Origin of the sequence: Nocardia sp. NPDC050710, from assembly GCF_040654375.1 — a bacterium.
In the GTDB taxonomy this organism is placed as follows: domain Bacteria; phylum Actinomycetota; class Actinomycetes; order Mycobacteriales; family Mycobacteriaceae; genus Nocardia.
In genome coordinates, this window is sequence record NZ_JBFAHV010000003.1 from 344,470 (window position 1) to 459,812 (window position 115,343).

Below are 115,343 nucleotides of genomic sequence, written 5' to 3' on the forward strand. Positions count from 1 at the left end.
CGAACCGTCCGGTCTCGGTGGGCGCGCTCGCGCACGCCGTATGGGAGGAGAATCCGCCGCCGGATGTGCGAGTCAGCTTGCACACCATTGTGTCCAATCTCCGAAAACCCTTGCGGGAGGCCGGTATCGACGCCCGCTCGGTACTCGCTCAGGTCGGCACGGGGTACCGGATGGCGATCGCCGAGGGCGCATGCGATGTGCACCGGTTCCGGGCCGATAAGGAGTCCGGCCTGCGGGCGCTGGCCGCGGGCCGTTTCCGCACGGCAGGCGAACTGTTATCCAGCGCGCTCGGCCAGTGGCGCGGGCCGGTCCTGGCCGACCTGCGTGGTCTCGCCTTCGCCGACGCCTACGCGGCGGTGCTCGACGATGACAGGATGAGCGTGGTCGAAGCGCGCGCGGAGGCCGATATCGCGCAGGGGCGGGCCGCTGCCGTGGTCTCGGAGCTATCGCATCTGATCAGCGAACACCCTTTGCGCGAACCGCTCTGGCAGCAGCTCATCACCGCCCTGTACGTGGACGGCAGGCAGTCCGACGCGCTCGACGCGGTCCGACGCCTGCGCACGACGCTGGCCGACGAACTCGGCATCGATCCCGCACTGCCGTTGCGGGAGTTGGAGGCGCGCATCCTGCGTCAGGAGCCCCTGACCGCGACTTCGGCGGGCACGGCATCGGCCACCCGGGCGACCACGATTATCGACGTGAACGGCGGCGACCAGCTCGCGGTGCTGCGCGACCACACCGGCCACTGCTTTCCGGTGCACGGCCGTTTCACCAGAATCGGACGCTTGCGCGACAACGACATCATGCTCGACGACGGACGGGTCAGCCGCCATCACGCGGTCGTGGTGGACACCGGACTGGCCTATGTGATCAAGGATCTGCTGTCCTCCAACGGGGTCTACGTCGACGGCATCCGCATCATCGAGAGTATGGCGCTCAGCGACGGCGCGGTCGTGCGCATCGGCAACAACGAGTTCGTCTTCGAATTGGTCGCGCGCGATCCGTCACTGTCGACGAATAATTAGCCGAAGTTCTTCTGGAACCAGGTGAGCAGTTCCCCTTCGGTTTTCGGTCCGTCCTCCGGATTATCTTTGCTCAGCGTGCAGACCTCCACGCCCACCAGCAGGTCGTGCACGCCGATCAGGCAGGTCGACGGGCCGAGCGGGGCGGACGAATCCACCGCGCAGAACATCCGGCCGACCGGCCCGGTCGCCGTGCGCCACACGTCATCCGAACCCGCGCCGCCGCCGCACGCGTGGCCGGACAATTGGGTCAGGCTGCCCTGATAGGTCAAGTCCGCCGACCGGCGGTCCGGAAATCCATAGAACCGCACCGACGGCGACCCGATCGGCGTGGCACAGGCTACCGCCGCGTTCATCAGACTGGCGGGCAACTCCACGTGTCTGCAGTTGCCAGGGCCGAAGGATTCTCCCGTCCGGCTGAGCAACTGGCGATCCGCCGGTGTGAACGAATCCGGATCCGCCGCCTGATCGCCGGTACGGAATTGGAGCAGGTTCGCCTTGGCGGCGTAGTCGCGCAGGGGCGTCTCGGTGGCGTCCGCCCAGAAGTAGTAGGCAATCGACAGCGCCGCCTCATTGGTCAGCACCAGCCCCGGTTTGGGCTCCGCCGGGTTATCGATGACATTGGTAATGCAGGTTTTCCGGCCCACCTCTTTGTTGTCGACCAGGGACGGTGCGTCGCGCCCCGGCGGATCGCCGGGGCAGCTGGTGGCCTTGAATCCATCCAGGACCACCGTGCGGTAGTACTCCTGCAATTTGCCGAGATCGCGGAAGCGGAGGAACCGCGCGTCCGGAGTCGAGGCGGCCGGGTTGGCGTCGCAGAACACAATCGCGGTGGTGGTGGAATCGGGGTCGCGGTGCACGCAGGTGGAGCGACGGTAACCGGCTCCGGGGAGGGCGGCCAGTAGTTCGACGTCGGCGCCGCGCAGCGCGGTGGCATCCGCGACCGCCGTACCCGCGGACGGTCTGCCGACCGCCAGCCAGGTACCGAGAACCACCGCGGCGGTGAGGACTCCGGCGAGAATCAAGGACAGTACCGGCAGCGCACGGCGGAACCGCCCACGCGGCGGGGCCTCCCGCGGCGGCGTCGGCCGGGGCTCGCTGGAATCGTCGGCGGGCGGCCCGGGCCCGCCGGGCTCTCCGCCCGTCGGCGGCTGCGTCGGACCTGCGCCGCCGGGCGGCCCCGGCGGACCGGTCGTCGCACCGGCAGCCGGTCCTATGAGGCCCGCGGGTACCGATGTCCGAGGCCCGGTCGACGCTCCGACCCGCGACGGTCGCGATCCACCCGTACCGGCGGGCACCGGCCCACGGGGCCCCGACGGCCCATCGGCCCCCGGGGGTCGCGGTACACCCGGATGCGCGGTCGCCTGCGGCGGGAATCCACTTCCGCCGCCTTGCTCCGGCTGCCCGTGCGAGCCGGACCCGGAGGTCGGCCGGGCGCTCTCCGCAACCGTCCGGTCGGGTGCGTTCTTCGGCTTCGACGGCATTGTCGGCGCGTTGTCCACCTCGGCCGCGGCCACAGTGGACAACGCCGCCTCCGCCGCGGCGGCCAACTCTCCCGCGGTCGCGAACCGCTCAGCGTGATTCTTCGCCATACCGCGCTCGATCACCTCGTCGAACCCGATCGGCACCTCCCGCCGGATCAGGCTCGGCCGCGGCACCGGCTCGGCCAGGTGCGCGCGCATGATCGCGCCGTCGGTGCCGGCCGGGAACGGCCGCGCCCCGGTGAGACATTCGTACAGCACGCAGGTCAGCGCGTAGATATCGGCGGCGCCGGTGATCACCCGCGAGGTGAACCGTTCCGGCGCCATGTAGTGGAACGAGCCGACCGCCGAGCCGTCGGAGGTCAGGCCGCTTTCGGCGCTGGAGTACGCGATGCCGAAATCGACGAGGTAGGCGAAACCGCCCGGCGTGGTCAGGATGTTGTCGGGTTTGACGTCGCGGTGCACCAAATCGTCGGCATGGGCGGCATCCAGCGCTGCGGCCACCTGCCGGATCAGGTCGACGGCCCGGCCGGGCGCCAGCGGAGCCTCGTCCCGCAGCACCGCGCGCAGATTCGAACCTTCGACCAACCGCATATCGATGAAGAGGTGTCCTTCGATCTCGCCGTAGTCGTGGATCGGGATGACGTGCGGTTCCTTGAGCCGGGCCGCGCAGTGCGATTCGCGGCGGAAGCGCTCACGGTAGACCTCGTCCTCGGCGAGATGCCCGGGGAGCACCTTGATCGCCACGACCCGGTCCCGTTTGGTGTCGTAGGCCTGGTAGACCTCGCCCATGCCACCACGCCCGATCAGGCGATCCAATCGGTACGGACCGAACTGGGACCCGGCCGCGAGCGGCGGGTGCTGGGCCGTCATCGTCTCCTCCGCGTGAAGGCGCTCCCCGTGCTCCTGTCGCTCAACTGTAGAGCCGCGACAGTCGGTTGCGCAGACGTACCGGAGGTCCGGATAGTGGACCCCCGGTCAGCGCGGGGAAGGTGGTCGATGGATGACCGCGCCGCCCGATCCGGCGAGATGCCGCGACCGTTTAATGCGGCTCAGCCGCCGAGGACCAGGCAGCTGTAGCCGAGGTGGACGCCGGAGCCGACGCGGATATCGACGCTGGCGGTGGGGTGGCCGTCGGGGGCTTGGCCGGCGCTGATGGTGTGCTTGCCCGGTGTGGCGGGCACCCAGGTCGCAAGCGCGACCCCGCCCGAGGGGGCGACGGTGGCCAGCGGAATGCCGTTGTCGTAGAAGTGCACCGAGCCGACGGCGTCGCTCAGGAATGCCTCGACGGTGTAGCTGCAGCCAGTGCCGTAATTGGTGTGCACGCCGAAGTTGATATCCGGTAGAACCGCGATTCTGGTGACCGTGGCCGCGGCGGTCGGTGGGTCCAGCAGGACGGCGCAGGCCGCCGTGATAGTGGCGACCGCGCCCGCCCGCCGGGCGATCGGCGAGCGGGCGATCCCTGTCCGGTTGGTGCGATACCCCATGATTCGGTCCTCGTCCCGCGGCGGCCCGTGCCCGCGCCGACGCATATCTGGTCCGCGCACTCCCGGTATCCGATCGCACGCGAATCGTCCCGGAAGCCCTGTCTGGACAAAGCGTCCGGATCTGATCGTATCGGCTACGGGCGCGCGCGAACCACGGTTCGCGTGGGCAAGTCCGACCTCCGGAACTCAGGCCACCAGCACCGACAGCGGCTCGGCCACGCAGGCGGGCTTGCTGCCGCCCTCGATTTCGATGATCACCCTGGCAATGACCTGGGTGCCCGCGGCGATCGGCTCGAGGGCGACCAACTCCACGCCCGCCCGCACCCGGCTACCGACCGGCACCGCTGCCGGGAACCGAACCTTGTTGCAGCCGTAGTTGATGCCCATCTTCAGTCCGTCCACCCGATACACATGAGCGACCAGCATCGGCAGCAACGACAGTGTCAGGTAGCCGTGTGCGATGGTGGTGCCGAACGGCCCGTGCGCGGCCCGCTCGGGATCGACGTGGATCCACTGGTGGTCGCCGGTAGCGTCGGCGAAAGTATTCACCTGCTCCTGGGTGATGGTGTGCCATTCGCTGTACCCGAGGTGAGTGCCGACCGCCTGCTCGAGCTCGGCAAGACCGTTGAATACTCGCATATCCGTATCCCCGCTCTCAGTCGGTCGGCCCGCCCGCGACGTAGACGACCTGACCGGAGATGAATCCGGCGCCCTCGCTCACCAGGAACGACACGGTATTCGCGATATCCGACGGCTGGCCGATCCGCCCGACCGGGATCTGCTTGGCCGCGCCCTCCCGGAACTGCTCGAAGCTCACGCCCATTCGTTCCGCCGTCGCGTGTGTCATATCGGTTTCGATGAAACCGGGTGCGATGGCGTTGACGGTCACCCCGAATTTGCCCAACTCGATCGCGAGGGTCTTGGTGAAGCCCTGTAGGCCCGCCTTGGCGGCCGAGTAGTTGGCCTGGCCGCGGTTGCCCAGCGCCGAGGTGCTCGACAGGTTGACGATGCGGCCCCATTTCGCTTCCGTCATGAACTTCTGCGCCGCCCGGCTCATCAGAAACGAACCGCGCAGGTGCACGCCCATGACCGAATCCCAGTCCGCGACGGTCATTTTGAACAGCAGGTTGTCGCGGGTGATGCCTGCGTTGTTGACCAGCACCGTGGGTGCGCCCAGTTCGTCCGCGACGCGCCGCACGGCGGCCTCGACGGACTGCTCGTCGGAGACGTCGACGCCGACCGCCAGCGCTCTGCCACCCGCCGCTTCGATTTCGGCGACCACCGGCTTACCGGCCGCTTCGTCCAGATCGAGCACCGCGACGGCGAATCCGTCCGCGGCGAGTTTGCGCGCAGTGGCGGCACCGATGCCGCGCGCGGCTCCGGTGACGATGGCGGTACGGGTGTCACTCATGGGGACTCCTGACGGTGTAGGTGGTCGAGCCGACACCCATAAAATACATCGAAGCCGATGCGTCTCTAACGAAAAGTCGCGCGAACGACCGAATCCCGAGGTCGGCGTTCGAGCACTCGCGCATACGCGACATCGGACAGACCGTGCGGGCATCGTTCGATACATGGACTCGGAGCTGTACTATTCCCGCGGTGAGCACCCCCCAGCGGCGTACGTCCACCCGCTCCCCCGGACGGCCGGCCTCCGCGACGAGGGAGCAGGTCCTCGACCTCACCCGTCGCGCGTTCCTCGCGGGTGAACGCGTCGACGTGCAGGCGATCGCGGCCGAACTCGGGCTCAGCCGCGCCTCCATCTACCGATGGTTCGGTTCCCGTGACGGCCTGCTCGGCGCCATGCTGGTACAGGAGTACGAACGCATGGTCGAACGCGCCGACGCCAAGCGACGCTCCAGCGGCGCGGAACGGATTCTCGAGGTCTTCGACCGCGTCGCCCGGTGGGAATCCGATAACGTACCGTTCCGTCGCTACTTCGAGCACGAGCCCATCTCCGGGCTGCGCATCCTCACCGCGAGCGATGGCCCGATCCAGCCGAAAGCCATTGCCGCGGTAGAAGAGCTCATCGCCCGCGCCGAACACGAGGACGGCTACCAGCCGCCCCTGGAACGCTCGCTGCTCGCCTACGCCCTGGTCCGCCTCGGTGAGGCGTTCATCTTCAACGATCGCGCGGCGGGCATCCGCGGCGATGTCGACCGGCTGCGCCAGGTGGTGGCGTTGCTACTCGGCATCGCACCGCACGCCGACTGACCGGCATCGCCGCACCGCGGGGGACCATAGCCCCGAGAAAACAGGCGAAAGTCCTGTATGCGTAGGGGCCGCACGGGACAAGAATCGAAGATATGACCGACAGCAACCTATTCCCCGATAATCCGACGGTGCTGGCGGCCATGCGTCTCGCGAGCCGGGCACCGTCGGTCCACAACACCCAGCCGTGGCGGTGGAGATGCGATGACACCCAGCTCCGGCTGTTCCGCGATACCGACCGGCTGCTGGCGGCGACGGATCCGCTCGGCCGACAGCAGGTGATCAGCTGCGGCACCATGCTGCACCATGTGCGCACCGCCTTCGCCGCACAGGGCTGGCACACCGACACGGTGCGGCTACCCGAACCCGAGCGGCCCGACCTGCTCGCGACCCTCACCTTCCGACCGTGGCCCGATCCGCCGCAGGGCGTGCGAGATCGGGCCGGCGCCATCGAGCGGCGGCGCACCGACCGGCTGCCGATGCTCGCCCCCGAGGGCTGGTCGGAGCTGGTGCACGCCGCGCGCATGCTGGTGCATCCACACGATCTCGAACTCGATTCGCTCGATGATTCGGCCGGGAGCCGACTCGCCGCCGCATCCGAGCAGGCCACCGCGATACGTCGCTACGATATGGAATACCAGACCGAATTGCACTGGTGGGCAGGACATTCCGGAGTTCCGGAGGGGGTTCCGTCGAATGCGCTGATCTCCGATGCCGAGGTCGCCAGGGTCCCGGTCGGGCGAACCTTCCCGTCCGCGCCGCATTCGGCGCGTCGCGACGATCTCGACGACCATGCGCGCCTGCTGGTGCTCAGCACTCCCAGCGATTCGATGTTGCAGTGGCTGCATACCGGCGAGGCGCTCTCTGCGCTGCTGCTCGAATGCACCGTGGCCGGACTGGCAACCTGCGCGATGACCCACATCACGGAGTTGCCCGCGAGCCGTAAGGTCATCCAAGAGATGCTCGAACGCCCGGGCGTGCCGCAGGTCGTCGTCCGTGTCGGCACGGCCCCCGCGGACGCGGACGACCTTCCGCCGACGCCGCGCCGCCCGCTCACCGATATCCTCGCCGACGAACGGGGCTGATGCCGAACCGGGGCGGCCGCATCGCCACCGCCCCGGTGGGATTCAGTGCCCGGGCGCTTGCGTCAGGTCACGACCAACGATGTTGCCTACCCGTCCTTCTCGACGAGTCTGATGCCGCTGACGATGGTGGGTTCGATCGCGATGACGGTATCCATGACCTTGTCGACCCAGGGCCGCAGCAGTTCTTCGTATTTCGCGACGCGCTTCGGGTCGGTCACCGGACGCGCGACCCCGGTGACCACCACCGACCATCCGATCCGGCGCACCGGGTCGATCTCGTCGGCCTCGTAGGCCACCACCACGCTCGAATTGCCGCGCACGGCGGTGGTGAGCCGGTCGGTGAGCCGCGTGCGCACGATAATGAGGCCGTCCGGCTCCACCAGGTGATTGACCGGTCTGATGGCCGGTAATGCATTGCGGGTGAACACCACTCGGCCCACGGGCGTAGCGGCAAGTAATCGCAACGCTTCGGTTCGGTTCAATTCGAAGACCGCGCGGCGGGGGTCGTCGATCGATAGGTCCTCGATCACGGGGCACCACCTCCGGTTCCGGCAGGCAGGACCAGCGTCAGATCGCCGTCGTAGCGTCGATACAGCAATCGGCCCCGCCGGTCGCCCGGGTCGGTGAAGAACAGGAACGGCAGTCCGTACCGGCACAACCGGTCGGCCGCCTCGGTCTCGGTGAGCAGCGGCGCGGGACGGGGATTCATGGTGAGCAGCACAGCGTTCGAGGTCCGCGGCGGGTCGATGCGACGCTGACGCGCCAACCGCACTCCGCGCGGGCCCGCCCAATAGACGGCGACGTCCTCGCCGGTCTGGGCATCGGTGTACAGATGCGCGTCGTAGTCCATCGCATCCATCACCCGCACCGCGACCGTCGTGCTGTTCCGATGCAGCCCACAATGTTTGCGGCGCACAATCGGTCGCCGGTCGGTGACCGAGGCCAGCGGCGGTCGCGCCGGGTCCGGCCAGATCCGCGCGGCGTCACCGGTGGATATTCGAGCGATCTGGCGGTCCAGGCGTTCGGCCACGAATGCCGCAACGAATCCGCTCGGCCCCTCGACCTGCACTCTGATCGGCGACTCCCCGAATCGGGTATTCACCTGTGCCACCATCGAACCGCTGGAATCCCGCGCTGCGGTCAGCCGCACCCGGGCCGTCGCGTCGATGTGGTGATAGCGCAGCACCCGGCCGACCGAGCGCAGCGTGCGCTCGACCTCCAGGTCCCGCACCGCGCCTCGAGTGATGAGTTCACAGTGCGCATTCGTTGCGGTAGGCCGCACTTCGGCGATTTCCATCTCGGACAACCCGCTTCTCCAGATCTGCCGATTCGACCGCGACATGCGTGGTCGACCGCTGCTCCACGTCTGCTGTATTCGTTGGTGTTTTCACCTTCGCAAAGCAGCGGCGCGCGCGAACGGGTCGCGGGACACCGATCGAAGGGACCTAAGTCCCCATACCGGCGCGGCGGGCGGAACCGGCTCAGCGACAGCGGACCACGATCATCGGGCACTCCACCGAATGCAGCAGCGCATTGCTGGTGGAACCGAGCACCATACCCGCGAACCCGCCGCGGCCGTGGCTGCCGACAACGAGCAGCTGGGCGTTCGCCGACTCGTCGTAGAGTGCGCGAACGGGCCGGTCCGACACCACGATCCGGCGCGCCGGAACATCCGGGTAGCGCTCGCTCCAGCCCGCCAGGCTCTCGGCGAGTACGGCCTGCTCCGATTCCCGCACCCCGTCCCAGCCCGCCACCGGCAATTCGATGGTGCTGGTGTCGCTCCACGCGTGCAAGGCGACCAGGCCGACCTTGCGCCGGGATGCCTCCTCGAACGCGACCTCGGTGGCGGGCACGCTGTTGTCGCTGCCGTCGATGCCGACCAATACCGGCTTACTCGCCGACACGGCGTCGATGGCCGACAGCGAGTGGATGACCGCGACCGGGCAGTGCGCGTGCCGAGGGACCGCGGTGCTGACCGAGCCGAGCAGTCCGCGCTGGAACGCGCCGAGCCCCCGGCTGCCGACCGCCACCAGCCGCGCCTGCTCGGACCGGGCCAGCAGCGTCGGGATGATGAAGTCGAAGGTGACTTCGGTGCTGATCTCCAGGTCGTCATCGGGCGCGGCCTGCCGGGCCACCCGAGTCGCCTCGGTCACCACGCGCTCACCGTCGGTGCGCAACCATTCGATCTCCGCGTCGGGCAGCGTGATGCCACGGCCGAAACCGGTCGGGATCGCTACCGAGGTGATCAGGTGCAGTCGGCAGCGGTGCAGAGCGGCGTCGACCGCCGCCCACGCCACCGCATGATACGAGCTCGACGAGCCGTCGACGGCCGCCACGATCGGCGCGTCGAGCGGTGCGGAGGGTGCAGTCGAATCGGCCATGCTCATTCCTTTCGGGTGCGTCCCATTGCTGGGCACGAGGGTAGGTCGAAACACCGCCCCTTCCGAGCATCCCGCGTCGCCGCGCGCACGGGCAGGGACGAAGGTCATCCGGTCCCTGGGTCCAGTGGCCTCCTCTTGTCCTCCGCCGAGAACGCCTCGACCGCGGTCGGTAGCGTCGGGTACAGGTGTCCGGCGCCGATCCTGGAAGTCAGACCGGCGGCGTCCAGATCCGCACGCAGGTCCTGCTTCACCCGCGCCATGGCGAATACGATGCCCCGCGACGTGAGGTCCGCGCGTAATTGTTCGACCGCGTCCAGCGCGGTGAGATCGACCTCCACATTCGCCTCGGCATTGAGTACGAACCAGCGCACCGCGTCCGCACCGCCGCTCCGCTCCACGGCCGCATAGGCACGCTTGCGGAAGTCCTCCGCGTTGGCGAAGCACAGCGGTGCGTCGTACCGGTAGACCACCAGTCCCGGAACCGATTGGGCGGCCGGATAGTCGTCCACGTCGTGCATGCCCGCGAGTCCGGGGACGAAACCCTGAATCGCGTCGTGGGCCCGCGCCACCCGGCGCAGCAGGTCGAAGATCGACAGCGCGACCGCCACGAGTACGCCGTAGAGCACCCCCAGTCCCAGCACCGCCACGACGGTGCCCAGCGCAAGCACCACCTCGCTGCGCCGGAAGCGCGCGATCCGACGGAATTCGGGCACGTCGACCAGCCGCAGCGCCGCGTATATCACCAGCGCACCGAGCGCCGCGGTCGGAAATCCGGCCAGGATCTCGCGCGCACCGAGCAGCACGACGATCACCGCGCCCAGTGCGACAACGGAATACAACTGGGTGCGCGCACCCGTGGCGTCCGCGATAGAGGTGCGGCTGCCGCTACAGCTGACCGGAAATCCGTGCATGACACCGGCCGCGAGGTTGGTGGCGCCGAGCGCCGCGAGTTCGGTATTGGCCGATACCTCGCGCCCGTGCTTGGCCGCGAAGGCGCGGCCGGTGAGCGCGTTATCGGAGAACCCGACCACGGCGATGCCGATCGCGGGCAGGATCAATTGCGCCATATCGGCCGCCGCCACACCGGAGAAACCGGGCACCGGCAGCCCCGTCGGAACGGATCCGACCACCTCGATGCCGTAGCGACCCAGTGAGAACACCGCGACCACGACGGTCGCCAGCAGCACGGCGAGCAGCGGCCCCGGCAGCCGCGGAGCCCGCCAGGCCAGCAGCAGCAATCCGGCCAGCACGCACGCGGCCAGCAGCGCCGTCGGCCAATGCCATTGTTCGATATTCGTCGTGAGCGAGCGCAGTTGCGCCGGAATGGTCTCCCCGCTCACCGAAACACCGGTCACCTTGCCGAGTTGCCCGACGATCATGATTCCGGCGGTACCCGCCAGATAGCCGACGAGCACCGGCTTCGACAGCAGGTCCGCGAGCATCCCGAGCCTGGCGATCGCGCCCACCAGACATAACAGCCCCACCAGCAGAGCCAGAACCGCCGCCAGCGCGGCGTACCGATCCGGATCGCCGACCGCCAACGGCGCGAGTGCGACGGCGGTCATCAACGCGGTCGTCGACTCGGGTCCCACCGACAGCTGCCGCGAAGTACCGAGCAGCGTGTATATCGCCAGCGGCCCCAACACCGCCCACAGGCCGACCACCGGCGGCAGACCCGCGACGGTCGCATAGGCCATCACCTGGGGCACCAGATAGGCGGCCACGGTGATTCCGGCGAGCGAATCCAGCCGCCACCACTCGCGCCGATAGCCCTGGAATTGCCGGAGACCGGGCGGGAACCGTGCAGGCACCACTCCAGCATCGCGCGTCACGCCGTCACGCGACGGCATTCCGGTGTCAAGAGGCTTCGGTCACCGGTCGAGGGTCCTACTCCGGCGCGTCCGGCCCCGCACGTCCGTAGGCTGAGAAATAGCGTCGAAAGGAGTCGCGCCCATGACCACGGTGTTCTTGGTCGACGACCACGCGATCGTCCGGCGTGGTGTCGGTGAACTGATCAATATCGAGTCCGACCTCGAAGTGGTCGGCGAGGCCGGCACCGTGGCACATGCCTTGGCCCGTATTCCGGCTCTACGGCCCGACGTGGTCGTATTGGATGTGCGCCTGCCCGACGGCAACGGAATCGAGCTGTGCCGCGAGTTGCTGTCCCGGCATCCCGCATTGCGCTGCCTGATTCTGACCTCCTTCACCGACGAGCAGGCCATGCTCGACGCCATCCTGGCCGGAGCCAGCGGCTACGTGGTCAAGGACATCGGCACACTCGAACTCGTCGAGGCCATTCGTGCCGTCGGCGCGGGTGAATCGCTGCTCGATAACCGGGCCGCGGCCGCGCTCATGTCGAAGCTGCGCGCGGAGGCCGAGGCCGAGGCCGGACCGACGGCGGGCCTGACCGAACAGGAACGCATCCTGCTCGGCCTGCTCGGCGAGGGCCTGACGAACCGGCAGATCGCGGGCCGCATGTTCCTGGCCGAGAAGACGGTGAAGAACTACGTATCCCGGCTTCTGACCAAACTCGGCGTCGAACGTCGGACCCAGGCCGCCGTACTCGCCACGAAACTCGACGCGCCGACGAGGAAGACCTGAGCCGTGCGCACGATGCCAGAATGACAGCCATGGAAGACCAGTCGCCCGATGCCGGTTCGACCGACCGGCCACAGGTGATCGAGACCCTGGCCCAGTTGCGCCTGCGTGAACTCCTCGGTCAGGTGCAGGACCGGATCTCCGAAATCGTCGGCGTCCGTGACCAGATGGATCGCCTGATCGAGGCGATGCTCGTGGTCACCGCCGGTCTGGATCTGGACAATACGCTGCGCTCCATCGTGCACACCGCCATCGAACTGGTCGACGCGGGCTACGGCGCGCTAGGCGTCCGGGAGACCGACCCGGCCTCCCAGCAACTGTCCGAATTCGTCTACGAGGGCATCGACGACCGGACCCGGGTGCTGATCGGCGACCTGCCGCGCGGCCACGGAGTACTCGGCCTGCTCATCGAACAACCGAAACCCATTCGCCTGGCGGACCTTTCGACACATCCCTCCTCGGTCGGCTTCCCCGCCCACCACCCGCCGATGAGCACCTTCCTCGGCGTTCCGGTGAAGGTCGGCGACGAGGTTTTCGGCAATCTCTATCTGACCGAGAAGGCGGACGGCCTGGAATTCACCGAGGACGACGAGGTGGTCGTGCAGGCACTGGCCGCCGCGGCGGGCATCGCGATCGCGAACGCCCGGCTCTACGAACAGTCCCGGGTCCGCCAGCAGTGGCTGGAGGCGACCCGGGATGTCGCCACCGAACTACTCGCCGGTGGTGAACCCGGCGAGGTCCTCGAACTCGTGGTCGACCGGTCACTGACCCTCACCCGAGCCGCCTGCACATTCCTCGCCCTGCCCGAAGACCCCGACCTCCCCCAGCAGGAGGTGACCGAGCTGATGCTGGTCGCCGCCGCCGGTGTCGAATCGGACATCCTCACCGGACAACGCATTTCGGTCTCCGATTCGGATGCGGGCGAAGCGTTCCGCAGCGGCGAACTGGTGGCCGCCGACAAACTCGCCCACACACCGCTGTTCGACTCCCCCGGCGCATACGGCCCCGCACTGGTGCTGCCGCTGCGGGCGGACCACTCGGTGATCGGCGTCCTCACCATCGTGCGTCCCGCCGAAGCGCCGCCACTGGACACCGCCGGGCAGACGATGATGGCCGCCTTCGCGGATCAGGCGGCACTGGCACTGCAACTGGCGCATACGCAGCGGCAGGCGCGCGAACTCGATGTGCTCTCCGAACGTGACCGGATCGCCCGCGATCTGCACGATCACGTCATCCAGCGGCTCTTCGCGGTCGGACTCTCGTTGCAGGGCACCGTGCAGCGGGCGCACAGCCCGGAGGTACGGGCCCGGCTCAGTGACACCATCGACGACATCCAGTCGGTCGTGCAGGACATCCGGCATTCGATCTTCGATCTGCACAGCAGCACCTCCGCCGATACCCCGCGTCTGCGTAAGCAGCTGCACGAAGTGATCGCGGAGATGACCGCGGACAGCGAACTACGCACCACCGTCCGGCTGGCGGGTCCTGTCTCCGTGTTGAGCCCGGAGCTGTTCGACGATGTCGAGGCGGTATTGCGCGAGGCGGTCAGCAATGTGGTCCGGCACGCGTCGGCGACCCAGGTATCGGTGCTGCTGCTGGTACGCGACGACGTCACCATCGAGGTGACCGATAACGGAGTCGGCCTGCCCGGCAATCCGGCTCGCCGCAGCGGTCTGGCCAATCTGGCCGCGCGCGCCGAGCAGGCGGGCGGCACCTTCGGTATCGAATCCGGCTCCGAGGGCGGTTCGGTATTGCGCTGGTCGGTGCCGTTGACCTGAGCTTACGAGCAAACCGTTGCCGCCCCGACCGCGCCGTGCCCGGCGATCCCGCTACGCACCTCGTCCAGGCCCACCGAACGCCGGTGATCAGCAATGAGCTGAGCGGTAGCCGACTCGCGGTTCGAGAGCTCGGGATGCCGATGGAGGCGGCGTCATAGATTAGCTTCAAAGTAGCTGTACAAGCTCTGTGGCGCGGTTGCGACCGGCGGAAACGATCGCCGCTCCGGGGCCGCGCGGTAGTATCCGACCGATGGGTCTCCTCTGCTCCCGACCCTGCTTCCCATGCCTGAACCACCACGTGATCTACCACCCGAACGACTCACGAGGAGTAACGATGGCAAAGAACGTCGCCGACGGTATGTGGGAAATGCTCGTCTCCGCGGGCGTGCGAAGGTGCTACGGCATCGTCGGCGACGCCCTGAATCCGGTGATCGCCTCCATGCACCGGAACGGGGAGATCGACTTCGTGCATGTCCGCCACGAGGAGTACGGCGTCTTCGCCGCCGTCGCCGAAGCCTGCCTGACCGGGCGGCCGGTCGCCGTCTGCGGTACCGCGGGCCCCGGGGTCGCGCACCTGATCAACGGTCTGCTCGACGCCCGCAAGGAGGGCGCACCGATCATCGCTATCGCGGGCGACAGCGAAACGGCTGTGCTGGACAGCAATACGGTCGAGGAGCTCAACCCGTACAAATTCTTCGATACCGCCGCGCTCTACATCGGCCGCATCGGCAATGCGGCGCAGCTGCATCACGTGGTGAGCAGTGCGATCACCGTCGCGCTCGCCGAGCACGGCCCGACGGTCATCGCGTTGCCGGGTGACGTCGCGATGCAGGACGCGCCGAAAGTCTCCCTGCGCGTACCGATTCCATCCACCATGGTGGGTCCGGCCGCACCGGACGATATCAGCGCGATGGCCGAGCTGATCAATGCGGGCGCCAAGATCGCCATATTCGGCGGTGACGGCTGCGCCGACGCGGGCCCGGAAGTTCGCGCGCTCGCGACGAAACTGCGTGCACCGGTGGGATATTCACTCAAGGGTAAGCAGTGGCTCGAACACGGCAACCCCAATGCGGTCGGAATGACCGGCCTGATCGGGTACGGCGGCTGTTGGGAGGCCGTCAATCACTGCGATGTCCTGCTCATGCTCGGCACCGACTTCCCGTTCGCGAACTTCCTGCCGCACCGCAAGGTCAAGATCATCCAAGTAGATCGCAATGCCCGCCACCTCGGCAGGCGAATTCCGATCGAACTGGGTGTCATCGGCGATGTCGGCGCCACCGTCGAAGCGCTACTGCCATTGGTCGAACCCAAGACCAGCGAACGGTTTCTCGGCAAGTGCGTGCGCGAGACCGAGCGCTCCATCGCACGGATGCGGCACTACGTGACCAAGGGGCCCGAACTCACCCCGATCCGGCCGGAGTACCTGGCCACGATTCTCGACGAGGAGGCCGCCGACGACGCACTGTTCTTCGCCGATACCGGCACCGCCGTGATCTGGGCGGCCCGGCACATCCACTACGGGCCGAAACGTCGTCTGTTCGGGTCGTTTTCGTGGGCGTCCATGGCCAACGCCTCCCCCAATGCGTTCGGTGCACAACTGGCCTTCCCCGGTAGGCAGACCATCGCTCTCTGCGGCGACGGCGGATTCACCATGTTGGGGCTCGGCGACCTGCTGACCGAGGTGCAGCGAGAGGTTCCGGTCGTGCACGTGGTGCTGAACAACAGCATGCTCGACTTCGTCAATATCGAACAGCAGGAGGCCGGGCTGGTCCCCTACGGCACCGAGTTCCAGAATCCGGATTTCAGCCGGGTCGCCGAGGCCATGGGCGCCAAGGGAATTCGCGTAGAGGACCCCGTCGAGTTGCGGACCGCGGTGCGAGAGGCGCTGGCCCACCGGGGCGGACCGGTCGTACTCGACGTACTCGTCGACAAGTACGCGCTGGCGATGCCCGGTCACATCCCCGCCAAGACCGCCACCGGATTCACCCTCAGCCTGGCCAAACAGACCCTGGACGGGCACTTCGACGACGTGCTGGAGACAGCGGCCCACAACGTCCGACTGCTGTGACCGCGGCGCGATCGCGCCCAGCCGATGCCGCGCGGCCACAGCCGGTCCACCGGCACCGGCCGCGCGACGCACCGCACAGCCCGTCCGCGAAGGAGAACCCCGTGACCGCCCGGAACCACATCAACCGTCGCCGGCGCCTCGGCTCGGCACTGCTGATCGCGGCGGCGGCGCTGACCGCTGTTCCGGCGGTCGCCATCGCCGACCACTCCGTACCCGAGGGCCTCGGCTTCTATACCGCGCCCGAGGACCGCATCCCCGGGCCGCACGGTTCGCTGATCTGGACCCGCACGCTTACCGGCGACCCAGGCTTGCCCGGAGCGCGCAATCAATTGGTGCTCTACCGCTCCGTCGACGTCCAGGGGCGACCGATCGCCGTATCCGGCACCGTGGCGGTGCCGGCCACCTCCCCGCCCGAAGACGGTTGGCCGCTCATCTCCTGGGCGCACGGCACCACCGGCGTCGCCGATATGTGCGCACCCTCCCGCGACACCGGTCCCGACTACCCCGCACACGACTACACCGCGCTGGTCCGCGAGGTGCAGGCGCGCTGGATCGCCGCGGGCTACGCCGTCGCCCAGACCGACTACCAGGGTTTGGGTACGCCCGGCCCGCACGGTTATCTGATCGGCGCCGCCGAACAACGCGCCGTCACCGATATCGCCCTCGCGGCCCGCGAACTCGACCCTTCGATCGGCACCCGCTGGGTGGCGGTGGGCCACTCCCAGGGCGGTCAGGCCGCGATCTTCACCGCGGCCCAGGCTCAGCAGTGGGCCCCGCGACTCCAGTTGCTCGGTTCGGTCGCGCTGGCACCCGCCTCGCACACCGCCCTCGTCGTCGAATTGGCCCGGATCAGCACCGCCGCCGGTGTCGCGTCCGCCGCCGCCACCTTTACCGACAACGCAACGGCTTTCCTCCCCTTGCTGATTCGCGGCGCCCAGACGGTCGCCGAGATCGACCCGGCCCGCTTCCTGACCCCGCGGGCGCTCGGCCTGCTGCCGACGGCCGACAACGGCTGTATCGGCCAGCTACGGTCCCCGGACGAATGGGGCGGCCTGCCCGCGGGCACTGTCTTCACCGCCACTGGCGACACCGGCCCGTTCAGCCGTGTTCTCTACGACAACGACCCCGGCCACCTCCGATTCGGCCCGCCGTTGCTGGTCCTGCAGGGCGGCGGCGATACGACCGTCCCGCCGGCCGCGACCGACGCCATGGTCGCCGAGATGCGTCTCACCGCCCAGCCCGTCGACTACCGCACCTATCCGGGCGTCGACCACCGCGCCGTCCTGGATGCCTCCTACCGGGACGTATTCACCTGGACCAACGCACGCTTCGGGCGGTAGGCGGACTCAGTCGACGATCAACACGATGAGCCGGCGCGGGATATGCCGGTCCGGGGCGTCGGCATCGATATCCACGCCCGCCGTCGGCCCGCTGAACCAGGTGATCTGGCGTCGGTGGTCGAGCCGGTCGATGACCTCGAGCAGCGTCGATCCGACCTGTTCGGTGCGGACGACGCAGAGGTGACAATCGGGGGCCAGGGTGGGCGCCCGCCGCCCCTGGCCCGCGCTGCCGTCCAGGACGATGACGCCGGAATCGGCGACCGCGGCGGCACAGGTCGTGATCACGGCATCGGCGCTCGCCAGCTCACCCGGCGGCAGGAACGGACTGTCGTCGATGACGTGGTGCTCTTCCTCGGCCGCCCATGCCCGCAGCCAGTCGCCGGGCAATCCCTGTGGCGCCACCACCGAACTCGCGCCGTACAGGTCCAAGACGGTGCGCACGGTCTCCGGAATATCCGGCTCGATCAGGTGATACACCTGCGCACCATAGTGTTTCAGGCGTTCGGCGAACAGGTCGACCAGGGCGGTCCGGTCGCCGGAGGAGGGGTCCGACGGGTGTCGCCGGTGTGCTCGTGACATCGGGACCAGACGTTCGTCATCGGGCAGCTCGATCAACGCGTCCCGGATCCGGCGCAGCAATTCCTCGCGTGAATTCATCGCCGCCCGCCGTTCCCGACAGTGCGAACGGCGCCGATGCTCTCGACCAATGCACAACTCCCCCAGCGGTTTCCGCTGCACCCACCAGTTGCTCCACGATAGATTCGCGATCGTAGCGCACATCGGCGATTCCGGCTGAAGGGACGCACGGCCGGATCACACCGAGGCTTCGGCGGACCGTGCGCCGTCGTGGTGCACGGCCTCCAGTTCCAACCCGGTCTTGTCGGCGTCGACGCGCACCGTGTCACCGGATGTCAGCGCACCGTCGAGCAATAACCGGGACAACTTGTTGTCCAACTCCTTCTGGACCGTTCGGCGCAGCGGGCGGGCACCGTACTCGGGCTGGTAGCCGTGGTCGGCCAGCCAGTCGACGGCGGGATCGGTGATATCGAGATCGATATCCTGGGCGCGCAGCAGCCGTCGGGTGCTGTCCAGTACCAGATCGACGATGTTGTGGATCTGCTCGTGGTCGAGCCGGTGGAAGATGATGGTGTCGTCGATCCGGTTCAGGAATTCCGGGCGGAAATGCGCGCGCAACCGCTCCATCAACCGATCGGTGATCGCGTCCGGATCGTCCTCAGGCGCGGACAGGATCAGATCGGACCCGATATTGCTGGTGAGAATGACGATGGTGTTCTTGAAATCGACGGTGCGGCCACGGGCGTCGGTGACCCGGCCGTCGTCGAGCAACTGCAACAATACATTGAAGACGTCCGGGTGCGCCTTCTCGATCTCGTCGAACAGGATCACCGAATACGGCTGGCGGCGCACCTTATCGGTCAGCTGCGCGGCATCCTCGTAACCGACATATCCGGGCGGGGCGCCGACCAGTCGCGATACCGTGTGCTTCTCCTGGAATTCGCTCATATCGAACCGGATCAGCCGATCCTCGTCACCGAAGACAGCCTCCGCCAGGGCCTTTGCCAGCTCGGTCTTGCCGACGCCGGTGGGGCCGAGGAACAGGAACGATCCGATGGGCCGCTTCGGGTCCTTCAGCCCGGCCCGCGCCCGGCGCACCGCCTCCGCGACCGCGACGATCGCCTCGTCCTGTCCGACGACCCGCTTATGCAGCGCCTCTTCGAGTTTCAGCAGCCGCTCGCGCTCCTCGACGGTGAGGTCGGCGACCGGAATACCGGTATGCCGCGACACCACCTCGGCGATATCGGTGGCGGTGACCTCCGGGGGCTCCTCGGTCTCGAGCTCGTTGATCGACGCCTCGAGTTCAGCGATCTCGGTCTTGAGCGCCGTCGCTTTCTCGTAGTCCTCGGCCGCGACGGCCGCGTCCTTCTCCCGCCCCAGCCATGAGAGTCGCTCCTCCTTGGAGCGCAGATCCGGATTCGGCGTCTTGGTACGCAGTCGAACCCTGGCGCCCGCCTGATCGATCAGATCGATCGCCTTATCCGGCATGAAGCGGTCGGTGACGTAGCGGTCGGAGAGTTCCGCGGCAGCGATCAGCGCCTCGTCGGTGTAGCGCACCTGGTGGTGCTCCTCGTAGTTGTCGGCGAGTCCACGCAGGATCTCGATGGTGTCGAGCACCGAGGGCTCCCGCACCAGCACCGGCTGGAAGCGCCGCTCCAACGCCGCGTCCTTCTCGACATGTTTGCGGTATTCATCGATGGTTGTCGCCCCCACCGCGTGCAGATCACCGCGGGCCAGTGCCGGTTTGAGCAGGTTGCCCGCGTCCATCGAACCCTCGGAACCGGCGCCCGCTCCGACGATGGTGTGCAATTCGTCGATGAAGATGATCAGGTCGTCCGAGTGCGCCCGCACCTCGTCGAGGATCTTGGTCAGCCGCTCCTCGAACTCGCCGCGATACTTGCTGCCCGCCACCAGTGAACCCACGTCCAGCGCGACCACCCGGCGCTCGGCGAGCGTGCTCGGCACATCACCGTTGACGATGCGCTGCGCCAAACCCTCCACGATCGCGGTCTTGCCGACACCGGGGTCACCGATCAGCACCGGATTGTTCTTACGCCGCCGCGACAGGATCTCGACCGTCTGCTCGATTTCCTCGGCCCGGCCGACCACCGGGTCCACCTTTCCGGCCCGCGCCTCGGCCGTCAGATCGCGGCCGTACTCGTCGAGCGTCGGCGTCTCGTTCTGTGCCCGGCCCGCCCCGACCTGTTTCTTGCCACCGAACAGCAATACCTGGGCGGCCGGGCTGTCGTGGTTCGAGGCCACACCGAGCAGGATGTGCTCCGGCCCGATGTAACTGCTGCCCGCCTCTGCCGCGGCGCGCTGGGCGGCGCGCAGAGCGAGTTTCGCGGCCGGGCTCAACGTGAGCGGCTCGTCGGCGGGCTCCACCGCCAGGCCGGTATCGGAGACGGTCCGCATCTGCTCGGCGATCTTGTCCGGGTCGTGCCCGAGTTCGGCGAGGATGCTACGTCCCGGCTCGGCCTCGGTCGCCGCGTAGAGCAGATGTTCCGGGGTCACCTCGGGGTTGCCCCAGTCCAGGGCCGCCTCGCGCGCGGAACCGATCAGCAGCTTGGCGTTGTCGGTCATCAGCCGGCCGAGGTCGATCCGCTGAACCGGCGGTTTCGCCGCGAGACCCGGACCGAAGAAGCGCTGGAAGATGTCGTCGAAGGAATTCATCGAACTGGGCCAAGCGTGGGTCATGTCCACCTCGCTCCATCGGCGCCGCCGGTCGGCGCGCACGGGATCACGGACGGCGCCGAGCAAATTTTCGACATCTCAGCACCAACGGACTTCTCGGTTGCGTACGCGTTCGCCACCCGGCCGGAGTTCGACTCGGGCCACTCACGCAACGTACCGCCGCGCGATACGGCGTCGCAACCAGTCGGTTCGATCTTGATCCGCCCGCGGTGGACCGTGATCGGTTCGATATCCAGGGGCGCCCGGCCATTGTTTCGATCTCGTCATACGCTGCAACAGTGACAATAAGAAACCGCCGCGCACCCGCGCCGACCGGGAGCTGACCCGCCCGTGTGCCGCACCCTCGCCGAACTGGACGCCGCGGTGTCCGAATGCCGCGCATGCCCGCGGCTGGTGGCATGGCGCGAGCAGGTCGCGCGCGAGAAGCGGGCCGCATTCCGGGACGAAATCTATTGGGGTCGACCGGTTCCCGGCTACGGACCGGATGACGCCCGACTGCTGGTGGTCGGGCTGGCTCCGGCCGCGCACGGCGGGAATCGCACCGGGCGCATGTTCACCGGTGACCGCAGCGGCGACGTGCTCTACGCCGCCATGTACGCGGTGGGATTGACCAATCAGCCGACGGCCGTGCACCGGGACGACGGCCTGCGGCTCCTCGGTGCGCGCGTCACCGCGCCGGTGCACTGCGCGCCGCCCGGCAATAAGCCGACACCCGATGAGCGCGACCGCTGCCGGCACTGGCTGGAAACCGAACTGAGGTTGCTGGCACCCACATTGCGCGCCATCGTCGTCCTCGGCGGCTGGGGTTGGCAGGCGCTGATGCCCGCGCTCGCCGAAGCCGGCTGGATCGTGCCGCGACCACGCCCGAAGTTCGGCCACGGCGCGCACCTACTGCTCACCCCCGCACGCGACGATCGTGAGCCGCTACACGTATTCGGCTCGTACCACGTCAGCCAGCAAAACACCTTCACCGGCAGACTGACGCCCGCCATGCTCGAGGAGGTGCTCGCCGCCGCGGCGACCGCAGCCGGAATCGAGCCGCGTCCGCATCGTTGAGCGCCGGACAGCGCGCACGCGGGTCTGACGCCCACCCCGGTCGGCGTCAGACCCTGCCCGCACCACGCCGGTGCAGCGCGAGCTGGAGCTCGAGCAACAGCCGGTCCGCCGGATCGGTCAGCCCGATGCCGGTGATCTCCTCTACCCGACGGATCCGATAGCGCAAGGTATTCGGATGCACCTGTAGCGTCGCGGCCGCGCTGCGCACATCACCGTGTTCGCGCAGATATATCTCGACGCTCTCGCGCAGATTCGCCGAATGCCCGCGGTCGTAGTCGAACAGGGCCTGGAGACGGGGATCGTGCAGCTCCGGGCGGGCGCGCAACAGGTCGAGAATCTCGCCGAGCAGCACCGCGGTACGCGATTCGGCCAATGTGGTCACCCGCCCCTTCGGGAAGGTCGCGGCGGTGCTGTCCAGCACCCGGTCGACCTCGGTGCGGGCCGCGGCGACGCCGCCCAGATCGGGCACCGGCACCGCGATCGCGGCCCGAAGCTTTACGGACCGTTTGCTTTCCAGCTGGTCGACAAGCTGGCGCGTCCACGCGGTGACCGCGCGCTCGGACCGGTAACCGGGCAGCAGGATATAGATCCGCTCGCCCAGCACCATGGTCACCGAATCGCGGCGAAAGGAGCTGGCGTGCAACCGGATCACGCTGGCGAGGCTCGAATTGTCATTACCCGCGGGCATATCCGTCAGCGCGAAACCGAGCACAGCGGCCGGGCCCGATACCGGAATATTCAATGCGCTGGCGACGGAGGGCACATCGACGCCGTCACCACGGGCGCCGAAGAGCCGCTGGATCAGCAGCGCCTCGGTGGACGGCGCGTCCAGGATCCGGGAGATGATGCGCGCGGCGATCGCGGACGCGCCGCGCAGCACCTGCGCCGCATCCGGTTTGAACGGACGGTCGCCCTGCTGCAACCAGATCGAACCGAGTAGGCGCGGTGTGCCGCGGCCCTCGGCCTGCTGGCGGATACTCACCACCAGCCTGCGTTTGATATCCAGTTCCGGATGCGCGGGCACATCGATCACCTCGTCGGTGCGGCGCAGCCGGTCGAATACACCCCATTCCCTCAGCACCCGCAGATAGTCGCTGGGTCCTTCGCGGCCGAGGATGGACCGGATGCGCAGCGGGTCGGCCGCCTCACCGGAGGCCGAATACGCCAGCACATGCGATCCGGGGTCCTCGATGGAGACCATGCCGCCCGCGTGCTGGGCAACCAGTTGGGCCAATCCGAACAGGTCGGTATCGGTGGCGAGTAGTTCCGAGCTCATAGCTACGCCCCTTCGGCCAACCGGACAACAGATTGATCCCATCTTTGTCCAACCGGCTCATTCTTCGCGGCGGATTCCCGAGTTGACTCGCGGTCATTCGAAATGTGTCTCAGCACACAGGCCCGCACCCACGACAGGAGTTCTGATGGACGCCATCGCGACCACGCCCCAGCCGGTGAACGAGCCGGTCGCAACCTTCGCCCCCGGCAGCCCGGAACGGGCCCGCCTGCGCGCGAAGCTGGCCGAACTCGCCGCGACGCCCACCGAGGTGCACAACGTCATCGGGGGTCACCACCGCCGCACCGAGGGCCCGATCATCGAGGTCGTCCAACCGCACCGGCACGCCGCCGTACTCGGTACCGTCACCGCGGCGGGGCCCTCGGACGCGCGCGACGCGGCCGAGGCGGCCACCGCCGCGGCGCCCGGCTGGCGCGCGCTCTCCTTCGAGGATCGCGCCGCGATCTTCCTCCGGGCCGCCGACCTGCTCGCCGGGCCGTGGCGCGAAACCATCGCCGCCGCCACCATGCTCGGCCAATCCAAAACCGCGTACCAGGCCGAAATCGACGCACCCTGCGAACTCGTCGACTTCTGGCGTTTCAATGTGCATTTCGCGCGCCAGATCCTGGCCGAACAGCCGATCTCCACCCCCGGGATCTGGAATCGGCTGGAATACCGCTCGCTCGAGGGTTTCGTCTACGCGATCACCCCGTTCAACTTCACCGCCATCGCGGGCAATCTGCCCACCGCGCCCGCGCTCATGGGCAATACCGTGATCTGGAAGCCCGCGCTGACGCAGTCGGTCGCGGCGTACTGGACCATGAAGCTGCTGGAGGCGGCGGGTCTGCCGCCCGGCGTCATCAATCTGGTACACGGTGCCGGACCGAAGATCTCGGACGTACTGCTTGCCGACCCCCGGCTGGCCGGGGTGCATTTCACCGGTTCCACCAAGACATTTCAACACCTCTGGCGCGCGGTCGCCGCGAATATCTCGGAGTACCGGTCCTATCCGCGGTTGGTCGGCGAGACCGGCGGCAAGGATTTCGTCCTCGCGCACAGCTCGGCCGACCCGGAAGTGTTGACCACGGCGCTGATTCGCGGCGCCTTCGACTATCAGGGGCAGAAGTGCTCGGCCGCCTCGCGCGCCTTCATCCCGAAGTCGGTGTGGGCGAAGATGGGCGCCGACTTCATCGACAAGGTCGGCGCGCTGCGCTACGGCGACGTCACCGACTTCGCCAATTTCGGTGGGGCGCTGATCGATCGACGCGCATTCGAGCGCAATTCCGAGGCCATCGCGCGGGCCAAGGCCACCACCGGTCTGACCATCGCGGCGGGCGGCGGCGTAGACGACAGCGTCGGATACTTCGTCGACCCGACCGTATTGCTCGGCGACGACCCGAGCGACGAGGCCTTCCACACCGAATATTTCGGGCCGATCCTGGCGATCCACGTCTACGACGATGACGTCGCGGGATCCTTCGAATCCGCCCTCGACCTGGTTGATCGGGGCTCGGCATACGGGCTGACCGGTTCGATCATCGCCGACGACCGCACCGCGATCGCCCGGGCCACCGACGGCCTGCGCTTCGCCGCGGGCAACTTCTACATCAACGACAAACCGACGGGCGCGGTCGTCGGCCAGCAGCCGTTCGGTGGCGCCCGTGCCTCGGGCACGAACGACAAGGCGGGCTCGCCGCAGAACCTCTTGCGCTGGACCTCGGCCCGCACCCTCAAGGAAACCTTCGTTCCGCCCACCGACCACCTGTACCCGCACCAGACCCCCGAATCGGAGGAGAACCGATGACCGCCGCCGCACTACTGCGACCCGCCATGCTGGCCGCCTCCCGTTCCCCGCGCCTCGAGCGCACCATCACACGGATGTCCACGACCAAGAAGCTGGTCGACCGTTTCGTCGCGGGCGAATCCGAGGACCAGGCGATCGATGCCGCCCGCGCGCTGCTGGATTCGGGACGCTTCATCTCGATCGACTATCTCGGCGAGGACACCACCGATATCACGCAGGCGCGCGCCACGGTGGCGCACTACCGACAGCTGCTGTCGGTGCTCGCCGACGTTCCGACCGGCGCCGGATCGGTTCGGCCGCTGGAGGTTTCGCTGAAACTGTCGGCTCTCGGCCAATCGCTGTCCGGCGACGGCCATCGCATCGCCCTGGCCAACGCCCACGAAATCTGTACCGCCGCGGCGCAAGCCGGTGTCGCGGTCACCATCGACGCGGAGGATCACACCACCACTGATTCCACCCTGTCCATCGTCGGTGATCTGCGCGCGGACTTCCCCGACCTCGGCACGGTGCTCCAGGCCTACCTGAAGCGCACCGAGGGCGACTGCCGCGCACTGTCGGGGCCGGGTTCGCGAATCCGGTTGTGCAAGGGCGCGTACCAGGAGCCCGCCACGGTCGCCTATCAGAGCAAGGCCGATGTCGACGGCTCCTATCTGCGCTGCCTGCGAATCCTCATGGATGGCAGGGGTTATCCGATGGTGGCGACACACGATCCCGTGATGATCCACGCCGCCCAGCGCTACGCCCGCGAGCGCGGACGCGGGTCCGGCGGCCTCGAATTCCAGATGCTCTACGGCATCCGCGACCCGGAACAGCGCCGTCTCGTCGAGGACGGATACCACCTGCGGGTCTACCTGCCCTACGGCGACCAGTGGTACGGCTATTTCATGCGCAGGCTGGCCGAACGCCCCGCCAATCTGGCCTTTTTCCTGCGTTCGCTGACCCCGGCGAACCGACGCTGACACGCGGGCGGACCGTCGCCTTGTCCGGTCGGCCAATCACCGCTGAACAATATTTATCCAACTCACCGATCACAGCGGCACCGTGGTCGGATTAGCTGATCTCTGCTCAACAGTGTGACCTGCGTTACGCGCCGTCGCGTCAGCGCAGAGGAGGAAAGGAAGCCGCATGTCCCTCGCGGAGTTGCGCAGCCAGATGTTGCGTCGCAAACCCCTCGGCCGGATCGAAGAGGAGTCCGAACCAGCGGACGAGCAGCTGGCGCGCTCGCTCGGCCTGTGGCAGCTGACGGCGATCGGCGTCGGGGGCATCATCGGTGCGGGCATCTTCACCCTGGCCGGGGCGGTCGCACACTCTGTCACCGGTCCTTCGGTGCTCATCTCGTTCCTGATCGCGGGCGTCGCCAGCGCCGCGGCCGCGCTCTGCTACGCAGAATTCGCGGGCATGATCCCCAAGGCGGGCTCGGCCTACACCTACGGCTATGTCTCCCTCGGTGAGATCGCGGGCTGGTTCATCGGCTGGGATCTGCTGCTGGAATACGTCGCGGTGGCGGCGGTGGTCGCCATCGGCGTCTCGGGGTATTTCCGATTCCTGTTGGAGCAGGTCGATATCGAGCTACCCGACTGGATGATGGGCGCCGCGGGCACGGGCGAGGGCCACGTCATCGACGTCTTCGCGATGCTGTTCTGTCTCGGTACGGCATGGCTGCTCTCGCGCGGTATCCGCAGCGTCGGCCGCTTCGAAACGGTCGCCGTCGGCATCAAGGTCGCCCTCGTGCTGCTCATCATCGTGCTCGGTGTCTTCCATATCGATAGCGCCAACTACACCCCGTACTTCCCCTTCGGTACCGCCGCGGTGTGGACCGGCGCGGCCACCGTATTCTTCGCCGTCTTCGGCTACGACGCGATGAGCACCGCCGCCGAGGAGTCGACCGAAGGCAGGAAGCATTTGCCGAAGGCGATCATCTATTCGCTGGCCATCGCGATGGTGCTGTACGTGCTGGCCACCCTGGTGCTGACCGGTATGCAGAAGTACACCGAGATCAGCCCGACCAGCGGCTTCTCCACCGCATTCGAATCCGTCGGCATGCCGGGCGTCGCGAATATCATCGCGATCGGCGCCATCGTCGGCATCGTCACCGTGGTGCTCACCTTCATGCTCGGCGTGACCCGCGTGTGGTTCGCGATGAGCCGCGACGGACTGCTGCCGGAGTGGTTCGCCAAAACCCACCCGGTCCGCAAGGTACCGACCCGGGTCACCTGGATCGTCGGCATCGGCGCGGCCGGTATGGCGGGTCTGCTCGATATCACCGTGGTCGCCGAGCTGACCAATATCGGCATCCTGATGGCTTTCATCGTGGTGTCGGTCGCGGTGATCGTATTGCGGCGCACCCGGCCCGACGAGCCGCGCACCTTCCGATTGCCGTTCATGCCGGTCATCCCGCTTGTCGGCATCGGGTTCTCGATCTACCTGATCTGGTCGCTGCCATGGCAGACCTGGGTGCGGTTCGCGGTCTGGCTGGTCGTCGGCCTGGTCATCTACCTCATGTACTCCCGCACCCACTCCAAGCTCGAGCGGCCCACCTCGGAAGCGCCTCCGATGGCAACCACCCCCTAGGCGATCCGATATCGCCGGACATTCTCGACCGATGAGGGGAGCGCGGTCGTTGTCGAATCGGACTCCGATGAGCACCGCATTCGACACCGACCGCGCTGTGCTGTCAGCGGCCGCGGGCACTCCGGCCGCGCACGCGGATCGTGAGCACTGCCAGACCCGAGGCGAGCACCACGAGCCCGCACCACGACACCGCGGGCAACCGCTCACCGAGCACCGTGGCGCCCAGCAGTGCCGCGACCGCGGGCTCGGCCAGGGTCAGCGTGGTCGCCACCTCGACGGAGGTGTGGCGCAGGCCGTACCCGAAGAGCCGGTAGGCCAGGAAGGTGGTGCAGACCGCCAGGTGCAGCACGACCGTCACACCGCGAAAGGTGGTGAGCCAGGCGGAATTCGTGACCAGCAGCACCGGCGACACGAGCACACCGGCCATGCCGAACATCACGCCCATGACCGATCCCGACGGATGTCCGCGGGCAATGAGACCACCGCCTATCAGCGAGTAGACGACATAGGTCAGTCCACCGCATCCGGCCAGCAGGAAACCGATCAGATCGACCGTGGCGGTCTCTCCCACCAGCTGCGGCCCGAGCACCAGGACACCGCAGCCGAGAACGGCCGCCACGGTGGCGGCGGCCCACCGGCCGGTGGGCCGGGACCGTCCGGTGATCCAGGTCAGCAGACCGGCGAAAACCGGTGCGCTGCACAGGGCTACGACCGTGGCAACGGCGACGCCGGTGCGGGCCACTGCGGGGTAGAAGGTGATCGGATACCCCGCGACGGCCACCGCGCCCGCGGTGAGCAGCCGCCACTCGGCGCGGGTGTAGGCCGGGCGGCGGCCCGCGGTCAGGAAGAGCAGCAGGCCGCCGAGGACCAGACCCGCGGAACCGATCGCGGCGGCGGGAGCCGCGGCGGGAGCCAGGGTACTGGCGGTTCCGGTGGTGCCCCACAACACGGCGGCCGCAAGGATCGGGACGGGCCCGGTCCAGGGGCCGGCGCGGTGGGACTCGGTGAGCGAATGAGAAGAGAGGGTGACATCGTGGGACACAGCCGTGAACTTCCGTTCTCGAATTCCGTGGGGAGTTGGATTCGAAACGGGCGCACGACGAAAGCCCTGGCCACCTACCGGTCAGCCATGGCGCGGAGCAGATCTACCGCAGGTGCGCCCGGTCAGGCGACCGGGGGCGGGGTAACGCGGTGCCAGTAGGTGTTGTCATCCACGCGTCGATACTACCGCGTGGTAGATATTGCCAAGATGCCGAGGATTCTTCGGATGTACGATGATCAGCCGCAGCATATTCGGTACCGTGACGTCGTGAGTGAGCGACGTCGACGAAGTATCGACACCCCGGGGCGGCGCGGCGAGCGCACCGCGGACCCGGCCCCCGCTGCACCGCGTCCGCGCGGCACGGTCCCCATCGATGAGATCGACCGGGTCCTACTCGACCAACTCGCCCGCGACGGCCGCATGACCAACAACGCGCTCGCCGCCGCCGCGGGGATCGCTCCGTCGACCTGCCTCGGCCGGGTGCGCGCGCTGGTCGAACGCGGGGTGATCCGCGGCTTCCACGCCGAGATCGATCCCGCCGCGCTCGGCCGCGGCTTGCAGGCCATGATCGCGGTTCGCCTGCACGGCAATTCGCGCAAACACCTGGCCGAGTTCGGGCAGCAGCTCTCGGCGCTGCCCGAGGTGCTCAACGTCTACTTCATCGCGGGCGCCGACGACTACCTGATCCACGTCGCCACCGCGAACACCGACGAGTTGCGCACCTTCGTGCTCGCCAACCTCAGCGCTCACCCGGCGGTGTCCTCGACCGAGACGATCCTGATCTTCGAGCATCTACGACCCCGTGCGTCGGTGGCGCAGGGCTGATTTCGACCGTCCGGGGCGGGACGCACCGCCGCAGCCGTCGGCTCGCCCCCTCAGGCCGCGACCAGTCCCCGTGCCGCGTAACCATGTGCGGCGGCGACCGATTCGGACAGCAGGTGGCCCCCGTGTGTGCTCAGTCCCGCGGCCAGACCGGAATCGGCCGTCACCGCCTCGCGCCAGCCGCGGTCGGCCAGCGCGACGACATAGGGCAGGGTGGCGTTGGTCAGCGCGATGGTTGACGTATTCGGTACCGCGCCGGGCATATTCGCGACACAGTAGAAGACTGATTCGTGCACGCGGTAGGTGGGTTCCGCGTGAGTGGTGGCGCGCGAATCCGCGAAGCAACCGCCCTGGTCGATGGCGATATCGACCAGCACGGAGCCCGGCTTCATCTCGGCGACGAGATCATCGGAGACCAGGGTCGGCGCTTTGGCGCCCGGCACCAGTACCGCACCGATCACCAGATCCGCCGCGCGAACGGTGTTCTCGACTTCGAAGGCATTGGACGCGATCGTTCGCACTTGGCCACGGTACTGCTCGTCCACCGCGCGCAGCCGCGCGATATTCAGGTCGAGCACGGTCACGTCGGCGTGCATGCCGACCGCTACGGCGATCGAATTGCGGCCTGCCACACCGGCTCCCAATACGACAACCCGGGCGGGCCGCACCCCGGGAACTCCACCCATCAGCACGCCGCGCCCGCCTTCGCTGCGCATCAGATGATAGGCGCCCGCCTGCGGTGCGAGTCGGCCCGCGACTTCGCTCATCGGCGCCAGCAGCGGCAGCGATCCATCGGGCGCGGTGACCGTCTCGTAGGCGATCGAGGTGATGCCGGAGCCGAGCAGCGCGTCAGTGCAGTCCTTGGACGCCGCCAGATGCAGGTAGGTGAACAGCACCTGGTCCGCGCGCATCCGTCCGTACTCCTCGGCCACCGGCTCCTTCACCTTGAGCACCAGGTCGGCGGTCTCCCAGACCGCGTCGGCCGAATCCAGCACCCGCGCCCCGACGGAGGCGTAGGCCGCATCCTCGAAGGCCGAGCCGCGACCGGCGCCGGCCTCGAGGAATACCTCGTGTCCGCGAGCGACAAGCTCATGCACCCCGGCAGGCGTGCACGCCACCCGGTACTCATGATTCTTGACCTCGCGTGGGATTCCGATTTTCACCAGCACTCCTGAATGTCGACTCGGGTAGGCGGATCGCTTCAGAAGTGAGTATGAAAATAATTCAAGATCAGTGCTAGTTATCTGAATATGATTCTCAAATTGAGCGCTATATCAGCGTGATCGTCGAACATGGGTGGGCCCTGGGTGTCCGGCTCGAATCATCTTCGGTGGCGGATCGGCCCGCCGCGAGGGTGCCGAAACCGGGGATCAGCGTGGCGGGGGCGTATCGCGCCGTGCGGACCAGACAATGCCGACGGGCCCCGAACACCTCGTGTCCGGGGCCCGTCGGCGCGGTGTCGGAGCCGGAATTACACCGACACCGGATCCTCGATGGGGAAATCGAACGCGCCACGGGAGTCCGGTGCGGCGACGCGGATGGCATCGGCGGCCGCATCGTCGGGCTGCATATTGGAACGCAGTTCCGCCTCCACCCGCGCCAGGTAGGTCTCGACCTCGCGGGCGATCTGCGCGTCGTCCCAGGCCAGATGCGGGGCGACCAGCTTCGCGACCTCGGCGGCCGTATCCATACCGCGGGCGCCGGTCTCGACCGACAGCCGGGTGCGGCGGGCGAGGATATCGTCGAGGTGCAGCGCGCCCTCGTGCGTCACCGCGTAGACGATCTCGGCCTTCAGGTAGCGCGAATTACCCAGCGGGGCACCGAGTTCCGGATGCGCCGCGATCAGATCGCGCAGTTCGGCGACGGCACTGCCGTAGCGGCCGAGCAGATGTTCGACGGTGGCCATATCGACGCCGAACTCCTCCGCCAGGCGAACCCGCGACAGCGACAACTCGCGATATCCGTGCGCACCGATCAGCGGCACCCGCTCGGTGCACGAACGCGCCACGCGCCCCGGCAGATCCGCGACGGCCAGGTCGACAGCATCCTTGGCCATCACCCGGTAGGTGGTGTACTTACCGCCTGCCACGATCACCAGACCCGGCACCGGATTCACCACCGTGTGCTCGCGGGAGAGTGCGCTGGTCGACTCGGAGTTACCCGCCAGCAGCGGGCGCAGCCCGGCGTAGACACCGACGATGTCGTCGTGGCCGATCGGGGTCTCCAGCAGGCGGTTCACCTGCGCCAGGATGTAGTCGATATCGGCGCGGGTCGCCGCGGGATGCGCCAGGTCGTGATCCCAGTCGGTATCGGTGGTACCGATGACCCAATGTTCGTCGCTCCACGGACACGGGATGACGAACAGCAGACTCTTCTCGGTCTCGGTGATCAGACCGGTTTCGGAGTCGATGCGGTCGCGCGGGACCACGATGTGCACGCCCTTGGAGGTGCGGATACGGAATTGGCTCGGCCCGCCGAGCATGTCCTGGATCTCGTCGGTCCACGGCCCGGCGGCATTGATGACGCGCTTGGCCCGGACCTCCAGGTGCCGACCGGATTCCAGATCGTGCACCAACGCGCCGACGACGCGGCCGTCTTCGCGCAGGAAGTCGATCACCCGCGCACTGGAGGCGACGAGCGCGCCGTGTGAGGCGGCGGTGCGCGAGAGCATCATCGTATGCCTGGCGTCGTCGAGTTGCCCCTCGTAGAAGCTGACGCCGCCGTATACGGCGCCGCGCTTGGCGCCGGGGAAGCGGGCCAGCGTAGTGCGCTTGCCGAGATGCCGATGATGCTGCGGCACACCGCGTCCCGCGCCGAGCACGTCGTAGACACCGACACCGGCGCCGACCCAGGCGCGGTCGAGGCCGGGCCGCTCGAGCGGGTAGACGAATTCCACCGGCTTCGCCAGATGCGGGGCGAGAGTGTCCAGAATTAGCGAACGCTCGCGCAGCGCCTCGAAGACCAAGCGAAAATTGAGCTGCTTGAGATAGCGCAGACCGCCGTGGATCAGCTTGGAGGAGCGACTCGAGGTGCCGGAGGCGTAGTCCCTGGCCTCGACGAGTCCGACGGTGAGTCCGCGGGTGACAGCGTCGAGTGCGGCGCCGGCGCCGACGACACCCGCCCCGATCACCAGCACGTCGAGTTCGGTGCGCGCCATGGTATCCAGTGCGCGCTGCCGGTGCCGTGGGCTCAGTGCGACGGGGGCGGTGAGCGAGCGGTCGGCCATGGCGATATCTTTCTGTGCTCGAATCATGTTGCGCACATTCGTCTTTCTAGTAGTCGCGGGGATATCGCCCCGCTGCGATGAAGTGTGTGGCACCTGCACGGTCCGCTCAGCCCCCGGTCCGCGGCTCGGCGGGGATCCAGTCGAGGGTGCGGCCGACGGCCTTGCCCCAGCCCTCGTACCCCGCGGCGCGCTGATCCGCGGTCCAGTGCGGATGCCAGCGTTGGCTTTCCTGCCAGTTCTGCCGCAATTCCTCGGCGCTGCCCCAGAATCCGACCGCCAGCCCGGCCGCGTAGGCGGCGCCGAGCGCGGTCGTCTCCGACACCACCGGGCGGCTCACCGGAACTCCGAGTACGTCGGCCTGGATCTGCATGCAGAGATTGTTGGCGGTCACTCCCCCATCGACCTTGAGAACTTCCAGTGCCACGCCCGAATCCTTGAACATCGCGTCGGCGACATCGCGGGTCTGGTAGCAGATGGCCTCCAGGGTGGCGCGGGCGATGTGGGCGTTGGTGGCGAAACGAGTCAGGCCGACGATCGCGCCGCGAGCGTCCGAACGCCAGTGCGGCGCAAAGAGACCGGAGAAGGCGGGCACGAAGTACACACCCCCGTTATCCGGCACCTCCCCGGCCAGCGTTTCACTCTGGGACGCGCCCTGGATGATGCCGAGTTGATCGCGCAGCCACTGCACGGCGGAGCCGGTGACGGCGATGGAACCCTCCAGCGCGTATACCGGATCCTCGGTGCCGAAGCGGTAGCACACGGTCGTGAGCAGCCCGTTATTCGAACGCACCGGTGTCACACCGGTATTCAGCAGCAGAAAATTGCCCGTTCCATAGGTGTTCTTCGCCTCACCCGCCGACAGGCAGACCTGGCCGATCATGGCGGCCTGCTGATCGCCGACGGCCGCGGCGACCGGCACCGCGGCGGCCAGCGGACCGGTGGTCACCGTATGCCCGTACAGATCCGGATCGGCGGAGGGACGGATCGCGGGGAGCATGGCGCGCGGGATGTCGAAGAGCGCGAGCAATTCGTCGTCCCAGTCCAGGGTTTCGAGGTCCATCAGCATGGTGCGGCTGGCGTTGGTCACATCGGTGACATGCACACCGCCGCGGGTGCCTCCGGTCAGGTTCCACAGCAGCCAGCTGTCGATGGTGCCGAACAGCGCGTCACCGCGGTCGGCGGCCGCGCGGACACCCTCGACATTGTCGAGGATCCAGCGGAGCTTGCCGCCGGAGAAGTAGGTCGCGGGCGGCAAACCGGTGCGGTGCCGGATGAGATCACCCGCGCGCGCCTCCAGATCCGCCGCGATGCGATCGGTACGGGTGTCCTGCCAGACGATGGCGTTGTAGTAGGGGCGACCGGTGTGACGGTCCCAGACCACGGTGGTTTCGCGCTGATTCGTCACGCCGAGCGCGGCCAGGTCGGCGGCACGCAGGCCGTGCGCGTTCAAGGCGGTCTGAACGACGGCGCAGGTGCGCTCCCAGATCTCCACCGGGTTGTGCTCGACCCAGCCGGGGCGCGGCAATATCTGCTCGTGCTCGAGTTGGTGGCGGGCGATCACCGTGCCCGCGCGGTCGAAAACCATGAAGCGGGTACTGGTGGTGCCCTGGTCGACCGCTCCGATGAGGTCCGGCATCGCCTGTCTTCCCTGTCGTGGATGTCTCGGGCGACCCCCCGCGGCCGATCGGCGCCCCTGCGTCGGTCCGGTCCGGTGAGCCGATTCCGAAGGTAAAGAGCGAGCAATGGGCGGACAATCAGTCCAATTCGACAATGTCGAACGATTTCCAGGGCAACCGCTACAGTGGACGCCGTGCCAGGACCGATTCAATCGATCGAGCGAGCCGCCGCCATCATGAGTGTGGTCGCCGACGCCCCCTTCGGCATCGGCGTCGGCGAGTTGGCCGCCGTGCTCGGGCTCCCGAAACCCACCGCGCACGGACTGCTGCGCACCCTCCAGCGGGTCGGCTATATCGACCAGGATGCCGGGTCCGGCAAATATCTCGTCGGTGATGCCGTGCTCGACCTCGCCGCCGGGCGGCTCGACACCAACGTGCTGCGGTCCTACGCGATGAACTGGGCCGACACCCTCGCGGCGCGATCGGGCGAATCGGTCCGCATCGGCGCGCTGCGCGGCGACAGCGTGGTGATCGTGCATCATGTCTTCCGGCCCGACGGCAGCGCCCAGGTGCTGCGCATCGGCTCCGAATTGCCGCTGCACGCCACCGCCTTGGGCAAGATACTGCTGGCGTACACGCCGGGGCTCACCGAACGCAGCACGGGCGGTGGGCCGCTCGCCTTCACCCGGCGCACCATTACCGCACCGCGCGCACTCCAGACCGAGATCGCGCGGGTGCGCGGCCAGGGACATGCCGACGACAACGGCGAATTCTCCTCCGAGCGGGCCTCGGTGGCCGCGCCGATCCGAGACTCCGGCGGTCGCGTCGTCGGCGCGCTCGGACTCGTCGGGTCGGTGGACCGGATCACCGAGCGCGGTACCGGCCCGCGGGCCAAACTCGTCGAGCTCGTACGCAATTCGGCCGTGGCCATATCCCGGGACCTCGCCGCGGACCGGCCGCGGGTGAACCGATGAGGCCGGGCGCCGCGCCGACGAGCCGGTACGTCATGGCGATCGACCAGGGCACCACCTCGACCCGGACCATTCTGTACGACGCCGCCGGACAATTGGTTTCGATCTCGCAGCGCGAGCACCGGCAGCTGTACCCGGCCGCGGGCCGGGTCGAGCACGATGCCGCCGAGATCCGTAAGAATGTGCACACGCTCGTCGGACGGGTCATCGCCAAGGCCGGGATCGCGCCGGCGCAGGTCGTGGCCATCGGGATCGCCAACCAGCGCGAGACGACGGTGCTGTGGGATCGCCGGACCGGGCGACCGGTCGGCAATGCCATCGTCTGGCAGGACACCCGCACCGAGGATCTGGTCGCCGAGCTCGCACGCCGCCCCGAGGCCGCGGACGTGGTCGAACGCTGCGGCCTACCCCTGCTGAGTTACTTCGCGGCACCGCGGATTCGGTGGAGTCTCGATCGCGAACCGCGGATTCGCGAACGGGCCGAGCGCGGCGAGATCCTCTTCGGCACCATGGACAGCTGGCTGATCTGGAATCTCACCGGCGGCCCGGAGGGCGGCGTGCACGTCACCGACGTGACCAATGCCGGGCGGACCATGCTGATGAACCTGCGCACCCTGGACTGGGATGACCGGCTACTCGCCTTCTTCGGCGTCCCGCGCGCAATGCTGCCCGAAATCCGTTCCAACGCCGAGACATACGGCCGTACCGCAATAGGTCCGGCGGGCATTCCGATCGCCGCCGCGCTCGGCGACCAGCAGGCCGCGCTGTTCGGCCAGACCTGTTTCGAGGCGGGCGAGGCGAAGTGCACTTACGGCACCGGCAGCTTCCTGCTCACCAATACGGGGACCACGCCGGTCCGCTCCACCCACGGTCTGCTCACCACGGTCGGCTTCCAAATCGGCAGCGAGCAGGCTCGGTACGCACTCGAAGGATCCATGGCCGCCACCGGCACCCTGGTGCAGTGGCTACGCGACCGGCTCGGCCTGATCGACGCCGCACCCGAAATCGAAACTCTCGCGGGCACCGTCGACGACAACGGCGGCTGCTACGTGATCCCGGCCTTCTCGGGACTCTTCGCGCCGCGCTGGCGCTCGGAGGCCCGAGGCGTCATCGCCGGACTCACCTCCTATATCACCAAGGGGCACCTGGCCAGGGCGGTACTGGAGGCGACAGCCTGGCAGACCAGGGAGGTCGTCGACGCGATGAACGCCGATTCCGGATATCCGCTCGCGGAACTGCGCGTCGACGGCGGTATGACCTCCAACAACCTCCTCATGCAACAGATCTCGGACGCGCTCGGCGTTCCGGTGGAACGACCGCTGTTCTCCGAGACCGTCTCGCTCGGTGCGGCCTACGCCGCGGGGTTGGCCGTCGGTCTCTGGCCCGATATGACCGGTCTGCGTCGCAACCGTCACACGGCAGGCCGGTGGCTGCCCACCATGCCCGCCGAACGCCGCGAATACGAGTACCGGCGTTGGTCTCGCGCCGCGGATCTGACCTACAACTGGAACGAACCCGCCGACGGCCCGCCGGGGCGATAAACGCGCGGCGTGGCAGCGTAGCGAGCGCCGCGCCCACCGCTACGGTGTGCAGTCAGCAATTCATCCCCCGCCGCGCTCGGCGGACACCTCGAGGAGGCCTCGTGCTCGCCGTCGTGCAGACGCTGGCTGTTATCGCCGCACTCGTCCACGTCTACATCTTCTCCCTCGAGAGTCTGCGCTTCACCGATCCGAAGGTGCACGCCGCGGCCTTCCAGGTGTCGGAATACGATCTGGAAGCCGTCCGGCCGTGGGCATTCAACCAGGGCTTCTACAACCTCTTCCTGGCGATCGGAACCTTGGTCGGCGTGATACTGGTGCGCCCGGTGGAGGCCGCGGGGTGGGCACTGATCGTGATGGGCTGCGGTTCGATGCTGATGGCCGCGGTCGTCCTGGTCGCCACCGATCGACGGTTCGTCCGCGCCGCCGCGGCGCAGGGGACGATCCCCGCGCTGACACTGCTCGCCGCCCTCACCCAGCTCTGACCGAGCCGAATAAGGCCAACGGCCGGGTCGCCTTCTTGCTGCCGCCGGTCACAGTGCGAAAGATCGCGGTGCTCGACCGTCGTGTCGAGCGCCGGAACTGCGGCCAGGCGGCGGTCGACCGATGGTGTTGTGCCGCAACCACTCCTGTCCGTTCCGTGCGAACCATTCGGATCGAGCCCGGTCTGACCTGGAAGCCGAAAGTTGGCTGAACTGTCTTGCGGCAGTGGTGTTCGGACCTACCTAGCGGATTTTCGGCTCACGGAGGCTGCTGAACCCGGTGGCAGTCACCGAGCAGGCTTCACAATCCCCAACTCGCGGGAGATGCTCGCCCGCTTCCGATCCGACACCGATACTCAATGAGGCCGTTTGAACCAGACTCCCGCACTGTGCTGAGACAAGAGGATGACGATTGCCAGGCTCGCGCCAAAGCCGAGGGGGCCGGGTGGGAGACCCCCTGACATGCCGCTGAGGCCCACCAGGGTTCCGAAGCTCGCGAAAACGATCGCGACCACGCGCACGCCGTTCCCGTTCACGGTAAAGCCGCACGCGAAGATCGCCAGGAAGAAGGCAGGAAAGAAGCCCCAAATCAGCGCGCCGAACAACTCCCATTTATCCGTAACGCCCGCGAGCACCGACAGCCCGACGCCGAGACCACCGAACAGCCAGCAGACGATCTGCGCTGCTCTCACCCCTCCGGGCATCTTGGTGGGGTACGCCAGGACCCCACCGTCCGGCTGGTAGTCGTGCGGCGGCGATACGTAGGCCGGGTGCGCTCCCGGCGGCCAGTCCGACTCGGTGGGATACGCCTCGTAACCCGAGCCGTTCGTCGCATCGTGGTTCTTGCCAAAGTCCACTGGGATCTCCCCCATCTCTCCCATCCCGCCGCTCCCCGCGCCGGTCCCTCAGCAGCGAACACTACATCACACTCCTGTCGGACCTACTTTTCGGATTCTTGCTGCGTGGGGGTCAACGTCGGGAGAGCTGCTCCCCGGAGCCGAGTCCATGGAGGTGTACAGGGGAAGGTCAGTCGCTAGGTAGCGTCTGGGCACGGATTCCTGGTAGGGCGTGTGATTTTCCGGCCCTTCGGGCCAGGATGGCAGTGCTGGGCGCGTTGCGTGCCGTATCCGGCCGTGCCCTGCTGTCAGGTGCTGTGCTGGCTTACAGTCTGGCTGGACGGCTGTGGTTGCGCCTCGGACCCGCCGAACAAGAAAGACGGTCATCCGGCGTCAGGGGGAGTTGTCCTGTTCGGGTGTAGGTTTCAGTGCTCGGGGCTAGTTTTCGTGGGTGGTTGCAGGGTTCGGACATAGTTTTCGGGTCTGAGGACGTGGGAGGGGTATCGCGGGCTGACTCCGTGTCCGTGTCGAGTCTGAGCGTGGTGCCGGGCGGCGCGGCGGCGCCGCCCGAGGGTGGGGAGTTCGCGATCGTCTATGTCGATGCCGAGTTCGGTGAGCGGCGGGTGGTGTTGACGGATGCATGGGCAGTGTCGTCGGAGGACTGCCTGCCTGTGCGCGGGTTCCCGTCTCAACGATCTGCTGTAGAGCAATCTTGTAGCGACCACGAAAACACCGGAACACACTGTGCCGACACACCCGCCGCATAATCACAGACGGTGTCGACGAGATCGCAGAAATGGTTGCAGTCGTGCAGGTTTCATACATCCGTCCAGTGTGAAGACGTACAGTTCAGACCCGAAAATCCCTGGCGCGCCGGAGTTGCAGGCCAGTAGGATTCGTACATGCGTTCGGATATCGACACCCTCCGGCAACGGGTCACCGACCCGCTGGAGACCGCTGTCGCCGAACTCCTCGACACCCCCTTGACCGGGCTCACCGACGACGACCTCATCCACGCGATGCAGAAAATAGAACAAGTGACCCGCACGCTGGCAGCGGTCGGGCACCGGTTCATCGTGGAAGCCTCCGACCGGTCTCTGCCTTCGCACACCGGCACCGGGACGATCAAGAAGTTCCTGACGCAAACTTTGCGACTGTCCAACGCCGACGCCGGAGCCCGGGTCGCCGCGGCGACATCGCTGGGGGTATGGCACGACATGTGCGGAGAACCCGTCGAACCCCGGCTACCCGCCACCGCCGCCGCGCAAGCCGACGGAGCCATCTCCGCCGACCATGCGCGGGCGATCGCGGCGGTGATGAAACGGACACCCGGCTCCACCCGGGACGCGGACTTTCAAGCCGCCGAACACATCCTGGCCACACTCGCCCGCAACAGCACCCCCGACGACATCCCCGAAATCGGCGAAAATATCCTCGCCCGATTGGACCCCGACGGGCATCTCACCGATGACCTGGACCGGCAACGTATGCGTGGCATCACCATCGGACGCCAACGCGCCGACGGCATGTCCCCGATCCGGGGAGAAATCACCCCCACCCTGCGCGCCCTCCTCGACCCAGTCGTCGCGAAACTCGGGCGGCCCGGTATGAACAATCCCGAGGACCCCGACTCTCCTTGCGGGGATTACGAATCCGTCGACCGCGATGTCCTCGCCGCCGCCGCCCGACGCGATAACCGCAGCGCCGCCCATCGCACCCACGATGCGGTGCTGGCGCTGCTGCAACCCGGCGTCTCCCCCAACAGGCTTGGCAGCCACAGGGGGTTGCCGGTCTCGACGATCCTCACCATGAGTGTCGCCGACGTCGAAAAGGCCGCCGGAGTCGCAACCACCGCGACCGGTGGCACCGTGCCGTTGCCGGAGGCACTGAGACTGGCCGAACAGTCCCAGCCGTTTCTGATGGTGTTCAACCACGACGGTGTCCCCCTACACCTGGGTAAGACCAAACGCCTCGCGAGTGCGGAGCAGCGGATGGCGTTGATCGCCGCCGTGCGCGGCTGCTCACGACCGGGCTGTAATGCACCCGCGAGCTTGTGCGCGATCCATCACGTCACCGAGTGGGGCAAGGGCGGAGCGACCGATATCGGGAATGAAACCCTGGCCTGCGATCGCTGCCACGCCATGATCCACGACGGCCCTGGCGGTTGGAAAACCGTTGTCCTGGGACCGGAATCGAAGTACCCGGGACGGACCGGATGGATCGCGCCACCGCATATCGATCCGTCGCAGACTCCGGCGGTCAACCACCGCCACCACCCCGGCGAACTCCTCGCCGAAGCACTCGCACGCGTCCACGCCCGCAGAGAGCTTGATCGCCAACACCACCGCGAATGGCTGCAACGACTACAACAGCCATCCGGCGACGCCGCATGACTTGCGGCACAGCGTCCTGGTCGGCTTCCACGATGACTTGGCCGCCGGGAAGCCGCCCGTAGCTACAATCGTCTCTCCAGCCTGCTCATCAACAGCACACACAGCACTCGAATGCGCTCTCGGGCGACGGGTCTCGTATCTGGCGGTCCCGGAGGTCTTGTCCCACTGCGGCGGGCTGCTAGTGGGTGCGCCCGTTAGTTCGTCGGGGGTTGCCAGGTGGTGGGGTCGTTGAGGTAGAGGCCGCAGGCGCAGTCGAGTGCTTCGGCGGGTGTGCCTGCAGGCCAGCCGTTGGGCAGGATGGAGTTCTCGTAGCGGTCTCGGCTGGCCAGGTAGATCGCGAATCCCCAGGTCGTGGCTGATCCGGTGTAGCGCAGTCGCATCAGCGGCAGCCTGGTGCCGTCGGCGAGTTCGCCGGTGACGTAGGCGAAGGGGCCGTGGTACCGCACGTGCACGTGGGCCAGTTGCGGCCAGCGGTCGGCGACGTGGGCGGCCAGTCGCTGCCGCAGTGATGTCTTGGTCGATTCCGGCGGTGCAGCCATGGGTGTCACCCTGCCACGAACGAGCCTGCGGCGTGGCTGCCTGGTTCGACGCGCTCGGTCGGGGGAGAGTTTCTCAATCGGTAATCGTGTTGAGGGACAAGGGAATATCGTCGTGCCACCGCGCAGTCCATATGTTGTCGTCGCGACCGCTGCGCAGCGGTCGCAGCTGGAAACGATCACCCGCCGGTCCTCGGCACCGTATCGAACGGCGCTGCGGGCACGAATCGTGCTCGCGGCCGCGGATGGCGAATCCAACACCGATATCGCTCGTGCGCTCGGTATCAACGCCGACATCGCCCGGAAATGGCGGAAATGATTCTGCAGCAAAGGAATCGATGGATTGACCGACCTGCCTCGCAGCGGCCGGCCACGAACATTCACCGCCGAGCAGGTAGCAGAGGTCAAGGCCCTGGCCTGCGAGCTGCCGTCGGTGTCGGGGCTGCCGTTGACCCGGTGGAGCTACCCCGAGCTGGCCCGCGAGGTCACCGCCCCCGGGGTCGCCGAGCAGATCTCGGCATTCGACGGCGCGGCGGACCCTGGCCGCCGACGCGATCAAACCCGGGCAGCATCGCTCCTGGATCTTTCCCGTGACCCGTATTTCGCGCCCAAGGCCGCCCGAGCGCTGGACTTGTATGCCCGGATGCGGGAAGACGAGCCACTCGGCGCCGACGATTACGTGCTCAGCGCCGACGAGAAACCCGGTGTCCAGGCCCGTCGCCGCGTCTGCCGCCCTCCGCCACCCGCCTCCCGTCGGCCGATGCGGGTCGAATCCGAATACCGCCGCGGCGGCACCCTCGCGTATTTCGCCGCCTACGACGTGCACCGCGCCCACGTCATCGGCCGCTGCGAGCCCACCTGCCAGTGCACGCGTCGTGGCTAAACCAGGTGGAAGTCTACTTCTCCGTCGTGCAACGAAAAGCCGGCCCCGCTGATCGCCGCGGCCGGTTCGCTGCTGCTGGCGTTCGGCGCTGCCTCGGTACCCCTGCTGTCGGCCGGACGGGTGCTGTGCGGGGTGGCGTTGGGCTTGGCTATGGCGGTGGGCAGCAGTTGGCTCAAGGAACTTTCGCAGCCGCCATACGATCCCGCACCGCGTGCCGGCACGGGCGCCCGGCGCTCCGCGATGAGCCTGACGGGCGGTTTCGCGGTCGGCGCGGGTGTTGCCGGGTCGCTTGCCCAGTGGGCGCCGTGGCCGAATTCGCTCGCGTACCTGATCAATGTCGCGCTGTGCGTGGTGGCCGCCGCGTGGGTGGCGCGCGTACCGGAAACCGTACTCCCCCACCCGAACCCGGGTCGGCTGCGCGATGATCTGAGAATCCCCGTCGCCGGTCACCGGCGTTTCCGCTCGGTCGCGGTACCGGTGGCGATGTGGCTGTTCGCCTCCGCCGCAACGGCTTACGCCGTCCTGCCCACCCTGATGGCGCCGCACGTGCGCGGCGCCTCGATCGCATTCTCGGCGCTGATCACCGTCATCACTCTGAGCTGCGGCTTCGCGATCCAATCCGTGGCCCGGCGGATCGACCGCCCGCGCACCGCCCGCGCCGCGGCGGTCTCGCTGTCACTGGTCGTTTGCGGAATGGCCGCGGCAGCGCTGGCCTCCCACCTGCTGACACTCTGGGCGACAGTGGCCACGGCCGTAATCCTCGGCGCCGGATACGGCATCGGCATGGTCGCCGGACTCCAGGAGATCGAACGCATCGCCCGCCCCGACGACCTCGCCGGACTCACCGCTGTCTTCTACTCGGTGTCCTACCTCGGCTTCGCCGTCCCGGCGGTATTGGCCTTCCTACACCAGACCGCAGGGATCGGCTACCCGCCAATGTTCGCCTTCGGCGCACTCGCCGCCGCCCTCTGTCTGGCCGTTGTCGCCCGCAACTACCACGATCGCTCCGCGATACCAGCGGACGACCTGCTCCACTGACCCTGTCCGGCTCGAACTCGTTCATCGCCCCCGTGGGACGGCATCGAGTCGGACCGGTCCGAGAGTCTCGCCGATGAAACGGGGCGGTGTGCGATCGATCGACCGGCTCACCGCCCCGCAACGCCACGAGGGTCAGGCTTCCGCCTCCAGATACACCGGCAGGATCCGATGTCCGTTGGAGATGAAGCTGGCCACCGACCCCAGTTCCGAGACCTCGGCGGCCAGGCGCATATTCGGGAATCGCGCGAAGATCGCGGGGAGTGAGACGACCGCTTCGAGGCGGGCCAACGGCGCGCCCAGGCAGTGGTGCGCGCCATGGCCGAAGGCCAAGTGATCCTTGGTCGGACGGGTCACATCGAATTCGTCGGCGGTGGCGCCGTGCACCTTCGGGTCGCGGTTGGCGGCGGCATAGGAGGCAAGGATCGGTTCGCCCTTGGCGATGCGGATACCGTTCTCGATTTCGATGTCGTCGACGGCGTAGCGCAATGGCAAATGCGCGACGGGCGCCTCGAAGCGCAGGGATTCCTCCACCAGATCGGCCCAACCGACGGTGCCGTCGACCATGGCGGCACGCTGCTCGGGGCGGGTCAGCAGCGCGAAGATGGCCTGGTCGAGCAAATTCACGGTGGTTTCGTGGCCCGCGCTGATCACCAGCAGCAGGGTGTCGACGAGCTCCTGCTCGGCGAGCTGGGTGTCGTCGTCCTCGTCGCGATGGGAGATCAGCAGACTGGTCATGTCGTCGCCGGGATTCTCGCGCCGGTAGGCGACGAGCTCACCGAGGATGCGGTACATCTCCATGTAATTGGCTTGCGACTGCTCCGGGGTGAGAGAGGTGTCGAAGATACCGTCGACACATGTGCGCAGACCGGCATGGAGAAACTCCGGCACGCCCATCAGCTCGGAGATGACCTGGATCGGCAGCGGGTAGGCGAAACCCTCACGCAGATCGACGGATTCGCCCGGAGGGGTGGCCGCGAGCGCGGTCAGCAACTGCTCGGTGATGGCCTCGACACGTTCGCGCATCGCCTCGGTGCGGCGATGGGTGAACGCGGGCGCGACCAGTTTGCGCAGCCTGCGGTGGTCGGCGCCGTATGCGGTGAACATATTGTTCACCGCCACCCAGAGGAACAGCGGCCAGTCCTGCGGCACTTCACCATTGATGAAGGCGGGCCAGTGCTGCCTGGCGTCCTTGGAGACTCGGGAGTCGACCAGCAGTTTCTTCAGCAGTTCGGCATCGGTCACCGACCATGCCCGCACCCCACCCGGCAACTCGACCAGGGTGACCGGTCCGCGCGCCCGGAGCAGCGCGGATTCACCCTGAATGTCGGTACCGGTGGGATCTAGGACAAGGGGCTGGCTGTCCATTGGGATCTCCTTAATACACGTTCAGCGGGGGGGATTTCGGAAAGGTGACCGGAAGGGACACCAGTGCTCGGTGGAAGGGCCCGGGCCGCCAGTTCAGGCGATCGGCCGGGACCGTGAGACGCATTTCGGGCAGCGCGTCCAGAAGTTGGTCGATGGCGTCCTGCACGATCAGGTAGGCCACCGAGCGGGCGGGGCAGGCATGCGGCCCGACACTCCACGCCAGGTGCGACCGATTGTCGGTGTACTCCCCCGCATTGATCGCCGGATCGTTGTTGCAGCCGGCCATGCTGATGACGACGGGCTGATGCGCGGGAAGCCACACGTTGTCGATCAGCACCGGCTGGCGCGGATAGGAGATGCAGTAGTTCGCCAGGGGCGGGTCTGTGAAGAGGACTTCGTCGAGGGCGTCGCGGGTGGATAGGCTGCCGCCCAGGATATTTCCCGCGAACCGCTGGTCGGTGAGCATCAGCAGCAGCGTATTGATGATCAGGTTCTGCATCGGTTCGATGCCCGCACCGTAGAGGGTGACCAGTTGGTGGATCATCTCCACCTCGTCCAACCCGGCCGCATGGGCGATCAGCCGCGAGGTGATGTCGTCGCCGGGTTCCTTGCGTTTGCGTTGCGTCAATTCCAGGAGCGCGTCGGTGAGCATGGCGTTGCCCTTGTCGGCGTTCACGCCTTCGAAGATGGCGGCCATACCGGTCGCGACCTGCTGCCCGATATCCGGCGCGCAGCCTAGTAGCTCGTTGAGCACTGCGAAAGTCAACGGAAAGGCGTACTGGCTGATGAGATCCGCCGCGCCATCGCCGCAGAAGCTGTTGATCAGCGGTATGGCGAGCTTCTCCACCACGCCGTGCATGGCATGTAGGTCGATCTCGGCGATGCTGGCGGTGTTCGCCTGCCGGTAGCGAGTGTGGTCGGCGCCGGCGCTGCGCAAGGCATTCGGCCGCCACTCCATCATCGGCAGGACGGGGCATTCGCCGGGGATGTCGCGCTGCCACATGCGGGGGTCGGCCGGGAAGTGCTCGGGATCGTTCAGGATCCGCACGGCGGTGTGGTAGCCGATCACCAACGTGGCGGGCACACCGGGCGCGAGATCAACCGGCACCAGCGAGCCGTAGCGCTGGCGCATTTCGCGGTAGGCGCGATGTGGGTCCTCCGCGAATTCCGGTTCGAACAGCGATATCCGGGGCCCATCGGTGTCGATCGGTGATCCGTGAGGCACGGGGCAGCGGGCGGGGGCCGGAGCGGAGGGCTGGGTCAAAGTCGTGTCTCCAGTCGGTGGAACAAGAACTCGACGAGCGTGATCAGTGATTGCAAACAGGTACCTCGATGCCGGGCATCGAGGGCGGTGAGTGGGGTGTCGGGAGTGAGGTCCAGTGCGTCGCGAATCTCTTCGAGGGGGAAGCGTTGCGCCCCCTCGAATTGGTTGACCGCAACCGAGTACGGCACTCCGCGCTCTTCCAGTACCGAGAGCACCTCGTCGGCCTTCTCGATGCGCCGGGTATCGACCAGGACCAGTGCGCCGAGCGCGCCCCGGGCCAGCTCCTCCCAGAGCGGCACGAACCGCTGCTGGCCCGGTGTGCCGAAAAGATAGAGCGCCAGTTGCGGATTCAGGGTGATGCGACCGAAGTCCATGGCGACGGTGGTCTGCGACTTACCCGGCAACCCCGCCATATCGTCGATCCCGACACTGGCCTCGGTAATGGTCTCTTCCGTGCGCAGCGGTTTGATCTCCGAAACGCTGCTCACGAACGTGGTCTTGCCGACGCCGAAGTTGCCCGCCACCAACAGTTTCACCGACCGGGTGACCGTCTCCGGCACATAGTCGACGGTCCGGTCAGGCCGGGAGAGCACGGAGCCCATTGAGTACCTCCTCCAACAGGGCGATCTCCGGCAGATACTCAGCCGGGGTCGGTGTGACCAGATGCTCACTGTCCATCAGGTCGGCGACCACGATCTTCACCACCGACGGTGGCAGATCCAGGTAGGCCGCGATCTCGGCGATGGACAGCGCGCCGCGACGACTACACAGATTCATCACCCGCAAGGTGTCCGGCGCCGCACCGGGCGCCGGATCCGCGTTGGCGATAACCAATGTGACCAAATCCAGTTCACGCGTCGCGCGTGAACGACCGCCGGTGCGCACATACGCGCGCACCAAGTCGGGATCGCGGCGGGGCCTGGTCATCGCAAGTCGCTATCGGCTCTCCGGTGCGACATGCTGCCTAGCTCGTGGCCGACTCTAGCGGCGAGTTCGTTCATCCGGTGCGCGATGAGGCTCACGTCGATCTCGGAGGTGGTCGAAACCCCGAGCAGCGCGCCCTCACCGGCGGCGGTAATGAAGATCATGCCGTCGTCGTATTCGGTCATGTTCTGCCGCAGACCGGTTTCCAAGCCGCCGCAGAATTCGCCCAGCGCCTTACCCAGCGAGCGCAGCCCGGACGCGGCGGCGGCGAAGCGTTCCGAGTCGTCGCGAGAGATGCCCGCGGAGTGCGCGATCCGCAATCCGTCATCGGACAGCAGCACCGCGAAACGGACGCCGGGGAGGCTTAAATCCTCGAGTAGCCAGCCCAGCTTGTTGCTGCTGTCGGTCACGGCCGTGTTCGGTGTGCTCATCAGGGTGTCGTCCCTTCTGTGTGTTCGGTCGCGATGTTGTTGCCAACCACAGGCGAGCCATCGCCCGCGGCGGCGCGACCGGTCTTGGAGCCGGTTTGCCAGGCGGCGGCGATATCTGGTCGAGCCGGTGCCGGTGTCGACTCGGTTCGCGCGACGCGGGGTCGCACGCTGGACGCGGGGGCGACCACTCGGCGTCGCCGCTTGGGTAGGCCGCCACTGGTGATGTCATGCACGGCGAATTGACTCTCCTCACTGGCGTCTTCGGCCGCGGCGGGAACCAGCACGGGCTCCTCCACCGGGGCCGCGGCGGGTGCGGCGGGTTCGTCGGTTTTGGCCGGAGTCACGAGCAGCGCCTCCGGGATGTACACCATGGCGCGCATGCCGCCGTAGGCGTTGGGCCCGTCGATGTAGACGGTGAATCCGTATCGCCGTGCCAGCGCGGCGATACCGGGGAAGCCGACCTTGGGCGCGGGGCCGAGCTGGTGGATATCGACCGGGCGCTCGTTCGCGAGGATCTGCCTGGCCTCCTCCATCTGCTCGGAGTTCATCCGAACGCCCGCGTCGTCGATGATGACCGTGACGCCGTGGTGACCGGTCTGGAAGCTGACGTCGACGAAAGACGTTGGCGGGGAGTAGCGCAGCGCATTGTCGAGCAGCGTGGCCAGGGTGTGCACCAGCGGCTCCACCGCACGGCTGATGACGACCCGATCGAGTTGGTTGGGCCGCACCCGCAGATAGTCGCGCACGCGTCCGGTGGCGCCGCCGACGACGTCGGTGAGCGACTGCGCGGGCCAGCGCCGCCCGGGCAGGCCGCCACAGACGATGACGTAGGACTGGGCCTGACGGATCATCTGCTGCACGGTGTGGTCGATGCGGGTGAGCGTCGCGTACACCTCGTCGTCGCGGTGTTCGCGTAGCGCGGCGCTGACCACCTGGCTGACGTCAGCGCCCAAGCTCACCACCGAGGTGCCGAAGGAGCGCACCGCGCCACTGGTGGCCTCGCGGGCACTGGAGGCCACTTCGGTGCGCACCGAGGCCTCGGTGTGTTTGATGACCAGCCGGGCCTGTTCCTCGGCCTCGCGAGCGATCAGCTCACGGGTCTCGGACTGCACCAGTCGCAGGTCATCGTTATACCGCTCGGCAATCCAGCGCAGCCCTTGGGCCAAGCGCGAATTCTCCAGTCCAGCCGGTATATCGACGGCGGGAGGCGCTGGCTCGAAGCGGCGGACCGAGTCGGTCAGCGCGGGCATCGTGGTGACGGCAAAGGATTCGAAGGCCTCTTCATAGGCCCGCTGCTGCGCGGTGAGCTCGTCGATGCGAGCCCGCTGGCGTTTCTGGCGTTTCTCTGCGGTGACCGAATACCCCGCGATCGCGAGCACGAGCGCAAGAGCGAGTATCCATGGCAGTACTACGGCGATATCCACATTCATCAGTTCTCTCGTCGTTGACAGGCCCAACTTTCCCCCGGGAACCGACAAACCTATGGCCCGCGTCGAAACCCACAGCCTGCAGCCACCGAACTCCGTCTCTTCCGAACAATGCCGACCACGACACGGCGCCGTAGTCGAATCAGGTCTGCATCGGAGGTACCAGTGTCCCGATGCGGCAACGGACGGCACGGGCTCGGGCAACTCGAGCTCATACCTCACAGTGCCTGCGGGACAGGCGATCAGACAATCGATCGCGGCTGAACGGAGCGTGCCCGACCAGCCCGGAACCCGACGACTCGCCCACCCTAGCAGCAACCTCGCGAACTCTCACCGTATCGGCGAGGACGCAAAGAAGTTGAGCCGGTGCGCATCACGCGACCGGAAGTGAAGTAGTACGTGAAGGTGCCGTGAACACAAAGCAATCGGCCGGGGCTCACCGAAGGACGGTGAACCCCGGCCGATTTGCCGGACAGTGACCGATCAGCTCTGCAGGCCGACCTCGACCTCCAGCGTGAGGGTGATCTTGTCGCCGACCACCACGCCGCCGCCATCCGGCAGCGGCATGTCGATGTCGACGCCGAAGTCGCGGCGGCTGACCACCGTCTTCGCCTCGAAGCCGGCGACCGGACCGTTGCCCATGCCCGGGTTCACGCCGAGGAACTCCACCTCGAGCGAGACCGGCTTGGTGACGCCGTGGAAGGTGAAGTCGCCGTCGACGACGAAATCGTCGCCGCTGACCCGGAATCCGGTCGATTCGAAGGTCGCGGTCGGATGCTGCTCGGCGTGGAAGAAGTCGGCGGTGCGCAGGTGCGCGTCACGCTGCGCGTTGTCGGTGGTCACCGAGTCGACGCGGATTTCGGCCTCGGCGGAGGCGGTGCCGTCCTCGTTGATGACGAGCTTGCCGGAGAAATCGGTGAAACGGCCGCGGACCTTGCTGACCATCAGGTGGCGTACGGAGAAACCGACGAGCGAGTGGACGGGGTCGATGACCCAGGTACCCGCGGTAAGGGCGGTCGAGGTTCCGGTGGTCATAAGAGCGCTCCTCTACATAGTACAAGTTTCAATTACATGGACAGTGTCTGTGCCGCGCATTTGGTTGATGTGGCAACTACTCTAACGCGAGACCCTCCGCCCGCATTTCCGCTGTGATGCAGGTCACCGGAGAGGGAGCGGGCGCGCCGATGAGCGAATATCTCCAACCGTCGGTACCGGATAACATGCGCGCATGGCAAAGCTGAAGGTCTCCGTCGATGTCCCGATTCCCCCGGAGCAGGCGTGGTCGCACACATCCAATCTCGCCGACCTGGACAAATGGCTGACCATGCACGAGGCATGGCGCGGCGAGGTGCCGAGCGAACTGACGGTGGGCACAAAGCTGGTCGGTGTCGCCACCGTGAAGGGTCTGCGCAACCGGGTGACGTGGACCGTCAAGACATCTGAACCGCCGCGGCGGCTCGCGCTGAGCGGATCGGGCAAGGGCGGCACCAAGCTCGGACTCGAAATGCTGGTCGCGCCAAAGGGTTCGGGCTCGCAGGTGACGGTGAATATCGAACTCGGCGGTGCGCCACTGTTCGGGCCGATCGGCGCCGGTGTGGCGCGGGCGGTCAAGGGCGATATCGAACGCTCGCTGGATCGGTTCGTGACGCTCTACGCCTGAGCCCAGAAACGAATTCGGGTTCGTGACGCGCATGCGTCACGAACCCGAATTGCTACTGCTCGACCGAAGGCCGGAGTCCGCCTCAGTGCACGAGCGACGCCCGTGCGTCCGCGTCGACCTCGGGATTCTTCGGCTTGGACCGCGGCAGGAAGGCCGCGGGCACCAGCGTCAGCACGATCAGCACCACCGCGACGACGTAGGTGTTGCCGAACGCCTCGGCGGCCTGATCCAAACCCGCCTCGATCGCACCGGGTGGCATCTTCTCCGCGATGCTCGGGTCGAGATTCGACGCGATCGCCGGTCCGGCAAGCGGCTGATCCTTCAGCAGATTGGTGAGCACCACCGAGATAGCCGCGGTGCCGATCGATCCCGCGGTCTGGTTGATGATGTTCATCAGCGTCGAACCGCGGGCGACCTGCGCGTGGGTCAGAGTCTGGATGGCCGCGGTCATGATCGGCATCATGGTGCAGCCCATGCCGAGACCCTGGATCAGCAGCGCGATCATCATCAGCCAGTACGGCGTATCGGCTGTGAGCTGGGTGAAGAACGCCATGCCGATGGACAGCAGCGTCACGCCGAACAGCACGATCTTGCCGGGGCCGATCTTATCGACCAGACGGCCCGCGATCGGCATGGTGATCATCGCGCCGAGCCCCTGCGGTGCGATCAGAAGCCCGGCCGCCATCGCGGATTCACCACGCACCTGCTGCAGGTAACTCGGCAGCAGCAATCCGGCGCCGAAGAACGCGATCGCGAACAGCACCATGGTGAGCACCGAGAAGGTCAGCGCCCTGTTGCGGAACAGATGCAGATCGATCAGCGGATGTTCGGTGCGCAGCGCATGGAATACGAACAGCACCATGAGCGTCAGGCCGATGGCGGCCGGAATCAGCACCTTCCCCGACGCGACGGTGCCCTGCTCGGGTATCGAGGAGATACCGAACAGGAACAGCGCCAGACCCGGCGAGGCCAACAGCATGCCGAGGAAGTCGAAGGATTCCGACCGCTCCGGTTTGTCCGAGGGGAACACGATGAAGGCCAGGATCAGCGCGACGATGCCGATCGGCAGGTTGATCAGGAAGATCCAGTGCCAGCTGAACGAGTCGATCAGCCAGCCGCCCAGGATCGGACCGCCGATGGGGCCCAACAGCATCGGCACGCCGAGTACCGCCATCACCCGGCCGATCCGCTCCGGACCCGCGGCGTGCGTCATGATCGTCATGCCCAGCGGCATCAGCATGCCGCCGCCGATGCCCTGGACCATACGGAAGGCGATCAGGGACTCGATATTCCACGCCGTGCTGCACAGCACCGAGCCGAGTACGAAGAAGGTCAGCGCCAGCATGTACAGCCGCTTGGTGCCGAACCGATCCGCCGCCCACCCGGTGAGCGGAATGACGGTGGCCAGCGCCAGCGTGTAGCCGGTCATCGTCCACGCCGCGATGGCGTAGCTGGTGTCGAATTCCACTTGGAAGGTGGGGATCGCGACGGCGACGACCGTGATGTCGAGGATCGACATGATCGCACCGAGGACGACGACACCGGCAACCTTGAATACCCGCGCGTCCAGCTTGTCCGAGGCCGGGTCCGGGCCGGCCTTCGTATCCGGAGGTTGGTTCACCGCTTAATGGTGTCATCCCACCATCCGAAGAGTCAGCACATTCGCGGAGCTTGGCCGATTTCCCTGTTCGCATCCCCGGGCCGACGGCGACGCCGGCCCGGGGACCGGTCTACGGCGCCAGCGTGGCGAGCTCGCGTTCGACCGACTTGTCGTGTTCCACGGCCTGCTCGGCGGCCTTCTTCGGGCTCCAGTGTCCGGCCATGATGAAGACGAACGGCAGGAATGCGATCTGCGCGATCAGGCAGATCCACCACCAGCGTTCCCATTGGGCCGGGGAGTCCTGCCGAGCCTGCACCACCTCCGTGGCGTGGGCCGCGAGGAACGCCTGGTCCTCCGCCGAGATGGTGCCGACCGCCTGCAATTGCTGGGTCGCCGTGGCCAGCTTCGGTCCGACGGTGGCGGCGACGGTCAACTCCTCCCGTGGAACCTGCTGCGTCGCCGTCAGGCGGGCGATCGCCTGATCCGCCGGAATCCCGAACTTCCGCGCGACCTGTCCGACCGCCGCGAGCCCGGCATTGACATCGGCGGGATTCGCGGCCAGCGCCGTCTGGGTGGCGGAATCGATGGCCTGCAGCGTCTGCAATTCCTGCGGATATTTGGCGTTCAGCGCGATGGTGGCCTGAATCTCGGCGGGCGTCGCGCCGGTCAGCTTGGTCAGTGCCGTCAACTGAGCGGCCTGATCGTTGGGGTTCGTTTCCAGCGCCGCGAGGGTTTCCGCACCCACCGTCTGGATGGTCGCGAGCTCCTTGCCGTGTTCGGCCTGGATCTCCGCCAACCCGGGACCATAGTTGACCAGCGTTCCGGCCGCGTTGACGACGATCAGCAAACCGAAGAGCACGACGGTGACAACGCCGCGCAGCGTGCCGCCCCAGACCGCGAGTCCTACGGCCGTAGCGGCCGGATTCCGCTCCTCGACCGTTTCGGTGAAGCTCGCCATCCAGGTGGAGTAGGCGATGCCGGTACCGACGGCGATGATCACGAAGACCCAGGCGAAGGTGTAGTAGCCGGTGTCGGGCTCATCGGTGTAGCCGATGAAGATGAACATGCCGACGATGCTGATGAGTGCGCCGACGATCATGAACGGCTTGCGCACCTTCAGATAGTCAGACGCGATGCCCGCCAGTACCAGCGCGATCGCATTGGCCGTCCAATACCAGTTGCCGAGTGCGTTCGCCTTGGCCGGACTGAAGCCGAAGTTCGTCGCCATATACACCGGCAGGAACGACACGATCGTGTAGAAGAACGCCAGGAACAGGCTGATGCCGAGGGCCGAGCCGACAATATTGAGCCGCAGCATCTGCTTCCACTGGTCACGTTCCAGCTCGCTCACGTCCAGGCCGCGGGCGCGCGCCTCGATCAGCGCGCGGTCACGCAGCGACACCATGATCTGGTCGCGCAGCTGGGGGCTCAGCTCCCGCAATCCGATCACCGCGATCACGGCGATCACCAGGCTGATCGCGCCGCACAGCCGATAGTGGAATTGCCAGTCCGGATGCGAATCCAGGGTGCGGGTGGAGATCGCGGTGGTCACGAGCGCGCCGATGACCGGCCCGAGCGTCCAGAAGCCCATCGCGGAGGCCCGGCCGAGTTGCGGTGAGAAGTCGCGGATCAGCGCGGGCGTCGCCACCAGCACCGCCCCCTCGACGACGCTCACCAGGATGTAGACGACGAGATACTGCTCTTTAGTGGTCGTCGCGGGCACCGCGAATAGCGTGAGCAGCGAACAGATCACCACGCCGTAGGCGACGATATTCGCCCGCCCCCAGCGGTCCAGCACGCCCGCGAGTACCGAGGCGGCCGCGCCGAAGGCGGCGCCGATAATGAATATCCAGACGAAATACGCGAACGACAGATCGAAGTAGTCGATCAGCTCATTGCCCACCGCGCCGGTGACGAATAGCTGGTAGTACAGCGCAATCGATGCGATGACCACCACGGATAGATACCAGGCACGCGCCGGGGTATCGGGATAATGCGGGAGCTTACGTTGCCAGAGCCCGGTGAGCAGGGTCGGCGGAGCGGAGATCGACGTCGAACTCATGGTCGAGGTGCCTTTCTAGCCACGGCACTCGCAAATATCTGGACCACTGCGATTCAGCGCCGAGTAGCCGGGTGAGAACAGGTTACAGATTCATAGTGATCTACATCACCGTTTGGAAATCCTCGTCCCGCTCACCGGTACCAGGCGTTGCACTCCCGCGATACGCGACCAGCGGGTACCTGTGGCAGTTTGTTGAATACCCGACGCTTTTCGGAGTCGCCGGGCGCATCCTCGGCCGCCCTATTCCACACCCTCCGCCCAACGAACGCGCAAACGCGCTTCACCCTCGGCAGTCAATGCGCCGCGAACCCGGAGCCGGGCCACGCCGCCGTCGGGATAGATATCGAGATGAATATGGGTTGCCTGACGTATTGCGCTGCGCCCCAATCGGAATCGGTGCGGCGTATCGGGCCGCAGTGGAGTTTCGGGAAGCAATTCGAACCAGGCCGGGTCACCCACCGGGGGCAACGGCCGCGCGTCCCCGTGATCGATGCCGAGTACCCGAGCCTGTCCGGGAGCATTGAACAGCAGGTGCGTGGTGTCGATTTCGATCAGCTCGGGGGTCCCCTGGCACGCGAGACGGATCGTCGCCCAGTCGTTGCCGTCGCCGCGGCGGCGCGCGGTCTCCCAGCCGTCCGCCTGGTTGCGGGCCAGTCCGGGAGCGAGCATATTGTCCGGAGCGGAGTAGAACATGTTCGAACACCCCACGGTGCGAGCGCCATTCTCCAGGGCGGCGAGATCGACGGTGAGCCCGGTGAGCAACGCGGGATCCGGTACGACCTCGCCGTGCACCCGGAGGCGGGCCACCCCGCCGTCCGGGTAGATATTCAGCCGCACATGCGTGAAGATCCGTGCGTCGGAGACCGGGAATTCGTTTTTCGCATCGCCGCCCAGCGCGCTGCGCGGCACGATCTCCACCCAATCGGCAGAATCGAGGTGTGCGGGCGCCGGATAGCCCGGCGCGCGGCAGGCCTGGACCGACGCGAACGGTGGATAGTTGCCCTTGAACCAGGCCGTGTCGATGACGACACCGCGGATCACCCCGGGCATGCCCAACCGGATCAACGCCCAATCGTGACCGGGCCCGCGGTGACGGCGGGTCTCCCAGCCGTCGTACTCCTGTCCCTTCGGACCGAAGGTGTGCTCGGCGAAACGCGGCTCCCACGGATTGATCAGATTCTCACGCTCCTCGAAGGATTCGTCGCTGGCGGCGATAACGCCCGCCCGGTTGGTACGCAGCGCGAGGTCGGGCAGGGTGGTGAAATCTGACATGGTTTTTCCCTCAACGGTGATGGATCAGGATGCGGCGACCGGCGGGCGAGTGACCGGCGCCCGCGACGCGGCCGCGCAACCAGGTGGTGTGTACGACGCCGGACAACTCCCGGCCCCGATACGGCGTGATCGGGTTGCGATGCGCCAGCAGCGTCGGTTCGACGGTGAACCGGGCGGTGGGATCGAAGACGACGAGATCGGCATCGCAGCCGACGGCGATCCGGCCCTTGTTCGATAGCCCCGCCAGATCGGCGGGGGCCGCGGCCATCCAGCGGGCGATATCGGTGAGCCCGAATCCGCGTTCGCGCGCGGCGGTCCACACCGCGGGCAGGCCGATCTGCAATGAGGAGATGCCGCCCCAAGCGGTGGCGAAATCGCCCTGCTTCAGGCTCGGCGTACAAGGCGAATGGTCGGAGACCACACAGCTGAGCACGCCCTCGGCCAAACCCTGCCAGAGCTTGTCCTGGTTGCCGGGATCGCGAATGGGCGGACAGCATTTGAAGGCGGTCGAGGTCGCCTCGGCGGCCGAGAACGTCAGATAGTGCGGGCAGGTCTCCGCGGTGATCCGGACGCCGCGGGCCTGGGCCGCGGCGAGCGGCTCCAGGCATTCCGCCGCCGAGACGTGCAGGATGTGGGCGCGCACGCCGGTCCGCTCCGCCAGCGCGATGACCTGCCGCACCGCGGTGGCTTCCGCGGCGCCGGGGCGGGAATCCAGGAATGCGCCGTAGGATCCGTCGCTCGGCTCGCGCAGCTGGCCGGGATCCTCGGCGTGCACGATGAGCAGTCCGTCGAAGGCCACGAGTTCGCGCATGACCTGCTCGATCTCGTCCAGACCGAGGGGTGGGAATTCGTCGACACCGGACGGGGACAGGAAGCATTTGAACCCGGCGACGCCCGCATCGTGCAGGGGACGCAGTGACGCCAGGTTGCCCGGGATAGCGCCACCCCAGAAGGCCACGTCGACATGACATTTGCCGTAGGCCGCGGAACGTTTGGTCGCCAGGTCGCCCAGGGTGACGGTGGGTGGCAGCGAGTTGAGCGGCATATCCACGATGGTGGTGACGCCACCCGCCGCGGCGGCGCTGGTGGCCGTGGCGAAGCCCTCCCATTCGGTGCGGCCGGGCTCGTTCACGTGGACGTGGGAGTCGACCAGGCCCGGGAGAACCACCAGGTCGGCGAGGTCGGCGGTGGTCGCGGCGGGCACGGTGGCATCGAATGCGGCCAGCGCCGCGATCCGGCCTTCCCGCACCGCGATTGCCGCGGGACGGATACCCTCCGGCAGGACCACCTGCCGGGATCGGATCACCAGGTCATACATGGGCTGCACCCTCCCGCTCTCGAATTTCATTGTCCCCCAACCATTCACCGGCGATTGCGCCACCGACCCGTTCCAACAGCAGCCCCGCCCGCGCCATACAGACCTCGGGATCGGGCTCGATATCTGTCAGCGCATAGGCCGCCGTGATATCCGCGCGGTGCAGTTGCTCGTCGGTGAGCGAACGCTGCCCGGCCACCGCGACCACCGGCACCGCGGTAGCGGCCGCGATTCGCGCCACCCCGATCGGCGCCTTGCCATGCAGGGATTGGCGGTCCAGCGAACCCTCGCCGGTGATGACCAGCCGGGCGCCCGCCAGCCGCTGGGCGAAACCCAGCTGCTCCAGGATGATTTCGATGCCCGGCCGGACCTGGGCGCCGAGGAAGGCGAGCGCGGCGAAACCGGCACCGCCCGCCGCACCGGCGCCCGGGCGATCCGCGACGTCGACATGCAGGTCGCGCCGCACGATCATCGCCAGCCGCGCCAACCCCCGCTCGAGATCATCGACATCCGACTGCCGAGCACCCTTCTGGCGGGCATAGACATTGGCCGCGCCACGCACCCCGAGCAACGGGTTGTCGACATCGGAGGCGACGGTCACCGGCACCCGGATCATATTGGCCGCATCGATACGCGCGAGCCGGCGTAGGGCGGCGCCGCCGGGCGGCAGCGGGCACCCGTGCTCGTCCAGGAAGCGGGCGCCGAGCGCGGTCATCATCCCCGCGCCCCCGTCGGTACAGGCGCTGCCGCCGAGGCCGAGCACGATTCGCCGGGCGCCACGGGCGGCGGCGGCCTTGATGAGTTCGCCGGTGCCCGTACTCGAGACGGTCCGCGAGGTCGAGGAGGTCGGCGGATGCGGCATGCGGCGCAGGCCGGACGCTTCGGCCAATTCCACCACGGCGGTGCCGTCGCGCATCGCGAAGGACGCGACAACCTGCTCCCCCACCGGGCCGGTGACGCTGGTGCGGAAGCGGCCGAAACCGGAGGCCACCACCGCGTCCACGGTGCCGTCACCGCCGTCGGCGATCGGCACGCACACCATGGGTACGTCGGGGCGGACGGCGCGCAACCCGGCGGCCAGATGCGCCGCGACTTCGGGCGCCGTCAGCGATCCCTTGAACTTGTCGGGGGCAATGACGCAGTGCCCATCCCGCCAGCCGCCGCGCGAGGTGCCGCGCGCCGCAATCACCAGCCGCCTCCGACCGATTCGGGCACCGGCGCCGAATCTGCCTGCGCCGCGTGTTCCTCCAGCGACGCGGTCGCGGTCGGCGCGTCCTGGAACGACACCGCCAGCTCCTCGAACTCGACGATGCCGTCGATCTCGAGGCCCATCGACACATTCGTCACCCGCTCCAGAATGACCTCGACGACCACCGGCACCCGGAACTCGACGAGCATCTTCTTCGCCTGTTCCAGCGCGGGACCGATCCCGTCCGGTTCGACGACCCGAATGGCCTTGCCGCCCAGCCCTTCCACGACCTTCACGTGGTCGACACCGTAGCCGCCGAGCTCCGGGCTGTTGATGTTGTCGAAGTCGAGCTGAACGTAGTAGTCCATATTCAGGCTGCGCTGCGCCTGGCGGATCAGCCCCAGGTACGAATTGTTCACCACCACATGGATGTACGGGATATTGAACTGCGCGCCGACCGCCAATTCCTCGATCAGGAACTGGAAGTCGTAGTCGCCGGAAAGTGCCACCACGGTGGCGTCCGGATCGGCGGTCGCGACACCGAGTGCCGCGGGCAGGGTCCAGCCCAGCGGACCGGCCTGACCGGCATTGATCCAGTGCCGTGGTCGGTAGACGTGCAATAGCTGCGCCGCCTGGATCTGCGACAGCCCGATGGTGCTGACGTAGCGGATCTCGGGGCCGAACGCCTTGTTCATCTCCTCGTAGACCCGCTGCGGCTTGATCGGTACCGCGTCGAAGTGAGTCTTGCGCAGCCCCTCTTGCTTTCGCTTCCGGACCTCCGTGGCCCAGGCGGTGCGGTCGGCGAGTTCTCCGGCGGCCGAGCGTTCGCGGGCGATGGCGATGAACGCGGCCAGTGCGGCGCCCGCATCGGAGGTGATGCCGAAGTCGGGGGCGAAGACCCGGCCGACCTGGGTGGGTTCGATATCGACGTGTACGAAAGTGCGTCCCTTGGTGTAGGTTTCGACGCCGCCCGTATGCCGGTTCGCCCACCGGTTTCCGATGCCGAGCACGAAGTCCGATTCCAGCAGGGTGGCATTGCCGTAACGGTGCGAGGTCTGCAGCCCGACCATGCCCGCGTGCAGCGGGTGATCGTCGGGAATGGCGCCCCAGGCCATCAGCGTCGGCACCACGGGAATGCCGGTCAGCTCGGCGAATTCGACGAGCAGTGCGGCGGCATCGGCATTCACGATTCCGCCGCCGGCCACGATGAGCGGGCGTTGCGCGGCGTTCACCATGGCTAGGACCTTTTCGGCCTGCGCGCGGGTCGCCGCGGGACGGTGCACCTCGAGCGGTTCGTAGGTCTCGATATCGAATTCGATCTCGGCCAGCTGCACATCGATCGGCAGGTCGATGAGCACCGGACCCGGCCTGCCCTCGCGCATCAACCGGAATGCCTTCTGGAAGGTGCCGGGCACCTGCGCGGGCTCCAGCACCGTGACCGCCCACTTGCTTACCGGAGCGGCGATCGCGGCGATATCGACGGCCTGGAAATCCTCCTTGTGCAGTTTGGCCACCGGCGCCTGACCGGTGATGCACAGGATCGGAATGGAATCGGCACTGGCGGAATACAGGCCGGTGATCATGTCGGTGCCCGCCGGACCGGAGGTTCCTATGCAGACACCGATATTGCCCGCGGCGGCCCGGGTGTAACCCTCGGCCATATGCGAGGCGGCCTCGACGTGGCGAGCCAGGACATGGCGGATGCCGCCGTGCGCCTTCATCGCGCTGTAGAAGGGGTTGATCGCCGCGCCGGGCAGCCCGAAAGCCTGTGTCGCGCCCTCCTTTTCGAGAATCAGTACCGCGGCGTCCACGGCGCGCATCCGTGCCATCTCAGCACGCCCTCTCTGTCGGTGCGGTCAGCTTCGACGGGACCGCCGCCGACTCGCTCGCGGCTTCGTCGAATGCCTGGGCGACACGGTCCGCGGGATCTGTGCTCAGGACCCACCCCTCGGGGATTCGAACAGCACACACTCCGTGCCGGTGCGCGGTCGAGGCAGCCGCGTTCATGCCGCGCTCCCCGCGGCTGCCGCCTCGTCGCGTCCACTCAGCGCCTCGGTGACCAGCAGCAAACCCGAATGATCCAGGCTGCCATAGCCCATCGCGCGGGCAGCGGCGATCAACTGGGCGGTCAGCGCCCCCATGGGGATAGCCACCTCGGCATCGCGGGCCGCCTGCTGGATGATGCCCATATCCTTGTGGTGCAGATCGATCCGGAAGCCCGGCACGAAGTTGCGTGCCAGCATGGTCTCGCGTTTGAGTTCGAGGATCCGGCTGCTCGCGAGTCCGCCCGCGAGCACGTCCAGGCCCTTCGCCGCATCCGCGCCGAGGTTCTCCATCAGCACGATCGCCTCGGCGACCAGCGCGTAGGTGCCGCCGACCACAAGTTGATTGGCGGCCTTCACCACCTGGCCGGTGCCGTTCGGCCCGACCAGCGCGTAGGTCTTGCCGACCGCCGCGAAAATCGGTGTGGCGGCCTCGAAATCGGTCTCCGACCCACCGACCATGATCGACAGCGCGGCGTTGACCGCCCCGGTCTCCCCGCCACTGACCGGGGCGTCCAGCACCCGCAGACCCTGTTTCGCGCCCTGTTCGGCGGTCCACCGCGCCGTCTTCGGGGTGATGGTCGAGAAGTCGATATAGAGCGTGCCGGGCGCGGCGTGCTCGAGTACCTCGGTGAAGACCTGCTCGACCTGCTCGTCCTGCGGCAGCATGGTGATCACGATGTCGGTGTCGCGCACGGCTTCCGCGACGCTCGCGGCCACCGCACCGCCCGCGGCCTTCAACTTCTCCGGCCCGGCCGGGCCGAGGTCGTATCCCGCGACAGCATGGCCCGCGGCGACCAGGTGGCCCGCCATCGGGCTGCCCATGATCCCCAGGCCGATGAATCCGATCTTCCTTCGCTCGCTCATTTGATCCACTCCCAATCCAGCTCGGGGTCCTTGTATTCGAGTCCGATCCAGCCGTCGTAGCCGGACGCGGTGAGGGTGCCGAAGAGCCCGGCGAAGTCCAGTTCGCCGGTGCCGGGACGGCCGCGGCCGGGGCTGTCGGCGATCTGTACATGACCGATGCGTGGCGCGTGGGTGGTGATCACCTCGGTCAGGTCCTCCCCCATGCGCGCGAGGTGGTAGAGGTCGCAGAGGAATCGCACATTGGGCTCGCCGGTCTGCTCGATGATCCGCATCGCATGTGCCGCCGAGACGATCGGATAGTCCGGCGATTCATCGGAGTTCAAGGCTTCGAGCAGCACCGCGGCGCCGATTTCGGCGGCCGCGCGGGCGGCGAGCCGCAAATTCTCCAGGGCGATCTCGTCCTGCTTCTCCGGATCGGCGCCCGGAATCCGATTGCCGTACAGGGCATTCAATGCGCGGCAGCCGGTACGCTCGGCAATGCCGACGGCCACGTCGATATTGTCGCGGAACCGGGCGACCTCCTCCGGCACCGAGACGAGACCGCGGCCGGATGGAATCAGATCGATGAAATTCAGGCCGATCAAATCCACACCGGCATCGTGGATCGCGCGCACGAACGCGTCGATCTCCTTATCGCCGGGCGTCGCCGCCGTGCCGAACGGCCACCAGAATTCGACCGCGTCGAAGCCCGCTGCCTTGGCGGCGGCCGGTCGTTCCAGCAAGGGGAGTTCGGTGAACAGAATCGAACAGTTCACGTCGAATTTGGGGAGTCCGGTCGTCCCCGCGGGCCGAGTCATACAGTTCCTTCGCGATACTTCTGCCAGCTGCCGATGGCGGTGATGTCGATCAATTGCGGATACGAGGTGGGCGGCCTGCGCAACACCATCGAGAGCACGGACCTACCGTCGTCCAGGGCGATGACCCCGAGCTCGAGCTCCGGCGGCTCGGCGGGCAGCAGGCGCTCCCGCAGCACCTCCAGCGGAACGTCGAACAGTTCGCCGCTGATCGCCGCGCCACCGTCCGGGGTCGGCGCGAGGCCGGGGAAACGGTCGCCGACGGAGTAGAAGCGGTAGCGCGGCGCGGTCTCGGCCGCCCCCGCGAACGGCGCACCGCCGAGCAGGTGGTTGAGCGGTCCGCCGCGCATGGCGGAGCCGTTCAGGAATATCAACGGCATGCGGAGCCTCCCTTCTTTATCGAATGTCGAATGAATTGCGCCGAGCGCGCGGTGCGATACCATGCTCCGAAATATCCGAGCGCAGGGATGTTTTCGTTTGTCCAAGTATCGACATCGAATACGCGACGCGGCTAGTCGCGAATAGCCCTAAGCCGGACGATCACGGCGGAGGTCATTTCGTATGATGCTCCAGCCACGGTGTTCGGCGACGCCGCGCGGCCGCTGCGGTACCGCCGGATCGCGGACGATATCGCCGTCGGCTGCGTGGATGGGACCGTTGGTGGCCGAGAGCGAACGCGCCGAGCCGCCCCGCCGTAGCGCGACGATTTCGGCGGCGACGGCCACCGCCGTCTCCTCCGCGGTGCGTCCGCCGAGATCCAGGCCGATCGGCGAATGCAATTGCGCCAGTTCGCTTTCTGTCATTCCGGCGGCGCGCAACCGGGCCATTCGATCCTCGTGGGTCCGGCGCGAACCCATCGCGCCCACGTAGGCCACCGGCAGCCGAAGGGCCACCTCGAGTAGCGGCACGTCGAATTTCGCGTCGTGGGTGAGAACGCAGAGTACGGTCCGCGAATCCACCGGGGTACGTGCGAGATACCGGTTCGGCCATTCGACAACGACCTCGTGCGCATCGGGAAACCGCGCGCGGGTGGCGAATACTCGACGTGCGTCGCACACCGTGACGTGATAGCCGAGGAATCGGCCGATCCGCGTGACGGCGGCCGCGAAATCGATGGCGCCGAAAACGATCATTCTCGGTGGCGGAACATAGGATTCGACGAAAACTGTGACTTCGCGATCGGCGCAGCCGATGATCCGCCGCCCGGTCGCGCCCATTTCGAGCATGGCGCGTGCCTGCGCCACCACCGCCTCGTCGAATGTCGCGCCGATCTTCCACCACGAGCCCACCGCCAGGGTCGCGCCGGTGTTCAGATCCCGGACCAGCGCCACCTGCTCCTCGGATCGCAGCACCGCCTCCAGCGGCACCAGGTCCTCCGGCGTAATCGGCTGGACGAAGACCTCCAGTACGCCGCCGCAGGTCAGCCCCACGGCGAAGGCCTCGTCGTCGCTGTACCCGAAGGTTTCGCGCACCGGCCGCCCGGTGCGCAGCGCCTCACGACAGAGCTCGTACACCGCGCCCTCGACGCAGCCACCGGAAATGCTGCCGATGACGGTGCCATCGATATCCACGGCCAGGGTGGCGCCGGGTGCGCGGGGTGCGCTCCCGGTGACGCCGATGACGGTGGCGAGAGCGTAAGGCCTTCCGGCCGCATGCCATTCGAGGAGTTCTGCCGTGAGGTCGCGCATTGTTCTATCCGCCCAACAGGAGTTCGATTGCCGAGATACCGAAGTAGCCGGCGAAGACCGCGCCGACCGCCCAGAGCAGCCAGTGGATTTCGCCGAATTTGCCGCGTGCCGCCTTGATCACCACGTAGGCGATGACACCCGCGCCGACACCGTTGGTGATGGAGTAGGTGAACGGCATCAGGGCGATGGTCAGGAAGGCGGGCACCGCGACCTCCAGATCGGACCAGTCGATCTTGCGGGCCTGGGTCATCATGAGCGCGCCGACCAGGACCAGCGCCGGAGCGGCGGCCTGGATCGGCACCACCGCGGCGAGCGGGGTGAAAAGCACGGCGAGACAGAAGAGTCCGCCGGTCACTACGCTGGTCAGGCCGGTACGGGCGCCCTCACCGACACCCGTCGCCGACTCGACGTACACGGTATTGCCCGCACCGCCGCTGACCCCGCCGATGATCTGGCCGAGTCCGTCGATGGTGAGCACCTTGCCAAGCCCCGGCATGGTGCCGCGCTCGTCGAGCAGGCCCGCCTCGTCGCAGACCCCGAAGACGGTGCCCATGGCGTCGAAGAATCCGGTCAGCACCAGGGTGAACAGCACCACGCCCGCGACCAGCCCGCCCGCCTCGGCGAATCCGCCGAAGAGGTCGATGCCGAACATCAGCCCGAAGTCGGGCGCGGCGAACAGCCGATCCGGGGTTTCCGGAACCACCGTCCCCCACTCCTCGGCGTCGATCTTCGCCGCGGCGTTGATCGCGATGGCGAGCACGGTGGCGACGGCGATGCTGATCAGGATCGCGCCGGGCACCTTGCGCAGGTAGAGCGCCAGCATCAGCAGCAAGCCGACGCCGAAAACCACCACCGGCCAACCGCTCAGGTGACCGCCGGCGCCGAGCGTGACGGGCGGGCCGTCGGCCGGGCCGTGGCCGACCACGCCCGCGGAGACCAATCCGATCAACGCGATGAACATGCCGATCCCGACGCCGATGGCGTTCTTCAGCGCGAGCGGAATCGCGTTGATGATCATCGTGCGCAGGCCGGTGGCGGCCATGATCACGATGATGATGCCCATCAGCACCACCAGGCCCATGGTCTGGGCCCAGGTCATATGCGGTGCGGCCTGGTAGGCGACGACCGGCACCACACCGAGTCCGGCGGCCAGCGCCAGCGGCACATTGCCGACCAGACCCATCAGAATGGTGCTGAGTCCGGCGGAAAACGCGGTGGCGGTGGTGAGTTGGACGATATCCAGGCTCGCACCGTTGACATCCTTGACGCCGCCCAGGATCAGCGGGACCAGTAGGATGACGTAGGCCATCGCCACGAATGTGGTGACGCCGCCGCGAATCTCCCTGGAAACAGTGGTTTTTCGTTCGTGCAACCGGAAGATCCGGTCGAGTGCGGACCGGCCGGTCGCCGGATCCGGCGAGCTGGGCTTGGTCTGTACTTGGGTCATGGCATGCCCTCCTCGGGGCGCAGCCGACCTACGATCCGCGAGGTTTGGCGGAACGCTTGGTTCGGTTATGCGGTTGTGGGGTCCCTCCCGTGCGCTGGCGAGTCGCGCGGGCTGCCCCTGTTGATCAACTGCTCCGGATGATGTCTTCCGGTCGCACAGGCACTCTGGTGAGTTGCCCGTTTCCACCTCGGGATCGGCACGCATCGCGGATGGCCGCGACGATCGCCGGGGTGGAGGAGAGCGTGGGTGGCTCTCCGGCGCCGCGCAGCCCGTATGGGGCGTGCGGATCGGCATTTTCCAGAATCTCCAGCCGCTGTGGCGGCGTATCGAGAATCGTGGGGATGAGATAGTCCGTGAAGGACGGGTTCAATACCTTTCCGTCCCTGACCTGTATTTCCTCCATTACCGCCAGGCCCAACCCCTGTGCGGAGCCGCCGTGGATCTGGCCCTCCAGGGATAGGCGGTTCATGATCTTCCCGACGTCCTGAACCGCGTCCAGGGCGACGACCTTCACCAGGCCGAGTTCGGTATCGACATCGACCACGGCGCGGTGTACGCACAGGGCCAGCTGGGTGTGGCTATTGCCCTGTCCGGTTATGGGATCCATGCCCGTGGTCGGCCGGTGCTGGTACACGCGGGTCTCTTCGATGACCCCCTCATCCAGGACATCGACGATCGCGGCGAGCACCTCTCCCGATGCCGAGACCACCTTGCCGCCGATCAGCGCGGCCGCCTGCGCGTGCCCCTGCTCGACGGCGAGGTCGAGCAGACGTTGTCGCACGGCCTCGCAGGCGGTCTTGACGGCCCCGCCGGTCATGTAGGTCTGCCGGGAGGCCGAGGACGAACCGGCATCGCCGATCTGGTTGTCGGCGGGGTGGATGGTGACCCGTTCGATGCCGAGTTCGGTACGCGCGATCTGCGCCTCCACCGTCACCAGCCCCTGGCCCACCTCGGCGGCCGCGGTGTGCACCAGCGCAACCGGTTCTCCGGCAATGACTTCCAGCCGCACCCGGGCGGTCGAGTAGTCGTCGAAACCCTCGGAGAAGCAGATGTTCTTGATGCCGACGCCGTAGCCGATGCCGCGCACGACGCCCTCGCCGTGTGTGGTCTGCGATGCGCCGCCGGGCAGGTTCCGAATATCGGTGGGGTCCAGGGCTTCCGGCAACGGCATCGCCCGCAGCTGCCCGAGCATCTCGGCCAGCGGGGTCGGTGCATGCAGCACCTGGCCGGTCGCGAGCTTGGAACCCTGGGTGACCGCATTGATCTGGCGCACGTGCACCGGATCGAGCTCCAGCGCCTGCGCGATCTTGTCCAGCATCGACTCGTGCGCGAAACACGCCTGCACCGCCCCGAATCCGCGCATCGCACCGCACGGCGGGTTGTTGGTGTAGACCCCGTACGCGTCGATCTCCAGGTGCGGAATCTCGTAGGGCCCCAGCGCAAGCGACGCGGCGTTCCCGGTGACATTGAGGGTGGCGGAGGTGTAGGCGCCGCCGTCCAGCACGATCTGCACCTTGGCGAAGACGATCTTGCCCGCCTGGGTGACGCCGTATTCGTAGTGCATCTGCGCCGGATGGCGGTGCACGTGCCCGAAGAACGACTCCTCGCGGTTGTACATCATCTTGATCGGCTTACCGGTGTAGAGCGCCAGCATGCCCGCGTGGATCTGCATGGACAGGTCCTCGCGCCCGCCGAAGGCGCCGCCGATGCCGGCCATGGTCATCCGAATCTTGTCGTCGGACAGACCGAGACACGGGCCGATCTGCGACAGATCGTTGTGCATCCACTGGGTGGCGACATAGAAGTCGAGGCCGCCGTCCTCACCTGGCGCCACCAGGCCGGACTCCGGACCGAGGAAGGCCTGGTCCTGGATGCCGACGTGATAGCGCTCGGAGATAACCAGATCCGCCAGCGCGCGACCGACTTCGATATCGCCAACCCGCACCGGCTGATGCCGGGCGATACCACCCCGCTTCTGTACCTTCAGGCCTTCGGGATCGGCGATCACGGCGAGCGGATCGGTAATGGGTTCCAGCACCTCCCACTCGATGGCAATGGCTTCCATGGCGCGCCGGGCGATTTCGGGATGGTCGGCGGCGACCAAGGCAATCGGCTCGCCCTGATGCCGGACCTCGCCGATGGCGAGCACCGGCTGATCCCAGGTGTGGTCGAGGCCGTACATCTTGCGACCCGGGACTTCCTCGTGGGTGAGTACCGCGTGTACGCCAGGCAGTTCCAGCGCGGGGCCGATATCGATGCTCAGGATGCGGGCACGTGGGTGCGGGCTGCGCAGGGTCGCGCCCCACAGCATGCCGTCCATCCACAGATCGGAGGCGTAGGCGAATTCGCCGCGCACCTTGAGGGTGCCATCGGGGCGCAGCGGGCTTTCACCGATACCGCCCCTGCCCGGCGCGGCGACCTCGCTCGGAAAACGGGTAGTGCGTGGCACGGTCATCGAGACTCCTCCCCCAGCAACCGATTGCGCGCGACCGCACCGGCCGCACCGATCGCATCGTGCGAGACGGTGCGCAGTTCATCGTTCTCGACGATGGTGCGACCACCGACGAGCAGCCGAGTCAGTGGCGGCTGTGGCCCGAAGACCAAGGCGCACACCGGATCCTGGACCGCGGCGCGGAAGCCGTCGACACGCCAGACGGCGATATCGGCGAGCTTGCCGGGTTCGAGGCTGCCGATCTCGAACTGCCTGCCCAGATTCCGGGCACCACCGAGGGTGCCGACCTCCAGGGCCTGCCGGGCGGTCAGCGCGGTCGGACCGTGCACCGCGCGCTGGAACAGCATGGTCTGGCGCAATTCGCCGACCAGCGAGGTCAGTTCGCTCGAGGCCGCGCCGTCGACACCGAGGCCCACCGGCGCACCCGCCTGCAATAGATCGGAGACGCGGGCAATGCCCGCACCGAGCCTGGCATTCGAGCTCGGGCAGTGCGCCGAGCCGGTGCCGGTCTCCGCGAAGCGACGAATATCGGCGTCGTGCAGGTGCACGGCGTGCGCGAACCAGACGTCCTCACCCAGCCAGCCGAGCTTTTCCATGTATTCGACAGGGGTGCAACCCATCTGCTCGCGGCAGTGCTCTTCCTCGTCCAGGGTTTCGGCGAGGTGGGTGTGCAGCCGGACGCCCTTGCTCCGAGCCAGCGACGCCGACTCGGTCATCAGCTCCGCGCTGACCGAGAAGGGCGAGCAGGGCGCCACGGCGACCCGCAGCATCGAATCGAAGGCCGGATCGTGGTACTTGTCGATGAGTTCCGCGGTGTTGGCCAGGATCTCGTCGCGATCCTCGACCACCTCGTCGGGCGGCAGGCCACCGTCGGACTGTCCGCGATCCATCGAGCCGCGGCACGGCTGGAAGCGCAGGCCGAGCTCACCCGCGGCGCGGACCTCGGCTTCGAAGAGGTCGCCCCGCCGCTTCGGGAAAATGTAGTGGTGATCGCTGCTGGTGGTGCAGCCGGTCAGGGCCAGCCAGCCCAGACCCGCACTGGCCGCGCCGTATACGACCTCGGCGTCCATCCGGGCCCAGATGCGATACAGGCCGGTCAGCCATTCGAAGAGCGTCGAGTCCTGGAACAGGCCCTGGGTCGCCCATTGGTAGAGGTGATGGTGGGTATTGACCAGACCCGGGGTGACCAGGCAGCCGGTGGCATCGATGTGCTCGGCGTCCGGTACCGCCGGGGCCCGGCCGGCGCCGATCGATTCGATCCGGCCGTTCCGGACGATGAGATACCCGGACGGGATCTCGGCACCGATAACCGGTGCGATGTAAGCATTGTCGATAACAACGCTCGGCCCTCCTATCTCCCGGCCACCGCCCCGCACGGAATCGCTACGCGTACCTGCGCTCATTTGCCCGCCTTCCGCTGCGCCGCGAGCCGCACGGCGTCCAGGATCTTCTCGTATCCGGTGCACCGGCACAGATTTCCGGCGAGCGCCTCGCGGATCTCCACATCCGACGGCTCGGGATTGCGTTCGATCAGATCGTGCGCCTGGACGATGAGTCCCGGTGTGCAGAAACCGCATTGGACCGCACCCGCCTCGACGAAGGCTTGCTGCATGGGATCCAATGCGGCCCCGGTGGCCAGGCCCTCCACGGTGCGGACCGCGCGCCCCTCCACCTGACCGGCCGCGACCAGACACGCGCAGACCGGGGTACCGTCCAAATAGACCGTGCACGAACCACATTCACCCTGTTCACAGGCGTTCTTGGAGCCGGGAAGACCCATCCGCTCGCGAAGCATATAGAGCAGGCTCTCGCCCTCCCACACATCGTCGACCGTCTCCGGGGATCCGTTCACATCGAAGGTCACGCGCATCAGGCCGCCTTCCTTTCTGCTAGATAGTCGGTCCAGGCCCAGCTCAGGGTGCGGCGGGCCAGTACCGACAGGGCATGTTTGCGATAGTCGGCGGTGCCGCGGACGTCGTCGATCGGCTTCGCGGCCGCAGCCACCAGCGCCCCGAATTCGCGCAGCACCGGTTCGCCGAGCGGCGTGGGACGCTGCCAAGGCAGCTGGGCGGCAAGAAAATCCTCGGCCGGATGCGCACGCAGCGGCGTCGGTCCGGCCGAGCCGATGCCGGTGCGGGCCGTCCCGGACTCGGGATACAGCGCGACGGCGAACGAGCACACCGCGATCACCATGGCATTGCGAGTGCCGACCTTCGAGAAGTACTGCGGCCCCGCGGCGGGCGGCAACCAGATGGCGCGGATCAGCTCGTCGGCTTCCAGCGCGTTCTTCTTCACCCAGACGTAGAAGTCATCGATCGGAATCATCCGGCTACCGCGGGCGGCGGACTCCACCTCGATCACCGCATCACCCGCGAGCAGCGCGGGATGGGTGTCCCCGGCCGGGGAGGCGGCGCCGAGATTGCCGCCGACGGTGCCGCGATTGCGGATCTGCGGTGAGCCCACGGTGCGGGAGGCCTGGGCCAGGCCGGGCAGCCGACCACCGAGGCGATTGATGATCCGCACATACGGGACACCGGCGCCGATGCGCAGCCGCCCGTCGTGCTCGGAGTACTGGAACAATTCGCGACAGCGGTTGAGATCGAGCAGGGCAGCCGGGCGGCCCTTGTCGAAATTGAGCTCGACCATGATGTCGGTGCCTCCCTGAATGGGGGTGGCGTCCGGGCGGTCGGCCTTCAACTCGAGGGCTTCGGCCCAGCTGTCGGGTCGTAGGAAATCCATATCGCTCTCTCAGTCCCAGGCCGGTCCCGCATCGGGCGCGGTCTCGCGCAGCACGGTGCCTTCGATGAGGCCGTACGGGCGGTCGGCGGCGAAGAAGACCTCGTTGTCGTTGCCGAGGCCGAAGGCGGACAGGTCCACCGCGAAATGGTGCTTATTGGGCAGCGACAGCCGGATCTCGCAGATCCCCGGGCAGGCGTTCAGCACCCGATCGCCCATGGCGTACAGGGTCTGCTGCAGGGAGAGGCTGTAGGTGTCGGCGAACGCCTCCAGCAGGCATGCGCGAACCTTCAGATAGGACTTGTCCCATTCGCTCGAAAACGAAACGTGCCGCCACTCGGCATTCACCTCGGTCGCCAGTACCCGGTCGTGGGCGGGCTGCAGCGTGGTGAACTGATCCTTGATGTAGCCGTGGAATTCCGAACCGGTGGAGTTGAGCACCACCAGCCCCCGCAGGCCCGATACCACCCAGGCGTTATCGCCGTCGTAGTGCACCCTCGCGGTCCGCGTCTCCTGTCCGGAACGCACAAAAGAGTACGGACGCACCGGGTTTCGCTCCCAGAGGTATTCCTCGAGTCCGATCCTGGCATGGTGGACGGTCGGCTGGGAGCGGACGAAGTGACGGGCCAGCAGCAGGCCGAAACCCTCGGGGGAGGTGATGCCGTTCTTCTTGGCGAAGGCGAAGACGGTGTTCCTCTGCGTATCGGTCGGCAGCACCGCGGCGTTGTCGCCGGTGTGGTGGGTTTCGTCCATATCGCCGGAGAGCGCGACGCTCACATTGAGATCCCGGATCTCATGGGTGTCACCGGTTTTCGTCACCCGGACGACGCGGTTCTCCGCCTTGCCGTATCGATTCGGACCGAGCTTGATCGACATTGTTCAGCTACCTCGATAGGTGGAGTAGGAATACGGACTGAGCAGCAACGGCACGTGGTAGTGCTCGGCGGGCTCGGTAACCAGGAAGTCGATGCCGACCGCGGGGTAGAACGGACTGACCGCGGCGGTGTCGAAGACCAGCCGGTGCGGGCCCGCCGCGGGGGCGGGCAGATCCGTAATGCGGCCGTCATGGTCGGTGCGCCGCTCGGCGAGGACGGTGCCGTCGGCACGTTCCAGGCGGACCGGCAGGTCGGCAGCGGGTCGGCCGGTTGCGGCATCGAGCACGTGGGTGGACAAACTCATCGCCGCACCAGCAGCTTCTCCACCCGCAGCCAGGTGATATCGGCCAATTCGGCGCGAACCGCGCGCCGCTCGTCGGTGACCGAGTTGTCCAGACGTTTGCGCAGCTGCGCGAGCATTTCCGCGGCGCTGCGGCCGGTGGCGCGGATCAGGAAGACGTGGCCGAATCGCCGCTCGTAGGCGACATTGCCCGCTGCGAGCTCGTCCAGGACCGCGGCAGCGGCGTTCGCGGCGCCGGATTGCTCATCCCGGGACCACATCGCCTCGCGCCGGGCCGTTTCGGCAGGAGTATCCGACAGCCCTTCGCGCGGTGCCACGGCGGCGCGTTCGCCGATGCGCGGATGCGCCGCGAGCGCCTCCTCGACATCGAGCCAGGTGAGCTCCTCCACCGCGGAGACGGCGGCCGTGATCAGATCGGCTCGATCCGCATATGGCCTGTGCGCCAACATCTTTCGCGCCCATTCCCGGGACGCGCAGCAGGTCAGCAGCTCCGCTTCGGCCCGGTCGGGAGTCAGTGCGTTGAGCCATCCGATGTCGCCTGACATCCACCCTCCGTTCGACATTGATTCGCAATGCGGTAAGTACACCCGCCGGGCCGCGTGGCAACCAGAAACGAGAAGTCCGAAGTGTGCGCCAGTTCACAGCACAAGATTTGTAGGTATGTCCAAGTCACCCTGCTGTTAGCGTTGCCAACGTGCGTCTGCGTTCCCTACTCACCATGTCTGACCTGGGTCTCGAGCTCGTCACCGGCGAGGAGGACCTGGACCGTTTCGTGCGCTGGGTGGTAACCACGGACATGCTCGACCCCAGCCGCTACCTCTCCGGCGGCGAGCTGGTGCTGACCGGGTTGCAATGGCGCCAGCAGCCCGCCGACAGCGACACCTTCGTCGGCGCGCTGGCCAGGGCCGGGGTCGCCGGACTAGCCGCGGGCGACGCGCGCTATGGCGGCGCGCCGCCGGATATCGTCGAGGCCTGCCGCCGTCATCGGATCCCACTCTTCCGCGTCCCGGAGAACATCGCCTTCGCCCAGGTCACCGAGCAGATCACCCGCAATCTCTCCACCGGAAGGGCGGCGGACCTCAGCGCCGTGCTCGACCGGCACCGTCAGCTCGTCTCGGGCGGCGGCCTCGGCTCGGTACTCGAGCTCATCGAACGCGATCTCGGTATGCGGTGCTGGGTCATGTCCTCGACCGGCCGGGTGGTGGCCGGTCCCCCCACGCCGCCCGCCCAGGTCACCGCCGCTTTCGTGGCCGCGCGCCGACTACCGCTGGTGCTGCGCGACGACGACCTCCGGTATTCACTGTTCGCGGTCGACGAGCACGGCACCTCGCGGGCCGCCGATTGGTTCCTCGTCTTCGGCGGCGACTGCACCGAATGGCCGGAGGAACGCCGCGCGCTGGCGGGCGAACTCGCGGCGGTGGTCTCACTGGAGCGCGCCCGGCTCGACGATCGGCAGAGCGCCGAGGGCAGGCTAGCGCAGGAACTCATCGAGCTGATCGTCTCGGAAGCCAAACCGGCGGAAATCATTTCGCGGCTGGAGCTGACCGGGCTCGGCCCGTCCGATACGTATATCGCGGTAGCGGCCGCCGCCTCGGAGCAGACCCTGCGGCCCGGTGAATTACGCGGGTTACTGCGCGAAATCCTGCACGGTCGCGGTCCCGCCGCGGGGGTGGTGGACAACGAGGCGATCGCGCTGATTCCGTCCTCCCCCGACGTGGTCCAGGAGATCCAACGCGCGGTCGAGGCCTTGGCGCCGGGGCTGCGCGGCAGCAGGCTCGCGATCGGCGTCAGCGGCGTAGTCGACGGTGAGGGCTTGCGCGGTGCGGTCGAGGAGGCCCGCTATGCCCGCCGCATGGCCGCGGGGCGGGATCGACCGGTCAGCGTCGTCGGCCACGACGAACTCGCCACCCACATGCTGCTGCTCGCCAGCGTGCCCGATGAGGTGCGCCGCATGTTCCGGCTGCGGCTGCTCGACCCGTTGAGCACCTACGACCAGGAGAATCGGGCCGATCTGGTGCATACGCTCGAGACATTCCTCCAGGTCTCCGGATCGTGGACGAAATGCGCGGACCTGCTGCACGTACACGTCAATACGCTGCGGTATCGCATCCAGCGGATCGAGGAGCTGACCGGGCGGGATCTGTCGCGGTTGGAGGACCGGGTGGATTTCTTCCTGGCGCTGGCGTTGCGCTGACCGGCCCGCGCACGCGCTGTCATCGCGGACCCGCCGTGCGGCAGTCGCGGAAGGTGCGCGCTAGGCCGTCTGCTTCCGCCGGACAGGACGGGCCTGCGGCCGCGCCTGCTCTAACTGGGCCGCCACCGACAGAATCGTCGTCTCCCCGTTCGCGGGCCCCACCAGTTGCACCGCGAGCGGCAGGCCATCCGCGCCGACGCCGCAAGGGACCGACGCCGCGGGATGTCCGGTGACATTCCACAAGCTGGTGTAGGCCACCATCGGGACCGACGCGAGCTGCGCGCGGAGGCTGCCCACACCGTCGAGGACACCGAGCCGCGGCGGGCGGGTCGCGATGGTCAGGGTGAGCAGCAGATCGCAGCCGTCGAAGAGGCGATCGGCCTTGCGCGCCGCCGCTTCTCCATTGCGGATCGCCCACTCGATGACCGGCCCCCGAGCCCACGCGCCCAATCGCGCGGTCTCCCGGGTCCGCCGTTCCAGCAATGCCGGATCGTCGACCTCCTCGACCTCGGCACGCACGCCGCCGAAGAACTGCGGGAAGAACGCGGGCGCCGGATCCGGATAGTCCGGTTCCACCTCGAATACCGAATGTCCGAGGCTCGTCAGCAACTCCGCGGTTTCACTCACCGCGCGCACATGCTCCGGGTCCGGCCGCACCATGGGTAACGGCGACTTCACGCTGAAGCCGATGCGCAGCACCCGATCCGTGCGCCGCGCCGCCTCCTCGAACGACATGATCGGGTCCGGCGCATGGAAACGGTCCGCGCGTGCGTCACCGCGGATCACGTCGTAGACGATCGCGGAATCCAGCACGGTGCGCGTCAGCGGGCCTATCACGCCGAGCGCCCACCACAGGTGCTCGTGCGGCGCGATCGGCACTCGCCCCCGCTGCGGCTTTAGCCCGAAGATCCCGCAGCACGCCGCCGGAATCCGGATCGACCCACCGCCGTCGCCGCCCAGCGCGACCGGTACCAGCCCCGCCGCCACCGCGGCCGCCGACCCACCGCTGGATCCGCCGGTCGACCGGCTGAGGTCCCACGGGTTCCTGGTGACGCCGAAGGTGCTGGATTCGGTGAACGGCCACTGGCCGAATTCGGGCATGGCGGTCTTCCCGACGATCACCGCACCCGCCGCGCGCAGCCGCCGCACCACCTCGGCGTCGGCGGCCACCGGAGTACGGTTCGCCCGGGTACCGAAGGTCGTCACCACCCCGGCGACATCGATCTCATCCTTCACCGCGACGGGGATGCCGTGCAGCGGCCCGAGAGCCTCGCCCGCGGCGCGCTGCCGGTCGTATTCGTCCGCCTGGGCGCGGGCCTGCTCGCGCAACAGATTGGTGAATGCCCCGAGCTCCGCCGCCGCTTCGATGCCCTCCAGCGTCGCGTCGACGAGCTCGCGCACCGACACGGCCCCATCGTCGAGCAACTCGCGCTGCTCCCGGACTCCCGCGCGGACAACCTCGTGAATATCCATCCGACCTGCTTCTCATCCACACAACCCGGATCCCGACCCGCACCGGGCCCGCATTGCCTCGTACTGTTCGGTTGCTCAACCCGAGCCTACTGGCGGTGCCCGGCGCTGGATAGACATCGTGTCCGAGGGCGGGCGGAGCGGGAAATCCCGTACGTGACCGGGCACTCCCCGGAGGCGGTTGCCATCAGAGGTGATAGCTCACGGTCGGACTCCAGAGAAAGTAGCTGTCGATATTCGCGGCGGCCGCGGCATCGATCTGTGCCTGCACCTCGGCCGGCCCGTAGTTCACACCGAGGCTGAAATCCTGTAGCCACGGAACGACTTTCGCGGCGGTTCCCTCGGTCTGCTTCTGGAAATCGGCCAGTGAACGGAGGATGATGTCGTACGGCTGACCGTTCGGATTCGCGACACCGTACTCCCCCGGATTCCAGTGCGACGGATAGAGCATCGGCGCCACGTAGTCGACATACCGGGCCATGAGCGGAATGTCCTGGGCGATCTGCTCGGGCCGGGTGGAGGCGATCCCGAATACCGCGGCGCTCTGGAAAGCGCCCGCGTCGTGCACCGGATCCCCGCTTTCCCGCAGGAAGTCCGCGATCGACACGGTGGCGTCGACGGTCGCGCCGGGGAAGAGCATCCGGGACTCGTCGCCGTCCGGACGCCGGATGTAGTCGTACATGATCTCGTCGAAGCCCAGTTTCGCCGCTTCGACCGCGAGATCGATGTTGTACCTGCGGATTTCGGGGTTCGCGAAATTGGTGAACGCGATCGGCCCGTACTGGCTGGAATACGGCTGTCCGGCCGGATTCTGGATCACCCAGTCCGTCCTGCCCGCGCGCCAGGCCCATTCGGCCACCGTCGGATCGCGGAATGCCACGATCCGGCCCACCACCCGCAACCCCATATCGTGCAGTTGCCGCAGGGCGGCGGGCGCGTCGTAGATCCCGGTCGCGGCACCGGATTCCCGTGCCAGCGGCACCTGGGAGTCGTAGCCGACGACGCCGTCCTCGTCCTTGATATCGAGTTGAACGGTATCGATGCGGCCCGCGCGCGCCAGGTCGAGTACGCCCTCGCGCAGGCCCTCGTGCGACCACGCGTGCGCGGTCACGTGGACCGCCCTGATGCGCGGCACCCGGATCGGCGCGGTGATCGGTGTCGTGGTGGTGTTGCCCGCCGCGTCGACGGCGACCACGGAAGCCCCGACCGGTGCGCGCGGCAGGGTGATCTCGAACGTCCCGTCCGGCGCGAGCGCCAGGGGCTCGGCACCGATCGATGCGTGCTGCGCGCCGGTCACCCTGCCGCGCAGGGTAACCGGCTGACGGTAGGAGGTCACCGGAGCGGGCGCGATCAGCTCCACCGCGGGCGGCGCGGTATCCACGGTGAAGCCGCGGACCACCCCGGGGCCCGCACGCAACCATCCGAGCGGGCCTCCTCGCGGGATCTCCGCGGTGAGTTCATGATTGCCGTCCGCGAGAGGACCGGGGCGGTACACCACCGTGTCGCCCTCGACGGTGCCGGTCACCGGCGCACCGTCGAGCTCGAGCCGCATGGCCTGCGGGTCGTGGCCGCGCGCGTCCACCCGCAATTCGAGCCCGGTCGATGCCGCGGCGCCGATGACCCCGTCCGGAAGTCCGGTGACGGCAAGCCCTTCCGGTTTCGTTCGCATGCCAACGATCACGGATACGACGAGAATGAATAGAACAACGGCAACAACGCTCAGCACCAACCGCCCGCGGTCGGGTTGCCGGACCCGTTCGAGCAACACCCACACCAACTTTCGTCCCTGATCTCCCTACTATCCACGGACGGCGCCACGGTGTTGCGGTTTTCGGCGCATATCCCACCGGCGAAGATCACCGCGCGGGTAGCGTCTGACGCGTGGCGGGTAAGACAGTGCACAACGTTCGATTCGCGCTGTCGGCCTTGGTCTGCGCGCTACTCACCGGCTGCGCCACCACAGCGGCTCCCGAGCCCGCCGTCATGGCGTCCGCGCCGCCATCCAGCGTCATGCCCCCACCCGCCGATCCGGCGCGGGTCGCCGCGAACGAACTCGGGTTGGTGCCGGTACTCATGTACCACCAGGTGCTCCCGGTTCCCGTCGGCGAATACGACCAGACCGCAGTGGAATTCCGCGCCGAACTGGACCGGCTCTATCGCGAGGGATACCGTCCGGTCACCGCGGCCGACTACATCGCGGGGCGTATCGATATCCCGGCGGGCACCCACCCCGTGGTGCTCACCTTCGATGATTCGACCGTCAGCCAGTTCGCGTTCACCGCCGACGGGAAGCCGTCACCCGACTGCGCGATCGGAATCCTCGAGGAGTTCGGCGCACAGCACCCCGACTTCCGCGCCACGGCAACCCTGTACGTCAACAACCAGCCCTTCGACACCGGCGTGCGGGCATTGGCCTGGCTGAGCGAGCACGGCTACGAAATCGGGGCGCACACCGCCAACCACGCCGCCCTCGCGGGCCTGGACCGCACCGGTGTCCAACGCGAACTGGCCGGTAATGTCCGCCTCATCGAATCGTCCGGCGCCCGGGTGCACACCATGGCGCTACCGTTCGGCATCGCCCCATCCGACCGGGCGCTGGCCACCGCGGGCAGCTGGGACGGGATCACCTATTCCTTCGATGCCGTGATGTTGGTCGGCGCGGGCCCCGCACCCTCGCCCTTCGGCGGGATCGATTCGGCGGCGGTACCCCGCATTCGCTCCGGCCGCGGCGACGTCGACTTCGACTCAGCGTATTGGCTCGACCGCCTCGCCGAACGTCCGGACCAGCGCTACACCTCCGATGGCGACCCGGCGCGGATCTCGTTCCCGGCCGCGCTCACCGCGGAGCTCACCGCCGCGTGGGCGGGCCGCGCCAACCCGTACTGAGCCGAGCGGATCAGGATTCCGTTGCGGTGCTCTGCGATTCGGTGTCGGAGACATCGATCGCATGCGCGCCCGCGCCCCAGCCGACGTGCGCCTCGGCCCGCATCCGGCCCACCATATGCGGATAGTGCAGCTCGAACGCGGGACGTTCGGACCGGATGCGCGGCAGTTCGTAGAAGTTGTGCCGCGGCGGCGGGCACGGGGTGGCCCATTCCAGCGAGTTGCCGTAACCCCATGGATCGTCCACCGTGACGACCTCACCGTAGCGCGCGCTGCGGAACACATTCCAGACGAACGGCAGCACCGAGGCACCGAGGATGAACGAGCCGATGGTGGAAATCGTATTGAGCGTGGTGAATCCGTCGCCGGGCAGATAGTCGGCATAGCGACGCGGCATACCCTCCGCACCCAGCCAGTGCTGCACCAGGAAGGTGGCGTGGAAGCCGACGAGGGTCGTCCAGAAGTGCCACTTGCCGAGTCGTTCGTCGAGCATCCGCCCGGTGATCTTCGGGAACCAGAAGTAGATGCCCCCGTAGGTGGCGAAGGCGATGGTGCCGAAAAGCACGTAGTGGAAGTGCGCCACCACGAAATAGGAATCCGAGACGTGCCAATCGAGCGGCGGGCTGGCCAGCAGCACACCCGACAGGCCACCGAACAGGAAGGTGACGATGAATCCCACCGCGAACAGCATCGGTGTCTCGAAGGTCAACTGGCCGCGCCACATGGTGCCGATCCAGTTGAAGAACTTCACCCCGGTGGGCACCGCGATCAGGAAGGTCATGAACGAAAAGAACGGCAGCAGGACGGCTCCCGTCGCGTACATGTGATGCGCCCACACCGCGATCGACAGCGCCGCGATCGCGAGGGTCGCGTAGATCAGGGTGGTGTAGCCGAAGACCGGCTTGCGGCTGAAGACCGGGATGATCTCGGAGACGATGCCGAAGAACGGCAGCGCGATGATGTACACCTCAGGGTGGCCGAAGTACCAGAACAGGTGCTGATACAACAGCGTGCCGCCGGTGGCCGGGTCGTAGATGTGGCCACCTAGGTGCCGATCGAAGAAGACCGCCAGCAGCGCCGCGGTCAGCACTGGGAACGCGACCAGGATCAGCACGCTGGTGACCACGATGGTCCAGGTGAAGACCGGCGTCCGGAACATCGTCATGCCCGGGCACCGCAGGCATACGACGGTGGTGATCATATTGACGCCGCCGAGGATGGTCCCCAGACCCGAGACCGCGAGGCCCATGATCCACATATCGGCGCCCACGCCCGGCGAGTGCACGATGTCGTTCAGCGGCGAGTAGGCGGTCCAGCCGAAGTCCGCGGCGCCACCCGGGGTGACGAAGCCCGCGGTGGCCAAGGTCGCGCCGAAGAGGTACAGCCAGTAGCTGATGGCGTTCAAGCGCGGGAAGGCGACGTCGGGTGCGCCGATCTGCAGCGGCAGGACGATATTGGCGAAGGCGAACACGACCGCGGTCGCGTAGAACAGCAGCATGATCGTGCCGTGCATGGTGAACAGCTGGTTGAACTGCTCCGGGGACAGGAATTGCAGCCCCGGCCTGGCCAGCTCCCCGCGCATCAGCAAAGCCATCAGGCCGCCGATGAGGAAGAACGACATCGACGTGACCAGGTACATCGTGCCGAGCATCTTGGGGTCGGTCGTCGTGACCAGCTTGTAGATGAACGTGCCCTTCGGTCCCACACGCCGCGGAAATGGCCGTTCGGCTTCGGGCACCTGTTTGGGCGCTACGGCAGTCACCACATCCTCCTAGGCTTGGTCCGTAGCTCGCGCATCCGCTGCGGATCCCACGATGAACAGCGCAGAGCATACGCACAGCAATTTGATGGTACGAGCAGAAACTGCTGCGTGTCGCCACTATCGGGGGGTGAATCTCCGAAACATTCGATTGTCAGACAACCGGCAAATAGCGCTTTTCAGACATGGAATGTCGGCACGCCCGCGAGATAGGTGGCGTGCACGCCGATATCGGCCAGCATGTCCGGTTCGACCGCATGCGGATCGCGATCCAGGACAACCAGATCCGCGTATTTGCCGGGCGTGAGCGAACCCGTGCTGTCATCGGCGAACAACTGATACGCCGCATCGATGGTCTGGGCGCGGATCGCCTGGTCGACCGTGATCCGCTCCTCCGGCGCGAGCACCCGCCCGGAACGGGACCGGCGGGTGACGGCAGCGGCCATATTGCGCAGCGGTTCCTCCTCGGTGACCGGACTGTCATTGTGGAACGAAATCCGGAGGCCGGCGTCGAGGGCGGATTTGGCGCGCACCCAGTGCGCGCCGAGATCGGGCCCGAACAGGTCGTCGACCAGGACGTCGCCCCAGTAGTAGAGGTGATCGACGAACAGGCTGCACGTGACACCCAGCCGCGCGGCCCGCCGGAACTGGGCGGCGGTCATCGCACCGCAATGCTCCAACCGCAAGCGATGATCGGGGCGCGGATAGACGGTCAGCGCCTTCTCGTAGACGTCGAGGATCATGTCGACCCCGAGGTCGCCGTGCACGTGACAGGCAACCTGCCAGCCCAGCGGATAGTAGGCGCGCACGATCGAATGCAATTGGTCCTCGGTGTAATTGGCGTGACCGCGATGGCCGTGCTCGAGGCCGAGAGCGGCGGTGGCCGGGGTATCGAGGTACGGGAACGAGGTGTCGATATTGCCGATCCACGGCGACCCGTCCAACCACACCTTGACACCGATCTGACGGAACATGTCATCACCGTTGTCCAACGGGCAATAGCTCTGCCCAGCCGCGTTGGACATCTCGTAGACCCGCATCCGCACCTTCGCACGCCCCTGCTGATACAGCGCCGCGGCGAGCGGGCGCATCTCTTCGGCGAAGGCCATATCGCTGCACAGAGTGACGCCGCGCGCCGCCAGGTCGGCATGCTGGTGGGCCAGCAGATCCGGGCCGGTGAGCTGGTCGGCGATGATCGGCCCGACCAGTGCCAGAACCCCGGGTGCCTCGAAGACTTTGCCGGTCAGCCTGCCGTGCCGGTCATGTTCGAACGAGCCACCCAGCGGATCCGGGCTGTCGTCGGCCAGGTCGGCGCAGCGCAGTGCTGCCGTGTTGGCCCAGGCCAGGTGGCCGGAGTTCTGCCAGATGACGACCGGCCGGGCGGGGCCGAGTTCGTCCAGCCAGGCCCGGGTCGGTTCCGGAAACCCCGTCTGCAGCAACACGTCGAGGCCATAGAAGATGAGCGGCTGTCCCGCGGGCGCGGTGGCGGCGGCCCGCACGATCTCGGCGTGCGCTTGATCGGCCGTCGGACAGGTCGTAACGGGACGGATATCGATAACCCCATCGGCGTACATCAACTGGTCCTGCGTCGGATGGGTATGCGCCTCGACGAAACCGGGTAGCAAACATCGACCGTCCAGGTCGATCATCTCGGTATCCGGCCCACGAAGCGCCAGCACTTCCACTCCCCCGACCGCGGCGATCCGGCCACCGGCAACCGCGACCGCACTTGCTCCGGTGCAGGTCGGATCGACGGTGACGATCGGGCCACCGGTGAAGATCACGTCGGCTGTGCTCATCGGAACCTCCGCGGAAACCGGGGTCGGACTAGCGGGTGGATGCCGTGCGAGTGCTTCAGCTGACGCCATCGACGATAACAGCATCCACTCAGCTATCGACGGCACTTCCCGGCCACACCGCGCCGATCCGCGGGCGCCGCTACGTCAGGAACTTCAGTGTGGACGGTTGCCCGCGCCGGAGGGCGTCGGTGTGCTCGGCGACATTGAGACCGTCGCCGAGGTGCGATCCCGCGTTCAATCGCTCGATGATCGCCGCCTCGGCCTGTTTGACGGCCGCCGCGGCATCGAGCAGGGCCTCGGCGCGATCGGGTTCGATGACGACGATGCCCTCGTCGTCGGCCAGAATCAGGTCCCCGGGTGCCACCGGCACACCACCGCAGGTGACCGGAATCTGGACGTCACCGAGTGCGGAGGTACGCCCCGCCATCGGTGTGACGTAGCGGCTGTAGATCGGCAGTTCGCAGCCCCGGACGTAGGCCAGGTCGCGGTACCCGCCGTCCACGATGATGCCGCCCAGCCGCCGGACCAGCGCGCCGCGCGCGAAGAGTTCACCGGCATAAGCGATTTCTCGCCCACCGCCGTCGACCACGATGACCTCGCCCGGGGCCGCCGACTCGATGGCGCGCAGCACCCCGAAGAAGTCGTCCCGGCACCGCACCGTATACGCGGGACCGAGGATCCGTGACGTCGCGGAGCGCGCCCTGATCCCGCTGTCCATCACCCGCGTCGCCTTATCGGCGTCACAGAGGGCGGTGGTATCGACGGACAGAAACTTCGTGACGAGCTGGTCGGCGGGCATCGGCACCGTCCCTTCCATTCGGCGTGAGTGATTCGGCTGGATGGTACGGGCCGGGAACCCGGGCTTACCCGGATTCAGTGCCGAAGCGTGGGCGGAAATGTGGCCGATCCGGTTCGGCTGGACCGCCCGGCAATTGACGCCGATCTACTCGAATCGCACCTCCCAGCGCTTGATTCCATTGATCCAGCCGGAGCACAGGTGTTCGGGTTCGGACAGTTGGGTGAGGTGGGGCATGGTGTCGGCGATGGCGTTGAATATGAGGTCGATTTCCAGCCGGGCGAGGTTGGCGCCCAGGCAGTAGTGGGTGCCCGCGCCACCGAAGCCGACATGCGGGTTGGGGTTTCGGAGGATGTCGAAGGTGAAGGGTTCGTCGAAGGCATCCTCGTCGAAATTGGCCGAACTGTAGAACATTCCGACGCGCTGACCCTGTCGGATCTCTTGGCCGGACAGGACGGTATCGCGGGTCGCGGTGCGCTGGAAGGCGGTGACCGGGGTGGCCCAGCGGACGATTTCGTCGGGGGCGGTGCGGGGGCGCTGTTGTTTGTACAGCTCCCATTGGTCGGGGTTGTCGATGAAGGCCTTCATGCCGTGGGTGATGGAGTTGCGGGTTGTTTCGTTGCCCGCCACCGACAGCAGGATGACGATGCGGGGTGAAGCCCTTCGAGACGATGCGGCGGTTCTTGGTGTGCAGCGGCGGATCCATATTCAGCATGATCAACCGCTGCATATCGATCTGCTCGCGGGTGATCTCGGGCTGATAGCGAATGATCGCGGAGTTGATCGTGGACGAATACAGCTCAGGATGCCGCGAAATCTCCTTGATATCTTCGAGTTTGGTGACCACCCAGTAGCCGCCGTCGTCGAAACCGCTGACGCCGTCGGGCTGCGCATTCCACCAGACCGGCGCGGTGCGCCGCAGTTCGGCGAATTCCGCCGTCGGCCTCCGGGTTGCCCACAGATCCGGGTCGGTGAAGTCGAAGCCCGGCGGGATCGAGGGTGCGGCCATCCGTCACCTCCACTGAAACGTGTTCTACATCACATTCAAGCACGGAGCCGGTTCGAGCGGACTGGAACGCTGAAGTTCCGAACCGGCCGCCGACGGCGCCACCCCGGTCGAACGACCGCCAAGGTGTGACGGATCCGGTCAGGCGCCCGGGCCTCGCCGCCTGGATGCGGGTGTCGCACTCACCCCCCGCGAACGGCGCGCCTCGATGCCATCGAACGCACCGCGAGATAGACGGGGAATGCTATGGGGGACAAAAGGATTGTGCCGACCAAGACCGATGCCATGAGCAACGGGTGGATGTCACGTTCACGGCCGTCGAGGTAGATCCAGCGACCGAGAAACAGATCCCAGGCGATGATCTGGGCCCACAGGTATGTCACGGCGGCCGGATCGCCCGCGAGCTCGGTCAGCACGTCGAGCGAGGGCCCGGTGACCGCATCCCAGAGCGGGCCCAACCGCGGCAGAGCGGCGATCGCCCAGATCGACAACGGCGGTGCGACAATCCACGGGGAACTGATGATCCGCGATGTCCAGCGCCACCCTGGCGCCAGAATCATCAACGCCCAGAACGGGATCGTCACCGCGAAGGCCAGGTCGAAGACACGGCTCATCGGGCCACCGCAGGCGGACGCGGGATGCGGGCGGAGGTCACGCTCAGCAGCACCCCGAGGGGGACCATCGCGACGAGCACGCCGAAGGCGGCGGTGGTCGCGCCGTCGGGTCGCACCAGCGATTGCCCACGCAGCGCCTGCCACGTCAGCAGGGTGAGCAGACCCGCGTAGCCGATACCCGCCGTCCATACCAGGCCGAGGCGGACCCGCGCGCGTCGTAATACGGGAAGTCGAGCGGCCGACAGGGTGAGCGCGGCGGCGAACAGCGGAAGCAGTTGCAGCGCATGCATGCCGACGAAATGCGGAATGCGCAGATCTCCGTGCGTGGTGCTCCACCCGGTCAGTGGCAGGCCGGGGGTGCCGTCCGCGGCGCCGACCGTATGCGCGCCCGCGATACCGTCGACGCCGGATTCTCGGCCGGGCATGAGTTGTCCGAGCGCCATGCCGACCAGCGAGATCAGGATGCCGATCCGGATCGCCCACGAGTTCGCGGCGTCACCGAGTTGCTGGAACGCCAATGCGGCACCCAGCGCAAGCGTGCCGAGGAACAGCACGATGATGGTCACCGTCATCACCGTCCACAGCGCCGTATCGACGGTGGTGGTCGTATTGAAGTGGCTGCGGGCGCCGCGCAGCACCTGAGCGACGATGATCGCCTGTTCGATCGCACCGGCCGTGACCACAGTCGTTCCCGTCCACCACAGCAGTCGAGAACCGCGGGGATGCAACGAAATGAGCCACGCCCACGCGGGGCAGTAGAGGACGAACGACATGGCGAACTTGAATGGCTTGAACCAGGCGGGCGAACCGGCGATGAGCCGATCGTCGGCCGCCATGCCGATGAGCGCCACGACCGCCAGCAGGGCATTGACGGCCGCGAAGATCAGCAGAGGCCGGTGCCAGTGCACGGCCTGGCGCGCGATCGCGCGGAATGCGGTGGTGGCCATGAGAGATCTCCCTAATGGATAGTGACACTATCTACTATCGGATAGTTACACTATCCGCATCGCACGCGGCCCGGCAAGAGCCGCCATCACGAGAAGCGGAGGTTCGATGCGGATTGCGGAGCTGAGCGCGCGCAGCGGGGTTCCCGTCCCCACGATCAAGTACTACTTGCGCGAAGGTCTGCTCGCGGCGGGCGAAAGGTCCAGCCCCAATCAGGCGAGCTACGACGAGGACCACCTCCGCAGACTGCGACTGATCCGAGCACTGATCGAGGTGGGCGGACTGCCGGTGGCGGCGGTCGGTGACGTACTCGCCGCCGTGGATGAGCCGGAGCTGCCGATGTACTCGCTACTCGGCGTGGTATCGGCCAGCCTGCACCAGCCGCAGATCCCGCCCGACGACGACGAATGGCAAAGGGCCCGCACGGAAGTGGCGGAAGCGTTGCGCCGCAAGGGGTGGGACGGACACCATGCGGCCCCCGCCGTCGGCACCTTGACGGCCGTGCTGGTGCGGATGACGCAGCTCGGCTACACGCAGTGGGGCGCGGGCGCGATCGACACCTACCTGGATGCCGCCGAGCGGGTCGCCGAGAGCGATGTCGACTACGTGCTGCGCGCGGGCGATCGGGACGCCGTGGTCGACGGGGTGGTGGTTCTGACCGTCCTCGGCGATATCGCACTGGGCGCCGCCCGCCGTATCGCGCACCAAGAAGTGTCCGCGCGCCGACTCGGCGTGCGGAATCGGGACTGACAGATACGTCGGCCCTCCAGCTCAGGCAGGCAACTCCAGACCCGCGGCAAGGACCGGCCACGAGACGAGCAGCGCGTCGAGCCAGTACCCCCACGAGTGGGTGCCGGTGGGCGTGAAATCGTAGGTGGCGGGGATGCCGAGTGCGTTCAGCTTGGTCTGCAAGTTGTGGGCGCAGTAGTTGGTGGCCGCCTCGATGGCGCCGCCGAGAAGAGTCTGATTGACCAGGCCCCAGACGCCGGGCTGGGTGTACGGGCCGTTGAGTGTTTCGTGCGGGCCGGGCAGGCCACTTCCGTTGGAAATGAACAGATGCAGGCCGCGCAGCTGATCGGCATGCACGTACGGATCGTTTTCCGCCCACATGGGATCTTCCCGGGGACCGTACATGTTGTCGGTATCACCGCCGCCCCACACGCCGGTCGACAGATTCACGAAAGAGTATCCGATGGGGTCACTGATCTGCGCGCAACCGCTGTAGGCCGCCACCGACCGGTACAGCCCCGGCGCGGCAATCGGCAGCTGCAACACCGAAGTTCCCGAAGTCGAGAGTCCCGCAATGGCATTCAACCCGTTGGTCCCCAGAGCGCCATCGATCAGCGGTGGCAGTTCCTCGGTGAAGAATGTCTTCCACTTGTTCACGCCGAGCACCGGATCGGGGGCACGCCAATCGGTGTAGTAGCTCCAGGCGCCGCCGATCGGCTGGACGACGTTGACATCCTTGGTGGCGAGGAACTCCAGCGCCGCCGGCGTCCGGTGGTCCCAGTTCGCCGTACCCTCACCGCCGTCCGCACCCGACAGCAGATACAGGACCGGGCGCGGCTCCGACGCGTCGGCGGGCCGCTGCACCGTCACCGGAATGGCCTTGTCCATTGCGCGCGAGTACACGCTCAACGTCAGATGACGGTCGTCGTCGATGGTGACGTCCACGATCCGGGAACCATCCGACGCGGTCGGTCGAGCCAGCAGACCTCCGCCGCGGATGATCGGGTCATCGGAATCGGCTTCGGCAACCCCCGTGGACACTCCTATCAGCGTCGCGGCAGCCAGCACGACGCCCGCGAGCCTTCGATTGTGCGGCCAGCTCACCATGCACCTCCACCTCGGTCGGTCCGATCCCCCACAGTTCTCGCACCATGGTTACCAGCTAGCGAATGATTTGCGGTACCTGCCGCGCGGAGAGTCGCAGAATCCGGCCCGATCCGCCGCCGTCGCGCATGCGGTGGCCGCCGACCCGAAACCGGCCTGCCGGGAAAATGCGTCAACCATGCCGAAGCCCGGCGTACCCGAGTTTCCAGAAGTCAACGAGGAATCCGCGCCCGAGCCACACCATCAGGACGCCGACCAGATCCATTGGTATACAACAAGATACCGGCCCGGGTAGCGGATCTACGCGACAATCACCTCGGTCACCGGGCACTCCCCCGGCGCGTCACCGCGGGCACCGCCGAACGCGGTCATAAAGTTCGCATATGACTAGCGACGGAGGGCAGGCGCAAGAGCCGGTCCCGCACCAGGTCTTGGCGGATGCGGTGCGGCAAATGAAGCGCTACTTCACCGATCAGGGTTGGTCCCACCCGACCGCCCAGGTCGAGCTGGCCGTCGACCTCATCGAGACGCTGTACCGCTATGTCACCGATGCCGTGGAACACGAGGGCCGATCGGAGTCGTTCGACCTGAACCGTCACTTCGACCTGAGCTGCTCGCTCACCTCGATCGCACAAGAACAGCAACGCCTGTACTGGCTGCTCGAACGGTGGGCCAAGGATTGCGCGGCGGAAGGCACCTTCGATGCCATGGCCGCCGTCTGGGCCGAACACCGCTTCCACGACGCCGGGACGCATGTGGCGGCGCTCGCTGCGGCCTTGGCCGAGGCACACGGCTACATCGGGAGTTGCTGCGACAGATCGTGCGGGCACCAGTGAGTGCCGCGTCCGCGGGCGGCGAACTCAACGCAACGGCTGCGTCCTGATGTTCGCCTGCCCGGCGTGTTCGTCATTGGCGAGGTGGTATGCACCCGCGAGGTCGGCCAGCGCTGTTTGCCAGTGAGTTTCGGAATCGGCGCCGTGCGGGTCGCGGGTCAGCAACAGCAGGGCCTCGGCCGCCGCGGCCGCATGGGCCGCTGCATCGAGCAGGACCGGGACCGGTTGCGCGGTGGAACCCTCCGCCAGGACGTTGATCCGATCCTGCAACCGTTGCGCGTCGAATCCGGCCTGCTCGATCTGATTCCTCCCGCCGAGGATGCGCGAACTCGACAACGCGACGCGGACGGCGTCGTCCCGGGCGCCCGCGGCGATGGCCTGCCGTAGTTGGCCGTCGAACAGGCCGTACAACAACCCGACCAGCGCGGCCTGCTCCACGTCCCGATCCCGGTCGGCCGCACCGTTGCCGTCGATGCGGAATCCGTCCGGATCGATCCGAAGTATCGCCAGCACAGCCCGCAGTTGTGCCACCGTCACCACCGTAACCCCCTCTCCCGCGAACCTGGCTAGCCCTGCAGCAACTCTGTTAACCAGACAATAGCCACTGGTAGGGAGTCGCGCAGCTCAACAGCAGCGGAATCCTTGGTATCCATCCGCGTCGCTCCGGGTTTCGATCGCGGAAGTCTCCACCTTTCGCCCCGCCGACCCGCGCTGGGGCACCGCGGATCCTGTGTCCAGCCCGGCGGCATAGCAACAACTTGTCATCGCCGATGATCCGGTGACGGTTCCTGCCGTCGGTAAGATCAAATGCACTAGTGGGCCACGCATTTCACTGGTCGACCTATGGCCGAACAAGCTAGCGGGAAGAGCACGATATGCCAGACAGCCAGATTGTCGCTGACCTATTTCCCGATAGTCCGGAGTTGGCGGATTCGATCAGCGAGGGACTCGCGGCGGTCGAGCATATCCTGATCGAATGCCTGTCCGGCGGGCACGATCTCATGGTCGAGACCTCGCTGCATCTGGCGCAGGCCGGGGGTAAGCGGTTCCGCCCGATGTTTGCCGTACTCACCGCCCAGCTGGGTCCCCGACCCGCCGATCTGGAGGTCGCCACCGCCGCCGCCGCGGTCGAGCTGATCCACCTCGCGTCGCTCTACCACGACGACGTCATGGACGAGGCCGCGCTGCGGCGCGGCACCCCGAGCGCCAATGCCCTGTGGGGCAACAAGATTGCCATTCTGGTCGGCGACTATCTGTTCGCGCACGCATCGCGGCTCGTCGCGACATTGGGCACCGAAGCGGTGCGCATCATGGCCGATACCTTCAGCGAACTGGTCGCGGGCCAGGCCAGGGAGACCGCCGGTGCGGGGCGGCGCGACCCGGTCGAGCACTACCTGCAGGTGGTCCGGGAGAAGACGGGGGCGTTGATCGCCACAGCGGGTCGCTTCGGCGGTATGTTCTCCGGCGCCGACGACGAACGGGTCCAACGGATCCAGCGACTGGGTGACGCGATCGGCGTGGCATTCCAGATCGCCGACGACACTATCGATATCACCTCGACCGCCGACCAGTCCGGCAAGGAACCCGGTACCGATCTGCGCGAAGGCGTGCACACGCTGCCGGTGCTCTACGCGCTGCGCGAGACGGGCCCGGAGGCCGACCGGCTGCGCGCCCTGCTGGTCGGCCCGCTGGAGCAGGATGCGGACGTCAGCGAGGCGCTGGCACTGCTGAGCCGTTCGAACGGCATCAAGACCGCCAAGCAGGAACTGCGGCGCCATGTGGACCGCGCCCTGATCGAACTCGAACAGCTGCCCGCCGGGCCCGCGAATCAGGCGCTGGCGCGTCTGGTGCACCTGTCGGTCGAACGTGCCTCCTGACCCTCGAATTCCGTCGATAGAGGTGCCCATGACAACAACGCTGGAACAGACGCGCATCGTCGACTACTACGCCAAAGCGTGGTACGACTACCGCGGCGTCTGGATGAACAAGACCAACCGCGCCATGCACTACGGGTACTGGGACGAGAACACTCGCAATCACGGTGAGTCGCTGCTCAATATGAACCGCGAGCTGGCCCGCAAGGCCGGTATCACCAGGGGCGCCAAGGTTCTCGATGCCGGTTGCGGGGTTGGTGGATCGTCGATGTGGTTGGCGGAGAATTTCGGTGCGCAGGTCGTCGGCATCACCCTCAGCCCCTTCCAGGTCGATAAGGCCCGCACCTACGCGGCCGAGCGGGGTCTGTCCCACCTGGTCACCTTCGAGGTCGCGGACTACTGCGCGACCGGATTCGACGACGATTCCTTCGATATCGTCTGGGCACAGGAAAGCGTCTGTTACGCAAAGGATCCGGCGGACTTCCTCACCGAGGCCTTCCGGGTGCTCCGGTCCGGCGGGCAGATCGCCGTGGAGGACGGCTTCCGCGCCCAGCGCGAGGTGGCCGAACCGGACGAGCGGCTGATTCTGGAGTGGGCGGATTCCTGGGCGATGCCCGATATCGTGACCATCCAGGAGTTCGAGCTGGCGGCCGAGAAGGTCGGCTTCCAGGACTTCTACGCCCGCGATATCTCGCGGAACTCGGTGCGCTCGTCGCGACGCCTGTACCGTGCCGCGACCGCCTTCCAGGGGCCCTCCTGGCTGGTGCACAAACTGGGGCTGCGCTCCCGGGAGGCGCACCGCAATCTGGTCGGCGCCCGACTACAGTGGCAGATCTTCCTCCAGCGCCTCGGCGGGATCTCACTGGTCACCGCCCGTAAGCCCTGAACCTCGACAGCCCCCGAACCTCGACAGCCCTGCGCCTCAACGGAAAGGATGGGCGCCCCGTTCTCATCGCGCAGTTCGAGGTGCGAGGTGATCCATGGGAAAGCTCGGTCATTCGGCGATGAGGGCGACGGTGGTGCGCGGCGTCGGCGGCGTGCGACTCCAGATCTTCCGGCGCGAGGACACGATGTCGGCGCCGTAGCGCAGGAACCACTTCGGCAGCCGGAACTGCACCCGCATCAGCTGATCGAGCAACAGATAGGACGCCGTGGGGTACCGCGAGAGTTCGGCGAGCGCGGTCTCCAGAGCCATCACCATGATGTCGACTTCCGCCGTGGTTACCGACAGCGGCGGAAAGATACGCAGCGCGGGATGTTTGGCGACCGAGTTCATGGAGATGCCGGTCATCACCCCGTGCCGGATCATCTGCAACCAGATGGACTGTTCGATCAGCGGATTGCGCACCTTCACGCCGACCATCAGGCCCCGCCCGGCCACATCGATGACCAACGCCGGATATCGCGCGGCCACCGATCGCAACCGATCCAGCAGGTACGGGCCGATCGCGGCGGCATTGCCCGGCAGATCCTGCTCAACGATCTTCTCGATGGCGGCCTGCGCCGCGGCACACGCCATCGGCGAATAGCCCATCTCGGTATCGAAGGGCAGCACCCCGCCGGTCTCCCGCGTCGCCTCGGCGTACACCTCGCCGCGAATGATCGTCGCCGACATCGGGACATGTCCGCCCGACATCGCCTTGGAGACAAGGAGAATGTCGGGAACGACGCCGTCGTGTTCGATGCCGAACAGCGCCCCGGTCCGGCCGAAGCCGGTCTGCACCTCATCGACGATGAGCAGCGCACCGCGTTCCCGGCACAGCCGCGCCACCACCGCCAGATAGCCCGGCGGCGGTACGGTCACGTATCCACCGCCGACCACCGGTTCGATGCATACCGCGGCGACGGTGTCATCGATCGCGGCCGCCATGGCCGCCGGATCGCCGTAGCGGACGAATCGGCTACCGCCGGTCGATTCGAAAAACGGCGCGGTCAGGTGCCGCTGGCCGAGGACATGCATCGCGCCGAGCGTCTTACCGTGATATCCGGTGCCGATCGCGACCAGTGTGCCGCGGCCCGGCCTCGCGAGCGCGGCCACGCGCTGGGCGACCTCCGTCGATTCCGAACCGCTGCCGGTCAGCACCACCTGATCGAGGTCGCCCGGCGCCAGCCGGACCAGTGTTCGGCGCAACCGTTCCGCGGCCGCGCACCGCAGTGGCGGGGCCACCATGGCCAACTCGGCGAGTTGCCGCTGCGCTGCCGTCTGCACATCCGGATCGAGGTGCCCTAGGCCGAAAACCCCATAGCCCGCGGAGAAGTCGAGGTAGCGGTTCCCGAGATCATCGACGATGTAATGACCCTGGCCCCCCTCCTCCACCGGCGCGCGACCGGCATGCAGCATCAGCGCCAGCGGCGGATTGTAGTGGTCGGAAAGGATATCGAGCAGCTGCTGGCGCGATGCTGCGGCCACGGCTTTCATGCGATGCGCTCCTCGGCGACGATGGTCAGGGCCGCGTCGAGACTCGCCAGCCCCCGCTCGATTTCGGCGGCGGACGCGAGCAGCGGCGGCCGCAGACCGACCCAACCCTGTCCGACGCCGCCCTGCCACACCAGCACACCGTGATCGAGCGCGCGTCCGGCAATGAGTCGCGCCGCCGCGGGGTCGGCGAAACGCAGCGCCGCCAGCTGCCCGAAACCGGCGACCTCGCCGATCAGATCGCCGTGTGTCGCGTGCAGGGTCCGCAGCCCGGCCACCAGACGCGCGCCATTGTCACGACATCGGCCCGGAATATCCTCCCGGGCAACCGCTTCCAGAACGGCCACGGTCGCGGCACAGGCCAGTGGGTTACCTCCGGTCGCGCTGCCGTGCAACCAGGGCCCGCGCCGACCGTAGACGCGCCAGTTGATTTCCCGGGTGGTCACATACGCACCCGCCGGGAGCGCGCCCCCACCCAGCGCACCACCGAGGACCAGGATGTCCGGCACCACATTCTCGTGATCCACCGCGAATACCCGGCCGGTCCGGCCCAGCCCCGTCGTCGTCTCGTTGACGATCAGCAATGTCGCCGATTCATCGCAGATTTCGCGCACCTCGCGCAGATAGCCGGGCGGCGGAACCTCGACGCCGACACCGGAAGCCACCGGCTCGACCACCACACCGGCCGGTCGGCGCGCCCGCACGGACCGGCGAAGCGCGTCGGAGTCACCGAATGGGACGAATTCGACGTCGACCGGTGGCGCCGGGTCGGTCGGGTCGCACTCGTGCGGGGCGGCACGCGAAATACTTGCCGCGCCACGGGTATTGCCGTGCCGGGAACCATAGGTGACCACGAATCCGCTTCTGCCCGACCGACGCTGATAGCCGAGCGCGAGTTTGAGCGCGCCCTCGACGCCTTCGGTGGCCGAGTTGCACGGGTAGGTCACCGAAAGGTTTCCCGGGGTAGCCTCGGCGATGGCCCGAACCAGTGCTCCGAGCGGGCGATTCAGAAACATGCGCGTCGATTGCGGCAGTACCCGCATCTGCTCGGATACCGCCCGCAGCACCCCGGGATGGCCGTAACCGAAGGAGCCCGAAGAGAAGTCGATGAGTTCACGGTCATCGGCGGTGGTGAAGGTGGCGCCCGCCGCCGCCACGATCATCGGGTCCGCGGGCGACGAACGTTGCGGCGCATTATCCATTCCGGCCGGTAGCCGCCGCAGGTGGGATCCTTCACCATTGTCCTGAATCAGCATGGTCACACCGCTACCCCTCGAGTTCTATCCCTCAGCGCCGCCAATGATTTCGCCGGTCGCGCACTGACGATGCCGAAGGCGAATTGCCAACCTGGTGAGAATGCGCCGGATCAGGTCCAGCGTCCGGTGCCGAATGTCCGGCTGGTACCGAGTACTTGTTCCCGCAGTTCGAGCCTGCGCACCTTCCAGGTCGAGGTGCGCGGGATGTCCTGCCAGGGCAGCACCAGCGGTTCGGCGAGCGGTGGCAGTCCCTCGACCGCCTTCGCCCATTGCGCATCGTCGAGTGATCCGCTCGCCAGGCATACGATCGGCACCGGAAGCCGGCCGGGCGCCCCGAGCACCACGACCTCGGTGGCGTTCTCGATCCGATCGAGCAGCGTGCTCTCGACGTCGATACCGCTCATGCTGGGAATGATGTCGACCTCGCGGTCCAGCAACCGGATTCGCCCCAGCCAATCGCGGTAACCGACGTCACCGGTATTCCACCACTTGCCGTCGACCTTCTCGTCATACCGATCGGTTTCGCCCAGATAGTCGACACAGCAACCCCGGCTGGACGACATCAGCAGCCCCGGTTTGCCGAGCCACCGATGTTTGCCCAAGGTCGCGTCGACCACCCGGATGCGGCTGAAACCCGGTACCGCCCAACCGATATCGCTGGTGACCGCCGCGGCGCTGGCGGATCGGCGCACTCGGATGCGCGGGTAGATCCCCGCGGTCAGCGGGCCCGTCTCACTCTGGCCCCACCCCTGCAACCACAGCGGGAATCGACGCCGCGAGGCGTCGAGAAACGCCCGCACCGTAGCGGGATGAATCAGGTCGAAGGTGTTGAAATACAGTCTTATTCGCTCGAAAAGCGCCGGATCGGTCCGTGTCAGCGGCTGCCAGTGCAGGAAGATATTCGGACACGCCTCGAGAATCGTCAGGGTGTGCTCGGAGAGCACCCGGGTGACATTCTCCAGGTCGTGGTTCGAGATGATCACCAGTTTCGCGGGTGCGTGCGACAGCTGGGCGGTGAAGGTTCCGGTGGCCCGCGCGTGCACGAACGAGATCGCCGAGCCGAAGATGTCACCGCGCCGACTGGACACGATTGGGGCAGGCATCGAATCGAGCCGATTGGCCTCGTAGAGCGTTCGGGTCGAGTGCACCACCAGTTTGGGTAGGCCCGTGGTGCCGGAGGTATGGCAGATGATCGCGGGCTCGTCCTCGCCGCGCGGGCGCACCGGGGCCGGCGCCCCTCCCCGCAGCTCATCCAGGCGGAGTACGTTATCGGCGTCGGACACCTCGCCGTCTCCGGTGACCACGAATCGGCCCGCCGCGTCGCACCGATCAGCGGACCCTTGCAGTGCCGACAGTACTTTCGCCGACACCATCGCCACCGTCGGCTCGACTTTATTCAGCAAGTGCCGCAACACTTCCGGCCGCGCGGACGCCGAGATCAAAGCCGGGATGGCGCCGATGCGCGCGGCCGCGGCGGCGAGCAGCAGGATGTCGTAGTGATTGTCCTTGCATATGGCCACTCGGTCACCGGGACGGACACCGGCCGCGTACCAACTGGACGCGGCGTCGTGCACGATGCGTGCGGCGGCGGGACCATCCACGACGATTCCCGCTTCGGGCGCGATATCGAAAGGCCGATCCAGGTGAAATACCGTCTGTGCGGCGCGTTCGGCATGCCAATCCAGCATCAGACCCATGTTTTTGGGTTTTCGACTTCTCACCGGGATCTCTCCTTCTCCGGTGCGCGCCGGGTCGACGAGCCGACGTGCCGCCACAAACCAACACCGCAGGACTCGCCGGTCGGGTGAACGGGTCCGATTTTGATCTTCGCAAGCCGGACCCGAGCGCTGCTATAGCTGCATATTGCTACTTGCCACCGGAGACGTCGGTGTTCCGTGCGGGAAGGATCCGTAGCCACCTCATCCGAAACGAATGAGGAGCGCCCGCACCGACTGGCCGACAATAGGGAAATTCGGCCGCCGCGTCACCCGATCCCGACGATGGGAGTTTCCGGTGAACACCAGAGAGAAGCGCTCGCTGCTGAGGCGAGTATCGCCGAACCAGTGGCTGGCGCTGGTTCTGACCATTCTGGCGGTCGTGTTCGTCTTCGAGAATCGCGGCACGGTCTCGATCGAATTCCTCCTGATCAGCGTCACCTCACCGATGTGGCTGATCCTGCTGATGATGTTCGCGGTCGGGTGGATCGCGGGCATGCTGATGCGCCGTCGTCCCCGATAGCCCGGTCGCGGTGATGCGGCGGTCCATCGCCGCGGACGCGGCCGAGCTGCGCGCACTCTATGCCGACGCCGATCAGGTCGCGGCCTATCCGATCGCCCCGATTCACATGCCCGCCTCCGCGCCGCCCGCACCTGGCGGGACCACGCCGGATACCTGTTCGGCGGACCCGGCTGGAGCCCCGTGGGTTGAGAAGCCGACCGCCCGGAACACTCCTCGTCGTCGCCCGCCGGCATCGGCATCGCGTTGCGGAAACGGCAACATTTGTTGGCAAGGTCGGCGAATTCCGGCCACGGTGCCGACTGTCGACGAGGCGGCTCCGGCGGGCAACGGTGTCCGATGCGATGAAGTGGCGCCGCGCGGGTAACCACCTGCCGCGCGGTGCCGAATCATTCGATTCTGGCCGGGTCCCGGTCCGGGTTCAGCAGGGCGGCTGCGGTCGCGATCAACACCGCATCGGTCGCCGCGTCGACTCGGTCGGCGATGCCCGAGCGGAACAGCGACGCGCCCTCGATCAGAATCATCAGCACGCCGGCGCGGGCTGCGCAGAGCGCTTCCGGCAGCATCGGATTGCGGGCACGAATGGTCTCGAACACCAGGTTTCGATAGGACCCGTAGAAGCGACGGACCGCGGCACCGACCGCCTCATCGCGCCCCGCCAGGGCCCAGAGCTCGGCGTATATCCGCACCAGCCGGGTGTCCCGGTGCTCGGCGAGTAGGAGCCGGACCAGTTCCTCGGCCGGACGCGTCACCTCGACATCCCATAACAGCGGCGCGAGTCGCTGCAATGAGGTTTCGAGTGTGCGATCGAGAACCGCGCCGACCAGATCGGCCCGATTCGGGAAGTAGTACTGCAGGTGCCCCAATCGGATCTGCGCTCGCGCGGCGACGGCACGCAATGTCAGCCCTTCGTGCCCGGATTCGAGCAGGATCTCTTCGGCGCTGTCGAGCAGTTCGGTGCGGCGGCGCGAGCCCTTGGTTGTGGCCCCTCGAACCGCCGACTCCTCGTCCTTATCGCTCATGCGACCCTTTCGCCCGCCGAACCATTGCCGATCCTCAGCTCCACACCGTGCGCCGCCAACATTGCCGGGACATTCTCGGGTACCGGTGTCTGCTCGGGGAAACTCAGGCCCGGCCGGATGGGCGCGCCGTCCACGCCGAGGACCCTCCACAGACCAAGGATGGCCCCCACCGCGGTCAGATGGGCCTGGCCCGCCTGATCGGAGATGAGCGCGGTTCGCGAGACGCCCGCCTGCGTCACATCGACACGGACCCGCGCGGTGCCGCCCGCACCCGGCCCGTACAGCAATGCCCGGCGGGTGCCGGTGAATCGCTCCCCGCGCCCCCACCGGAAGAATCCCAGCCGCTTCGCCGAAATCAGTGCCGAAGTGGATGCGGCGGAACTGAATCCGATTCGAGTCAGCACCGTGCCGCTACCCAGGGTGAGTGGCAGGGTGAACTGTTCGGGGGTGTCGATGCGCGCCACCCGGGTGACACTATCGCCGATCCGCACCCGGGCCGAGGAACTCAGCGGTTCGACCATGCGACGCTCACCGTGATCGACCACCTCGAAATCGAAGCCGAGGCGATCCATGAACTCGACCGAATCCGCCCCCGCCCGGTCCCGCATATCCCAGCGAATGGCCACCTCGATAGCGTCGGCGCCGCCCAATCCGGCGGCGAGGTGAGCCACGACCAGACTTGTGACGCCACCCATCCAGGCCGAGGACAGCAATACCGGCGCTGTAGGCTGCCGCAAGGCCGTAACGGTCGCGGCACGTTGCAGGCGCGCGGTCCACCGCGTGATGTCCACATACGGAACCGCACCGTCGATGGCCGCGTGCAGCACCCGGTCGTCGGGGTCATTGACCAGTCCGACCACCGCGCGGACTCCGGCTCGGAAGCCCTCCGAATCGGCGAGATCCCAGACCCGAAGCTCCGCACCGGTTTCCGCGGCCAGCTCCCGCCCCTTCGCCACGGACCGTCCGGCCAGCAACAGCGGCACCGAGGACGCCGCCATCCGAGCGACCTCCGCCCCGACCGTTCCGTAGCCGCCCACCAGTAGAACCGGCCCATGCGCATCGAAGTTCAGTTCATCGTTCACGCCTTCAATATAGGTCAGTTGACCTAAAAATCTGGCAGCTCTGTGACGCAACCCCGGCAAGCGCGGCCCCGATCCCAGTTTCAATCAATATTCAAACTATCGCTTTATAATCGATCGTATGAAATTCAATAGTTTTACCCGAGAGTTCCTGACCCCACTGACGCGTGCGGGCTTGATCATGTTGACGGCCGGAGCGATCGCGACCGGCGCGGCGATACACCCCCCGACAGCGACAGCCGAACCTCGCGTCGGCACGCCCGGCCCGAGCGCCACCGAGGGCCAGCACCGCACCGATATCGTTCGCCCGGGCCAAAATCCCCGGCCGCGTGAACGTCTCGATACCGGCACCCATCCAGCCGCGCCGGACTCCTCCCCCGCACGCCCATATCCGGCACCACGGCCGGGCGGCGACGGCCTGGCATTGTGTCGCCCACATGCCACATGGCGCCCGCACGACTGACGTCGGGCCCGCGCGCGGGCCCGCCGCGGAGATAACCCCCGCGGCAGGCCCACGGATCGCAATACGCTCTAGTCATGAACGATCGTATTATCTACGATAGATATGTGAGATCCCGAAATAATCGACCACTCGATTCCGACGCCGCGACCGAGCAACGGCTTCGACGACGGTGGCCGATCCGCCTGCTGATCGCGGCGTGCTGCGTCATCGCACTCGCCGTCTCGGCGGGCGGCTGGGTGATCCACGCGAACGACTTCGACATTCGCGAGGAACGCGTCACGATTCCGGGACCCGCACAACCACTGCACGCGACCCTCGCTCTTCCAAAATCCGGCGAAAAGCCCTACGGCCTAGTGATATTCGTGCACGGCGACGGACCCGCCGACGCCACCCGCGACTCGTTCTACCGCCCGATCTGGGAATCGTTCACCGCCGCCGGATACGCGTCGCTGGCCTGGGACAAGCCGGGCATCAACGGAGCCCCCGGCAATTGGCTCGACCAGAGCATGCATGATCGGACGGCCGAGGCCGAGGCGGCGATCACCTGGGCGCGGGGACGGACAGACATCGATCCGCATCGGATCGGTGTCTGGGGCATCAGCCAGGCCGGATGGGTACTGCCGGAAGTGGCCGCCCATCGGCCCGACCTCCAGTTCATGATTCTCGTCGGCGCGGCCGTCAACTGGCTTCGACAAGGTGAATACAACTTGGTTGCCGAGATGAGGCACCGGAACGCCTCCGAGGCCGAGATCGCCACGGCATTCGAGCGTAGGAACCAGACCTTGCGGCTGCTGCACTCGGGCGCGTCGTACGAACGATACGTCGCCGAGGGCGCCGACTCACCACCCATGTCCGCCGAACGCTGGCGATTCGTCGGCGAGAACTACCTGTCCGATGTCACCGACCAACTGCCCCGGGTGACGATCCCCGTCCTGCTTGTACTCGGCGAGGAGGATCTCAACGTCGACGTCGCCGAGACCGAGCGCGTGTACCGAAAGCTATTGCCGCCCGAACAGTTGACGGTGGAGAAGTACCCCCACGCCTCGCACAACATCGTCAGGGCGGACCTCGACAACACCCAGGGCATCCGTTCGGTCCTGGTGGCCGTCTTCACCCCGCGTTCGCTGTACGCACCCGGATATCTGGATAGCCTGCGCGATTTCGTCCAACGGCAGCCTGTGCGCTGAGGAAAGTAAGGAGCTCCGATGAAAGTCCTCGCATTGGGCGGTCCCGGCGCCATGGGCGCCGTCGCGGTGCACACCGCGGCGCGTCTGCCGGGCGTCGAGGAGATCGTGATCGCCGATCGCGATCTCGGCGCCGCCGAGCGGCTGGCACGACGCCTGGCGCAGGCACCGGTGCCGGTCCGCGCCATCGAGGTCGACGTCACCGACGACACGGAGTTACGCAACGCGCTCTCCGGCGCGGACCTCGTCCTCAATACCGTTGGGCCCTACTACCGTTTCGGACCGACCGTGCTACGCGCGGCCATCGAAACACGAACCCACTACCTCGATATCTGCGACGACTGGGAGCCGACGCTGCGGATGCTCGACCTCGACCGGGCCGCCCGAGACAACGACGTCTGCGCGGTCATCGGCATGGGGGCCAGCCCGGGCGTCAGCAATCTGCTGGCAGCGACCGCCGCCGCCGAACTCGATACCGTCCACAATGCGTACACCGCGTGGCCGGTCGACGTCGACGGCACGGGCAGCGGCACCGAGGACGAGCGGCAACTACTCGGCCCCGACGGTCGCCCATCGGCCGCCGCCGTGCATTGGATGCAGCAGGCCAGCGGCACGATCACCGTCGTTCGGGCGGGGCGGCTCAGCGATCAGCGCCCACTGAGCCCGGTGACACTCCGGCTCCCCGGCGGCAGGCGCGGCACCGCGTATTCCGTGGGCCATCCGGAACCGATTACGTTGCAGCGCAGCCTCGAGCCGGTCGGCGATGCCGTCAACCTGATGGTCATCAAGCCGTGGACGGTCGCATACCTCGACGTCCTTCGCCGCGACATCGATAGCGGCAAGCTGACCAATGAGACGGCCGCCGGGGCCTTGGCCGCACCGAAGCTGTCACGCATTCTGCGTTCGATTCCCACCGCCCTGTGCGCCAAGGGGCCCGGCACCCTACCGCCGTTCTTCGCCGCGGTCTCCGGTGTGAAACAAGGCCGCGAGTACATGGTTCTCGCACAGGTGAACCGGTCCGGTCCACGTACGGACCCGGCTCGCTCGCTATTCGACGATATGGCTCGTGCCACCGGAATTCCGCTGGCCCTCGGCATGTCCCAGGTCATCGACGGCTCCGCGCGCCGCCCCGGGGTGCATTCGCCGGAAGCCATCATCGACCCGCGGCGATTCTTCGACGACCTCGACCGCGCACTCGAGCGCAATACCGATACACCTATCTACGTCGTCGAGCGAGAACCGATCGCGTAGCCGTCCTCGGAAAGACAGGGAGAGCTTCGTACGCACGGCCGACGATCAGCACGTATGCGATCGTAGGATAATCGAGCGCAGCACCGTACCGCACGCCGACCGCAGAGGTGAACGTTGGATAGCAGCCACCACTCCGACACCGATATCTCCACGCGGGCACTGGTCGAATCCATGATCCGCGAGGACGCCACCATCGACGCAGGCGAACTGTACGACGTCGCCAACGCACTCGGCATGACGGACCAACAGGTCCGGCTCTGCATCAAACGTTTGACCGCGGAAGGCCGGTTCTCCCAGGAAGGACGCGGCCGCAAGGCCGAACTACGCGCCACCGAGGCGACGCGAGGCGTAATCGAGCCGGATCTCGAATTCGTCCGCTACATGCACGCCCAGGATCGCGGTCGCGTGTCCTGGGACGGGGTGTGGCATCTCGCGACCTTCGGTGTTCCGGAATCGGCCCGCCATGCGCGCGACGCCATGCGCGATGCCATCCTGCGGCTCGGCGGCGCCCCGATCCAAGGTGGCATGTACGTCTCGGCGAATCCCTGGGAAGACCGGATCCGCTCCACCGCAACGGAACTCGGCGTGAACGATCACGTCACCACGCTGACCACGACCGATCTCGTGATCGGCGGCATCGACTCACCTCGCGCCCTCGCCGCCCACCTGTGGCCGCTGGAACGGATCGCGGACGGCCATCACCGCCTGCTTGCCGCCGCCGAGCGCTATCTCCCCCTACTGCGTACCGCCTCGCATACCGAGCGCCTGACCATCGCCATCGCATCGGCCGCGGAATTCACCCGCGCGGTCGAACCGGACCCGCTGCTACCACCGCAGCTACTCCCCCAACCGTGGATAGGCACGGCCGCCCGTGCCGCCGTGGCGGCCTGCTGGGCGGAGCTGCTGAAATCCGAGCCCGCACAGCCGATTCGGTTGTTCCGCTGGTACTCCGACGTAATCGCCGAGGTCGCGAGCCCGGCCACCGCCCACCCCTGAGGGAGAGTTCGCGTGGTGGAGCAGTAAAGAAGTACTACTTCCAAACTCGGGCGAGTCTCCGGACATTCGTCGCCATATTGATCACGCGGCCACCGTGATCCAGCGCCCATGTTTCCGCGACCAGATCGGGTCGGGCACGGTTTCGGCCACCAGGTTCACCTTTGCCATCGCGTTGCCGACGATTCCACAGACCGACCGTAAGTCATAGACCGACTCCAAGTATGTTCAGTATGCTGACATCTTGTGAGTGAGGTCAAGGGGAGCAGGCGCGACATGTACGCCGCACTGACCAGATCGGCGATTCTGGACGCGGCGCAGAAGCTCTTCGTGGAGCGCGGATTCGACGCGACATCGGTGGATGACATCGCGCGGGAGTCGCAACTGAGCAAAGGCGCTGTCTACCACCATTTTCAGGACAAGCAGCAGGTTTTCGCCGAGGTCTACGTCGCAGCCGAGAAGGTCGTGGTAACCACGGTCGCCGAATCGGTGCTACAGCCGGACCTCGGCCCGTGGGAACGTGTCGAAGTTGCGGCGCGGACGGCGTTGCACAGCTACGCGGCAGATCCGGATACCCGGGCACTGCTGCGCCAAGCCACCAGCGTGCTCGGCGAGGAGCGCACCCGCATGCTGGACGCGGAGGTGGCGCTGCCCTTGATCCGTGGCCTACTCGAGGAGATGTCCAGACTCGGCGAGCTGCGGCCGATCAATATCGACACGGCCGCGCAATTGGTATTTCGGCTATTGGCCGAGGCGTCGATGAATATCGCGCTGGCCGAGGATCCCGCCACCGCGTCCGAGGATGTCGAGGTCGTGATGCTCGGCATGCTGGAGGGCCTCCGGGCGACCCCGCCCGCCTGACCCACCCCCTGCCGAGTCCGCCCCAGCCGATCATCCGGCGTTCAGCGACCGACTCTTGACATGTTGCCGACTCTCGGTACGGTACAGACCGAGGGTATGTCAAGCTCGGTCGCATCGGCGAGCGTCGGGAGGGCTCCGATCGTGATTCTGACGGCATTGGCTCGGTTGGCACTCAGGGCACCACGAAGGATTGCGCTGACCGCGCTGTTCTTCGCCCTCGCCGCCGGTGCGTTCGCCGCCCCGTCGACCACAGGGCTGCCCGCGGGCGGATTCGATTTGCCGGGCTCGGGATCGATCCGGCTCGAGCAGATCCTCGACCAGCGCTTCGACGCGGGCGGCCTGCCGATCGTATTCACCGTGACCGCCCAAGACGGCGTCGACAGTCCCGCGGCACGGAAACGCGGAGAGGCGATTGTCGCCGCACCCAACGCCATTTCGTTGACCGCAGCCCTCGGCGGCCGACTGTTCCGCGGGTGGAAAGTTTCCCCTTCCCCGACGATCGACCTGCTCAATGGCATGCTGCAGGAGGGGCTGGACCCCGCGGTGCCCGCGCCGGACAAGGTCGAACTACTCCAGGGCGCGGCGGGCGACCCCGAATTGCTCAACCGCATGGCGGTGGCGCTACAGCATGCCGAGCGAGTCTGGGCATGCGGGCTCGCGGCCAGCCTCCAGCAAACCTCGCCGATCTGCAGCTGATCCACTCCGTGGGCGACGCCACGATCAACTGGAAGGCCTCGAAATATGCTCTCCCCCGACGCACTTCGGCATCCCGGTCTCGGTGGACGTCTGGTGCTCGCCCTGGTGATGCTGCTGCCACTGCTGTGCGGCGCGGTGGCGGCGAGCTTCATCGATGACGAGGGGACCACCACCTTCGAGCAGGTTGCCATCGTCATGCCGCCGGGGGCGAAACCGAACTCGACGAGCAGCAAACTCGCTTCCGCGCTACAGGATTCGCCGGGATTCAGCTGGCGGGTGACGTCGGCGACCGATGCGGCGGCGCAATTGTCGGCGGGTACGGTTTTCGCGGTAGTGACCATTCCCGACACGTTCGGCAAGACCAAGGCCGATCCCGGCGAACGCCCGGGAACCGTCGATCGGCCTGCCGAACAGGTGATCGTGGCGCCCGGACAGGACGCGGCCGACCGCGACTACAGCCGCCTGGTGCAAGCGGCGTCCAGCACCGCGACCCGAATCGGGATCGAGGGGCTGCTGGTTTCGGTATCCCAGGCCCGGACCAATCTGAACGTCGCGACGCTGATCGCCGCCGGCCTTAAGGCCGCCGCCCTGAATGCCGACAGCACGGTCAACGAAGTGCTCAACAGTGTCAAGCAGCTCGTCGGACAGTCCGATCCGCTCGTGGCCCAAGCGCAAACCCTGGTCGACGCCATTCGCCAGTACTCGGCGCTGATCGGCGACATCACGGGCAGGCTGTCCACATTCGCCGCCGGTATGCAGGGCATGACGCTCACTCTCGGCGATCTCCAGCAAGGTGTCGATACGCTCGGCAACGGGCTGGAGACCGTCGGAACCGCACTGCAGGCGACCGCCGCCGTTCGCGCCGAATTGACTACGGCGGTGCGACCGGTCGCGGATGTGTTGCGCGCCAGCGGACTTCCCGAAGGGCAACGCGTCGGTGACCAGCTGGTCAGCCTACTGGCACTGATCGGCGGCCTCGACGATCCACGAACGTCGGCGCAGATCGACGGCATACAGACCGGGGCCGAATTGCTGAGCGCACAACTCGGCGACCTGTCCGCGCTGTTGGGCAGGCCGGTCGGCACCGAAACCCGGCTCGTCGAAGTACTCGATTTGTCGGTCGAACGACTCACGAGTATCGGCGCGTTCCTGGCCCAGGGCGACACGACGATCAATCGGGTCATGGCCCAGCTCGACGGTGCCAGGGAGCTGATTCCCGGCATGGAAGCCCAGATTCGCGCTCAGCTCGAACAGCTGAAAGCTGTGACCGGGCAGCTTGTTACGTCACTGAATACCGGCGTGAACGGACTGCCCGATACCTCGGCGGCCACCGCGAGCGGGCTCAGCCGGGCCGTCGCGCCGGGCGCCATCGACACCAACGGATCGACGCCGGATTCCGGCCTCGTGCGCACCGTCCTGGGACTACTCGCCGGGGCGCTATTGATCGCGCTGACCCGATCGGCGGTGGCCGACCGTTCGGCTCAGCGCGGTTCGACCCCGCGCGGCGCCGCCATCACATCGTGGACAATCGCGGGACTACTCGCGCTCGGTCTGTCCGTTGTCGGTGTCCTCAGCAGCGATCGCGGGCACACCCTCGCGCTGTTCATATCGGCCGTGGTCGCGGTCCTCGCACTGGTGGCCATGTGCGCGGCGCTCATTCGATTGTTCGGGCGGTTCGGACTCGGCGTAGCGGTCGCTCTGATCGCGCTCACCGCGCTGGTCGATATCGGCGTCCGCCACGACGCCGCGGGCGATGCGTTCGGGATCGATCTGCTGCCGTCCAGTTACGCATTCACCGCATTGGACGCCGCGGAGCTGTCCGGCACGACCCGAATGCTGCCGCTGATCGTGCTGACCGCGCTGGGGCTGTGCTCGCTGACCGCCTACGTCCGGTACGCGACGATGCCCTCGCGCGACCACGAGTGACCATCGGCGAGAATGTCGGCATGGCGGGATCACTGGTCGCGAACTTTCCGGTGTCGGATGCAGCGGCAAGCAGTGACATCGCGTATTGCCGTTGGGAGCCCGAAGTTTTCGGAGACCTGGTCGAAACGCTGACCGAGCTGATCGAGGAGACCGAGCGCAGCGATGACAAGGGCGGCGACCTCGCACCCGAGCAACGGGACCGCTCCGGGGCATCGACGGCGCTGATGGACTTGCAGCGCGGAATAACGGTCGAGCTCCCAGCCGTCATTCGCCATGCCGTATCGGCTCGCTGGCGCCGCGAGTTCGATGAGCGGCCCGTTGCCGAGGCGATCAACCGAGCGCGGGAGGTGGTGTGGTTCGAGGGTGCCGAACCGACGTTCCGCTATGCCGATATTACGTTCGACCTCTGGGGCAGTGGCGACCGCCATATGCGAGCCGTCGCGACTTTCGCGGAGGCTTCCGGTCAGCCCGCCCGCGAGGCGATAGTCGTTGTGGTGAAGGAGAACTCGGTGTGGCGAGTCGACTCGGTGTCGTGGACCGATTGACCATTGCTGCTGTTGGGATATCGGTGAATGTCGCCGCCTCTGCGCCTCCGGTTGCCGCCCACTCTCCGTCCGCACCGAACTCTGCCTGATCATGCCGGTCCCGGCCGATCAATTCTGCGCAGTGTGGCCAGATGTCGCCACCGAGCCCGCCATAGCAGAGGTCGAACAACAAAAGAGCCTGGCGCGCAGGGATTCTCGCGCAGTCCCGAACCAGATCTTCGGCGTCGATGAACCCGTCAGAGTCTCGGGTAACCGGTCGGATGGGGATTGAAATCCGGACTTCGACCCGGAGGCCCGCTTCGCTCTGACGCCTTGGGCCCAGCCGTCGGAAAACCTTTGGTCAGGACCGCGATCCCTCATGCGCACTGCATGCGTGGTCGTGCTGGAGAAGACTGCGTGGGCGCCGAGCCAGGCCCGGGCTGGGCCTGACCTCATGGGTGTTGTTCGCGAGTTCCGGCCCACTGGCCAAGGCGGTGATGGCGGCAGGCTGGTCCGCGGCCGCGGTGACCTCGGCGCGGATCGCGTTGGCCGCGGTACTTCTGGTGCCGGCGGTCGCGGTGCTGCGGCCGCAGGCACTGCGGTTCTGCCGCGCCGATCTCTGGCTGCTCCTCGGCTACGGCCTGCTCGGCGTCGCCGGGGTGCAACTGTTGTTCTTCGTGGCCGTGGCGCGGATTCCGGTCGGGGTGGCGATGGTGCTGGTCAATCTGGCGCCCGCGTTGGTCGCCCTGTGGGTGCGGGTGGTGCGGCGCACCAGGCTGCCCGGGCTGGTGTGGCTGGGTATCGGGCTGGCGGTGGCTGGATTGGCTTTGGTCGCGGAGATCTGGCAGGGCGCCCGGCTGGACCTGTTCGGCGTCCCCGCCGGACTGGGCGCGGCAATCTGCTCGGCCGGGTATTTCCTGCTCGGCGAGCACGGCGCGAGCAGGCACGCTCCCCTCGGGCTGGCCGCGGCGGGGCTGGCGATCGGCGCGGTGGTGGTCGTCGCGGTCAGCTCGCCGTGGACACTGCCCTCGGGTCTACTCACCGCTCCCGCGCTACTCGGTGGCCTGCGGATCCCGGTGTGGCTGGTGCTGCTGGTGCTCGCCGTGGTCGGCACCGTGCTGCCCTACCTGGCCGGGCTGTGGGCGCTGCGCGACCTGCCCTCGGCCCTCGCCAGCGTGCTGGCCATGGTGGAACCGCTGGTCGCCGCCGCGCTGGCCTGGCTGCTGCTCGGCCAGGCGCTCGGGCTGACGCAACTGGCCGGGGCGGCGATCCTGCTCCTGGGCGCGGTTCTGGTGCAGTTGGTCCGGCCGGTCCCTGATGTCCAGCCGCTGACGGGGATGGACAAGCGGATGGCAACGGCGTAAAGCTGTTGATGAAGTGCCGACTACCCGGTCTGAACGATCCGCGACCCCTGGTGTGAGAGCCGGGATCAACTTCGAGGCGAGCGACGATGGGTGAGAATCTCAGCGCGAGCACCTCCAACCTCGGTGGCGTCCGCGCTACGGCAACGCAGAACGCGTTGACGACCCTGGTTGCCCAGTTCGCCGAACGCTGGCACTCGTCGCGCGAACCACCCAATCTGTCGGTTCATCTGCCGGTCGAGCCCGCGCTGCGGCGAACCGTGCTGATCGAGCTGATCAAAGTGGATATGCACGAACGCTGGCAGCGAAGCGACAACGCGCTCCGCCTTGCCGATTATCGCGAACAGTTCCCGGAACTGGGCACTGCTCCGCTGCCGCCGGATCTCATCTACGAGGAAATCAGCGCCCGTAGCAGCCGCAACGACGTCGACCTGACCGAATACCAGAACGACTACCCGACGCAGATGGCGCGCATCACCGAGGGTTTCGACCTCAGCGGCCCGCGCACGACGCTGCTGGCCGACCCCACCGCCCTAGATGCCATCGACACCATTGCTCCGGGCACGACCTTCGACGACTTCGACCTGCTGCTGCCGCTGGGCCGCGGTGCCTTCGCGCGCGTATTCCTGGCTCGGCAGCGATCGATGGGCCGGCTGGTCGCGGTGAAGGTCTCTCACGACCGCGGCTCCGAACCACAGACCCTGGCCCAGCTCGACCACGACCACATCGTCCGTGTCTTCGATCAGCGCCAGATCACCGAACAGCATCTGAAACTCATGTACATGCAGTACGTTCCCGGCGGCACCCTGCTGGGCGTGCTGCGAATGCTGCACGGTACCCCACCGGCCGAACGCAGCGGCAAGCTGCTGCTGGCGGCTATCGATGCCGCCACCAGGAGCGGCGGCGTTGTCGAGCCGCAGCCCTCGGCCGCGCGTGCGGAACTCGAACGGCTCACCTGGCCGGAGACCGTCGCCTGGCTCGGCAGCCGCCTCGCGACCGCCCTGGACTACGCCAACCGCCACGGTGTGCTGCACCGCGACGTCAAACCCGCCAATGTACTGCTCACCGCCGACGGTCAGCCCAAACTGGCCGACTTCAACATCAGCTTCAGCCGGCATCTGCCCGGCGCGAATCCGGTGGCCTACTTCGGTGGCTCGCTGTCATACATGTCCCCCGAACAGCTCGAAGCCTGCCACCCCGGCCTGGCGACCACTGCCGCGGATCTGGATACCCGCAGCGACCTCTACGCGTTGGCGGTGGTCCTGTGGGAACTACTCACCGGACAGCGACCGTTCGACGACGGACCTGGGGCCGGTGATTCGGAGCAATCGCTGCAGGCGATGATCGATCGACGCCGCAGGCCCGTGGACTCGCACCTGCAGGCCGAGCTGCCCCCCGAATGCCCGGCGGTATTGTCCGACGCACTGCTCACCTGCCTTGCACCCGATCCCGCCGACCGCTATTCCAGCGGCGCCGAACTGGCCCTGCGGCTGGAATTGAGCCAGGATCGGACAGCACGCGACCTGATTGTCCCGCCCCCGCACACCCTGCGGGCACGGCTGCGCATGCGGCCGATACCGGTGGTGATTCCGGCGGGCGTGTTCGGCCAGGTCGTGGCCGGACTGTACCTGTCGGCGCACAACGTCCGGCTGATCCAACTCCAACTGGGATCCGAGGCTGCCGGGCGGTTGACCCACCTGGGGTATGTGGTGATCGCGATCGCCTTCCCGGTCGCGATCGCCGGGCTGCTGTACTGGTGCCGCAATGTCTTCCTGGTACCCGACGGCCTGCGCCGGGGTAAACGCTTCGACGAGGCAACCCTCGCTCGGGCGCGCGCCGACACCCTCGCCTGCGGCGACCGGATCGCGGCCGTGGCATTCATCGGATGGATCCTGGCCATGGGCATCTTCCTGGTGAAGCTGCTGTCGCTCGGGCCGGTACCAGCCGGATTGCTGGCGAACCTCATCGCCTCGAGCCTCATCGCGGCCGCGGCGGCGGTCGTATATACGTACTTTCCAGCCACATTCTTCGTCTTGCGCTGGTACTACCCGGGTTTGGTCGCCGCCGGGCACACCTACCCCGACGACTCGGCCCAGCTACACCGGCTGATCCGTCGCAGCCGCCTGTATCTCGGTGTGGCGGCCTCGGTTCCGCTGATCGGCGTGCCGGTCGGGCTGATGTTCCTGACCCCGCACCAGCAGCATACGGTGATCGGCTCGATCGTAGCCCTGTGTGTCTGTGGGTTTTTCGCCTTCGCCGTCGCCTTGGCCACCTTCTACGCTCTGCAACGGGATCTGGAGGCCCTCGATCGCATCGTCGATCCCCATCCCCACTCCTGATGGCTTTCCAGCCGCACTCCGTGAAGTAGGAGCCTTCGATTCCGCTGATGGCTCGGTGGTTTCGGCAGTAGCCCGCGTGTCTAGTGCCGGTCGGCCTCGCCCTGAAGTCCGACGAGGCATACGACCGCGGTGTCGTCCATCTCTGCTACGGTTCTCGCCGGGCATACCTCAGAGAGGAAATCATGATCAAGTCTTCGTCCGTCGCCGCCGCGCTCGCCATCGTTGCGGGCGCACTCATCGCGCTGCCCGCCACGCCCGCGCACGCCCAGTCCCTCAGCTGTGCCAAAGCCATTGAGCTGATCAACATCGCCATCGACACCACCGGCGGCACCATGGATGAGGCGACCGCGACCGCGCTGTCCGGCAGGCTGAGCGGCCTGGCCGAGACGGCGCAGGGCGCCGAACGGGATGCCATCGCGGCCTACGCCGGCGCCCTGATCGATGACGGGGTCGCCGACCTCACGCCCTTCACCGACGGACTCAACCGCGCCTGCGCCTGACCGCGCCCATCGGCTCCACGGCCGCACTCCGCCATGAAAGCGAACTGCGGCCGCTTCGGCTCAGGCTCGGAAGCTGTTCAACGTGGCGGTATTTCGATGGCCAACTTCGGCTGACGCCCTAGTCGGCCATCGAGCAAGCGACAGCCGTGTGGCATTCCCCCGCTTTCGCGGAGTGCGTGATGCACTCCCGGCCAAGCAGGGAAGCTCAGTGAATCCGGCCGAATCCAGGTCGTCACGATAGCTGTTGGCCAGATCCACTGAGACAGGACATGATCGGCACGAATGACCCAGCCGCTCAGCCGCCATTGACGGACATCGCCCATCGTGCCTGCTGGATCTCGGAATCCTCTCCAGAAGCGCTAGCCATACTGGCGACGAACACACGGGCCGTCCCTCCGTGCCTGCCAGGCCGGGCATCGCATGGCGTTCGCGACCGCGGCGGAGTGGGTCACGCGGCCAGCCCAGGCTCGCTCGGCCGGAATGCTGCAGGCACAGCCGATCAAGCTTGGCCGGATTCCGCTCTTGGTGGTCGAATGTGTGACACGAAACTTGACGATGCGCACGTCGGAGAGACCGGCTAGATTCCCGCGCATGTCGTCTATGTTCTCCTGGGTCGCAGTGCGCGGCCGCGCGCCGGAGGCTGTCCTCGATGACCTGGGCCTGACCGACACGGGCATCGCCCTGTCGGCTGGCAGCTCACGGCTGGCAGGAGAGGCGCTGCCGGACGGCTGGTATGTCGTCGTGGACTACGACGTGGACCCTGACGGGTATGTCAGCGACACGCAGACGCTGGAGCAGCTCTCACGCGAAGCCGAGGTCGTCGCCTGCTACAAGTCGTCATACGGTCCCGACAGCGCCGCAGCACAATGGAAAAGCGGTCGGCAGGTATGGATCGTGACTCACTCATGTGACAGCGGCGCGGTCCCTGACCACATCGAATTCGAAGGCGAACTACCCGAGGTCTTCGCCGACATTCTCGCCGATGCGCACGCCGAGTACGCCGATTCGGGAGGAACTGAGTGTCTCTACGAGGTGGCTGTCGACCTCGCAGCCGAGATCACCGGTTTCCGTGAAGATGACATCCGAGACCTAACCGAACTCACATGGGCTGACTGACGAACCCGCCCAGCGGGGTGAGTCACGCTTAGGGCGGAAGGCCGATACTCGGCCAGCGTTGACAAGCCAGCTCTGCGCCTCGGATCAGGGCCGGCCCTCCCCGGTTCGCTCACGCCATTGGCTCGTAATTCTCTTCGCCACGTCCAGCACCGGCCCTGGATCGCGTTGTGCCCGAGCAAGGATCAGCGCGCCTTCGAGTGCGGAGATGACGAGCAGCGCTTCCGATGCGGGGTCGTCGACCAAGCCGTCGGCAGCGATGCGATCAGCGAGTAGCGCCCGCCAGCGGTCGTAACCGCCGCGGGCCGCTTCCCGCACTGTCGCGGCATCGGGTCCTGCGTCGAGCACCGCCGTGGCGAGCGCGCAACCGCGCTGAAACTCCGAGTCCTCGAGCCGTGTTGCGAGCGCGACGGCGAACGCGCAGACAGTGGTCGCGGCGTCGGGCGCTGATGATGCCAGATGCTCGATCAGCCGACCTATCTCGGTGCCCCGTACTCGCAGCGCCTCTGCTGCGAGTTCTTCCTTGCCGCCTGGAAAGTGGAAGTACAGCGACCCTTTGGTGGTGCCGCTGCGTTCCAGAATCTCCGCGATGCCGGTTCCGGCGTATCCCCGCAACTGCAACAGATCAGCTGCTACCGCCACGAGCCGCTGGCGGGTGGGCACCCCTTCCAAACTAGACCGATCAGTGCTCGCGTTGACGTTGGGAACCACATCTTTGCCCATAGATACCACAATACCCTCTGTACCAACCGGTCTAGTGGCGTTAGGCTGCCGATGAAACCGGAAGGAGTCCTTATGCACTACGCACCACTGATCGAGGAATCGGTCACGATCGACGCGTCGCCGGACAAGGTGTGGCGGATACTCGCCGACCTACGGCGGATGAGCCGCTGGAGCCCCAACGTGCTCCGCGTCGCGGTGACCACACCCGGGGAGGTGCGGGTCGGAACACGAACCAAGAACCTCAACCGGATGGGACTGTTGGTGTGGCCCACCAGTTCCCAGGTCGTGCACTGCGAGCCGAACCGCGTACTCGCGTTCAAGATTCGCGAGAACAGGTGCGTCTGGCGATACGAGTTGACGGAGCTGGCCGACGGTCGCACCGAGGTGAGTCAACGCCGCGAAACACCCGACGGCGTCAGTGCGCGAGCGCTGAAGCTCGAGGACCGCCTGTTCGGGAGCGTCGGCAACTTCGAGGTCAAGATCCGCCGGGCATGCGGATGACCTTGCGGAATCTCCAACTGGCCGTGGAGAAGTCGGCATGAACGGGGCAGTCGAGGCTTGGCGCGACGCCGGTCGATTCTTCGAATTCGGCGGCGATCGCATTTTCTATCGTCGACAGGGCGATGGCCCGACAGTACTGCTCGTTCACGGCTATCCATTCGGATCGTTCGAGTGGCACTGCATCTGGGACACATTGACCGCGAACTTCGATGTCATCGCACCGGACATGCTCGGCATGGGCTTCTCCGACAAACCCATCCGGTCCAGCTACAACCTGATAACCCATGCTGATATGCACGACGAGTTGCTTCGAAGTCTCGGAATCGAACGCTTCGCTACCGTCGGTCACGACCTCGGGTTTCGGTCGTCCAGGAAATGCTGGCCCGACGAGCCGAAGACCCGACATTGCCTTCGCTACATGCCGCGATTTTCCTCAACGGTGGACTCTTCGCCGAGGTCTACCGCTCGCGGCCGATCCAGAAGATCCTCTCGTCTCCGGCAGGACACGTCATAGGTCCACTGCTGCCGCGGTCGGCGATCCGGGATGCGGTCACCGAACTATTCGGCCCGGATACAAAACCCACGAAAGCCGACCTGGAACCCCTCCTGGATATGTTTCGGCACAACGGCGGCCGCTACGTCGCGCACCTCGTCGGCAGATTCGTTCAGCAGCGTCGGCAGATGCGTGATCGACTCGTTCAGCCGCTCGTCGACGGTACAGTCCCGATGGTCTTCATCAATGGCACAGCCGACCTGAATTCCGGTGCTCATATGGTTGCGCGATATCGCGAGGTAGTGCCGAACCCGGCGGTCGTCGAGCTTCACAACATCGGGCATTGGCCGCAACTCGAAGCGCCGGAAGTCACCGTCGAATCAATTCTCGACTTCTTGATCGGAAGCCAGTGGCGCGCATAGGGATACCCGTGCCGGACTAAGTCCCCTCCCGGTTTGCTACACAGCCGGCACCGTGGGATCACCGCCAAGCCTGCATCTGGCTCGGCGGCGACGCCGGCCGATCCGACCGGATCGCGAAAAGTCCAACATCGGTTCTGTGGACGCGATGATGGAGACCGGATGGCACGACACCTACATCGGGATGCAGGCCCCAGATGGCCGGCTGTCGAAAGCCGAGCCGTTCTGGGGCATCACACCGCACCGACCAGTGCCCATCGAGGCCGATGTGGCAGGTGGTTCCGGAGTTCAACGTCGCGATCGACGGACTCAGCTCGACGAGTTTTTCGAGTCCTTCGAAGTCCACGTTCAGGCCCACCCCGGTGGACGTTTGGATCAAGATTGGACGACCACTCCACCCCGCCGACAACCCGACACTCGACCGCCAACCTGCCGATTTGGTTCCGAAGGGGGGTCGTGAGGTAACCTCGTCAGGCACCCGCAGAGCGGGCGCAACGGGCTGTGGCGCAGTTTGGTAGCGCACCTGACTGGGGGTCAGGTGGTCGCAGGTTCAAATCCTGTCAGCCCGACACACGAAAAACCCCTTCCGACCAGCATCGGAAGGGGTTTTTGCTTGTCAGATGACCCGGAGATTTGGAGCCAATCCGGGGCCAGCGTCCCCGCGTAGGTGCCGGGTGAGCCGGTCCCCATCGTCGCGCAGGGCCGCGAGGTCCGGGTGTAGGTACCGCTGGGTGATCCTGGGGTCGCTGTGCCCGGCGATCCGTTGGAGCCGGTGCAACGGCACTCCCGCGTCGGCGAACCAGGTGAGCCCGGTGTGCCGCAGATCGTGGCGCCGCAGGTGCTCGTAGCCCAACTGCGCGACGACCTCATCCCGGCAGAGGTCGTATTTCCGCATCGCCTTGGCCAGCCCTATCTGGCTTGCCAGGGTCCGGGCGTCGGTGGCTTTGCCCTCGCGCATGACCAGGGTGCCCTTTTCCACCCACTCGCGGTACGTCGCGTTGTCCACGCCGACAATGGCGACCTGATAGTCGGTGAGAAGTTTCCGGCTGATGGCCTCGCCGAAACTCAATCGGTGGAACACCTCGCCGAATCTGGTCGGATCGTCCATCGACGCGACGTACATTTCCGCGTCCTGCGCGGCCTTTCGGACGCGACCGGTGTAGTAGCGCGGTGTCGCGGTCATGAAAAGGCGGCGGCGCGCCTTGATGGCGTCAGCTTCGAGAGCATCCCAGGACGATCCGGTGAGCTTCCACGGCATCCGCCCTGACGATTTGATCGCAACCTACAACTACGGCGGCACAATTCATTTCGGCAAATGCCGCCAGGCCCTGGTCGACCTGACCGAGGACCCCCCGCTCGCGGCGTACTACTCCTATGCGTGCATGGTGTCGATCGCTGACCTGAGTTATCTGTACTTCGGTTTCGCGACACTGCTCGAGGCTGCGCTCGGGTTGTCATCCCGAGCGCAGGCTGCAGACGCCGACGTCGCCGGAGCGTGAGTTGGGTTGCTGTTAGGGAGTGTCCTGTAATTCGTTGTGCTGGTGGGTGTTAGCTTGCTGGCGTGGTTTGGGGGTGAGTTGACGGATCGGGCGTGGGCTCGGATCGAGCCGATGCTGCCGGTGTCGGGTCGTGGCCAGGCGGTGGCGTGATCACCGGCAGGTGATCAACGCGATCCTGTGGAAACTACGGACGGGTGCACCGTGGCGTGACCTGCCCGAACGGTATGGGCCGTGGAAAACCGCGCACGAGAGGCTGCGGATCTGGACCGTCGACGGGACCTGGCAGCGGATTCTGGACGAAGTGATCGTAAAGGACGACTCGATCGGTGAGGTCGAGTGGATCGTGAGCGTGGGATTCGACAGTGGTCCGGGCTCACCAGCATTCTGCCGGTGCCCGGAAAAGGGGGATCCACCGGCAGGTCGGGCGCCGAGATCGCTGTCGTCGGGGAAGCGCTCGGCCGGTCCCGAGGTGGACTGAGTACCAAGATCCACCTCGTTGTCGATGGTCGCGGGCTGCCGATGCGGGTGTTGCTCACCGCGGGGTCAGGCTGAACGTGACGATCAGCTCGCCCGCCGAGCGGCACGAGGCTCGCACGGCGGGCGGCCACCAGCATTCGACGTCGAAACCTACAAGCAGCGCAACGTGGTCGAGCGATGCTTCAACCGGCTCGAACAGTTCCGCGACATGGCCACCCGCTACGCCAAACGCGCCGCCTACTACCAAGCCGAACTCACCATCGCCGCGATCATCCTCTGGCTCCGATGAATTGCAGGACAGGTCCTAGCCGGCCGACCTCGGTGGCAATGCCGTCGGTGGCCAGGCGCGCATTGCCCACCACCGAATTCAGCGCGGTATTCACCACCCGTTCAGCCGGGGCGAGTAATCCGAAGTCATGGTGACCCAGCCCGACCGGGCGATGCGGTCCAACGTGCTCGAGCGCGACTGGACCATCGATATTGTGCGCGTCTGCTCGATCACCGTTGTGGTTGTCGTGCATTGGATATCGATCAGGGTCACCGTGGTCGATGGCACCGTTCGCGGTGACCAGGCGCTGCACGGGCGACCCATCTGGGCACTGACCTGGCCGCTGCAGGTGATGCCGATGTTCTTCCTTGCGGGCGGATTCGCCAACACCCTGATCGCCGACCGATACCGCGCCCGAGGCCGTACCTACGGGGACTACCTCGGGTTGCGGGTGCGGCGGCTGACCACCCCGATGATCACGCTGATCGCCTTCATCGTCGCACTCGATATCGGCCTCGACGTCTTTTCCGAACGGGCCGCCGCGGCGACCGCCGATATCGTCGCCAGCCCGCTGTGGTTTCTCGCGGTGTACCTGATCGCGGCCATTGTCGGGCCGTTTGCCGTTCGCGCACACGATGTTTCGGCATTGCTAGCACCGATGGTGTTGCTGGTCTGCTCACTCACGGTGGACGTGCTGCGCTTCGGCGGGGTGGGCCGGTTCGCCGAATGGAATCTGATATTCGTCTGGCTGTTCTGCCATCAGCTCGGAATCCTCTACGCCCGTGGGACATTGAGCCGCGTCGGGGACGGCGGTGTGCTGCTGATAGCGGCGGCGAGTATCGGCGTGCTGATCGTCATGGTGGTTCCGGGACCGTACTTTCCGACGATGCTCGGCCTGGCCGACGCCCCGGTCTCCAATCTCGCGCCGCCGACCACGGCGATGTCGATTCTCGCAGTGACGCAATTCGCGGCGCTCGTACTGGTATCCCGGAGACTGGCCAGCTGGGAGCCACACGGACGCGCCCGCCACGTGATTACCACCGGGGCGAGGCAGTTGATGAACATCTACCTCTGGCATATACCGGCGATGGCCATCGTGACAGGAGCGGCGTTGGCAGCCCCTGTGTTGCTGCCCAGCGATCCCCGCACCTGGTGGGCAGCACGTCCGGCGTGGATGGTCGCGGCCGCGGTAGTCCTGTTCGGATTCGTCCAGATCACA

General features: G+C 67.0%; 100 protein-coding genes, 1 tRNA gene and 4 pseudogenes (2 of these 105 only partly in view). 44 read left to right on the plus strand and 61 right to left on the minus strand.

What is annotated here, in order from left to right; all coding sequences use genetic code 11:
* A protein-coding gene (locus AB0H61_RS09450) for a BTAD domain-containing putative transcriptional regulator (protein ID WP_357301060.1) crosses the window boundary here: on the plus strand, window positions 1-1,025 show its 3' portion. Its footprint begins 121 nt before the window's first position; 1,025 of the gene's 1,146 nt are visible here — the last part of the coding sequence; its start codon lies beyond the left edge, outside the window; the stop codon is at window positions 1,023-1,025.
* On the opposite strand, the gene AB0H61_RS09455 is transcribed toward AB0H61_RS09450, so the two are convergent.
* The 4 genes from AB0H61_RS09455 to fabG all read right to left on the minus strand — a co-directional run bounded on the left by AB0H61_RS09455 (window position 1,022) and on the right by fabG (window position 5,401).
* Window positions 1,022-3,376, minus strand: a complete 2,355-nt coding sequence (locus AB0H61_RS09455) for a protein kinase (protein ID WP_357301062.1) — start codon at window positions 3,374-3,376, stop codon at window positions 1,022-1,024. The two genes, AB0H61_RS09450 and AB0H61_RS09455, sit on opposite strands and share 4 nt — an antisense overlap.
* 179 nt (window positions 3,377-3,555) lie before the next feature.
* The gene (locus tag AB0H61_RS09460) at window positions 3,556-3,990 is read right to left on the minus strand and encodes a hypothetical protein (protein WP_357301064.1); all 435 of its coding nucleotides are present in this window, start codon (window positions 3,988-3,990) and stop codon (window positions 3,556-3,558) included.
* Window positions 3,991-4,176: 186 nt separating this feature from the next.
* Window positions 4,177-4,629, minus strand: a complete 453-nt coding sequence (locus AB0H61_RS09465; RefSeq protein WP_357301066.1) for a MaoC family dehydratase — start codon at window positions 4,627-4,629, stop codon at window positions 4,177-4,179.
* A gap of 16 nt (window positions 4,630-4,645) precedes the next feature.
* Window positions 4,646-5,401 carry a 3-oxoacyl-ACP reductase FabG gene (gene fabG / locus AB0H61_RS09470; RefSeq protein ID WP_357301068.1) on the minus strand — a complete coding sequence of 252 codons (756 nt, stop codon included), beginning with the start codon at window positions 5,399-5,401 and terminating at the stop codon, window positions 4,646-4,648.
* A gap of 191 nt (window positions 5,402-5,592) precedes the next feature.
* Here fabG and AB0H61_RS09475 point away from each other — a divergent pair, with 191 nt between their 5' ends.
* Window positions 5,593-6,204 carry a QsdR family transcriptional regulator gene (locus AB0H61_RS09475; RefSeq protein ID WP_357301069.1) on the plus strand — a complete coding sequence of 204 codons (612 nt, stop codon included), beginning with the start codon at window positions 5,593-5,595 and terminating at the stop codon, window positions 6,202-6,204.
* A gap of 92 nt (window positions 6,205-6,296) precedes the next feature.
* A complete protein-coding gene (locus AB0H61_RS09480) occupies window positions 6,297-7,286 on the plus strand; it encodes a nitroreductase family protein (protein WP_357301071.1) in 990 nt (329 codons plus the stop codon).
* A gap of 86 nt (window positions 7,287-7,372) precedes the next feature.
* Here the strand turns inward: AB0H61_RS09480 and AB0H61_RS09485 are convergent, their stop codons facing one another.
* The 4 genes from AB0H61_RS09485 to sulP all read right to left on the minus strand — a co-directional run bounded on the left by AB0H61_RS09485 (window position 7,373) and on the right by sulP (window position 11,478).
* On the minus strand, window positions 7,373-7,816 hold the full coding sequence (locus AB0H61_RS09485) for a pyridoxamine 5'-phosphate oxidase family protein (protein ID WP_357301072.1): 444 nt from the start codon (window positions 7,814-7,816) through the stop codon (window positions 7,373-7,375).
* Entirely contained in the window at window positions 7,813-8,583 is a 771-nt protein-coding gene (locus AB0H61_RS09490; RefSeq protein ID WP_357301321.1) for a hypothetical protein, read from the minus strand. Before AB0H61_RS09490 ends, AB0H61_RS09485 begins: the two co-directional genes overlap by 4 nt.
* 184 nt (window positions 8,584-8,767) lie before the next feature.
* Window positions 8,768-9,667 (minus strand): universal stress protein, encoded by a 900-nt coding sequence (locus AB0H61_RS09495; RefSeq protein WP_357301074.1) that lies wholly within the window; start codon window positions 9,665-9,667, stop codon window positions 8,768-8,770.
* A 104-nt stretch (window positions 9,668-9,771) separates the two neighbouring features.
* Window positions 9,772-11,478, minus strand: a complete 1,707-nt coding sequence (gene sulP, locus AB0H61_RS09500) for a sulfate permease (RefSeq protein ID WP_357301076.1) — start codon at window positions 11,476-11,478, stop codon at window positions 9,772-9,774.
* A 142-nt stretch (window positions 11,479-11,620) separates the two neighbouring features.
* Here sulP and AB0H61_RS09505 point away from each other — a divergent pair, with 142 nt between their 5' ends.
* The 4 genes from AB0H61_RS09505 to AB0H61_RS09520 all read left to right on the plus strand — a co-directional run bounded on the left by AB0H61_RS09505 (window position 11,621) and on the right by AB0H61_RS09520 (window position 17,451).
* Complete coding sequence (locus AB0H61_RS09505; protein ID WP_357301078.1) at window positions 11,621-12,268, plus strand: response regulator transcription factor; 648 nt, start codon at window positions 11,621-11,623, stop codon at window positions 12,266-12,268.
* Window positions 12,269-12,297: 29 nt separating this feature from the next.
* The gene (locus AB0H61_RS09510) at window positions 12,298-14,043 is read left to right on the plus strand and encodes a GAF domain-containing sensor histidine kinase (protein WP_357301323.1); all 1,746 of its coding nucleotides are present in this window, start codon (window positions 12,298-12,300) and stop codon (window positions 14,041-14,043) included.
* A 334-nt stretch (window positions 14,044-14,377) separates the two neighbouring features.
* Window positions 14,378-16,111 (plus strand): thiamine pyrophosphate-dependent enzyme, encoded by a 1,734-nt coding sequence (locus AB0H61_RS09515; RefSeq protein ID WP_357301081.1) that lies wholly within the window; start codon window positions 14,378-14,380, stop codon window positions 16,109-16,111.
* A gap of 101 nt (window positions 16,112-16,212) precedes the next feature.
* Complete coding sequence (locus tag AB0H61_RS09520) at window positions 16,213-17,451, plus strand: prolyl oligopeptidase family serine peptidase (protein WP_357301084.1); 1,239 nt, start codon at window positions 16,213-16,215, stop codon at window positions 17,449-17,451.
* 6 nt (window positions 17,452-17,457) lie between these two features.
* On the opposite strand, the gene AB0H61_RS09525 is transcribed toward AB0H61_RS09520, so the two are convergent.
* Both AB0H61_RS09525 and AB0H61_RS09530 read right to left on the minus strand, forming a co-directional pair.
* The gene (locus tag AB0H61_RS09525; RefSeq protein ID WP_357301087.1) at window positions 17,458-18,108 is read right to left on the minus strand and encodes an LUD domain-containing protein; all 651 of its coding nucleotides are present in this window, start codon (window positions 18,106-18,108) and stop codon (window positions 17,458-17,460) included.
* Between the two features lie 156 nt (window positions 18,109-18,264).
* Entirely contained in the window at window positions 18,265-20,724 is a 2,460-nt protein-coding gene (locus AB0H61_RS09530; protein ID WP_357301090.1) for an ATP-dependent Clp protease ATP-binding subunit, read from the minus strand.
* Window positions 20,725-21,051: 327 nt separating this feature from the next.
* Between AB0H61_RS09530 and AB0H61_RS09535 the strand changes: the two genes are divergently transcribed.
* Window positions 21,052-21,777: a uracil-DNA glycosylase gene (locus AB0H61_RS09535; RefSeq protein ID WP_357301093.1), complete on the plus strand. Its 726-nt coding sequence runs from the start codon at window positions 21,052-21,054 to the stop codon at window positions 21,775-21,777.
* Between the two features lie 46 nt (window positions 21,778-21,823).
* Here AB0H61_RS09535 and AB0H61_RS09540 read toward each other — a convergent pair.
* Window positions 21,824-23,044: pseudogene (locus AB0H61_RS09540) on the minus strand (helix-turn-helix domain-containing protein); the annotation flags it as partial.
* A 154-nt stretch (window positions 23,045-23,198) separates the two neighbouring features.
* Between AB0H61_RS09540 and pruA the strand changes: the two are divergent.
* The 3 genes from pruA to AB0H61_RS09555 all read left to right on the plus strand — a co-directional run bounded on the left by pruA (window position 23,199) and on the right by AB0H61_RS09555 (window position 27,425).
* Complete coding sequence (gene pruA, locus AB0H61_RS09545; protein WP_357301096.1) at window positions 23,199-24,854, plus strand: L-glutamate gamma-semialdehyde dehydrogenase; 1,656 nt, start codon at window positions 23,199-23,201, stop codon at window positions 24,852-24,854.
* Window positions 24,851-25,813 carry a proline dehydrogenase family protein gene (locus AB0H61_RS09550; RefSeq protein WP_357301099.1) on the plus strand — a complete coding sequence of 321 codons (963 nt, stop codon included), beginning with the start codon at window positions 24,851-24,853 and terminating at the stop codon, window positions 25,811-25,813. Before pruA ends, AB0H61_RS09550 begins: the two co-directional genes overlap by 4 nt.
* A gap of 166 nt (window positions 25,814-25,979) precedes the next feature.
* Window positions 25,980-27,425, plus strand: coding sequence for an amino acid permease (locus AB0H61_RS09555; protein WP_357301102.1), 1,446 nt, complete (start codon window positions 25,980-25,982; stop codon window positions 27,423-27,425).
* A gap of 103 nt (window positions 27,426-27,528) precedes the next feature.
* Here the strand turns inward: AB0H61_RS09555 and AB0H61_RS09560 are convergent, their stop codons facing one another.
* Window positions 27,529-28,467: an EamA family transporter gene (locus AB0H61_RS09560; RefSeq protein WP_357301105.1), complete on the minus strand. Its 939-nt coding sequence runs from the start codon at window positions 28,465-28,467 to the stop codon at window positions 27,529-27,531.
* Between the two features lie 291 nt (window positions 28,468-28,758).
* On the opposite strand from AB0H61_RS09560, the gene AB0H61_RS09565 reads away from it, so the two are divergent.
* Window positions 28,759-29,292 carry an Lrp/AsnC family transcriptional regulator gene (locus AB0H61_RS09565; protein WP_357301325.1) on the plus strand — a complete coding sequence of 178 codons (534 nt, stop codon included), beginning with the start codon at window positions 28,759-28,761 and terminating at the stop codon, window positions 29,290-29,292.
* Between the two features lie 50 nt (window positions 29,293-29,342).
* Here AB0H61_RS09565 and ald read toward each other — a convergent pair whose 3' ends face one another.
* The 3 genes from ald to glpK (AB0H61_RS09580) form a co-directional block, all read right to left on the minus strand.
* Window positions 29,343-30,452 (minus strand): alanine dehydrogenase, encoded by a 1,110-nt coding sequence (gene ald / locus AB0H61_RS09570; RefSeq protein ID WP_357301108.1) that lies wholly within the window; start codon window positions 30,450-30,452, stop codon window positions 29,343-29,345.
* 308 nt (window positions 30,453-30,760) lie between these two features.
* On the minus strand, window positions 30,761-32,446 hold the full coding sequence (locus AB0H61_RS09575; RefSeq protein WP_357301327.1) for a glycerol-3-phosphate dehydrogenase/oxidase: 1,686 nt from the start codon (window positions 32,444-32,446) through the stop codon (window positions 30,761-30,763).
* Between the two features lie 175 nt (window positions 32,447-32,621).
* A complete protein-coding gene (gene glpK / locus AB0H61_RS09580) occupies window positions 32,622-34,151 on the minus strand; it encodes a glycerol kinase GlpK (protein WP_357301111.1) in 1,530 nt (509 codons plus the stop codon).
* A gap of 174 nt (window positions 34,152-34,325) precedes the next feature.
* On the opposite strand from glpK (AB0H61_RS09580), the gene AB0H61_RS09585 reads away from it, so the two are divergent.
* The 3 genes from AB0H61_RS09585 to AB0H61_RS09595 all read left to right on the plus strand — a co-directional run bounded on the left by AB0H61_RS09585 (window position 34,326) and on the right by AB0H61_RS09595 (window position 37,125).
* Window positions 34,326-35,105 (plus strand): IclR family transcriptional regulator, encoded by a 780-nt coding sequence (locus AB0H61_RS09585; RefSeq protein ID WP_357301114.1) that lies wholly within the window; start codon window positions 34,326-34,328, stop codon window positions 35,103-35,105.
* Window positions 35,106-35,137: 32 nt separating this feature from the next.
* The gene (gene glpK / locus AB0H61_RS09590; RefSeq protein ID WP_357301116.1) at window positions 35,138-36,643 is read left to right on the plus strand and encodes a glycerol kinase GlpK; all 1,506 of its coding nucleotides are present in this window, start codon (window positions 35,138-35,140) and stop codon (window positions 36,641-36,643) included.
* 101 nt (window positions 36,644-36,744) lie between these two features.
* Window positions 36,745-37,125, plus strand: coding sequence for a DUF1304 domain-containing protein (locus AB0H61_RS09595; protein WP_357301119.1), 381 nt, complete (start codon window positions 36,745-36,747; stop codon window positions 37,123-37,125).
* Window positions 37,126-37,478: 353 nt separating this feature from the next.
* On the opposite strand, the gene AB0H61_RS09600 is transcribed toward AB0H61_RS09595, so the two are convergent.
* A complete protein-coding gene (locus AB0H61_RS09600) occupies window positions 37,479-38,003 on the minus strand; it encodes a hypothetical protein (RefSeq protein WP_357301122.1) in 525 nt (174 codons plus the stop codon).
* An 857-nt stretch (window positions 38,004-38,860) separates the two neighbouring features.
* Here AB0H61_RS09600 and AB0H61_RS09605 point away from each other — a divergent pair.
* A complete protein-coding gene (locus tag AB0H61_RS09605; RefSeq protein WP_357301124.1) occupies window positions 38,861-40,351 on the plus strand; it encodes a DUF222 domain-containing protein in 1,491 nt (496 codons plus the stop codon).
* Between the two features lie 194 nt (window positions 40,352-40,545).
* Here the strand turns inward: AB0H61_RS09605 and AB0H61_RS09610 are convergent, their stop codons facing one another.
* Window positions 40,546-40,890: a hypothetical protein gene (locus AB0H61_RS09610; protein WP_357301127.1), complete on the minus strand. Its 345-nt coding sequence runs from the start codon at window positions 40,888-40,890 to the stop codon at window positions 40,546-40,548.
* Between the two features lie 112 nt (window positions 40,891-41,002).
* Here AB0H61_RS09610 and AB0H61_RS09615 point away from each other — a divergent pair, with 112 nt between their 5' ends.
* From AB0H61_RS09615 to AB0H61_RS09625, 3 genes are read left to right on the plus strand one after another with little or no spacing between them, the layout of a single operon-like run.
* Window positions 41,003-41,206, plus strand: a complete 204-nt coding sequence (locus AB0H61_RS09615; protein ID WP_357301129.1) for a helix-turn-helix domain-containing protein — start codon at window positions 41,003-41,005, stop codon at window positions 41,204-41,206.
* Between the two features lie 15 nt (window positions 41,207-41,221).
* Complete coding sequence (locus AB0H61_RS09620) at window positions 41,222-41,770, plus strand: helix-turn-helix domain-containing protein (RefSeq protein ID WP_357301330.1); 549 nt, start codon at window positions 41,222-41,224, stop codon at window positions 41,768-41,770.
* A gap of 51 nt (window positions 41,771-41,821) precedes the next feature.
* Window positions 41,822-42,808, plus strand: a complete 987-nt coding sequence (locus tag AB0H61_RS09625; protein ID WP_357301332.1) for an MFS transporter — start codon at window positions 41,822-41,824, stop codon at window positions 42,806-42,808.
* A gap of 132 nt (window positions 42,809-42,940) precedes the next feature.
* On the opposite strand, the gene AB0H61_RS09630 is transcribed toward AB0H61_RS09625, so the two are convergent.
* The 7 genes from AB0H61_RS09630 to AB0H61_RS09660 all read right to left on the minus strand — a co-directional run bounded on the left by AB0H61_RS09630 (window position 42,941) and on the right by AB0H61_RS09660 (window position 49,254).
* Entirely contained in the window at window positions 42,941-44,173 is a 1,233-nt protein-coding gene (locus AB0H61_RS09630) for a cytochrome P450 (RefSeq protein ID WP_357301132.1), read from the minus strand.
* A 10-nt stretch (window positions 44,174-44,183) separates the two neighbouring features.
* Window positions 44,184-45,398, minus strand: a complete 1,215-nt coding sequence (locus AB0H61_RS09635) for a cytochrome P450 (protein ID WP_357301135.1) — start codon at window positions 45,396-45,398, stop codon at window positions 44,184-44,186.
* 35 nt (window positions 45,399-45,433) lie between these two features.
* Window positions 45,434-46,039 carry an ATP/GTP-binding protein gene (locus AB0H61_RS09640; protein WP_357301137.1) on the minus strand — a complete coding sequence of 202 codons (606 nt, stop codon included), beginning with the start codon at window positions 46,037-46,039 and terminating at the stop codon, window positions 45,434-45,436.
* A complete protein-coding gene (locus AB0H61_RS09645; protein ID WP_357301140.1) occupies window positions 46,014-46,364 on the minus strand; it encodes a DUF742 domain-containing protein in 351 nt (116 codons plus the stop codon). The genes AB0H61_RS09640 and AB0H61_RS09645 overlap by 26 nt, the downstream gene beginning before the upstream one ends.
* Window positions 46,361-46,792, minus strand: coding sequence for a roadblock/LC7 domain-containing protein (locus AB0H61_RS09650; protein WP_357301143.1), 432 nt, complete (start codon window positions 46,790-46,792; stop codon window positions 46,361-46,363). The genes AB0H61_RS09645 and AB0H61_RS09650 overlap by 4 nt, the downstream gene beginning before the upstream one ends.
* Window positions 46,792-48,222, minus strand: coding sequence for a sensor histidine kinase (locus AB0H61_RS09655; protein ID WP_357301146.1), 1,431 nt, complete (start codon window positions 48,220-48,222; stop codon window positions 46,792-46,794). The genes AB0H61_RS09650 and AB0H61_RS09655 overlap by 1 nt, the downstream gene beginning before the upstream one ends.
* Before the next feature lie 480 nt (window positions 48,223-48,702).
* A complete protein-coding gene (locus tag AB0H61_RS09660) occupies window positions 48,703-49,254 on the minus strand; it encodes a YceI family protein (RefSeq protein WP_357301149.1) in 552 nt (183 codons plus the stop codon).
* 193 nt (window positions 49,255-49,447) lie between these two features.
* On the opposite strand from AB0H61_RS09660, the gene AB0H61_RS09665 reads away from it, so the two are divergent.
* Window positions 49,448-49,879: an SRPBCC family protein gene (locus AB0H61_RS09665; protein ID WP_357301151.1), complete on the plus strand. Its 432-nt coding sequence runs from the start codon at window positions 49,448-49,450 to the stop codon at window positions 49,877-49,879.
* Between the two features lie 82 nt (window positions 49,880-49,961).
* On the opposite strand, the gene AB0H61_RS09670 is transcribed toward AB0H61_RS09665, so the two are convergent.
* The 18 genes from AB0H61_RS09670 to uraD form a co-directional block, all read right to left on the minus strand.
* On the minus strand, window positions 49,962-51,500 hold the full coding sequence (locus AB0H61_RS09670; protein ID WP_357301153.1) for a DHA2 family efflux MFS transporter permease subunit: 1,539 nt from the start codon (window positions 51,498-51,500) through the stop codon (window positions 49,962-49,964).
* A gap of 109 nt (window positions 51,501-51,609) precedes the next feature.
* The gene (locus tag AB0H61_RS09675) at window positions 51,610-53,541 is read right to left on the minus strand and encodes an MFS transporter (RefSeq protein WP_357301156.1); all 1,932 of its coding nucleotides are present in this window, start codon (window positions 53,539-53,541) and stop codon (window positions 51,610-51,612) included.
* 240 nt (window positions 53,542-53,781) lie between these two features.
* On the minus strand, window positions 53,782-54,813 hold the full coding sequence (gene alc / locus AB0H61_RS09680) for an allantoicase (protein ID WP_357301158.1): 1,032 nt from the start codon (window positions 54,811-54,813) through the stop codon (window positions 53,782-53,784).
* A gap of 10 nt (window positions 54,814-54,823) precedes the next feature.
* The gene (gene allB / locus AB0H61_RS09685) at window positions 54,824-56,131 is read right to left on the minus strand and encodes an allantoinase AllB (protein WP_357301160.1); all 1,308 of its coding nucleotides are present in this window, start codon (window positions 56,129-56,131) and stop codon (window positions 54,824-54,826) included.
* Window positions 56,124-57,317, minus strand: a complete 1,194-nt coding sequence (locus AB0H61_RS09690) for a glycerate kinase (protein ID WP_357301162.1) — start codon at window positions 57,315-57,317, stop codon at window positions 56,124-56,126. Before AB0H61_RS09690 ends, allB begins: the two co-directional genes overlap by 8 nt.
* Entirely contained in the window at window positions 57,314-59,146 is a 1,833-nt protein-coding gene (gcl, locus tag AB0H61_RS09695; protein ID WP_357301164.1) for a glyoxylate carboligase, read from the minus strand. Before gcl ends, AB0H61_RS09690 begins: the two co-directional genes overlap by 4 nt.
* 174 nt (window positions 59,147-59,320) lie before the next feature.
* The gene (locus tag AB0H61_RS09700; protein WP_357301167.1) at window positions 59,321-60,226 is read right to left on the minus strand and encodes an NAD(P)-binding domain-containing protein; all 906 of its coding nucleotides are present in this window, start codon (window positions 60,224-60,226) and stop codon (window positions 59,321-59,323) included.
* Window positions 60,223-61,023 carry a TIM barrel protein gene (locus tag AB0H61_RS09705; protein WP_357301170.1) on the minus strand — a complete coding sequence of 267 codons (801 nt, stop codon included), beginning with the start codon at window positions 61,021-61,023 and terminating at the stop codon, window positions 60,223-60,225. The genes AB0H61_RS09700 and AB0H61_RS09705 overlap by 4 nt, the downstream gene beginning before the upstream one ends.
* The gene (locus tag AB0H61_RS09710; protein WP_357301172.1) at window positions 61,020-61,400 is read right to left on the minus strand and encodes a gamma-glutamylcyclotransferase; all 381 of its coding nucleotides are present in this window, start codon (window positions 61,398-61,400) and stop codon (window positions 61,020-61,022) included. The genes AB0H61_RS09705 and AB0H61_RS09710 overlap by 4 nt, the downstream gene beginning before the upstream one ends.
* 147 nt (window positions 61,401-61,547) lie before the next feature.
* The gene (locus tag AB0H61_RS09715) at window positions 61,548-62,708 is read right to left on the minus strand and encodes an XdhC family protein (RefSeq protein ID WP_357301175.1); all 1,161 of its coding nucleotides are present in this window, start codon (window positions 62,706-62,708) and stop codon (window positions 61,548-61,550) included.
* A 4-nt stretch (window positions 62,709-62,712) separates the two neighbouring features.
* Window positions 62,713-64,155, minus strand: a complete 1,443-nt coding sequence (locus AB0H61_RS09720) for an NCS2 family permease (protein ID WP_357301177.1) — start codon at window positions 64,153-64,155, stop codon at window positions 62,713-62,715.
* Window positions 64,156-64,279: 124 nt separating this feature from the next.
* Entirely contained in the window at window positions 64,280-66,610 is a 2,331-nt protein-coding gene (locus tag AB0H61_RS09725) for a molybdopterin cofactor-binding domain-containing protein (protein WP_357301180.1), read from the minus strand.
* Complete coding sequence (locus AB0H61_RS09730) at window positions 66,607-68,010, minus strand: 8-oxoguanine deaminase (protein ID WP_357301182.1); 1,404 nt, start codon at window positions 68,008-68,010, stop codon at window positions 66,607-66,609. Before AB0H61_RS09730 ends, AB0H61_RS09725 begins: the two co-directional genes overlap by 4 nt.
* Window positions 68,007-68,477 (minus strand): (2Fe-2S)-binding protein, encoded by a 471-nt coding sequence (locus tag AB0H61_RS09735; RefSeq protein WP_357301184.1) that lies wholly within the window; start codon window positions 68,475-68,477, stop codon window positions 68,007-68,009. Before AB0H61_RS09735 ends, AB0H61_RS09730 begins: the two co-directional genes overlap by 4 nt.
* Window positions 68,477-69,346: an FAD binding domain-containing protein gene (locus AB0H61_RS09740; protein WP_357301187.1), complete on the minus strand. Its 870-nt coding sequence runs from the start codon at window positions 69,344-69,346 to the stop codon at window positions 68,477-68,479. The genes AB0H61_RS09735 and AB0H61_RS09740 overlap by 1 nt, the downstream gene beginning before the upstream one ends.
* A gap of 9 nt (window positions 69,347-69,355) precedes the next feature.
* Window positions 69,356-70,219 carry a factor-independent urate hydroxylase gene (gene pucL, locus AB0H61_RS09745; RefSeq protein WP_357301190.1) on the minus strand — a complete coding sequence of 288 codons (864 nt, stop codon included), beginning with the start codon at window positions 70,217-70,219 and terminating at the stop codon, window positions 69,356-69,358.
* Window positions 70,220-70,222: 3 nt separating this feature from the next.
* Window positions 70,223-70,522, minus strand: coding sequence for a hydroxyisourate hydrolase (gene uraH / locus AB0H61_RS09750; protein WP_357301193.1), 300 nt, complete (start codon window positions 70,520-70,522; stop codon window positions 70,223-70,225).
* Complete coding sequence (uraD, locus tag AB0H61_RS09755; RefSeq protein ID WP_357301196.1) at window positions 70,519-71,064, minus strand: 2-oxo-4-hydroxy-4-carboxy-5-ureidoimidazoline decarboxylase; 546 nt, start codon at window positions 71,062-71,064, stop codon at window positions 70,519-70,521. The genes uraH and uraD overlap by 4 nt, the downstream gene beginning before the upstream one ends.
* Window positions 71,065-71,237: 173 nt before the next feature.
* On the opposite strand from uraD, the gene AB0H61_RS09760 reads away from it, so the two are divergent.
* Window positions 71,238-72,713: a PucR family transcriptional regulator ligand-binding domain-containing protein gene (locus tag AB0H61_RS09760; RefSeq protein ID WP_357301199.1), complete on the plus strand. Its 1,476-nt coding sequence runs from the start codon at window positions 71,238-71,240 to the stop codon at window positions 72,711-72,713.
* A gap of 60 nt (window positions 72,714-72,773) precedes the next feature.
* Here the strand turns inward: AB0H61_RS09760 and AB0H61_RS09765 are convergent, their stop codons facing one another.
* Window positions 72,774-74,186 (minus strand): amidase, encoded by a 1,413-nt coding sequence (locus AB0H61_RS09765; RefSeq protein ID WP_357301202.1) that lies wholly within the window; start codon window positions 74,184-74,186, stop codon window positions 72,774-72,776.
* Window positions 74,187-74,370: 184 nt separating this feature from the next.
* The gene (locus tag AB0H61_RS09770; protein ID WP_357301205.1) at window positions 74,371-75,852 is read right to left on the minus strand and encodes a putative glycoside hydrolase; all 1,482 of its coding nucleotides are present in this window, start codon (window positions 75,850-75,852) and stop codon (window positions 74,371-74,373) included.
* Between the two features lie 212 nt (window positions 75,853-76,064).
* On the opposite strand from AB0H61_RS09770, the gene AB0H61_RS09775 reads away from it, so the two are divergent.
* Window positions 76,065-77,069, plus strand: coding sequence for a polysaccharide deacetylase family protein (locus tag AB0H61_RS09775; protein ID WP_357301208.1), 1,005 nt, complete (start codon window positions 76,065-76,067; stop codon window positions 77,067-77,069).
* A 10-nt stretch (window positions 77,070-77,079) separates the two neighbouring features.
* Here AB0H61_RS09775 and ctaD read toward each other — a convergent pair whose 3' ends face one another.
* The 6 genes and pseudogenes from ctaD to AB0H61_RS09805 all read right to left on the minus strand — a co-directional run bounded on the left by ctaD (window position 77,080) and on the right by AB0H61_RS09805 (window position 83,987).
* Window positions 77,080-78,828: a cytochrome c oxidase subunit I gene (gene ctaD, locus AB0H61_RS09780; RefSeq protein WP_357301210.1), complete on the minus strand. Its 1,749-nt coding sequence runs from the start codon at window positions 78,826-78,828 to the stop codon at window positions 77,080-77,082.
* Between the two features lie 176 nt (window positions 78,829-79,004).
* Window positions 79,005-80,624 (minus strand): amidohydrolase, encoded by a 1,620-nt coding sequence (locus AB0H61_RS09785; RefSeq protein ID WP_357301213.1) that lies wholly within the window; start codon window positions 80,622-80,624, stop codon window positions 79,005-79,007.
* 139 nt (window positions 80,625-80,763) lie between these two features.
* Window positions 80,764-81,423, minus strand: a complete 660-nt coding sequence (locus AB0H61_RS09790; RefSeq protein WP_357301215.1) for an RraA family protein — start codon at window positions 81,421-81,423, stop codon at window positions 80,764-80,766.
* Between the two features lie 144 nt (window positions 81,424-81,567).
* Window positions 81,568-82,429: pseudogene (locus AB0H61_RS09795) on the minus strand (cytochrome P450).
* 179 nt (window positions 82,430-82,608) lie between these two features.
* On the minus strand, window positions 82,609-83,040 hold the full coding sequence (locus AB0H61_RS09800; RefSeq protein ID WP_357301218.1) for an ABA4-like family protein: 432 nt from the start codon (window positions 83,038-83,040) through the stop codon (window positions 82,609-82,611).
* Complete coding sequence (locus AB0H61_RS09805; RefSeq protein WP_357301221.1) at window positions 83,037-83,987, minus strand: hypothetical protein; 951 nt, start codon at window positions 83,985-83,987, stop codon at window positions 83,037-83,039. Before AB0H61_RS09805 ends, AB0H61_RS09800 begins: the two co-directional genes overlap by 4 nt.
* A 106-nt stretch (window positions 83,988-84,093) precedes the next feature.
* Between AB0H61_RS09805 and AB0H61_RS09810 the strand changes: the two genes are divergently transcribed.
* Window positions 84,094-84,735 (plus strand): MerR family transcriptional regulator, encoded by a 642-nt coding sequence (locus AB0H61_RS09810; protein WP_357301223.1) that lies wholly within the window; start codon window positions 84,094-84,096, stop codon window positions 84,733-84,735.
* A gap of 21 nt (window positions 84,736-84,756) precedes the next feature.
* Here the strand turns inward: AB0H61_RS09810 and AB0H61_RS09815 are convergent, their stop codons facing one another.
* Window positions 84,757-85,821 (minus strand): alpha/beta hydrolase family protein, encoded by a 1,065-nt coding sequence (locus tag AB0H61_RS09815; protein WP_357301226.1) that lies wholly within the window; start codon window positions 85,819-85,821, stop codon window positions 84,757-84,759.
* 380 nt (window positions 85,822-86,201) lie between these two features.
* Between AB0H61_RS09815 and AB0H61_RS09820 the strand changes: the two genes are divergently transcribed.
* Window positions 86,202-86,654, plus strand: a complete 453-nt coding sequence (locus AB0H61_RS09820; RefSeq protein WP_357301229.1) for a hypothetical protein — start codon at window positions 86,202-86,204, stop codon at window positions 86,652-86,654.
* A gap of 24 nt (window positions 86,655-86,678) precedes the next feature.
* Here the strand turns inward: AB0H61_RS09820 and AB0H61_RS09825 are convergent, their stop codons facing one another.
* A complete protein-coding gene (locus tag AB0H61_RS09825) occupies window positions 86,679-87,182 on the minus strand; it encodes a hypothetical protein (RefSeq protein WP_357301232.1) in 504 nt (167 codons plus the stop codon).
* Between the two features lie 344 nt (window positions 87,183-87,526).
* Here AB0H61_RS09825 and AB0H61_RS09830 point away from each other — a divergent pair, with 344 nt between their 5' ends.
* Complete coding sequence (locus AB0H61_RS09830) at window positions 87,527-88,528, plus strand: polyprenyl synthetase family protein (protein ID WP_357301234.1); 1,002 nt, start codon at window positions 87,527-87,529, stop codon at window positions 88,526-88,528.
* A gap of 28 nt (window positions 88,529-88,556) precedes the next feature.
* Window positions 88,557-89,411 carry a methyltransferase domain-containing protein gene (locus AB0H61_RS09835; protein ID WP_357301237.1) on the plus strand — a complete coding sequence of 285 codons (855 nt, stop codon included), beginning with the start codon at window positions 88,557-88,559 and terminating at the stop codon, window positions 89,409-89,411.
* A gap of 108 nt (window positions 89,412-89,519) precedes the next feature.
* Here AB0H61_RS09835 and AB0H61_RS09840 read toward each other — a convergent pair whose 3' ends face one another.
* The 3 genes from AB0H61_RS09840 to AB0H61_RS09850 all read right to left on the minus strand — a co-directional run bounded on the left by AB0H61_RS09840 (window position 89,520) and on the right by AB0H61_RS09850 (window position 93,885).
* Window positions 89,520-90,944, minus strand: coding sequence for an aminotransferase class III-fold pyridoxal phosphate-dependent enzyme (locus AB0H61_RS09840; RefSeq protein WP_357301240.1), 1,425 nt, complete (start codon window positions 90,942-90,944; stop codon window positions 89,520-89,522).
* Window positions 90,941-92,197, minus strand: coding sequence for an aminotransferase class III-fold pyridoxal phosphate-dependent enzyme (locus tag AB0H61_RS09845; protein WP_357301335.1), 1,257 nt, complete (start codon window positions 92,195-92,197; stop codon window positions 90,941-90,943). Before AB0H61_RS09845 ends, AB0H61_RS09840 begins: the two co-directional genes overlap by 4 nt.
* A 110-nt stretch (window positions 92,198-92,307) precedes the next feature.
* Entirely contained in the window at window positions 92,308-93,885 is a 1,578-nt protein-coding gene (locus AB0H61_RS09850; RefSeq protein WP_357301242.1) for a class I adenylate-forming enzyme family protein, read from the minus strand.
* Window positions 93,886-94,210: 325 nt separating this feature from the next.
* Between AB0H61_RS09850 and AB0H61_RS09855 the strand changes: the two genes are divergently transcribed.
* Entirely contained in the window at window positions 94,211-94,435 is a 225-nt protein-coding gene (locus tag AB0H61_RS09855) for a hypothetical protein (RefSeq protein ID WP_357301245.1), read from the plus strand.
* A 386-nt stretch (window positions 94,436-94,821) separates the two neighbouring features.
* Here the strand turns inward: AB0H61_RS09855 and AB0H61_RS09860 are convergent, their stop codons facing one another.
* Window positions 94,822-95,454 carry a TetR family transcriptional regulator gene (locus AB0H61_RS09860; RefSeq protein ID WP_357301248.1) on the minus strand — a complete coding sequence of 211 codons (633 nt, stop codon included), beginning with the start codon at window positions 95,452-95,454 and terminating at the stop codon, window positions 94,822-94,824.
* The gene (locus AB0H61_RS09865; RefSeq protein WP_357301251.1) at window positions 95,451-96,536 is read right to left on the minus strand and encodes a saccharopine dehydrogenase; all 1,086 of its coding nucleotides are present in this window, start codon (window positions 96,534-96,536) and stop codon (window positions 95,451-95,453) included. The genes AB0H61_RS09860 and AB0H61_RS09865 overlap by 4 nt, the downstream gene beginning before the upstream one ends.
* A 642-nt stretch (window positions 96,537-97,178) precedes the next feature.
* Between AB0H61_RS09865 and AB0H61_RS09870 the strand changes: the two genes are divergently transcribed.
* The 11 genes from AB0H61_RS09870 (at window position 97,179) to AB0H61_RS09920 (ending at window position 109,747) form a co-directional block, all read left to right on the plus strand.
* A complete protein-coding gene (locus AB0H61_RS09870) occupies window positions 97,179-98,183 on the plus strand; it encodes an alpha/beta hydrolase (RefSeq protein ID WP_357301337.1) in 1,005 nt (334 codons plus the stop codon).
* Window positions 98,184-98,201: 18 nt separating this feature from the next.
* A complete protein-coding gene (locus AB0H61_RS09875) occupies window positions 98,202-99,431 on the plus strand; it encodes a saccharopine dehydrogenase NADP-binding domain-containing protein (protein ID WP_357301253.1) in 1,230 nt (409 codons plus the stop codon).
* 171 nt (window positions 99,432-99,602) lie between these two features.
* Window positions 99,603-100,427: a PaaX family transcriptional regulator C-terminal domain-containing protein gene (locus AB0H61_RS09880; protein ID WP_357301340.1), complete on the plus strand. Its 825-nt coding sequence runs from the start codon at window positions 99,603-99,605 to the stop codon at window positions 100,425-100,427.
* A 243-nt stretch (window positions 100,428-100,670) separates the two neighbouring features.
* Window positions 100,671-101,285, plus strand: a complete 615-nt coding sequence (locus AB0H61_RS09885) for a helix-turn-helix domain-containing protein (RefSeq protein WP_357301255.1) — start codon at window positions 100,671-100,673, stop codon at window positions 101,283-101,285.
* Between the two features lie 141 nt (window positions 101,286-101,426).
* Window positions 101,427-101,981 carry a hypothetical protein gene (locus tag AB0H61_RS09890; RefSeq protein ID WP_357301258.1) on the plus strand — a complete coding sequence of 185 codons (555 nt, stop codon included), beginning with the start codon at window positions 101,427-101,429 and terminating at the stop codon, window positions 101,979-101,981.
* 45 nt (window positions 101,982-102,026) lie between these two features.
* Window positions 102,027-103,907 (plus strand): hypothetical protein, encoded by a 1,881-nt coding sequence (locus AB0H61_RS09895; protein ID WP_357301260.1) that lies wholly within the window; start codon window positions 102,027-102,029, stop codon window positions 103,905-103,907.
* Between the two features lie 20 nt (window positions 103,908-103,927).
* Window positions 103,928-104,452: a hypothetical protein gene (locus tag AB0H61_RS09900; protein ID WP_357301263.1), complete on the plus strand. Its 525-nt coding sequence runs from the start codon at window positions 103,928-103,930 to the stop codon at window positions 104,450-104,452.
* A gap of 425 nt (window positions 104,453-104,877) precedes the next feature.
* Complete coding sequence (locus AB0H61_RS09905) at window positions 104,878-105,795, plus strand: EamA family transporter (protein ID WP_357301343.1); 918 nt, start codon at window positions 104,878-104,880, stop codon at window positions 105,793-105,795.
* A gap of 86 nt (window positions 105,796-105,881) precedes the next feature.
* Window positions 105,882-108,131, plus strand: a complete 2,250-nt coding sequence (locus AB0H61_RS09910; protein WP_357301265.1) for a serine/threonine-protein kinase — start codon at window positions 105,882-105,884, stop codon at window positions 108,129-108,131.
* A gap of 182 nt (window positions 108,132-108,313) precedes the next feature.
* Window positions 108,314-108,631 carry a hypothetical protein gene (locus AB0H61_RS09915; RefSeq protein WP_357301268.1) on the plus strand — a complete coding sequence of 106 codons (318 nt, stop codon included), beginning with the start codon at window positions 108,314-108,316 and terminating at the stop codon, window positions 108,629-108,631.
* A 591-nt stretch (window positions 108,632-109,222) separates the two neighbouring features.
* Complete coding sequence (locus AB0H61_RS09920) at window positions 109,223-109,747, plus strand: hypothetical protein (RefSeq protein WP_357301271.1); 525 nt, start codon at window positions 109,223-109,225, stop codon at window positions 109,745-109,747.
* Window positions 109,748-109,831: 84 nt separating this feature from the next.
* On the opposite strand, the gene AB0H61_RS09925 is transcribed toward AB0H61_RS09920, so the two are convergent.
* On the minus strand, window positions 109,832-110,407 hold the full coding sequence (locus tag AB0H61_RS09925) for a TetR/AcrR family transcriptional regulator (protein WP_357301273.1): 576 nt from the start codon (window positions 110,405-110,407) through the stop codon (window positions 109,832-109,834).
* Window positions 110,408-110,539: 132 nt separating this feature from the next.
* Between AB0H61_RS09925 and AB0H61_RS09930 the strand changes: the two genes are divergently transcribed.
* Both AB0H61_RS09930 and AB0H61_RS09935 read left to right on the plus strand, forming a co-directional pair.
* On the plus strand, window positions 110,540-110,968 hold the full coding sequence (locus tag AB0H61_RS09930) for an SRPBCC family protein (RefSeq protein WP_357301276.1): 429 nt from the start codon (window positions 110,540-110,542) through the stop codon (window positions 110,966-110,968).
* A gap of 37 nt (window positions 110,969-111,005) precedes the next feature.
* The gene (locus tag AB0H61_RS09935) at window positions 111,006-111,482 is read left to right on the plus strand and encodes an alpha/beta fold hydrolase (protein WP_357301278.1); all 477 of its coding nucleotides are present in this window, start codon (window positions 111,006-111,008) and stop codon (window positions 111,480-111,482) included.
* A gap of 44 nt (window positions 111,483-111,526) precedes the next feature.
* Here AB0H61_RS09935 and AB0H61_RS09940 read toward each other — a convergent pair whose 3' ends face one another.
* Window positions 111,527-111,793 (minus strand): hypothetical protein, encoded by a 267-nt coding sequence (locus tag AB0H61_RS09940; protein WP_357301281.1) that lies wholly within the window; start codon window positions 111,791-111,793, stop codon window positions 111,527-111,529.
* 373 nt (window positions 111,794-112,166) lie between these two features.
* Window positions 112,167-112,265 (minus strand): annotated as a pseudogene (locus AB0H61_RS09945) (3-keto-5-aminohexanoate cleavage protein); the annotation flags it as partial.
* Between the two features lie 110 nt (window positions 112,266-112,375).
* Between AB0H61_RS09945 and AB0H61_RS09950 the strand changes: the two are divergent.
* Window positions 112,376-112,449: transfer RNA gene (locus tag AB0H61_RS09950), tRNA-Pro, on the plus strand.
* A 47-nt stretch (window positions 112,450-112,496) separates the two neighbouring features.
* Here the strand turns inward: AB0H61_RS09950 and AB0H61_RS09955 are convergent.
* A complete protein-coding gene (locus AB0H61_RS09955) occupies window positions 112,497-113,138 on the minus strand; it encodes a tyrosine-type recombinase/integrase (protein ID WP_357301284.1) in 642 nt (213 codons plus the stop codon).
* Here AB0H61_RS09955 and AB0H61_RS09960 point away from each other — a divergent pair.
* The 3 genes and pseudogenes from AB0H61_RS09960 to AB0H61_RS09970 all read left to right on the plus strand — a co-directional run.
* Window positions 113,122-113,379, plus strand: a complete 258-nt coding sequence (locus tag AB0H61_RS09960) for a hypothetical protein (protein ID WP_357301286.1) — start codon at window positions 113,122-113,124, stop codon at window positions 113,377-113,379. The two genes, AB0H61_RS09955 and AB0H61_RS09960, sit on opposite strands and share 17 nt — an antisense overlap.
* A 111-nt stretch (window positions 113,380-113,490) precedes the next feature.
* Window positions 113,491-114,145, plus strand: a pseudogene (locus AB0H61_RS09965) (IS5 family transposase).
* A gap of 127 nt (window positions 114,146-114,272) precedes the next feature.
* Window positions 114,273-115,343: the 5' portion of an acyltransferase gene (locus AB0H61_RS09970; RefSeq protein ID WP_357301289.1), read on the plus strand. The gene runs 237 nt beyond the window's last position; the window shows 1,071 of its 1,308 coding nt (coding positions 1-1,071); the start codon lies at window positions 114,273-114,275; the stop codon falls past the right edge of the window.

Coding starts and splice junctions, on each gene's coding strand:
- AB0H61_RS09455 (WP_357301062.1), bottom strand. CDS start 3,376: ATGACGGCCCAGCACCCGCCGCTCGCGGCCGGGTCCCAGTTCGGTCCG.
- AB0H61_RS09460 (WP_357301064.1), bottom strand. CDS start 3,990: ATGGGGTATCGCACCAACCGGACAGGGATCGCCCGCTCGCCGATCGCC.
- AB0H61_RS09465 (WP_357301066.1), bottom strand. CDS start 4,629: ATGCGAGTATTCAACGGTCTTGCCGAGCTCGAGCAGGCGGTCGGCACT.
- fabG (WP_357301068.1), bottom strand. CDS start 5,401: ATGAGTGACACCCGTACCGCCATCGTCACCGGAGCCGCGCGCGGCATC.
- AB0H61_RS09480 (WP_357301071.1), top strand. CDS start 6,297: ATGACCGACAGCAACCTATTCCCCGATAATCCGACGGTGCTGGCGGCC.
- AB0H61_RS09490 (WP_357301321.1), bottom strand. CDS start 8,583: ATGGAAATCGCCGAAGTGCGGCCTACCGCAACGAATGCGCACTGTGAA.
- AB0H61_RS09495 (WP_357301074.1), bottom strand. CDS start 9,667: ATGGCCGATTCGACTGCACCCTCCGCACCGCTCGACGCGCCGATCGTG.
- AB0H61_RS09505 (WP_357301078.1), top strand. CDS start 11,621: ATGACCACGGTGTTCTTGGTCGACGACCACGCGATCGTCCGGCGTGGT.
- AB0H61_RS09510 (WP_357301323.1), top strand. CDS start 12,298: ATGGAAGACCAGTCGCCCGATGCCGGTTCGACCGACCGGCCACAGGTG.
- AB0H61_RS09515 (WP_357301081.1), top strand. CDS start 14,378: ATGGCAAAGAACGTCGCCGACGGTATGTGGGAAATGCTCGTCTCCGCG.
- AB0H61_RS09525 (WP_357301087.1), bottom strand. CDS start 18,108: ATGAATTCACGCGAGGAATTGCTGCGCCGGATCCGGGACGCGTTGATC.
- AB0H61_RS09530 (WP_357301090.1), bottom strand. CDS start 20,724: ATGACCCACGCTTGGCCCAGTTCGATGAATTCCTTCGACGACATCTTC.
- pruA (WP_357301096.1), top strand. CDS start 23,199: ATGGACGCCATCGCGACCACGCCCCAGCCGGTGAACGAGCCGGTCGCA.
- AB0H61_RS09550 (WP_357301099.1), top strand. CDS start 24,851: ATGACCGCCGCCGCACTACTGCGACCCGCCATGCTGGCCGCCTCCCGT.
- AB0H61_RS09555 (WP_357301102.1), top strand. CDS start 25,980: ATGTCCCTCGCGGAGTTGCGCAGCCAGATGTTGCGTCGCAAACCCCTC.
- AB0H61_RS09575 (WP_357301327.1), bottom strand. CDS start 32,446: ATGGCGCGCACCGAACTCGACGTGCTGGTGATCGGGGCGGGTGTCGTC.
- glpK (WP_357301111.1), bottom strand. CDS start 34,151: ATGCCGGACCTCATCGGAGCGGTCGACCAGGGCACCACCAGTACCCGC.
- glpK (WP_357301116.1), top strand. CDS start 35,138: ATGGCGATCGACCAGGGCACCACCTCGACCCGGACCATTCTGTACGAC.
- AB0H61_RS09600 (WP_357301122.1), bottom strand. CDS start 38,003: ATGGGAGAGATGGGGGAGATCCCAGTGGACTTTGGCAAGAACCACGAT.
- AB0H61_RS09605 (WP_357301124.1), top strand. CDS start 38,861: ATGCGTTCGGATATCGACACCCTCCGGCAACGGGTCACCGACCCGCTG.
- AB0H61_RS09610 (WP_357301127.1), bottom strand. CDS start 40,890: ATGGCTGCACCGCCGGAATCGACCAAGACATCACTGCGGCAGCGACTG.
- AB0H61_RS09630 (WP_357301132.1), bottom strand. CDS start 44,173: ATGGACAGCCAGCCCCTTGTCCTAGATCCCACCGGTACCGACATTCAG.
- AB0H61_RS09640 (WP_357301137.1), bottom strand. CDS start 46,039: ATGGGCTCCGTGCTCTCCCGGCCTGACCGGACCGTCGACTATGTGCCG.
- AB0H61_RS09645 (WP_357301140.1), bottom strand. CDS start 46,364: ATGACCAGGCCCCGCCGCGATCCCGACTTGGTGCGCGCGTATGTGCGC.
- AB0H61_RS09650 (WP_357301143.1), bottom strand. CDS start 46,792: ATGAGCACACCGAACACGGCCGTGACCGACAGCAGCAACAAGCTGGGC.
- AB0H61_RS09655 (WP_357301146.1), bottom strand. CDS start 48,222: ATGAATGTGGATATCGCCGTAGTACTGCCATGGATACTCGCTCTTGCG.
- AB0H61_RS09660 (WP_357301149.1), bottom strand. CDS start 49,254: ATGACCACCGGAACCTCGACCGCCCTTACCGCGGGTACCTGGGTCATC.
- AB0H61_RS09665 (WP_357301151.1), top strand. CDS start 49,448: ATGGCAAAGCTGAAGGTCTCCGTCGATGTCCCGATTCCCCCGGAGCAG.
- AB0H61_RS09675 (WP_357301156.1), bottom strand. CDS start 53,541: ATGAGTTCGACGTCGATCTCCGCTCCGCCGACCCTGCTCACCGGGCTC.
- alc (WP_357301158.1), bottom strand. CDS start 54,813: ATGTCAGATTTCACCACCCTGCCCGACCTCGCGCTGCGTACCAACCGG.
- allB (WP_357301160.1), bottom strand. CDS start 56,131: ATGTATGACCTGGTGATCCGATCCCGGCAGGTGGTCCTGCCGGAGGGT.
- gcl (WP_357301164.1), bottom strand. CDS start 59,146: ATGGCACGGATGCGCGCCGTGGACGCCGCGGTACTGATTCTCGAAAAG.
- AB0H61_RS09700 (WP_357301167.1), bottom strand. CDS start 60,226: ATGAGCGAGCGAAGGAAGATCGGATTCATCGGCCTGGGGATCATGGGC.
- AB0H61_RS09705 (WP_357301170.1), bottom strand. CDS start 61,023: ATGACTCGGCCCGCGGGGACGACCGGACTCCCCAAATTCGACGTGAAC.
- AB0H61_RS09710 (WP_357301172.1), bottom strand. CDS start 61,400: ATGCCGTTGATATTCCTGAACGGCTCCGCCATGCGCGGCGGACCGCTC.
- AB0H61_RS09715 (WP_357301175.1), bottom strand. CDS start 62,708: ATGCGCGACCTCACGGCAGAACTCCTCGAATGGCATGCGGCCGGAAGG.
- AB0H61_RS09720 (WP_357301177.1), bottom strand. CDS start 64,155: ATGACCCAAGTACAGACCAAGCCCAGCTCGCCGGATCCGGCGACCGGC.
- AB0H61_RS09725 (WP_357301180.1), bottom strand. CDS start 66,610: ATGACCGTGCCACGCACTACCCGTTTTCCGAGCGAGGTCGCCGCGCCG.
- AB0H61_RS09730 (WP_357301182.1), bottom strand. CDS start 68,010: ATGAGCGCAGGTACGCGTAGCGATTCCGTGCGGGGCGGTGGCCGGGAG.
- AB0H61_RS09735 (WP_357301184.1), bottom strand. CDS start 68,477: ATGCGCGTGACCTTCGATGTGAACGGATCCCCGGAGACGGTCGACGAT.
- AB0H61_RS09740 (WP_357301187.1), bottom strand. CDS start 69,346: ATGGATTTCCTACGACCCGACAGCTGGGCCGAAGCCCTCGAGTTGAAG.
- pucL (WP_357301190.1), bottom strand. CDS start 70,219: ATGTCGATCAAGCTCGGTCCGAATCGATACGGCAAGGCGGAGAACCGC.
- uraH (WP_357301193.1), bottom strand. CDS start 70,522: ATGAGTTTGTCCACCCACGTGCTCGATGCCGCAACCGGCCGACCCGCT.
- uraD (WP_357301196.1), bottom strand. CDS start 71,064: ATGTCAGGCGACATCGGATGGCTCAACGCACTGACTCCCGACCGGGCC.
- AB0H61_RS09760 (WP_357301199.1), top strand. CDS start 71,238: ATGTCTGACCTGGGTCTCGAGCTCGTCACCGGCGAGGAGGACCTGGAC.
- AB0H61_RS09765 (WP_357301202.1), bottom strand. CDS start 74,186: ATGGATATTCACGAGGTTGTCCGCGCGGGAGTCCGGGAGCAGCGCGAG.
- AB0H61_RS09770 (WP_357301205.1), bottom strand. CDS start 75,852: ATGCGAACGAAACCGGAAGGGCTTGCCGTCACCGGACTTCCGGACGGG.
- AB0H61_RS09785 (WP_357301213.1), bottom strand. CDS start 80,624: ATGAGCACAGCCGACGTGATCTTCACCGGTGGCCCGATCGTCACCGTC.
- AB0H61_RS09790 (WP_357301215.1), bottom strand. CDS start 81,423: ATGCCCGCCGACCAGCTCGTCACGAAGTTTCTGTCCGTCGATACCACC.
- AB0H61_RS09800 (WP_357301218.1), bottom strand. CDS start 83,040: ATGAGCCGTGTCTTCGACCTGGCCTTCGCGGTGACGATCCCGTTCTGG.
- AB0H61_RS09805 (WP_357301221.1), bottom strand. CDS start 83,987: ATGGCCACCACCGCATTCCGCGCGATCGCGCGCCAGGCCGTGCACTGG.
- AB0H61_RS09810 (WP_357301223.1), top strand. CDS start 84,094: ATGCGGATTGCGGAGCTGAGCGCGCGCAGCGGGGTTCCCGTCCCCACG.
- AB0H61_RS09815 (WP_357301226.1), bottom strand. CDS start 85,821: ATGGTGAGCTGGCCGCACAATCGAAGGCTCGCGGGCGTCGTGCTGGCT.
- AB0H61_RS09820 (WP_357301229.1), top strand. CDS start 86,202: ATGACTAGCGACGGAGGGCAGGCGCAAGAGCCGGTCCCGCACCAGGTC.
- AB0H61_RS09830 (WP_357301234.1), top strand. CDS start 87,527: ATGCCAGACAGCCAGATTGTCGCTGACCTATTTCCCGATAGTCCGGAG.
- AB0H61_RS09835 (WP_357301237.1), top strand. CDS start 88,557: ATGACAACAACGCTGGAACAGACGCGCATCGTCGACTACTACGCCAAA.
- AB0H61_RS09840 (WP_357301240.1), bottom strand. CDS start 90,944: ATGAAAGCCGTGGCCGCAGCATCGCGCCAGCAGCTGCTCGATATCCTT.
- AB0H61_RS09845 (WP_357301335.1), bottom strand. CDS start 92,197: ATGCTGATTCAGGACAATGGTGAAGGATCCCACCTGCGGCGGCTACCG.
- AB0H61_RS09850 (WP_357301242.1), bottom strand. CDS start 93,885: ATGCTGGATTGGCATGCCGAACGCGCCGCACAGACGGTATTTCACCTG.
- AB0H61_RS09860 (WP_357301248.1), bottom strand. CDS start 95,454: ATGAGCGATAAGGACGAGGAGTCGGCGGTTCGAGGGGCCACAACCAAG.
- AB0H61_RS09875 (WP_357301253.1), top strand. CDS start 98,202: ATGAAAGTCCTCGCATTGGGCGGTCCCGGCGCCATGGGCGCCGTCGCG.
- AB0H61_RS09880 (WP_357301340.1), top strand. CDS start 99,603: ATGATCCGCGAGGACGCCACCATCGACGCAGGCGAACTGTACGACGTC.
- AB0H61_RS09895 (WP_357301260.1), top strand. CDS start 102,027: ATGCTCTCCCCCGACGCACTTCGGCATCCCGGTCTCGGTGGACGTCTG.
- AB0H61_RS09900 (WP_357301263.1), top strand. CDS start 103,928: ATGGCGGGATCACTGGTCGCGAACTTTCCGGTGTCGGATGCAGCGGCA.
- AB0H61_RS09910 (WP_357301265.1), top strand. CDS start 105,882: ATGGGTGAGAATCTCAGCGCGAGCACCTCCAACCTCGGTGGCGTCCGC.
- AB0H61_RS09915 (WP_357301268.1), top strand. CDS start 108,314: ATGATCAAGTCTTCGTCCGTCGCCGCCGCGCTCGCCATCGTTGCGGGC.
- AB0H61_RS09920 (WP_357301271.1), top strand. CDS start 109,223: ATGTCGTCTATGTTCTCCTGGGTCGCAGTGCGCGGCCGCGCGCCGGAG.
- AB0H61_RS09930 (WP_357301276.1), top strand. CDS start 110,540: ATGCACTACGCACCACTGATCGAGGAATCGGTCACGATCGACGCGTCG.
- AB0H61_RS09935 (WP_357301278.1), top strand. CDS start 111,006: ATGAACGGGGCAGTCGAGGCTTGGCGCGACGCCGGTCGATTCTTCGAA.
- AB0H61_RS09955 (WP_357301284.1), bottom strand. CDS start 113,138: ATGCCGTGGAAGCTCACCGGATCGTCCTGGGATGCTCTCGAAGCTGAC.